General features: G+C 57.0%; 63 protein-coding genes, 1 pseudogene and 1 CRISPR repeat array. Of the genes and pseudogenes, 25 read left to right on the forward strand and 39 right to left on the reverse strand.

Going from position 1 to position 80816, the window contains the following annotated elements; all coding sequences use genetic code 11:
* The 4 genes from EKD05_RS15870 to EKD05_RS15885 form a co-directional block, all read right to left on the reverse strand.
* The coding region (locus EKD05_RS15870; RefSeq protein WP_240695815.1) for a lamin tail domain-containing protein at positions 1–2225 on the reverse strand (2225 nt) is incomplete at its 3' end.
* An 81-nt stretch (positions 2226–2306) separates the two neighbouring features.
* Positions 2307–3407 (reverse strand): hypothetical protein, encoded by a 1101-nt coding sequence (locus EKD05_RS15875; RefSeq protein WP_129674459.1) that lies wholly within the window; start codon positions 3405–3407, stop codon positions 2307–2309.
* A gap of 48 nt (positions 3408–3455) precedes the next feature.
* A complete protein-coding gene (locus EKD05_RS15880) occupies positions 3456–4781 on the reverse strand; it encodes a tetratricopeptide repeat protein (RefSeq protein WP_129674461.1) in 1326 nt (441 codons plus the stop codon).
* Between the two features lie 311 nt (positions 4782–5092).
* Positions 5093–5443 carry a helix-turn-helix transcriptional regulator gene (locus EKD05_RS15885; RefSeq protein ID WP_129674463.1) on the reverse strand — a complete coding sequence of 117 codons (351 nt, stop codon included), beginning with the start codon at positions 5441–5443 and terminating at the stop codon, positions 5093–5095.
* 247 nt (positions 5444–5690) lie between these two features.
* On the opposite strand from EKD05_RS15885, the gene EKD05_RS15890 reads away from it, so the two are divergent.
* On the forward strand, positions 5691–6497 hold the full coding sequence (locus tag EKD05_RS15890) for a class I SAM-dependent methyltransferase (protein WP_165360764.1): 807 nt from the start codon (positions 5691–5693) through the stop codon (positions 6495–6497).
* Positions 6498–6621: 124 nt separating this feature from the next.
* On the opposite strand, the gene EKD05_RS15895 is transcribed toward EKD05_RS15890, so the two are convergent.
* The 5 genes from EKD05_RS15895 to pruA all read right to left on the reverse strand — a co-directional run bounded on the left by EKD05_RS15895 (position 6622) and on the right by pruA (position 14462).
* Entirely contained in the window at positions 6622–7095 is a 474-nt protein-coding gene (locus EKD05_RS15895) for a PaaI family thioesterase (RefSeq protein WP_129674467.1), read from the reverse strand.
* Between the two features lie 7 nt (positions 7096–7102).
* Positions 7103–9412, reverse strand: coding sequence for a WD40 repeat domain-containing protein (locus EKD05_RS15900; protein WP_129674575.1), 2310 nt, complete (start codon positions 9410–9412; stop codon positions 7103–7105).
* A gap of 230 nt (positions 9413–9642) precedes the next feature.
* Complete coding sequence (locus EKD05_RS15905) at positions 9643–10494, reverse strand: GNAT family N-acetyltransferase (RefSeq protein ID WP_129674469.1); 852 nt, start codon at positions 10492–10494, stop codon at positions 9643–9645.
* Positions 10495–10560: 66 nt separating this feature from the next.
* Complete coding sequence (locus EKD05_RS15910) at positions 10561–12642, reverse strand: hypothetical protein (RefSeq protein WP_129674471.1); 2082 nt, start codon at positions 12640–12642, stop codon at positions 10561–10563.
* A 254-nt stretch (positions 12643–12896) separates the two neighbouring features.
* Complete coding sequence (gene pruA / locus EKD05_RS15915) at positions 12897–14462, reverse strand: L-glutamate gamma-semialdehyde dehydrogenase (RefSeq protein ID WP_129674473.1); 1566 nt, start codon at positions 14460–14462, stop codon at positions 12897–12899.
* 366 nt (positions 14463–14828) lie between these two features.
* Between pruA and EKD05_RS15920 the strand changes: the two genes are divergently transcribed.
* The 10 genes from EKD05_RS15920 to EKD05_RS15965 all read left to right on the forward strand — a co-directional run bounded on the left by EKD05_RS15920 (position 14829) and on the right by EKD05_RS15965 (position 24972).
* On the forward strand, positions 14829–16247 hold the full coding sequence (locus EKD05_RS15920; protein ID WP_129674475.1) for a S41 family peptidase: 1419 nt from the start codon (positions 14829–14831) through the stop codon (positions 16245–16247).
* A gap of 31 nt (positions 16248–16278) precedes the next feature.
* Positions 16279–16758, forward strand: a complete 480-nt coding sequence (locus EKD05_RS15925; RefSeq protein WP_240695816.1) for an MOSC domain-containing protein — start codon at positions 16279–16281, stop codon at positions 16756–16758.
* A 271-nt stretch (positions 16759–17029) separates the two neighbouring features.
* Positions 17030–17611, forward strand: a complete 582-nt coding sequence (locus EKD05_RS15930; RefSeq protein ID WP_129674477.1) for a 4Fe-4S dicluster domain-containing protein — start codon at positions 17030–17032, stop codon at positions 17609–17611.
* A gap of 223 nt (positions 17612–17834) precedes the next feature.
* A complete protein-coding gene (locus tag EKD05_RS15935; protein ID WP_129674479.1) occupies positions 17835–18860 on the forward strand; it encodes a CoB--CoM heterodisulfide reductase iron-sulfur subunit B family protein in 1026 nt (341 codons plus the stop codon).
* Positions 18857–20908, forward strand: a complete 2052-nt coding sequence (locus EKD05_RS15940) for a CoB--CoM heterodisulfide reductase iron-sulfur subunit A family protein (protein WP_129674481.1) — start codon at positions 18857–18859, stop codon at positions 20906–20908. The genes EKD05_RS15935 and EKD05_RS15940 overlap by 4 nt, the downstream gene beginning before the upstream one ends.
* 55 nt (positions 20909–20963) lie before the next feature.
* Positions 20964–21437 carry a hydrogenase iron-sulfur subunit gene (locus tag EKD05_RS15945; RefSeq protein WP_129674483.1) on the forward strand — a complete coding sequence of 158 codons (474 nt, stop codon included), beginning with the start codon at positions 20964–20966 and terminating at the stop codon, positions 21435–21437.
* Between the two features lie 9 nt (positions 21438–21446).
* The gene (locus EKD05_RS15950) at positions 21447–22466 is read left to right on the forward strand and encodes an oxidoreductase (protein ID WP_129674485.1); all 1020 of its coding nucleotides are present in this window, start codon (positions 21447–21449) and stop codon (positions 22464–22466) included.
* Positions 22463–23959, forward strand: coding sequence for a Ni/Fe hydrogenase subunit alpha (locus tag EKD05_RS15955; RefSeq protein WP_129674487.1), 1497 nt, complete (start codon positions 22463–22465; stop codon positions 23957–23959). Before EKD05_RS15950 ends, EKD05_RS15955 begins: the two co-directional genes overlap by 4 nt.
* 1 nt (position 23960) lies before the next feature.
* A complete protein-coding gene (locus EKD05_RS15960) occupies positions 23961–24488 on the forward strand; it encodes a hydrogenase maturation protease (protein ID WP_129674489.1) in 528 nt (175 codons plus the stop codon).
* Positions 24475–24972, forward strand: coding sequence for a Crp/Fnr family transcriptional regulator (locus tag EKD05_RS15965; RefSeq protein ID WP_129674491.1), 498 nt, complete (start codon positions 24475–24477; stop codon positions 24970–24972). The genes EKD05_RS15960 and EKD05_RS15965 overlap by 14 nt, the downstream gene beginning before the upstream one ends.
* A gap of 64 nt (positions 24973–25036) precedes the next feature.
* Here EKD05_RS15965 and EKD05_RS15970 read toward each other — a convergent pair whose 3' ends face one another.
* Positions 25037–26377 (reverse strand): FAD-dependent oxidoreductase, encoded by a 1341-nt coding sequence (locus tag EKD05_RS15970; protein WP_129674493.1) that lies wholly within the window; start codon positions 26375–26377, stop codon positions 25037–25039.
* 337 nt (positions 26378–26714) lie between these two features.
* Between EKD05_RS15970 and EKD05_RS15975 the strand changes: the two genes are divergently transcribed.
* Positions 26715–27359 carry a hemolysin III family protein gene (locus EKD05_RS15975; RefSeq protein WP_129674495.1) on the forward strand — a complete coding sequence of 215 codons (645 nt, stop codon included), beginning with the start codon at positions 26715–26717 and terminating at the stop codon, positions 27357–27359.
* A gap of 78 nt (positions 27360–27437) precedes the next feature.
* Here EKD05_RS15975 and EKD05_RS15980 read toward each other — a convergent pair whose 3' ends face one another.
* Positions 27438–29186: a universal stress protein gene (locus EKD05_RS15980; RefSeq protein WP_129674497.1), complete on the reverse strand. Its 1749-nt coding sequence runs from the start codon at positions 29184–29186 to the stop codon at positions 27438–27440.
* A 325-nt stretch (positions 29187–29511) separates the two neighbouring features.
* Here EKD05_RS15980 and EKD05_RS15985 point away from each other — a divergent pair, with 325 nt between their 5' ends.
* Positions 29512–30144, forward strand: coding sequence for a 4-vinyl reductase (locus tag EKD05_RS15985; RefSeq protein WP_129674500.1), 633 nt, complete (start codon positions 29512–29514; stop codon positions 30142–30144).
* Positions 30145–30395: 251 nt separating this feature from the next.
* Positions 30396–32210: an aldehyde ferredoxin oxidoreductase family protein gene (locus tag EKD05_RS15990; protein WP_129674502.1), complete on the forward strand. Its 1815-nt coding sequence runs from the start codon at positions 30396–30398 to the stop codon at positions 32208–32210.
* A 312-nt stretch (positions 32211–32522) separates the two neighbouring features.
* On the opposite strand, the gene EKD05_RS15995 is transcribed toward EKD05_RS15990, so the two are convergent.
* The 3 genes from EKD05_RS15995 to EKD05_RS16005 all read right to left on the reverse strand — a co-directional run bounded on the left by EKD05_RS15995 (position 32523) and on the right by EKD05_RS16005 (position 33581).
* Positions 32523–32789: a DUF1952 domain-containing protein gene (locus tag EKD05_RS15995; protein WP_129674504.1), complete on the reverse strand. Its 267-nt coding sequence runs from the start codon at positions 32787–32789 to the stop codon at positions 32523–32525.
* On the reverse strand, positions 32790–33068 hold the full coding sequence (locus EKD05_RS16000) for a ubiquitin-like small modifier protein 1 (protein WP_129674506.1): 279 nt from the start codon (positions 33066–33068) through the stop codon (positions 32790–32792).
* Between the two features lie 174 nt (positions 33069–33242).
* Complete coding sequence (locus EKD05_RS16005) at positions 33243–33581, reverse strand: hypothetical protein (RefSeq protein WP_129674508.1); 339 nt, start codon at positions 33579–33581, stop codon at positions 33243–33245.
* Positions 33582–33644: 63 nt separating this feature from the next.
* Between EKD05_RS16005 and EKD05_RS16010 the strand changes: the two genes are divergently transcribed.
* From EKD05_RS16010 to EKD05_RS16020, 3 genes are all read left to right on the forward strand, one after another.
* Positions 33645–34928: an MFS transporter gene (locus tag EKD05_RS16010; protein ID WP_129674510.1), complete on the forward strand. Its 1284-nt coding sequence runs from the start codon at positions 33645–33647 to the stop codon at positions 34926–34928.
* 153 nt (positions 34929–35081) lie between these two features.
* Entirely contained in the window at positions 35082–35804 is a 723-nt protein-coding gene (locus EKD05_RS16015) for a family 16 glycoside hydrolase (RefSeq protein WP_129674512.1), read from the forward strand.
* A gap of 172 nt (positions 35805–35976) precedes the next feature.
* On the forward strand, positions 35977–36609 hold the full coding sequence (locus EKD05_RS16020; protein WP_129674514.1) for a CPBP family intramembrane glutamic endopeptidase: 633 nt from the start codon (positions 35977–35979) through the stop codon (positions 36607–36609).
* Positions 36610–36802: 193 nt separating this feature from the next.
* Positions 36803–42686: direct repeats of the CRISPR family, unit length 37 nt; unit sequence GTTTCAATCCGCAGTGCGGATTTCTTTGTCTTCGAAG.
* 207 nt (positions 42687–42893) lie between these two features.
* Here EKD05_RS16020 and cas2 read toward each other — a convergent pair.
* The 10 genes from cas2 to EKD05_RS16065 all read right to left on the reverse strand — a co-directional run bounded on the left by cas2 (position 42894) and on the right by EKD05_RS16065 (position 54195).
* A complete protein-coding gene (cas2, locus tag EKD05_RS27225) occupies positions 42894–43319 on the reverse strand; it encodes a CRISPR-associated endonuclease Cas2 (RefSeq protein ID WP_370374907.1) in 426 nt (141 codons plus the stop codon).
* Positions 43273–44346, reverse strand: coding sequence for a CRISPR-associated endonuclease Cas1 (cas1, locus tag EKD05_RS16030; RefSeq protein WP_129674518.1), 1074 nt, complete (start codon positions 44344–44346; stop codon positions 43273–43275). The genes cas2 and cas1 overlap by 47 nt, the downstream gene beginning before the upstream one ends.
* Positions 44339–44959 (reverse strand): CRISPR-associated protein Cas4, encoded by a 621-nt coding sequence (cas4, locus tag EKD05_RS16035; RefSeq protein ID WP_129674520.1) that lies wholly within the window; start codon positions 44957–44959, stop codon positions 44339–44341. Before cas4 ends, cas1 begins: the two co-directional genes overlap by 8 nt.
* Positions 44956–45783, reverse strand: coding sequence for a CRISPR system precrRNA processing endoribonuclease RAMP protein Cas6 (cas6, locus tag EKD05_RS16040; RefSeq protein WP_129674522.1), 828 nt, complete (start codon positions 45781–45783; stop codon positions 44956–44958). Before cas6 ends, cas4 begins: the two co-directional genes overlap by 4 nt.
* A 9-nt stretch (positions 45784–45792) precedes the next feature.
* Positions 45793–48165, reverse strand: coding sequence for a type I-D CRISPR-associated helicase Cas3' (gene cas3, locus EKD05_RS16045; RefSeq protein ID WP_129674524.1), 2373 nt, complete (start codon positions 48163–48165; stop codon positions 45793–45795).
* The gene (gene cas5d, locus EKD05_RS16050; protein WP_129674526.1) at positions 48162–48923 is read right to left on the reverse strand and encodes a type I-D CRISPR-associated protein Cas5/Csc1; all 762 of its coding nucleotides are present in this window, start codon (positions 48921–48923) and stop codon (positions 48162–48164) included. Before cas5d ends, cas3 begins: the two co-directional genes overlap by 4 nt.
* Positions 48924–48931: 8 nt before the next feature.
* Positions 48932–49912 carry a type I-D CRISPR-associated protein Cas7/Csc2 gene (gene cas7d / locus EKD05_RS16055; protein WP_129674528.1) on the reverse strand — a complete coding sequence of 327 codons (981 nt, stop codon included), beginning with the start codon at positions 49910–49912 and terminating at the stop codon, positions 48932–48934.
* Positions 49913–49937: 25 nt separating this feature from the next.
* Positions 49938–52838 carry a type I-D CRISPR-associated protein Cas10d/Csc3 gene (gene cas10d, locus EKD05_RS16060; RefSeq protein WP_129674530.1) on the reverse strand — a complete coding sequence of 967 codons (2901 nt, stop codon included), beginning with the start codon at positions 52836–52838 and terminating at the stop codon, positions 49938–49940.
* A 28-nt stretch (positions 52839–52866) separates the two neighbouring features.
* On the reverse strand, positions 52867–53016 hold the full coding sequence (locus tag EKD05_RS25815) for a hypothetical protein (RefSeq protein WP_165360765.1): 150 nt from the start codon (positions 53014–53016) through the stop codon (positions 52867–52869).
* A gap of 213 nt (positions 53017–53229) precedes the next feature.
* Positions 53230–54195 (reverse strand): YafY family protein, encoded by a 966-nt coding sequence (locus tag EKD05_RS16065; RefSeq protein ID WP_129674532.1) that lies wholly within the window; start codon positions 54193–54195, stop codon positions 53230–53232.
* Between the two features lie 715 nt (positions 54196–54910).
* Here EKD05_RS16065 and EKD05_RS16070 point away from each other — a divergent pair.
* From EKD05_RS16070 to EKD05_RS16085, 4 genes are all read left to right on the forward strand, one after another.
* Entirely contained in the window at positions 54911–56770 is a 1860-nt protein-coding gene (locus EKD05_RS16070) for an SLC13 family permease (RefSeq protein ID WP_129674534.1), read from the forward strand.
* Positions 56771–56950: 180 nt separating this feature from the next.
* Entirely contained in the window at positions 56951–58336 is a 1386-nt protein-coding gene (mnmE, locus tag EKD05_RS16075) for a tRNA uridine-5-carboxymethylaminomethyl(34) synthesis GTPase MnmE (RefSeq protein ID WP_129674536.1), read from the forward strand.
* A 10-nt stretch (positions 58337–58346) separates the two neighbouring features.
* On the forward strand, positions 58347–59729 hold the full coding sequence (locus tag EKD05_RS16080) for an O-antigen ligase (protein WP_129674538.1): 1383 nt from the start codon (positions 58347–58349) through the stop codon (positions 59727–59729).
* Between the two features lie 80 nt (positions 59730–59809).
* Positions 59810–60562 (forward strand): SURF1 family protein, encoded by a 753-nt coding sequence (locus tag EKD05_RS16085; protein WP_129674540.1) that lies wholly within the window; start codon positions 59810–59812, stop codon positions 60560–60562.
* Between the two features lie 261 nt (positions 60563–60823).
* Here the strand turns inward: EKD05_RS16085 and EKD05_RS16090 are convergent, their stop codons facing one another.
* Positions 60824–61591, reverse strand: a complete 768-nt coding sequence (locus EKD05_RS16090) for an inositol monophosphatase family protein (protein WP_240695817.1) — start codon at positions 61589–61591, stop codon at positions 60824–60826.
* A 55-nt stretch (positions 61592–61646) separates the two neighbouring features.
* A complete protein-coding gene (gene surE, locus EKD05_RS16095) occupies positions 61647–62462 on the reverse strand; it encodes a 5'/3'-nucleotidase SurE (protein WP_129674542.1) in 816 nt (271 codons plus the stop codon).
* 286 nt (positions 62463–62748) lie between these two features.
* Between surE and EKD05_RS16100 the strand changes: the two genes are divergently transcribed.
* Positions 62749–63474 carry a metal-dependent transcriptional regulator gene (locus tag EKD05_RS16100; protein ID WP_240695818.1) on the forward strand — a complete coding sequence of 242 codons (726 nt, stop codon included), beginning with the start codon at positions 62749–62751 and terminating at the stop codon, positions 63472–63474.
* Between the two features lie 57 nt (positions 63475–63531).
* Here EKD05_RS16100 and EKD05_RS16105 read toward each other — a convergent pair whose 3' ends face one another.
* The 4 genes and pseudogenes from EKD05_RS16105 to EKD05_RS16120 all read right to left on the reverse strand — a co-directional run bounded on the left by EKD05_RS16105 (position 63532) and on the right by EKD05_RS16120 (position 66078).
* Positions 63532–63735: a DUF2892 domain-containing protein gene (locus tag EKD05_RS16105; protein ID WP_129674545.1), complete on the reverse strand. Its 204-nt coding sequence runs from the start codon at positions 63733–63735 to the stop codon at positions 63532–63534.
* Between the two features lie 132 nt (positions 63736–63867).
* Positions 63868–64548: a Crp/Fnr family transcriptional regulator gene (locus tag EKD05_RS16110; RefSeq protein ID WP_129674547.1), complete on the reverse strand. Its 681-nt coding sequence runs from the start codon at positions 64546–64548 to the stop codon at positions 63868–63870.
* A 30-nt stretch (positions 64549–64578) separates the two neighbouring features.
* Positions 64579–64785 (reverse strand): annotated as a pseudogene (locus EKD05_RS27230) (ATP-binding protein); the annotation flags it as partial.
* 48 nt (positions 64786–64833) lie between these two features.
* Entirely contained in the window at positions 64834–66078 is a 1245-nt protein-coding gene (locus tag EKD05_RS16120) for an ABC transporter permease (protein WP_129674549.1), read from the reverse strand.
* A 597-nt stretch (positions 66079–66675) separates the two neighbouring features.
* Here EKD05_RS16120 and EKD05_RS16125 point away from each other — a divergent pair.
* Genes EKD05_RS16125 through EKD05_RS16135 form a run of 3 tightly spaced genes read left to right on the forward strand, consistent with a single transcriptional unit; the run spans position 66676 to position 68955 of the window.
* Positions 66676–67194, forward strand: coding sequence for a DapH/DapD/GlmU-related protein (locus tag EKD05_RS16125; protein ID WP_305038305.1), 519 nt, complete (start codon positions 66676–66678; stop codon positions 67192–67194).
* A 4-nt stretch (positions 67195–67198) separates the two neighbouring features.
* On the forward strand, positions 67199–67816 hold the full coding sequence (locus EKD05_RS16130; protein WP_129674553.1) for a DUF1405 domain-containing protein: 618 nt from the start codon (positions 67199–67201) through the stop codon (positions 67814–67816).
* The gene (locus EKD05_RS16135) at positions 67813–68955 is read left to right on the forward strand and encodes a hypothetical protein (protein ID WP_129674555.1); all 1143 of its coding nucleotides are present in this window, start codon (positions 67813–67815) and stop codon (positions 68953–68955) included. Before EKD05_RS16130 ends, EKD05_RS16135 begins: the two co-directional genes overlap by 4 nt.
* A 60-nt stretch (positions 68956–69015) precedes the next feature.
* On the opposite strand, the gene dhaM is transcribed toward EKD05_RS16135, so the two are convergent.
* The 9 genes from dhaM to EKD05_RS16180 all read right to left on the reverse strand — a co-directional run bounded on the left by dhaM (position 69016) and on the right by EKD05_RS16180 (position 80565).
* The gene (gene dhaM / locus EKD05_RS16140) at positions 69016–69741 is read right to left on the reverse strand and encodes a dihydroxyacetone kinase phosphoryl donor subunit DhaM (RefSeq protein ID WP_129674557.1); all 726 of its coding nucleotides are present in this window, start codon (positions 69739–69741) and stop codon (positions 69016–69018) included.
* Positions 69738–70964, reverse strand: coding sequence for an anaerobic glycerol-3-phosphate dehydrogenase subunit C (locus EKD05_RS16145; protein ID WP_129674559.1), 1227 nt, complete (start codon positions 70962–70964; stop codon positions 69738–69740). The genes dhaM and EKD05_RS16145 overlap by 4 nt, the downstream gene beginning before the upstream one ends.
* 99 nt (positions 70965–71063) lie before the next feature.
* Positions 71064–72305 carry a glycerol-3-phosphate dehydrogenase subunit GlpB gene (glpB, locus tag EKD05_RS16150; RefSeq protein WP_129674561.1) on the reverse strand — a complete coding sequence of 414 codons (1242 nt, stop codon included), beginning with the start codon at positions 72303–72305 and terminating at the stop codon, positions 71064–71066.
* A 4-nt stretch (positions 72306–72309) separates the two neighbouring features.
* A complete protein-coding gene (gene glpA / locus EKD05_RS16155) occupies positions 72310–74013 on the reverse strand; it encodes an anaerobic glycerol-3-phosphate dehydrogenase subunit GlpA (protein WP_129674563.1) in 1704 nt (567 codons plus the stop codon).
* A gap of 109 nt (positions 74014–74122) precedes the next feature.
* A complete protein-coding gene (gene glpK, locus EKD05_RS16160) occupies positions 74123–75619 on the reverse strand; it encodes a glycerol kinase GlpK (protein ID WP_129674565.1) in 1497 nt (498 codons plus the stop codon).
* Positions 75620–75736: 117 nt separating this feature from the next.
* The gene (gene dhaL / locus EKD05_RS16165; protein ID WP_129674567.1) at positions 75737–76375 is read right to left on the reverse strand and encodes a dihydroxyacetone kinase subunit DhaL; all 639 of its coding nucleotides are present in this window, start codon (positions 76373–76375) and stop codon (positions 75737–75739) included.
* 45 nt (positions 76376–76420) lie between these two features.
* Complete coding sequence (gene dhaK, locus EKD05_RS16170) at positions 76421–77422, reverse strand: dihydroxyacetone kinase subunit DhaK (RefSeq protein WP_129674569.1); 1002 nt, start codon at positions 77420–77422, stop codon at positions 76421–76423.
* Positions 77423–77447: 25 nt separating this feature from the next.
* Positions 77448–78182 carry an MIP/aquaporin family protein gene (locus EKD05_RS16175; RefSeq protein ID WP_129674571.1) on the reverse strand — a complete coding sequence of 245 codons (735 nt, stop codon included), beginning with the start codon at positions 78180–78182 and terminating at the stop codon, positions 77448–77450.
* 490 nt (positions 78183–78672) lie between these two features.
* Positions 78673–80565, reverse strand: a complete 1893-nt coding sequence (locus tag EKD05_RS16180) for a sigma-54-dependent Fis family transcriptional regulator (RefSeq protein ID WP_129674573.1) — start codon at positions 80563–80565, stop codon at positions 78673–78675.
* Between the last annotated feature and the right edge of the window lie 251 nt (positions 80566–80816).

Raw genomic sequence — 80816 nt, forward strand, 5'->3', positions numbered from 1 at the left:
TGGGTGGAGGGGGTGGTATTCCAGAGTTCGATCCATTCCGGGTCGTCACTAGGGGCGAGTTCGTTGAGCCGGATGTCGCCCAGCCTGAGGGCTGGCGTTGGGGTGGGCGTGCTGGCGGTGGCGGTACTGATAGCCGTGCTGGTCGGCGCGGTGGTGCTCGTGGCGGTGGCAGTTGGGGTGCTGGTATGCGTGGCGGTGGCAGTTGGCGTACTGGTATGCGTGGCGGTCGCGGTTGGGGTGCTGTTTGGCGCGGCAGTTGGTGTCGTGGTGGCCGTATTGGTGGGTACGGGCGTGGCGGTGCTGGTGGGCGTGGGTGTGGCGGCGGTGGTTGGGATGCTGCTTGGTCTGGCGGTTGGAATGCTGGTGGGCGTAACGGTCGGCGTACTGGTACTGGTATCCGTGGCGGTGGCGCTTGGCGTGCTGGTCTGCGTGGCGGCGGTGATGGGTGTGTTGCTTGGCATGCTGCTTGGCGTGGCAGTTGGCGTTTTGGTAGCCGTGTTAGTGGGTACGGGCGTGCTGGTCGGCGTAGCAGTAGCGGTTGGGGTGCTGGTCGGCGTGGCCGTCGGGGTGCTGGTGGGCACGGGGAGGCGATTCGCTTCGCCGGGGGACGGTGGGGCGAGGGTGGTCCAGGTGGTGGCATCCAGGCGGGCATAGACGCTGCTGCCGGTGAGGGCGGGATAGGTGACGGGGACGTCCATGACGGTGCCGTTGGCATCACGCAGGCTGAGGGTGGCCCCGGCATTGGGGAGCGTGCTACGGCTGAGGGTGAGCACGACGAACTGATGCGGTGCGAGGAGGAGATCCGGCAAGAGCCGGGTGATCGTCTGGGTCGCCGAACTACGCACGAGGGTCCAGCCAGCGAGGGTCTGGGTGGAGGGGGTGGTATTCCAGAGTTCGATCCATTCCGGGTCGTCACTAGGGGCGAGTTCGTTGAGCCGGATGTCCCCTATGCTGAGGGCTGGCGTTGGGGTGCTGCTTGGCGTGGTGGTTGGCGTCTTGGTGGGCGTGCTGGTGTTGGTGGCGGTGGCGGTCGGTGTGGTGGTGGGCGTGGCGGTGGGCGTGGCGGTGGCGGTGGGCGTCTTGGTGGCCGTGCTGGTGGGTACGGGCGTGCTGGTGTTGGTGGCGGTACTAGTGGCCGTGCTGGTGGGCAACGGCGTGCTGGTGTTGGTGGCGGTACTAGTGGCCGTGCTGGTGGGCAACGGCGTGCTGGTGTTGGTGGCGGTGACGGTCGACGCACTGGTCGGCGTGGCGGTGGCGGTGGGCGTCTTGGTGGCCGTGCTGGTGGGTACGGGCGTGCTGGTGTTGGTGACGGTTGCCGTGGGTGTGCTGGTGGGCGTTGCCGTCGGGGTGCTGGTGTTGGTGGCGGTACTAGTGGCCGTGCTGGTGGGCAGCGGCGTGCTGGTCGGCGAGGTGGAGCTCGTGGCGGTTGGGGTGCTGGTATGCATGGCAGTCGCACTTGGCGTACTGGTATGCGTGGCGGTGGCGATTGGGGTGCTGGTATGCGTGGCGGTGGCGGTTGGGGTGCTGCTTGGTGCGGCAGTTGGTGTCTTGGTGGCCGTGTTGGTGGGTATGGGCGTGCTGGTATGCGTTTCGGTTGGGGTCGGGGTCTTGGTGGGTACGGGCGTGCTCGTACTGGTGGGCGTGGCCGTGGCCGTGCTGGTATTGGTTGGCGTGTTGGTTGGCGTCTCGGTCGGGGTCGGGGTCTCGGTTGGCGTTTCGGTCGGGGTCTCGGTCGGAGTGGGGGTCTCGGTTGAGGCTACTTCACCGTTTGGCTCGCCGCGGGTCGGTGGCCCAATGATCCAGGTGTCACCACTATCAGGCCAGCGTGCGTAGCTCTCGCTGGCACGACTGTTGCTATAGGTGTAGCTGTCAATAATGCTTTCGCCCGGGGCAATAAGCTGGATCGTGTCACCGCTGTTATTGAGCATACTGGCGCTCCATTCGATGACATAGCGCTCGCCAGGTTCCAGGACGGTGCCAGTTGGGATCAGCACTTTGATGCTGTTGGTAGGTAAATCGTCATCGATCCGCCAGCCACTCAGATCAACGGTAACCTCCCCGCTATTCAGTAATTCAGCCCATTCGCCTGAGCCAAGCGGGGCGGGCATAAATTCGTTGATCAGGATGACTTCGGTCTGCGCCTGTGCGGTCATATTGAAGGCCAGGCTGTTGCCAATGATAAGCGCGATCAGCAGAACTGATAGGGTTTGATGGAATCTGCGCACGGGAGCCTCCCGGAAGATACTGGTACTTGACCATGTACCGTCCAGGTGGGCAAAAAGTAACGCGGGTTGCGGGTGGATCCGTTATGGTCCGGCGGGGAGCGCCTGGCTTTCGCCGATGGGCCATCCTGCACCACCGCTGGAAGGTGTGGTGAGGCGCAGGCCACTGGCATCAAAGGGGACATCAAAGAGAATGGGCATGCTGCGCATGCCGCTCGACGGTTCGAGTGGTTCTTCGAGGGCGAGATCGCCGTGCTGCCCGCGTTGATACAGGGTGAGATAGATGGTCGAGGCTTGGGGCACTGGGCTATAGGTGCGCCCTTGATCATCCCGCAAGGCAAAGAAGGTTGGGGGAAGAATGCGCGTTTCAGCGCTGTTATTGCTGACGGCAACCACTGCGAGCACAAAGCGGCCATTAGGGGCGAGATCCCCCAGACTGCCGTCGAGCACCACGGCATAGTCTGGCCGCAGGAGGGTTGCGCTCCAGCCATCGTGGTCGAGAATGCTCCCCAGCGGCAATTCGGTGATCGTCGTTGGGCTTGGTTCGGCTGACGCCACAGGGATCGCCGTAGCCGTCGGCTCGACGGGGGTGAGCGTGGGCACTGGGGTTGCGGTCGTGCGTGCCGTCGCCGTTGCCTGAAGCGTTGGCGGGAGACTAGTTGGGCTGGGCGATGCTGCCGTGGGGTTAGGTATCTCGACTGATGGGTTGACTGGATTGGCTGTCGCTGGTGCTGAGGATTGCTGGGCAAACGGGTTTGTTTGCATCACATTGCGTCCGATGATTACACCGATTGCGCCAAGTAACAGCACAATCACGAGCATTGCCAGCACGTTGAGTAACGGAAACGCGGTGCGCTGGTCGTCAGGCTGAGCCTGGGTCGCCAGTTGTTCGGGTGGAGGAGCAACAGGTGCGGCTACTGGCTCGTGGTGCGGCGACGGCGGCTCATCAGCGTGACCTGCCTGAGGCAAAACATCTTCCGCCGGGGAAGGCGTCGGGTCTGGTGGAGGACCGGTTAATTCAGCGAGCAGCAACCAGACCCGTGGCTCATCGGGGTACTCCTGAGACAGCGCCTGCAAGACACGCTGAGCAGCCTGAAGCCTCCCTTTGCTGCTGGCCTGCTGGGCAATCTGAAGCAGTTGATCAAGCTCGGAGGATGGCGATGGCTGATCTGGAGGTGTTGTCACAGGTAAACAGGAGAACTAAGGGAGGGCTAGGCCCTCCCATGAGCGACGTTACACACTGCGCAAGACAAGCCAACCCTGGCTCGGATTACTGCGGGCAAAGAAGACCAGGTCGGTTGCATCAAGCGCGACATCAAACACGATCGCCACGCTGCGTGTCAGCCCATCGGGGGGCATCGCCTGCGTATGGGCCAGGTCGGCATTGACGCCAGGCACCACATAGGCTTCAGAGACGTCGGGGCGGGCTTCCCACACGCGGCCCTGAGCATCTTTGATGACAAAGAACTCGGCTGGAATGGATTGACTGACACCGGTACTATTCACCGCATAGGCGAGGATGACCACAAAGCGGCCATTTTGCGGGCTAAACTGGCGAATATCACCAATCACCGATGCTGCAAAGGTTGGTTGATTGAAATCATAGAGCCAGCCTTCACTCGACAAAGGCGTATTGGCAGGTAGAATGATCGGGTTGGCACCCGAGACATCAGCCGGAGGTGGCGGCGGCTCAACTGGTTGCTCTGGCTCGGATGGTTGGCCGGGGTCGGTACCGGGTTGGCCGGGGTCGGTACCGGGTTGGCCGGGGTCGGTACCGGGTTGGCCGGGGTCGGTCGTTGGCTCCCCCCCAATAATTGGATTTTCGGCGAGGGCCGTTGCGGTTGCGGCAACAATAGCCTGCTGGGTCGCATTTGGCTCAGCGACCTGCGTACCGCCGAAGAAATCAGAGAAGAGGAACGCGAGCAACAGCCCGACAAGGCCAAGCCCGACGAGGAAGAGCAACAGCGCGAGCAGCGGACTAAAGCCGCGACGCGGTTCTTCATACTCATCGCTATAAACCGCCGAACGGCGACTCCTTGCAGATTCGTCTTCATCGCGACGGCGCTGTGATGTCGCAGCGAGCATGGCGGCGCGATCAGCGGCAAGCTTCTCGTCCTGCGGGTCGGTATGATGAGGCACGCCTTCAGCCCGACGCACTGGACCAGACGTATCGGCACTGATGGCATCGGCGAGGTTATCGAGTTCAGCGAAGGGATCGTCATCGAACGCATCATCAGTGATCGCCTCAGTCGGTGCTGGCGGCGTTGGTGGGGGCGGCGGTACTTCGTGAATGCCTGCGCGCATGGTCGTACTGGGACGGACACCCAGGGCATTGAGGCCCTTGATCGCCATTTCATTCTGAGGATCGAGGGTCAGAACACGTTCAAGCGCATTCTGGCGTTCTTCACGATTCTCAGCGACACCAGCAAGCCAGAGCCACCCCTGGGCGTTCTCAGGCTCTTGGCGGGTGAGCAAGCGAAAGAGTTGACGGGCTTCATCTTTTTTGCCCTCGCGTGCGGCTTCGATGCCCAGCTGCAAAATGCTTTCCGGCTCCGCCATGAACAATCCTTCCTCTTGTGCCACTGTGGGCAGGAACGATAGAACAAACAGATCGTCTCTGTTACTCGGTGCCTATTCTAGCACACGTCGTAATGAGGGTCAACAGTTTTTCTGCGTAGGATGGCGCTATCACGGTCTAGCTGCCACATACCCTGCGCAAAAGTGCAAAGAGTTTTCTGCCTGCTAGCGCCACTTGTGGGCCAGAAGGTTGCAAAGAAGCTGAACCCTTGTCACCGGGAGAGGGTCGGGTGCGATCCCCGCTCGGGAAGGTGCAACTACGTTCGGATGTCAAAGGAGCAGGTACAGCGTCCTTACTGGTCTTGAGGGGCAAAGCCCTCGGCGGTTGATGGGCCTGACGTGGTTGTCGAAGGATCGGCTTCTTGTGCGGGGGCCACGCTCGTTTCGGTGAACACAGGGTGTTCACCATAGACAAAGCCTGCGCGTTCAGCAACGAGGGAGAGGGTCTTTTGCGTTGAGCGATGCGGTTTGTGAATGCCCGTTTCCCATTCGCTGATCGTTTGTTGGCGCACTTCCAATTCATCAGCCATTTGTTGTTGCGTCATGCCCATGTGCTCACGCAGGGCACGAATGCGTTGGGGCCCCCACTCTTGCCGTGATGTGCGCTTGGATTTTGCTGGTGGATACTGGTATTCGTCGTTCATACGGCTTTTCTTCTCAGGTAGGCTTCTTTCTTCTCGCTTCCGGGCTGGTGCTGGGGGTTGCTTCCCTAAACCTGGTTTCTGGTGCTGGCAAGAGGCGAGCTTCTTGCCAGCACCAGGAAAATGCCTGTTGCGCAGCAAAGTACAGGTTTACAAAGCGTGTTACAGTTACTCTTGTCTCTTTATATTGTAACACGAGACCGGATAGGATCAAGCCCGTGCGAATGGGATCTTTGGAAGGATGTGTTCTATGCTTGACGAGAGGGGTGCGCAACACGAGGATCTCAAGGCACTGGTGCAGGCTCAATTTGCCCCCGTTGCCCAAGCGTATGTGACCAGTCGCACGCACGCGCTGGGGGGTGATCTGGCGCGTCTGGTTGCACTGGCCGCCTTGACGGGTGACGAAGTCGTTCTTGATGTGGCGACCGGTGGGGGGCATATGGCGCTTGCGCTTGCGCCGTTTGTGCGTCACGTGATTGCGTCTGATTTGACCTTGGCAATGCTGCATGCGGCGCGTGATCACCTGGTGGCACAGGGCTTTGACCGGGTGAGTTACGTGCGTTGTGAGGCTGAGCGTTTGCCGTGTGCGCCTGCGTCGCTCGATCTGGTCTGTTGCCGTGTGGCTGCCCATCATTTTGCTGATGTGCAGGCTTTTGTGACCGGGGCGGCGCAGGCGTTACGCGCTGGGGGGCGGTTGCTCATTTCTGATCATATTGGTCTGGAAGATCCTGAACTCGATGCTTTTATGGATCGCTTCGAGCGCTGGCGTGATCCCAGCCATGTCCGGGCCTATTCGTATCGTGCCTGGCACTCATTTTGTGCCACGGCGGGGCTTGAGGTGGTGCATCAAGAAGATGACCCCCGTGAACCATATCAGTTTGCCGAGTGGACGGCACGGATTGGCATGCCTGTTGCCGAGCGCGAGGCACTTGAGCACTGGTTGCTTGCGGCCCCGGCTCGTTTGCGCGAACCGTTTGCCCTGACGGTGGAGGATGGCCGGGTCGTTTCACTGCGTGGGCATTTCGGGTTGATTATGGCGCGCAAGCCTTTCATTTGATTTGACGCAAAGACGCAAAGGCGCAAAGAACGTACGTTTCCTGGCATGCTGGAGTGCCGGCTTTAGTCGGCTGAAGCCGGCACTCCCTTTGGCAGCAGAGCAAGAAACGTCGTTGACAGATTATTTAGCTGCCGAAACGCATTGTTGGTGGCAACTGAACCGCGACGACTTCGCCGCGTACGCAGATGGCGTTGTCGGCGATGATCCAGGCTTCGATGATCACTTTGCGCCCTTTGACCTCTTTGACGCGTCCGCGGATTTCGAGGGGGTTGCCGAGTGGCGTTGGCCGGAGGTAGTCAACGTGCAGTGAGGCGGTGACATAACGGAGGGGCGGTTCACTGCCCATTGGTCGCCCTGCGACTTGGTAGCCGGCTGCGGCTGCCGTGCCGGTGCCGTGACAGTCGATCAATGAGGCGAGCAAGCCGCCATAGACGTACCCGGGGATGGCGGTGTGTTCAGGTCGCGGCGTAAAAAAAGCCACCGACTCGTCGCCGTCCCAGTGGCTCTTGAGCTGGAGCCCATCTTCGTTGAGGCGGCCACAGCCATAACAGTGGCTCAATTCATCGGGATAGTAGTCTTGAAAGGCTGGTTTGTTCATCTCAGGTTTATGCTTTCCAGATGCGTACGGTGCCATCGCGTGACCCGCTGATAAGATGTTGCTGGGTTGCATTATAAAGCAGGTGCTCGATTGCGCCTGCATGGGCATGAACAAGATTCGTGCGTCGGGGCCGCCAGTTGCGCTGGGTGATGCGCCAGAAGTGGAGGCGCCCCTCGGCATCGCCTGCCACCAGGGTGTGATCTCCTCCGGCAAAGGTCAGACTGGTCACGGCGCTTTCGATCCCTTCGAGCATCCCGAGGGTGCGGTGTTCCTGCCGATGCCAGAGCTGGATCGTGCCTTCGCTGCTGCCGATGGCGAGCAGGCGTCCATCGAGACTGGTGCCCAGGCTGCGAATGTCGTCGCTCTGGCAGGGGAGATGTTGGCTGCCCCGTTCTTGTTCTGCTTCAAGATCGTTGAGGTGCCAGATCTGGATGGCGCTTTCGTCAGTGGCAACAAGAATGGCCTGACTTTGAGCATCGAAGCGGATCAGGCGTGGCCGCCCTTGGAGACCACGCAAGACGCGCCAGAACTGACCTCCCGCTGCCGTTTCGCCGGGTGTGATGCGCCAGAGTTGTACCGTGCCGGTACCGTCGGTGCAGGCAAGAAGGCGCCCGTTGGACGCAAGGCACGCAACGCGATTGCTGCCGTGCGTCTGCCACAAAATGCGCGAGGCTCCCGTCGTGGTGGTACAAGCACGAATCGTGCGATCACTCGCAGCGGTAATGAGATGATCCGGTTCGTAAAAGGCGGCACTGATGATCGGCCCGACATGATCCTGCTGACGAATGCGCGTGCCGCCTTCGGCGGTCAACTCGTGGATCGTCACAGCCCCTTCACTGCTCCCGAGGGCAAGCAGCGTGCCTTCGGCGTTCAACGTCAGGCTGGTGACGCGGCCACTCAAGGGGCGCAGGCTGGTGACATGCGTGCTGCTTGCCGTCTGCCAGACATGCAAGCGATTATCTTCGCCGAGGCTCGCGATCAGGCTTCCATCGGGGCTAAAAGTCGTGCTGGTCAGGGGGTTTTGATGCTGACCAACGATCCTGAGCAACGCCCCGGTGGCCGTCTGCCAGAGGCGCAAGGTTCCATCGGTCGCCCCGGTGGCGAGCATCTCGCCGGTTGGCGCGAAGGCGAGCGTCTCAACGGCCCCCTCGTGGCCTTCGAGGGTCACGCGGAGCTTCCAGGTTGCTGTTTCCCAGAGGCGGACGCGGCGGCCACGCGAACCTGCGGCAAGCAGGGTCTTATCGGGGCTAAAGGCCAGTGCTTCAACCGTGCCACCGTGCCCGGTCAGCGTTTGGATCAGCACGCGGTCAAAGGTGCGCCAGATGCGGACACTCTGATCGGCGCTGCCGGTTGCCAGCAACGTGCCATCGGCGTTGAACGCCAGGGCGGTCACGGTATCGCTATGCTCGGGCAAGGTTGCGAGCACCACCGGTTGGCCTGCGCTGAGCCGCCAGAGCCGCACCCGACGATCGCGACCCCCTGAAGCAATCAGCCGTTCATCAGGGGCAAAAGCCAGACTCTGGATCATCCCGGTATGACCACTGCAGATGCTGTGCAACTGCCCGTTTGCGAGTTCCCAGAGCATAATTCTGGTTCCGGCAGCGAGGGCCAGCAACTGGCCGTTTGGGCTGAGGCTTGCACAATGGGTCGGATGATCAATTGCCCAGCGTGGGGTTCCATCGCCGAGCGCGAGCAAAACTGGGCCACCACCTGAAATGACGAGGGCGTGTGCTTGATCGATCAGGAAGACCGCACGTGGCACACCGCGCCCAAGCCGTCGGAGCAAGCCATGTTCCTCAAGTTCATCGAGTGCAAAGCTACCTTCGGGGACAAGGGCCGGATGTGAGGGCACAGCCGGCGTTTCTGGTGCCGTGACAGGGGGTGGGGTGGTGGTGGCTGCAAGGTGGTTGTGGAGCATCTCACGGAAGCGCTCGTAGCTGCGTGCGCTGAAGAGATCGAGCGTAGGCGTCGCCCTGAGACTTGCCGGAAGCGTACAACTGGTTAACTTAAGGGTTACAATGAAGCGGTCAGGGGCGGGGGTCAGGTTGAGCAACTCGGTCAGACTGGTCACAAGTGAGGGTGGTTGGTCATTGGGCATGCTGCGTCGCGAGAGGCACAAGACCACGGCTCTTGCCTGGGCCAGCGTCTCACGCCAGAGGCGTGGTGAAGCACCGAGATCAGGCAGTTGAGTCACCAGCGTGATGGCGAAACCATCGATCTGCAGGCGACTGATCACCCCCTGTACGACAGGGAGATCCTCGGGTACGGCGATGAAGAGCAGGTTTGCCTCAACGTCAGTTGCCTGAGAAGGTGTCATGCTCCCTATTCTACCACCTCAGCGCATCATCAGTGGTAGATAGAATCGAAAAGATCTGCGCGTGGCACCTACGTCCCTCCATCCTGCTCTGGTCTACACACCCGTGGACGTACCCGTAGGGGTGAAGCAGCCCATGCGCATTCCTCAACCGCCACGCCCTGCTCATCGCTGCTGCGGCTTTCATTGGCTTGCGGGCGTTTGCGCGCAATGCGGCAGGGCGAGCGATCGCCTCACCCAACCTCAAATGAGGTGATGCCATACGTCTGCGCTGCATTGATGTCAGGAACTTGATGGTTGTACATGCGTGCCGTCTCAAAGGCAACGGTCATGTGGGCGCGTGCCGCCAACGCAACGGCGTTGGCATTGATTTCTGGAACATCAAGAAAGATCGGCTCCGCTGGATCAACCTTCGCTTTCAGTTCAAGAAATAATACCTCGGCAAGCGCTGAATTATTGGCAAACAATGGGCCGATCTTATACCCCGTGCGACACGAGCGCAGCACGCCATACCCAGCAAGGCGATGGTCATCCAAGATGCCGTAGGCATACGAGTGCGGTTGATTGATCCACTCCTTCAGAAAACCGGAACGATCAGCCGGAAAAAAGGCCTTGCTGTAGGCGCTGACCACGGCAAAAGGAAGCGACGACAACGGGACGATCGCTGCACTTCCTGACGCCGCCCCTCCCCCACGTCCTGCAAAGCGTAGGTTTCGGTAGGCAAGCGTGAAGCCTGACTTCTGGTAGTTTTCCTGCTGCGCGACCACGCCATCCAAGCCGATGTTTCGGCCTTCAAGGTAGTTCAACCCGGCCTTCCAGAGCTGAAGGCCATACCCCTTGCCACGGTGTTGAGGGTGGACAAGATAGAAACCGAGAAAGCCGAACGAGGCACCGTATCTGACGACGGAGAGCGTAGCAACCGGCGTATCCCCAAGCAAGCCCACGAGAAAGCCCGTGGGATCGGCGGCATAATAGCAGTGGGCATCATACCAACCAGGATTCCATCCCTCTTGCGCGGCCCACTCAATCGCAAGATCAAGCTCATCACGCGTCATAGTCCTGATGCGATAGTGTGTATCACGCATAGAGATGATCCTTCTTTTCGACAGTACAGCGTGCTGCTGCGCATATTGTAGCACGCACTGATTTTTCTAAAACGGTTCAAGCGGGGGGCGATTGAACGCCATCGCCAACATCCACACTTCGAGCGTGCGCCAGGCAAGATAGGCGAGGGCCGTGCCCGTCATCAATTGCCCTGCCCAGCCCCGCCGACGGTACTGGATGACCGCAATGGTTGCGCCAACGGTCAGCGCCCAGCCGACAAAGGTGACCCAGCGGGTCGTAATCGTTGAGAGCGTGATGAGCGGCAGTACAGCCTGTGAGAGACCGAGGCCAAAGGTCAGCCAGATCAGGATGAGCAAACTGCCTCGCCGCCGGTAGGGGTTGAGCGTGAGGATGAGCGCTCCGGCAAGACCAAGCGGCACTAGGAAAAAGCCGTTGAGCGTGAGCATCCCGTCTTGCCACAATGAACCAAGCCAGGCCTGGCGTGCGAGTGGCTCGCGGTCAGTCACGTTGGCCATGCCGCCCTCGGTGAAGCTCGCGGCATGGCCGAGGATCAGATCGCTGTAGCGGCTGTAGAAAAAGATCAGCACAAAGCTGAGGGCAATGACCCACGCCCAGAGCAAGTGCCGTGCTGCGGCCCGTTCTTCCCCCGAACGGGCTTGCAGCCAGAGCAGAGGTACAGCGGCAACGACTACAGCACTGACATTGATAAACGATCCAATATGACCAAGAAAAACAAGGGTTAATAAGATAGGAAGCCACCCAAGCCCGGGGAGTCGGGTTTTGTTATGCGGGCCTTGCCCCCATTGCGCATAACCAGGCCAGGTCAGCACCAGCAGGGCCATCACGAGAATGCTGAGCATCTGGGCACCGATTTGGGCCTGAAATGACCACCAGATATTCTGCATCGGGATCGGGCTGATGCCATAAATCACCGCACCGATGAGGCCACCGTAGGTACTGCCAGTCAGGCGTGTCAGCAGCACAAAGAAGATCAGGATCGTTGCAACTTCGGCCAGGGCTGCCGTGCCCCAAAGCAAGGTGTAGAATGGGAGGCCAGTCAGGGAGAGGGGCGCAATCAGCAGGTACCACCCACCCGGATAGGGTGCAACGAGACCGCGATGGCGCATCACCAGCGTCAAATTGCCCGTGAGGGCCTCGATAAAGCGATTGGTGTGGAACTGAATATCGCCGGGCATCGCGGCAGGATGCAACCGCCCGGCATATTTGGCGACAACCGTGAGCACCAGCACCAACAGCAACCAGCGCATGATCGTCGCACGCGGGGCCACCGCAAAGCGTCGCAGCAGCGGCGGTACCACGATCTGCGCCGCCGCTGCGCTGAGCAAGGCGATCCCCGCTGCCTGCGCCATCCAGGGATGCATTGCCCCCATACGCGGCGGGGCCAGCGCCGTCAAGCCGAGCAGCACGATGGCGAGACTGCTCAATAATGTGGTGGCGGTACGTTGCGAGAAGCCCATCAACCCGAGCGCCGCCCAAATCAGCACGAGCGTCAACGCAGAGCCGGCCATCAGTGAACGACCCGGCCAGACGATGCCAGGCTGCACATTGTTGGTAAGCCTAAACGCATTGCCGAGGGCAAGACCAATTTCACCTCTTCTGTCCTGAGGGTTTTGCCATGCGTTGATCTTCAGACGTAGATGAAGGGTTCCATCTTCGAGGGCCGAAGAAGGAACATAGATCGCATAGGTGCTTACATTGAGGCGTAAGGGTATCTCAACAGGCGCAGATGTTCCAGCTATTAATTGCAAGACAGGCTGGCCCGTTTCTGGTTGCCATTGTTGCTGGTGTGAAATAACGGTAAAACGAATGGCGAGTGGTTGTTCACCTACACCGGGCACCGTCACCGTGGCGGACGGTCGCGTCCACCGCCACGTCTGTACCCCAGGCACGCCCTCGGCATCGAGAAACCCCGTGAGAAAGGGGCGGTCAGTGCCGATGCCCTGGTCAATGCCCACCTGAAACGCGTAGTGGAAGGGACGCTGGTAAATCGCGAGCAACCCGATCATGGCGAGCATCACCAGCAACCAGAGCCGCCAGGCAACGATCCAGCGGCCAATCTCGGCAACCCTGGGAACGAGGGCGTCCCGCCCTCGGAGTGCGTCCGAGCGCGGGACGCCCTCACGCTGAGAGGCTGTCTGAAAAATCAACGGTTTGCTTCGGAGTGCCGACTTTAGCCAGCTAAAGCCGGCACTCCAAGGGTCTACCACGTGGTGGCGAGCGATGCTGACACTCTTTTCAGACAGCTTCTCAGGCAAGATTGGTAGACCCCTAACTAGTCTGTCAACTAAATGTCCTGATGCGTTGCCCCCCGGGAACGCGGGCAGGACGCCCGCGCTCCCGGGGAAGCCAGAAACCTTATGCGCGGCAATCTGCAATCCAAAATCTGCAATCTGAAATGGGATTACAACTTCTCGCTGATTAGCTTGGCCTGAGTAAAGAGGGCGACATAGTCAGGGCCACCGGCTTTGCTGTCGGTACCCGACATATTGAAACCGCCGAAGGGTTGGACGCCCACGAGCGCACCGGTACACTTGCGGTTGATATAGAGATTGCCGACGTGAAATTCGTCGTAGGCGCGTTCGATCCGCTCGATATCACGCGAGAAGATCGCCCCCGTCAGACCATATTCGGTATTATTCGCGATCTCCATCGCGTGCTCAAAATCACGCGCCTTGATGATCGCCAGCACCGGCCCGAAGATCTCCTCTTGAGCGAGGCGGGCATCGGGGGCGATATCGGCAAAGACGGTGGGGTTGATGAAATAGCCCCCATCCTTGAGCAATTCGTGGTCAACGACTTCGCCACCCGCGACCAGGCGACCCTCTTCTTGCCCGATGGCAATATAGCTACTGATTTTATCGAAAGCAGCCCGATCAATCACGGCCCCCATAAAGGTATCGGGCTGGGTCGGATTGCCGAGTTTGACGGCTTTGGTACGCTCGACAATGCGGGAGACCATCGTATCGTAGACATCGGCGACAATGATGGCCCGCGAGCAGGCGCTGCACTTCTGACCCTGAAAGCCAAAGGCCGAACCAACAATCGCATCAGCAGCAGCTTCGAGATCGGCGGTCTCATCAACAATGATACCATCCTTGCCCCCCATCTCCAGCACCGTCCGTTTGATCCAGATCTGGCCGGGCTGACGCACACTGGCGCGTTCGTGGATGCGCAGGCCCACCTCTTTGGAACCAGTGAAATTGACGAAGCGGGTCTGTGGATGATCAACGAGCAGATCGCCGATCTCGCTGCCTGACCCGGGCACATAGTTGATGACTCCTGGGGGCAGGCCGGCTTCTTCAAGGATTTCGACCAGTTTGGCTGCGATGATCGGGGTAGCGCTGGCTGGCTTGAGCACCATCGTATTGCCGGCCACAATCGGGGCCACCACCAGACCGGTGGTGATTGCCAGGGCGAAATTCCACGGGGGAATCGCCACCCCCACCCCAAGGGGAATATACTTCAGCGTATTGTTTTCGCCCGCCCACGGATAGAGCGGCTGCGCGGTGCCTTGCAGTTTGAGCGCCTGGCGAGCGTAGTATTCGATGAAATCAATCGCCTCAGCGACATCCGCATCGGCCTCGCCCCAGCTTTTGCTCACCTCATAGACGAGCCATGCGCCCAGTTCCTCTTTGTGGCGACGCATCAAGGCACTCGCCCGCAGCAAGACCCTGGCGCGGGCCTCAACGGGCACCTTGCGCCACGTGGCAAACGCCGCCGTCGCGGCTTCAATTGCCTTGACGGCATGTTCAGCGCTTGCCTTGCTTGCATAGCCCACAACTGTTTTTGGCTCAGAAGGATTGAGCGAAGCAATCTTATCTTCGGTCAGAATGCGTTCGCCACCAATAATTAAGGGGTAGGTTGTCCCAAACTGCCCGGCCACGGTGCGCAACGCACGCTGCATCATCGCTCGTCGCTCTGAGCTTGAAAAATCGCCAAAGGGTTCATTCTGGTATTCTGGTAACATCTCCTGGCTCCTCATAGTAAGGCTTGTTGCCGCATATTGTACCAGATTGAGCCAGGCCGTTGTTCTGCTAAGCTCACGCGAAGACGCGAAGACGCGAAGGGTTAAGCTCAACCAGCGTCGCAAACGGCGGCACCCGGCAACCACGGGGCGGGCACCCGCAAGGGGTGCCCCTACAAGGCCGGGGGCAGGGCCCGGTGTACGGGCACCCCTTGCGGGTGCCCTGGTGGGGTCGAGCGGATTCATTTCGTCAACCAATGCGCTCCCAGGTTCTGGCTTCTGGCTCAAAGTGCCAGCACAGCAGCAAGCAAGAATGGTATCATACTAAGAGAGACACGTAATCAACCGTTACCTATCATGATGAGCGCTATGAATCATTTGTTGCGTAGCGTTATGCTACTCTTGATCATACTTGGGTTGCTGACCGGATGTACGCCGATGCCCTGGGCGGGGCTTAGCCCGACGCCGGTGCCACCTTCGCCGGTGCCGCCTTCGCCGACGGCGACGCTGCAACCTTCGCCCGAGCCGACGGCAACGCTGCGGCCAACTGAAACCCCGTTGCCTTCGCCGACCTTTGAACCCTTGCCGCCGACGCCGACGCTTGCGCCGGTGGGGGCTGCGTCGCGTCTGCAGATCTTTGAGCGAACCTGGGAACTGGTGCGCGATAACTATGTCTATGAAGATTATCGTGGGGTCGATTGGGATGAGGTGCGCCGCTCGTTTACGCCGCGGGTCGCTGCGGCTGAAGAGCCTGAAGTCTTCTATGCGCTGATGCGCGAGTTGATCGATCTGCTCGATGACGACCATTCACGCTTTGAGTCACCCCAAGAGGTCGCGGCTCAGCAGGCCGAGTTTCGCGGTGAGCTGCGTTATGGTGGCATTGGTGCGCAGATCCGTACGCTTGATGAGGGCGGGTTGATCACCGGTACCGCCCCCGACGGCCCTGCTGAACGGGCTGGCATTCAGTTGAACGATCTCATCGTGGCGGTCAATGGCATCCCCTTTACCAATACCGAGGCGTTTGGTCCCGATGGGCCAATTGGCACGGTGCGCGGTGAACCAGGAACGCCGGTGACGCTGACGATCCGCACGAGCAACCAGGCTCCACGCGAGGTCATCGTGTTCCGCGAAACCGTCGCGATGGACGCTTTCAATCAGGTGCAGAGCCGCTTCCTTCCCGATCTGCCGGTTGGGGTGGTGACGATTCCTAGTTTTTATGTTGATGAACTTGATACCAAGGTGCGTGTGGCAATTGAGGAGTTGCTGGCCGAGCAACCGCTGGCTGGCTTGATCATTGATGTGCGTGAAAATGCCGGTGGGTACGTGCATCTGATGCGCAATACCGTGGCGCTTTTTCATGATGGGGGCAGCATTGGGAGCACCGCTGGCCGCACCACGAGTGAAGAGCAGCGCATTCCAGAGGGCAAGACGATCCCGGGGCTTGAAGATGTGCCTGTTGCCATCTTGATCGGCCCCGGCTCGGCGAGCGCCACCGAGATGTTTGCCGCCGGGATGCAGGTGCTTGGCCGGGCGCGCGTCGTCGGCGAACCGAGTGCTGGCAATACGGAAAATCTGTACGGTTACAACTTTGACGATGGTTCGCGCTTGCTGTTGGCCCAGGTCGCCTATCGTTTACCGGATGGGACGCTGATCGAAGAACGGGGCGTGATCCCTGATCGCCTCGTTGACGTGGAATGGTGGCGTTATCCACCGGATGACGATCCCCAACTCCGCGCTGCGGTGGAAGAGTTAGGGTTTGCGCAGCGCCCTGCGAGTACTTTGCCATAACGATTGGCCCTGAAAAGTCAAGAGGCTCACTGTGAGTACGTCGTTGTATGGTCGTGTGGTGCAAATTAATGTGAACCCACGGGGTGGGGTGCCGAAATATGCCGTGCCAAGTGCCGAAATTATGCTCAATGGCGTGCTTGGCGATAAACAGCGCGACCATCGCTATCACGGCGGGGTTGAACGCGCGGTCAGTCTCTATGCCCTCGAACGCATCGAAGCATTGCGTGCCGAGGGCCACCCGATTGGCCCTGGTACCACGGGCGAAAATTTGACCCTCGCCGGGATCGATTGGGCGCGCTTGAAGATCGGTGATCATCTGCTCATCGGTGAATGGGTCGAGCTCGAGTTGACTGGCTTTGCGGTACCTTGTAGCACCATCAGTGACTCGTTTCGCAACGGTGAGTTCAAACGCATGGCCGAGAAATTGCATCCCGGCTGGAGCCGCTTCTATGCCCGCGTGCGCGCTGAGGGCATTGTTCGTACTGATGATCGTGTCATTGTCAATAGTTAGCCCTCGGCAATTATTCTTGCAAGGTTATGAAATAGTTGTTTACAGTTATGGTACTTACCCATAACTGATCTCCAGAAGTATGTTATAGTCCCCGCAACCAATCCCTTACTGATCAGTTTGATCGCCAACCCAAACCCTTATGCACGCTTCTCCTGGCCAGAGAAGCCTAGCGTTATACCGCTGCACTGCCGCAGCCGTCCTCCCAAGCATGGTGCTATGACGAGCCTGAGATCTGGACTATCCAGGTGCGGTTCGCAAGGAGGAGCGATCTATGAGTGCTTCAAAGAAGCCTGCGCGTGGCTCGGTTTTTTTTCACGAGGTCGTTGGTGCTACGGCGGTTGATCCGCATCTTGAGGCTTGCCTGCAATGCGGTACCTGTGGTGGCTCGTGCCCCTCGGGCAACGACATGGAACACACGCCCCGTACCCTTTTTGCGATGATTGCCGCCGGGATGCGCGAAACCGTTCTGCGTAGCAATACGCCCTGGTATTGTGTTTCGTGTTATTACTGCACAGAGCGTTGCCCGCAAGAGGTGCATATCACCGATGTGATGTATACCCTCAAGCGCCTCGCGATCAAAGAGGGCTTCTCGCGGCAGTCGAGCGCGGCCCAGGCCCCGGCGTTTTCGGAAACCTTTATGGAGCATGTCGAGCGGTATGGCCGTAGCTTTGAGTTGGGTTTGATCACGCGCTATTTCTTGCGCCATCGCCCCCTCGATACGGTCAAGATTGCCCCGATCGGGGCCGGTATGCTTCGCCGCAAGCGCTTCGATCTCACGCCGCGTAAGATCCGTCAGATCGATCAGCTTCAGGCGATTCTTGCCCGGGCCGATGAACTGGAGCGCAGTCCTTAATGGTTTTTAGGCATTGCATCAGGGAGTGCCGACTTCAGTCGGCTTCCGGGTTCGCCGACTGAAGTCGGCACTCCGGTTCGCCCGATGTCATGTTTCATCACGATGAGCGCAATGCTCGTGTGTCGTCGTTGCACGCTTTTGCGGCCTTGATTATACGATATATCTTTCGTCCTTCTTGACTGGCGACTCCGGATCAAGCAAGGGTGGAGAAGGAGTCCCTGCTATGCAGTATGGCTATTATCCGGGCTGCTCGCTGGAGCGCAATGCCGGTGCGTATCACGACTCGACGATGGCGGTGGCAGGCGTCTTGGGCCTCCAGTTTACCGAAGTTGATGATTGGAATTGTTGTGGTGCGACCGAGTTCTTTTCGGTGCATCAGATGCAGGCGTATGCGCTGACCGGGCGTAATCTGGCCCTTGCCGCCGATCAGTTTGCACCGAAAGCTGCGCTGCCGGTTATTCCGGTGGAGGCTGCCGAAACCCCCCAGCTTGTGGCGCCCTGTAGCGCCTGTTACCTCAATTTGAGCAAGGTTGATCGGTATCTCGCCAGTTCGCCTGAGCTTGCCGCAAAAGTCAATACGGCCCTTGATGCGGGTGGGTTGCACTATGATCCCGGCAGTTTGCGCGTACGCCATTTGCTGGATGTGGTCGTGAATGATGCTGGCTATGACGCGATTGCCGCCCGTGTGCAGCGGGCGCTGACTGGCCTGCGCGTCGCGCCCTACTATGGCTGCCTTGTGGTGCGGCCGGGCTTCCAGGGGCAGTTTGATGACCCCGAGTATCCGACGACCCTCGATAAGCTGATGCGCGTGCTCGGGGCGAAAGTGGTTGATTTTCCCCTCAAGGCGCACTGCTGTGGCGGCCATATGACCCAGATTAGCGAGGATGTTGCGCTTGAGTTGCTGCGTCGGTTGCTCAAGAATGCCGCTGAGTATCAGGCCGATGTTATTGTGACCCTCTGCCCAATGTGTCAACTCAATCTTGATGTCTTTCAGAGTGCGGTCAATCGGCGCTTTGGTACCAATTTCAATCTGCCCGTCCTCTTTTTTACGCAGTTGATGGGCCTCGCCTTTGGCCTTGCCCCCGAGCGGTTGGGCATTGGCAAGGAGTTTGTCGCTTCCCGGCCTGCTCTCGCCAAAATTGGTACGTCGGGCGAAGTAGAGCAGGAACGCGCGGTTGGCAAGCGGGCGAAACGACGCAATGATCAGAGCTTGCCCATGCCTTATATGCCTGAGGAGGAAGAGCGATGAGCAATGATCAGGATCAGATCCCTCCCATATCTCCACCGCACGCTTCGCCTGATGAGGAACGCGTTGGCGTCTATGTCTGCCATTGTGGCAGCAATATTGCCAGGACGATCGCGGTTGAGGATGTGGCTGTCTGGGCTGAGCAGCAGGAGCATGTGGTTGTTGCCCGCGATTATAAGTTTATGTGTTCGAGCCTCGGTCAAGAGTTGATCGAACAGGATATTCAGGCGAAGGGTCTCAGCCGAGTTGTCGTGGCCGCATGTTCGCCCCATATGCACGAGCGTACCTTTCGTGGTGCCTGTCAGCGCGCCGGGCTCAATCCCTATCTTTTTGAGATGGCAAATATCCGCGAGTTGACCTCGTGGGCGACTGATGACCGCGAAGCGGCGACGAGCAAGGCGAAAGCGCAGGTCAAGGGGGCGATCGAGCGTGCGGTGCTGCAAGAGCCGCTCGAGCCGCTCTTTGTGGATATTAATCCCAATACGCTTGTGGTTGGTGGGGGCATTGCTGGCCTAACGGCGGCGCTTGAACTGGCCGATTCGGGGTACCACGTCTATCTGGTTGACCGCGATTCGTCGATTGGTGGTCAGATGGCGAAACTCGATAAAACCTTTCCAACCCTCGACTGCGCGGCCTGCATCCTTACCCCTAAAATGGTTGATGCGGCCAACCATCCCAATATTACCCTCATGACCTGGAGTGAGGTGGTGGCGGTGGATGGCTTTGTCGGCAATTTCAGCGTGCAGGTGCGCCACAAGCCGCGTTATATCATCGAGGATCTCTGTACCGGGTGCGGTACTTGTATCGAGAAGTGCCCTTCGCGGGTGCTTGATCAGCATTTCGAGGTTGGCCTGGGCTATCACAAGGCGATTGATCGCAATTTCCCCCAGGCGGTTCCAAAATATCCGGTGATTGATACCACGCATTGCATCTATTTTCAGCGTGGCAAATGCCGGGCCTGTCAGGTTGTTTGCCCAACCAATGCGATTGATTTTACCCAGAAGGAGACCTTCGAGCAGCTTGAGGTCGGCAATATTATTCTCGCCACAGGCTATGAGCAGTTTGATGCCCGTCGCGTGCCGCAGTATGGCTACGGTCGCCTCGCGAATGTCTTTACGAGTATGGAGTTTGAGCGCATGGTCAATGCCGCCGGGCCCACCAGCGGTCAGGTCGTGCTGCGCGATGGCGTGTCAGCCCCGCAGTCGGTGGGCATTATTCATTGCGTCGGCTCGCGTGACAAGAACTATAACGAGTATTGCTCGCGCGCGTGTTGCATGGCTGCGCTCAAGTTTGCCCATCTGGTGCATGAACGGGTGCCCGACGCCGAGGTCTATAACTTTTATATTGACATCCGCGCTGCCGGCAAGCACTACGAAGAGTTCTATCATCGGGTGTTGGAAGAGGGTACGCACTTTATTCGTGGGCGGGTGGCCGAGGTGACCGATGCGGCGCGTGGTCCCGGCGAAGAGGGCAAGTTGATTATCCAGGCCGAGGATACGCTGATCGGTAAACAACGCCGCATTCCGGTTGATATGGTGGTCTTGATGGTGGGAATGGAAGCCCGCCACGATTCGCGCAATGTTGCCTCTACCTTCGGGCTTGGCTGCGATTTCGAGGGCTGGTTTACCGAGCGCCACGCCAAACTCGATCCGGTCGTCACCATGACCGAGGGCATTCTGATCGCCGGGGCCTGCCAGGGACCCAAGGCCATCCCCGAGTCGGTCGCCCAGGGTTCCGCTGCGGCGGCGCGGGTGGCCGGGCTGATTGGTCGGCGCACGATCAAACTCGAGCCGGTGCGCGCAAGCATTGAGGCGGCGGCTTGTTCGGGGTGCCGTATTTGCAATAATGTCTGCCCCTATCACGCGATCGTCTTCCACGAAGCGATCAAGATCTCCGAGGTGATCACGGCCCTTTGTCAGGGGTGTGGCGCGTGTGTGGCAGCTTGCCCAAGCGCGGCCATCACCGGTGCGCACTTCACGCGTGAGCAGGTGCTCTCGCAGATCGATGGGTTGCTCTGGGATATGCAACCCGGTGTGCTGGTGCTCGCCTGAGCGCCGCTGGGACAACGACTATGCACGCGACAAACGCACGAAGGAGACCATCACTATGGCAGAGCCAACAACGTTTAACCCGGTGATCATCGGCTTTCTCTGCAACTGGTGCTCGTACCGGGCTGCTGACCTGGCGGGAACGGCGCGCACGCACTATGCGCCGACGATGCGTCCGATCCGGGTGATGTGTACGGCCCGCGTTGAACCCGAGTTTGTGCTCAAGGCATTGCGTTCGGGGGCCGATGGGGTGTTGATTGCCGGCTGTCATCCCGGCGAATGCCACTATGTTGAAGGCAATATCAAGGCGCTGCGACGCTTTCTGTTGCTCAAACGGATGCTCACGCAGTTTGGCATCGAACCGCAGCGTGTCCAGCTTGTCTGGGCCGCCGCCTCGGAAGGCCATCACTTGGCCGCTGCGGTTGACCGTATGACCGAAGAGTTACGTGCGCTTGGCCCCTTGCACTGGCAACAGACGGTGTTGCGTGCGAAGGCCGATATTCCGCTGATCAAGCTTGAGGTTGGTGGGTAGGAAGATACCATGAGCAAAGCGACCTTTGCGATGTACTGGGCGGCGTCATGCGGGGGGTGCGAGATTTCGTTGCTCAATATTGGCAATGATATTCTCGCCGTTGATGAGGCCTTCGAGGTGCTCTTCTGGCCGTGTATCGCCGATTTCAAATACCACGATGTCGAGCAGTATGCCGATGGCGCGATTGATCTCTGCCTCTTCAATGGGGCCATTCGCAATAGTGAAAATGAAGAACTCGCCCGCTTGCTCCGCCGGAAGTCCAAAATCCTGGTGGCCTTTGGTTCTTGCGCCTCAGAAGGCTGCATCCCGGGTCTCGCTAATTTGACCAGTTCGTCGGCGATCTTCAATGCGGCCTATGCCGACTGTTTGACGACGGATGGCTCGCGGACGCAATTGCCCCAGATGGTGACGCTGGTGCCTGAAGGTGAGATCCGTATCCCCCGCTTTTACGAGACGGTGCGCACGCTTGACCAGGTGGTGCCGGTCGACTATGTGATCCCGGGCTGCCCGCCCGAGGCGCATCAGATTGCCGCTGTCATCAAGGCGATTATCAGTGGTGCGCCGTTGCCCGCCCCTGGCAGAACCGTGATCGGGGCGAGCAAGACGGCGGTCTGCGAAGAGTGCCCGCTGACGAAGGATGTTAAGCAGATTACGCGTTTTTACCGTCCGTATGAGCTTATTCCCGACCCGACGATCTGCTTGCTCGAGCAGGGCCTGCTCTGTATGGGACCGGCGACGCGAGGTGGATGCGGTGCCCTCTGCCCGCAGGTGGGGATGCGCTGCGAGGGTTGTTATGGCCCGTTGGAAGGGCAGGATCAAGGCGCACGCATGCTGTCGGCGGTTGCCTCGGTGGTGGCCGTGGGCAAACCGGGTGACGAAGAGGCTGCGCTCGAGGCGGCGATTGACAACGTGATGGCGACGCTGGTCGATCCGGCGGGCACGTTCTATCGCTTTAGCTTGGCCCGTTCGTTGCTTCAGCGTTCGCGGGTCACTGACCCAGCGCAGCAGAGTGCGGAGGAAGCACGATGAAGAAGATCAGCATTGATCCCGTCACTAGGCTCGAAGGGCATGGTCGCATTGACCTTTTTCTCAACGACGAAGGCGATCTCGCCAACGCCTATTTCATTATCCCCGAGTTGCGCGGCTTCGAGCAGTTTTGTGTCGGGCGTCCCGCCGAAGAGATGCCGCGCATCACGGATCGCATCTGCGGCGTGTGCCCCGAGGCGCACCATATCGCCTCGACTAAGGCGCTTGATGCGCTCTTCCACGCCGATCCGCCCCGCGTCACCAAAAAGCTGCGCGAGATGTTCTATTCGGCCTTTTTTGTGGCTGATCATACGACCCATTTCTATGCGCTCGGTGGGCCTGATTTTGTGCTTGGCCCTGATGCGCCGCCAGCCGAGCGCAATATCCTCGGGGTGATCCGCAAAGTTGGCGTCGAAGTCGGCAAACAGGTGATTGATGCGCGGGTACGCAATCACCATGTGATCAAAATGCTTGGCGGGCGTGGTGTCCATCCGGTGGCCGGGCTGCCGGGCGGCTGGAGCAAGGCGGTCTCGCCCGAAGAGCGTGAGGTGATCGAGGCCACGGCGCGCAAAAATGTCGATTTTGCCCTCTTTAGCCTCAAGCTCTTTGCCGATGTGGTGCTCAGCAATAGCCAATATACTGACATGATCTTTTCGGACGCCTTTACCAACCAGACCTACTCGATGGGCACGGTTGATGCCGATAATTGCGTCAATTTCTATGATGGCATGATCCGCGTCGTTGACCCCGAAGGCGTTGAGTTGGTCAAATACCATCCGAAGACGTATGCCCATCACCTAGCCGAGCATTCTGAACCCTGGACGTATCTCAAATTTCCGTACCTCAAACAGATCGGCTGGCAGGGCTTTGTGGATGGCAAAGCGAGTGGCGTCTATTGTGCCACGCCGCTTTCGCGGCTTAATGCCGCCGATGGCATGGCAACACCGCGTGCGCATGCGGCCTTTGAGGAGTTTTATACCACGCTGGGCAGTAAAAAGGTTAACGGGCGTTACCAACCTGTTCACCATCGCCTGGCGACCCACTGGGCGCGGCTGGTCGAGTTGCTTTTTGCGGCTGAACGGATGCTGGAACTATCGCTCGATCCCGAGATTACCGACCCGAATGTGCGCACGCCGATCACCGCCACGCCGACCGAAGGCGTTGGCTCGGTAGAAGCGCCGCGCGGCACGCTGACCCATCACTACTGGACTGACGAAAACGGCATGCTCACCAGGGTCAACCTGATTGTCGGCACAACCAATAACTATGCCCCAATGGCGATGTCGATCAAAAAAGCCGCCCAGAGTCTGATCCAAAAGGGCACGGTCGTCACCGAGGGTCTCTTGAATCGCATTGAGATGGCGTTTCGTTCGTACGACCCATGTTTCGGGTGCGCCACGCACGCCTTACCTGGTCAGATGCCCCTCGAAGTCGTCATCCGCGATGCTCAGGGGGGCGAAGTGCAACGCCTGAGTCAGTATCTTGGAGAGACCTAGCATGGCAACGCTGGTGCTTGGCCTGGGCAATCCCATTCTGACTGATGACGCCGTGGGCATCCGTGCTGCCGAAGCGGTACAGGCAGCGCTTGCGCAACGTGCCGATGCCCTGCCACTGGCCGAGGTCGCCACCGCCAGTGTGGGTGGCCTGGCGCTGATGGAAGCGATGATCGGCTACGAGCGGGTTGTCTTGATTGATGCCTTCTGTTGTCGGGAACCTTCACCGGGTCGCATTCATCGTCTCACCTTAGCTGATCTTGAGGCCAACCGTGCAACGGTGCATAGTGCTTCGTCACACGATACGCGTTTTGAGACCGCGCTGGCCCTGGGGCGGCAAATGGGCTTTGCGCTACCCGATGAGATTATTATCTATGCAATTGAGGTTGCAAACGTTATTGATTTCAGTGAGCAGATCACTCCTGCTGTTGCCTGCGCTATACCGCAGACAGCACATGCTGTCATGAGTGAACTGTTACCGTCAAAGCTGATCAGAAGGTCAACCGAGGAGGCCCATTATGGTTTCGCCTGAGTTGCTGCGCCGGTACCCCTTTTTTGCGCGTCTGTCGCTTGAGCACCTAACGGCTCTGGCTAATTTGTCTGAAGAACGCACGTTTGCGCAAGGGGAGCGCTTTTTTCGCGAGGGTCAGATCTTGACCCACCTCTATCTGGTGTTGCAAGGCCAGATTGCGCTCACGCTCAAGCTTCCGGTACAGGGCAATCGCGCCGTTGGCCCTGAGTTGAGCGCACAGCAACGCGAGGTTGTGCTTGCCACCATCAGTGCGGGTGAGCTTTGCGCCTGGTCGGCAGTCGTACCGCCCTATGAAGCGACCTCGAATGGTCAGGCTGTGACCGATGGGCGCCTGGTCGAAATTGACTGTGTCACCCTGCGCACCCTCTTTGATCGTGATCCCGTCTTTGGCTTTGCCTTTACCCTGCAGATTGCGCAGGTGATGCGTGACCGTATTCGTGATCTCCATAACGAATCACTTGCCGATCTGTTGGAACGTGCGTAAACGAAGCGTTTCTTCGGTAAAAAAACGCCAGCTATGCTGGCGTTTTTTACCGAAGAAACGCTTTTTACCGGCGAGCGAGATTGGCTGCCACCAAGACGGGGTCCCAGACCGGCGCAAAGGGTGGGGCATAACTCAGGTCAAGTTCACCGAGCTCGTCAACTGTCCAGCCACCGTGGAGGGCGGCGGCGATGACATCAATGCGCTTGGCGACCCCCTCGCTGCCGACCATCTGTCCACCGAGCAGCCGACGGGTTTCGGCTTCATAGACCAATTTGACATGGATTGGCTGGTGGCCAGGCATATAGTGGGCGCGTGAACTCGCCGTCGCGCTGACCGCCTCAACGATGTAGCCCTCGGCGCGGGCACGGGCCTCCGAGAGCCCACTGCTAGCGGCTTCATAGTCAAAGGCCTTGACCACGGCGGTACCAACGATGCCCTTGAAGGTCGCATTGCCCCCGCCAACATTTTCGCCAGCGACGCGGCCCTGCTTGTTCGCCGTTGTCCCGAGGGGGATCCATGCTGGGCGTCCCGTGACGCGATGCAACGCCTCGGCGACATCGCCGGCGGCCCAGATGCCTGGTACATTGGTGCGCTGGTGCGCATCCACCGCAATCGCCCCGGTCGGCCCGAGCGCAATGCCAGCCTCGCGGGCGAGAGCAACACCTGGCCTGATCCCGACCGACAAAATGACAATATCGGCAGGAATATGTTGCCCACCGGCGATCACCTCGCGGACGCCGTTGACATCGCCGGCAAAGCCTTCCACTGCGTGTTCTAACCAGACCGAGACATGCTGCCGTTCGAGTTCAGCCTGCACATGGGCGGCGATCTCGTGATCCAGATTGGGCAGTACCTGGGGCAACCGTTCGATCAAGGCGAGCCCGATCCCATAGGCGGCGAGGGCCTCGGCCATTTCGAGACCAATATAGCCCCCACCGACAATCACGCCACGCTGCGGCTTCTTTGTCTCGATCCATTCCCGGATCGCCAGGGCGTCCTCGACGGTACGCAGGGTAAAGACACCGGGCAGATCAAGCCCGGGCAGCGGTGGGCGAATTGAAGCCCCCCCGGTCGTCATGACGAGGTGATCCCACTGATCGCGGAATTCGCTGCCATCGGGGCGGCGTACCAGCACGCTCTTGGTAGCTGGATCAACCGCGAGCACCTCGTGACCGACGTGAACTTTGATGCCCTGTTTGGCAAACTGCTCGGGGGTACGCACCACAACATCACGCACCTGAGGAATTTCGCCCTTGATCGCATAGGGAAAGCCGCAGGCCCCATAACTCACATAGCCTGAGCGTTCATACACCACAAGTTCAAGCTCTGAATTCATCCGGCGCGCTTTTGAGGCTGCACTCATTCCGGCTGCCACGCCGCCTACCACAATCACCCGTTCACTCATACCAAACTCCTTTTTTTCCTTGACAAATGCGGGCTCGTCTCGTTATAGTTCTCTTCATTGTGCCTGGCTACCGTACGAACAAGAAATGCTCTGATGCTGGCCCAAACGGCCAGCGAAGCTGGGGCCGTTTGGGCCAGCACTCTATGCTTAGATGCAGTGGCAAGCCAAAAGGTTTGCCTGTCGTGCAAGAATTATACTCTATGCACCAACAATCTCGCTCAGCGAGCGCCGTTGTACGCGTTTAGCCCAAGGAGGTGGCCTCATTCGTTTGCTTGGATGTCGGACGTGACCGTGTTGGCGCAGGATCAGGCGTATACCACAAGGAGGTGGCTCCACTATGCTCATGCTCGATTTGAAACATCAGCCGGAAGAGGTCGCAAATACGCTGACCCATGGTCTTGGGGCGATTGCGGGTGCCATTGGGGGCATTATCATCGTCGCTTTAGCGGCCCGCTCGGCGGACGTCTGGCAAGTGACGGGTGCGGTTGTCTACAGCCTCGCCCTGGTGTTGCTCTACGCTGCTTCGACGTTGTTTCATTGGGAGCAGGATAGCCGGATCAAGCGCCGGTTCGAAATTCTGGATCACTGTGCGATCTATGTCTTGATTGCGGGAACGTATACGCCCTTTCTGCTGGTGACGCTGCGGGATAGCATCGGGCCGGTGCTGCTCGCTGTCATCTGGACATTGGCGGTGGCGGGGATTATCTTCAAGCTGATCTTCAAAACCCGCTTTCGCCTGACCTCAACCTTGCTCTACATTGCGATGGGGTGGCTGATCGTTGTTGCGGCCGGACCAATGATCAATGCGTTGCCGCTCTCGGTGCTCTTCTTGTTGCTCTTTGGTGGCATCGCCTATACCGTTGGAACCTATTTCTTCTGTAACGAACGCCTGCCCTACACCCATACGATCTGGCACATCTTTGTGCTGGTTGGCAGTGTCTGCCATTTTGTCGCGGTCGCGACGCAGGTGGTGCCGAGTTAGACGGTTGCGGCCATCGGTCGCTCGCGTTCGTTTCGTTTTGGCGGCACAGCCGTCAAAACGAAACGAACCAAAAACGCATTATCGACAGATCAAGACCGGAAGTTGGCTCTGGCGCAAGACGTGATCCACCGTACTGCCGATGACAATCTCGACTTCAGGGCGAACACTGTAGCCACCAATGAAGATCAGGTTCGAGCCATGTTCGCTGGCGGCACGAAGAATGGCTTCGGCAGCGGGGTGGCTGTCGATGACATAGCCCGCTTGAATGCCCCGCTCTTCGAGGTAGGCTTGCGCTCGGCCAATCGTCAGCCGCAGGTCATCGTTGGGCTCGCGGGCCGTGACGACGACCAACGAGAGTTGGTCGCGCAGCGCAAGATAAGCGGCCAGCATCAGGGCTTCATCGGCACGCGGGCTGCCATCATAGGCCACTAACCCGCGCTTGAGTGGCGAAATGTCGTCGGGCACCGTCAGCACTGGCTGCGGCGAGCGCTGAATAAGATCGCGTAATCCCGAGCGCAGGCGGCCAAAGGGCTCGTCAGGGGTAGGATGGGCGAGACTCATCACCACCAGATCCGCCCAGCGCGCACGGGCACAGATCTGTCGGGCGATGACCCCGTGATCGACCATGAGTTTGCCCACGAGTCCCTCTTCGGCGCAGCGTTGTTCAAACCGGTCGCGTATTGTTGCGATGACGCGCTCATCGGGCTCTTCGTGATCCGGCGGGATCACGTGCAGGCCATACAATGAGCCGCCGTCACGATGGGCCACGACGATGGCCTGTTCGAGGGCGCGCCAACTCTCGGCCTCGCCATTGATTGGTACCAGGATGGTATGAAAGAGTTGCTTGGTGCGTTCGTCGGCCAGGCGTTGTCGCCGCCAGACGCCCGGTGGTGGCCCGTCACGCATCTTTTCAGGCACAAAGGTCTTGACGAGGCGCTCACGCGCACGGGCAAAGATATGCTTGGGGCGTTGCCCACGTTGACGGGTCAGATCGGCGGCGGCGGCGTTCAGGCCTACCGACCAGCCCACACTTGCCTCGAGCGCCTTCTGGTGACGGGCAATCCAGACATACAAGTCCGTTTCGCTCCGTCCTGGAAAGTCACGCAACAGACCGCGACTCTCAATGAGATCAATTGCCGGCAGATAGATCCGCTCGTACCACGAAACGGCAGCCTCTTCGAGCGCCGGGGCCGTTGTTGTCCGCAAGGCAATGCGATGACGTTCCTGTTCCATCTGCTCGGCAATCAGTTGGTAGGCCCCTGGCGCACTAACCCGCAGATCAAGTTCTGGATAGAACATATCCAGACGGGTTGCCTCCATCAACTTGGTATATTCACTCGCGATAATCAGATCATCGGGCGTCACATCGGGGGTGAGCGTCACCCGTGAGGGCACCTCGGTGACGTGGGCGAGCAGATGGTCAATGCCAAGCTCACGGGCCACCGAGACCCGGTGATTGCCGTCTTTGACAAAATAGACGCCGCCAAGCTCATAGACATCAATGGGGGGCAAGAGTTTGCCTTCGCCCATGGCTGCTCGGACATTGGCCCAGCGGGTTTCGTGGGAATGCTGGCGCGGCAAAAAATGGCGCGTAAAATCGTGGTACCTTCCCACACTACCGACAATCGCCTCGATGGGAATGTCACGCAGGCCGCGTACCGCCCAACCCTGTTCCCCAATGCGGCGATGCACCTCTTCGAAGTCGAGCAGATCGTCTGGTTCACCCGTCATCCAGGCCAGCAAATCATCAATCAGGGCACGGCGGCGTGCCCGCCGAAACTCTTCAATCGCGGCCAGTCGCTGCTGTTCGCGCTCCTCCAGTCGCATGCTCAACCTCTCTTGACAGATTCTTCACTGAATCTGGCACTCTGCGTTATACTATAGCCAGACGCTAGGCGACATTGCCTCAGCGCTGGCACGCGCTTGTTGTTATAGTAGTATGATACACGGTTCGTGCAACCATTCAAGCCCCACACGTTGTGGTTTGCCATGTGGCAAAAAGATGCGAATCGGTGTAGTATCCTAAGCAGTGAAATGTATGCCCATCACCGACGGAACGGCAACCATCGGATCGAATGAACAGTATGTGTTATAGGCATAGCCCTGGCGTAGGGGAGGGTTGGTGCTTATGACAGGAGGATCAGGTACGGCCATGAGCAACATCGACCAATTTCGCGGCCTCACCTTCATGAATAAGATTGGCTATCTCTACTATCTCTCGCTTGAAGAGGTGATGGGAGCCAATGGGGTGAAGGCCGTCCTTCGTTTAGGCAATCAACCTCAGTATCTCGATGCCTACCCGCCGAGTGATTTCAAACGGGCGTATCCTTTTGAGGCACAGGCCGCGACATCGCAAGCACTTCATACGATGTACGGCCCGCGGGGTGCCCGTGGCCTCGAGTTGCGCGCTGGTCGGGTTGCCTTCAATCTTGGCCTCCGAGAGTTTGGCCCGCTGCTCAGTGTCTCTGATCTCGCGATGAAATTGATGCCTCCTTCAATGAAGCTGAAGATCATTTTGAATGCGGTGACCCAGGTTTTTGATCGGTTTACCGATCTCAAACCGCATATCAAAGAGGAAAAGACCGAGTTTATCTACCACATTACCCAGTGCTCGAACTGCATTGCCCGTGATCCTGCACCGAATTTTTATCTTGCCCGTGGCATTCTCGAAGAGTCGGCGGCCTGGGCGAGTGGTGGCAAGCGCTTTCAGGTTGAACAGTGTACGTGTATGGGCCAGGGCGCGGAAACCTGTGCCTTTAAAATTGGTAAAGAACCACTCACGTAATTGTATTGACAACCCTGGCTTGCATAAGGCATAATTAGCACTACACGCGAAGTATTATCGTCTGGCACTGCCGCATCTTGAAGATGCCTGTGGTGTTGGGAAAGGCGACCAGCCTTGTTGACTTGGTTTCCTGGGACAACGCCGGGTCTTTCAGGTTATGCATCGTTTGCTGTAGATGAGATCGCGTTTGGCATGATGTAACCGATAGCGCGGTTGCTGTCACGTGGTTACAAGATTCAAGGAGGAATTGTATGCTTGGAGGGTTTGCCAATCGGATCGCCCACGTTGACCTCACGCATCGTACCGTCGAATATCGCCCCATTCCTCATGATTGGGCCCGTCTCTATATCGGTGCTCGTGGCCTCGCTGTCCGCTATCTGTTTGAGAATGGCCCCGAGGTGGAGCCGTTTAGTCCCGAGAATATGCTCTGCTTTATGAATGGGCCGCTCACCGGTACCGATGCGAATATGAGCGGGCGTCAGGCTGTGGTGACCAAGTCGCCCCTCACCGGCACCGTGACCGATAGCCATATCGGTGGCTGGTCGGCGGCACGGATGCGCTGGGCAGGCTTTGATGGCTTTGTGATCACGGGCAAGGCTGATACGCCGGTCTATCTCTATGTGGAGAACGGTGAGGTTTCGATCCGCGATGCCAGCGATCTCTGGGGTAAGGGTATTCACACGGTGATCCCGATGCTCAAAGAGCGGTACGGCGAGAAGGATCTGAGCGTGATGGCGATCGGCCAGTCAGGCGAGAATCTTATCCGCTATGCCGGCTGGGTCAATGAGAATGACCGTGCGGCTGGCCGCGGTGGTACCGGGGCGGTCGGTGGCAGTAAACACCTCAAGGCGATTGTGATCAAGGCTGCTCGGGCGATCCCCAAGGCCGATGATCGTGAGGCCTGGAAGGTCGCCCATAAGCGTGCGCTCGCGACGATTATGGACGAGAAGAATATTACGAGCCCCCGCAAGGGTGGTCTTTCGGTCTATGGTACCAATGTGTTGATGAATATCACCAATACAATAGGGGCCTTGCCTGCTTTTAATAGCCAGAAAACCTCCTTTGGCAACCGTGCCGAATTGATCAGCGGTGAGTATGTCAATGACAATATTCTCGTTGATAACCCAACTTGCCACGCCTGCCCGGTTGCGTGCAAGAAAGAGGTCGAGATCAAGGAAGGTCCGTGGAAGGGCCTGCGCATGGAGAGTGTCGAGTATGAGCCGGCCTGGGCCGTCGGGGCCAACTGTGGCCTCGATGATATCAATACGGTCGCCAAGTTGATCGATCTCTGTAATGACCATGGGATGGATCCGATTGAGCTCGGCAATGTCTTCTCGTGTTATATGGAGTGCTGCGAGCGCGGCTATGCCAATGACGGCGGCCCGCTGCTCTGGGGCGACGCGATGGCGATGGTCGAGATGACGACGAAGATTGCGCTCCGCCAGGAGGTTGGCGATGTGCTTGCTGAGGGTACCGCCCGCGTGGCCGCCCACTACAACCATCCCGAGTTGAGCATGACCGTCAAGGGCCAGGCCATTCCGGCCTATGACCCCCGTGGGCTCAAGGGCATGGGCATTGCCTACGCGACGAGCAACCGCGGTGCCTGTCACCTGCGCGCCTATACCCCCGCCAGTGAGCTTGGCGTTATTCCGCTCAAGACCGACCCGCTGGCATGGAAGGGCAAGGGTGAACTCACCAAGCTCTTCCAGGATCTGCACGCCTTCTCGGATAGCCTCGATCTCTGCAAGTTCAGTGCGTTTGCTGAGGGTGCCGAGGAGTATGCCGCCCAATATTCGGCTTATGCCGGGATTCCGTTCACGGTCGAGGATGTGCTGGTCGCCGGCGAGCGCATCTATAACCTCGAGCGCCGCTTTAATAACCTCGCCGGGATCGCCGAGGGCAGCGACTATCTGCCTGATCGCTTCACGAAAGAGCCTTCGACCTCGCCTGGTTCCGAAGGCCACGTCTGCGAGCTTGATCTGATGCTCGAAGAGTACTACACCGCCCGTGGCTGGGTCAATGGTGTGGTGCCCGAGGCCAAGCTGCAGCAGTTGCAGGTCGTCTAAGCCTGCTTCTTTGCAAAGAAGGTGGTTTTTTGACGCAAAGGCGCAAAGGCGCAACGTTTTTAGCGTAGATGCGCTAACCCTTGGCGGCTTGGTGTGAGCTTATTTGCAAGGTATTGCGTCTGAGCCCTCTTCTCTTCGCACAGGTTTCCACAAAACGGCCAGCAACGCTGGCCGTTTTGTCATGGAAGCATAAGGCTTCAGGGTGCTTTCGCGTTTACGCTCAGCGGAGTGCCGACTTCAGTCGGCTGAGCGCTCAGCCGACTGAAGTCGGCACTCCGCGTCGAGGGTAGAGCCAAAGATGTTTTATGCTGTTTAGCCCCCGCCGCGGGTTTGGAGTTTCACTGTTAGGCCCTCGCGGATTGGTTGCAGCGCGTTGGTGTCGCCCTCAAACGCGATGTAGACTTGCCCGATCCGGAGCGAACCGACCTCGTAGTCATGCAGTTGGGTCAAGTAGGCATACCAGTTCGCGCCACGTACGGCGTAATCGCCTTCCAACGTACCTCCAAGTTCTTCGAGATAGGCACGCAACAGCCAGAGTGGGACGGCACGAATTGGTTCTTCAAAATTGATGGTATTCAATCATCCTCCTGCCACCGCCGGGAAGACATCAATGACATCTGCGGCAGTGATGGTCGCGTCCATCCCCCCGTCGCGGTAGGGCGCATCGCGCCCGTTGACAAAGACGTGGACATGTTGATAGAGTTCGCCGTGCTCATCGAGCAGTTGCTCGCGCAGGGGCGGCCAGCGTACCACAAGGTGCGTGACTAGTTCGCGTACCGTGACACCCTCCTCCAGCGGTAGTTCCACCGTGCGTCCGCCCACAATTGGACGCAGCGTTGCGTAGAAGTTAATTTTCATTGATCCTCTCCAAAAACTCAGCGTAGGGTGTAACGTCGATTTCCCAGTGTTTTGCGAACCTGCGTTGCCCCCTCCCCAACCCTCTCCCGCTGGGGGAGGGAGCCGGACGCCTCCCCCCAGCGGGGGAAGGTTGGGAGGGGGCGGAAAGAGCAGAAAACTTTGTTGACAGACTACTTATGCGGATGGTGCTGCAGCCACGATGGCTGCCACCAGATTGGTAAGCTCCTGTTCCCAGAGATGCCGAACTGGATCGGTCATGGTGCGTCCGCGTGTATTGACTCGGAAGATGACGGTGATTACGGCGGTTCCGGGTTGTTGTGGAAGAACCTCGACCTCGACCCTGACTGACCACTGGTCGAGTGATGGTTCGGCGCTGAGCAACTGGCGCTGATCGCGTGCAAAGCTATTCCCCCACCAGTTGCGCCGATACCCCGCGTTGCGCAGATAGGCAACAGCCCGTCGATAGGCCACTGGTGCAGGCATGGGCAATTCACGGATGGTGAGGATTTCCATCGGCGGGTCTTTTCTGGTACGATCCTATCCTGTTTATCTATTATACCTGGATCGCTCACGTATATGCAGCTTCATCGTGCCGCTCGACGTTATTTGCTCGCGACTGCCTTGCTCACCACGGGTCTCGCGATTCGGATGCTCTTTTTGAATCTGTTGCTGGTCGAGCTTGGGTATGATCGCCAAACGGTGGCCTTGCCGCTGATCAGCGATCTGCCGTTGCTCGGGCTATTCAACAGTCTCCCGGTACTGACGGGGGTCTTGAGCAGCTTGCCGCTCTGGTGGCTGGTCACCCGTACCGGCCCAGTGGTGGGGCTCTTTGGTGGTGGGGTGCTCTATGCAATGTCGCTCGTGCTGACGGCGAGTTCGACGGCGCCGCTACCGCTGGCGCTGGGGTTAGCGCTGGCTGGTCCGGCGTCGGTGCTGGCGACGGTCAGCGCGGCCCCGTTTATGATGCGCTACAGTGCTGATGCAACAGGGCGCAACCGGCTCTTTGCGCTCAATGCCGGTTTTGCGCTTGGCTTTGCCGGTTTGGGCAGCCTGGTGGGCGGTTTGCTGCCCGGGTTTGCGGCGATCCTGCTCGCTCTTCCCCAACAGAGCGCGGCGGCATATCAGGCCACCTTTGTTGTGGCGAGCATCATTGGGGTGATCGGGGTCTGGCCGCTTGCCTTGAATCTGCGTGAAGGTGAAGCGGAGGCTACGCACGAACGTGCGGCAGAGGTGAGCCCAGGTACAGGGCGACCTTCCCCCAGGTTGGAGGGGATGCGAACTGAAGCGCGAACCTTCTTGACGGCAGGCCGCTATGCGTTGCCCTTCCTTATCTCGCCACTGCTCATTTCAACAGGCGCGGCCCTGCTGATCCCCTTTCTCAACCTCTACTTTCGCCAGCAATTTGGCGCCTCCGACGCAGTGCTCGGCTTCATCTTTGCCTTGATTGGCATCGTCACCGGCATGGCTACCCTGGGTGCGCCCTGGTTGGTGCGGTACCTGGGGCAGATGGGGAGTGTCATTGCGACACAGTTGCTGGCGATCCCATGCCTGATCATGCTTGGCCTGGCCCCGACGCTTGCGCTGGCCTTTGCGGTTGCGCTGGTGCGAGCCGCCCTGATGAATATGGCCGCGCCACTCTACGATGTCTATGCGATGGAGCGCACCCCCGAAGCGGCGCGGCCCATCGTCATTGGCCTGATCAAAGGGGCGCTCTCGGCTGGCTACCTCTTTGGGCCACCGCTCAGCGCCCAGGTGCAGCGCGACTACGGTTTCGGGCCGCTCTTCACTGCCACGGCGATCCTCTACGCCTGCGCGGCTCTTGTCAATCTGGGCTTGATGCGCTCGCGGGTGCATGGCTGACGCGTGTTGGTGCAGCGGCGCAGCGGCGCGAAGGGGCGCACCATAAATGGAATTGAGCAAGCCGCATCGGTCGTACTACCAAAGCGCATGGGAAGGCTATGTTGGGTAATGCATAAGCGTTATTATATAGGCATAATCTACAAGGAGAGGCTTATGCAACGGAGTCGACGATTCAGCCTTGTTGGACAAAGCCTGACGCAGTATGCGCTGATTGTGGCGCTTATGGCGGTGGGCATTGTGCTGATCCTTCAGGTGACGGGGGTGGAAGTTGCAGATGTCTATTGCCAGGTGCAGACGGCATTTTCCAGCAATGCTGATTGTTCTCAGGAACAGTTGTGCATGGATGATTTTGCGGCTGATGCTGGGAATTGGACGACATCTAGGGGCGATTTTGAGATGGAGAATGGGCAATTATGTATGTCTGGTAAATCGATGATCTTTAACCAATGCTCGCAGAGTCTAGATCAGCCGGATTATGTGATCAATCTGAACAGTGCCGAACTGACGCAAGGCCCTGGCTATGGTGTCTTTTTCCGAACCTCGAATACTGAGCCGGATCGGTATGGGTATGTTTACCAGAATGGCTATTCGTTCCAGTATGACCCTGGGTATGGGGGCTTCGTCTTTGAACGGTGGGTACGCGGCAACCACATCTATCCTCCGATGGCTGCCGTGCGAACCCGTGGTTACGATTGGTATAACCAACCTCGGGATATCCAAGTAGTCGTGGAGGGCGATACGTTTTCTGCGTATGTGGATGGCACCCTTGTGCTGACTGCCCAGGATTCGTCGTATGCAGAGGGTGACATCGGTTTGCGCTCATGGGGTGACTCGGAGGTTTGTTTTGATAACTTCGGCGTTGAAGCGGCACCGTAGTGCGCTTATGGAATTCAAATAGGAGTACTATAACAATCCTAACGGGTTTGCAAAAGCGGTTGTTTGCTCGCGGCTGTGCTGCTCATCGCTTTTGCCTTCATCGGACGGCACCTCATCTTGCGCGAAGAGCAGCAATGATCCATGTAAGCTCATTCTTCGGAAAGCTTTGCTTATGAAAATCAAGCGCATCCTTTTTGAGACCATTGCTATAACTGCTATTACTCTGTTGGGAATGCTGCTCATCCCGTCGGCAAAAACATTGTTTGCGCTTGTACCGGTTGCGTATCTGCTGATCGAGCGCCATCTGCGTAGGCGTACCTGGGGAGAATTAGGCTTTAACCTCCACACGTTTTGGGATGATTTGCGCGCCAATTGGATGCTATTCATCCTATTGGGCTTTGTAATCCAACCGCTAGTTGCCCTGTGGGCAAAGGCATACTTCCCATCTTTTTTGGCGCATGTCCAGGCTCGCCTGCCCTTTGAAACGGGAATCGCTTGGGGTGTTTTGCTGCCATTGTTGGCATTTTCCCTGATCGGCGAGGAGATGACCTACCGGACGCTCATTCAGGGCAGGCTGACCCCATTTATCGGAACTCCAGCCGCAATCGGGGTGGCTTCGCTCCTCTTTGGATTGGCGCATTTTGCCCCCGGGCCGGGACTCATCGTTTTGACGGACATCGGCCTAATTATTGTCGATTCGATTTTGTATGGCATCATGTTTGCCCGCCGTCATAACCTCTGGGTGGTCTGGCTGGCGCACCTGCTGGGCGATATCTTTGGGCTTTTCGTGTTGATGTCCGTGTGAGGCGAGCATGATGACGGGTGAGTGATCGTTTGCGCCTCGATGTGGTGGCGTTGCTTGCGCTGCTCGCCCTTACCTTCCCCCCCCGCGCGGTTTCATCCTTGTGTGCCGAGCGCATATGCGCGCACTTGCGTCAACAAACCGTCGTTATGTTCAGGGTCGTCGTCGCGGCAGCGGCGTCGCTGCGTTGTGTTGAGCCCAACCCTCCAGTGCGGATTTCTTTGTCTTCGAAGCTTATGGATTGCGCGGCAACGGGCGACGAGTAGGGTGTTTCAATCCGCAGTGCGGATTTCTTTGTCTTCGAAGTCTCCACTTCCAGGGCATCAGGACGATCAGAAATGGGGTTTCAATCCGCAGTGCGGATTTCTTTGTCTTCGAAGCCGGGCGAGCGGACAGGCGCTTGAGGGCAGTTGGCTAGTTTCAATCCGCAGTGCGGATTTCTTTGTCTTCGAAGCGTACAGGCACACTACCGATGCTTGCGCATTGACATGTTTCAATCCGCAGTGCGGATTTCTTTGTCTTCGAAGTGCAACAGAATCCGGCGTGCCATTTCTTCAATCAAGTTTCAATCCGCAGTGCGGATTTCTTTGTCTTCGAAGGCCCATCAAAGGGCGTGGATGCGGAGCCTAGAGTCGGTTTCAATCCGCAGTGCGGATTTCTTTGTCTTCGAAGTGGGCCTATAACAGTAATGCTCCTGCTCCTCTGCAGTTTCAATCCGCAGTGCGGATTTCTTTGTCTTCGAAGTCAGCATGCCGCGCTCACGACATTGATCAATCGCAAGTTTCAATCCGCAGTGCGGATTTCTTTGTCTTCGAAGGCGAACTCCTGTAGTATAAGAACGACCCTCTTTGCGAGTTTCAATCCGCAGTGCGGATTTCTTTGTCTTCGAAGGCCAGTGTTTACGAGGTGTCAAAGAAGAAGCTGGACGTTTCAATCCGCAGTGCGGATTTCTTTGTCTTCGAAGAGGTACGAACCCCCCCCATAATTGGGTCTTCCGAACGTTTCAATCCGCAGTGCGGATTTCTTTGTCTTCGAAGTCAGCATGCCGCGCTCACGACATTGATCAATCGCAAGTTTCAATCCGCAGTGCGGATTTCTTTGTCTTCGAAGCTGTTGCGCCGCCGTCGCCCAGGGCCCTTGCCACAGGTTTCAATCCGCAGTGCGGATTTCTTTGTCTTCGAAGTAGAGTGGGTTTTATACGCACCGACACTGTATCTGTTTCAATCCGCAGTGCGGATTTCTTTGTCTTCGAAGGGCCTCAACGTACGATCTCAGAAAGTACATTGATAGGTTTCAATCCGCAGTGCGGATTTCTTTGTCTTCGAAGCCACAGCGTCGCACGGAACCATTCGAGCCCGTCCCAGAGTTTCAATCCGCAGTGCGGATTTCTTTGTCTTCGAAGCAGGCAGAAGAGCAGCGACCAGAGAGCAGACATGATGTTTCAATCCGCAGTGCGGATTTCTTTGTCTTCGAAGTAGAGGAACTATCGGCCCGCCTTGAGAGGGAAAAAAGTTTCAATCCGCAGTGCGGATTTCTTTGTCTTCGAAGTGGCACGAACCGCACGGATCGTTAAGCGGGTCAAGTTTCAATCCGCAGTGCGGATTTCTTTGTCTTCGAAGCACACCTGTCGAAGTCACACGCCCAACGTTGCTTGGTTTCAATCCGCAGTGCGGATTTCTTTGTCTTCGAAGGGGCAAGCGTGGCGGAGTAAGCGCCACGGGAAGGATGAGTTTCAATCCGCAGTGCGGATTTCTTTGTCTTCGAAGTCAGTGGTTGATGATTTAAAAAACTGTACAATTGGTTTCAATCCGCAGTGCGGATTTCTTTGTCTTCGAAGGAGTGGCGCTTGCAGATCCTCAACAAACTGCTTGCCGTTTCAATCCGCAGTGCGGATTTCTTTGTCTTCGAAGTGCACAAACCAAGTTCAGCTTCAGGCGCATCAAACAGTTTCAATCCGCAGTGCGGATTTCTTTGTCTTCGAAGGCAGGTGATAGCCTGCCGTGGCCGCCAGCGCCCCAGTTTCAATCCGCAGTGCGGATTTCTTTGTCTTCGAAGTGACGGCGCAGATTGCGTCCGCTCGGGCCGCAGGCGAGTTTCAATCCGCAGTGCGGATTTCTTTGTCTTCGAAGAGCGGTTCCGCCATCGCCATTGGCACCTCGGGCGGGTTTCAATCCGCAGTGCGGATTTCTTTGTCTTCGAAGGAGCACCATCCTCAGTACGGCGCTGAAGGGCGTCAAGTTTCAATCCGCAGTGCGGATTTCTTTGTCTTCGAAGTACGTCGGTCGCAGTATCCCTACCCTGGCACCTCAGGTTTCAATCCGCAGTGCGGATTTCTTTGTCTTCGAAGCCTTCGTGCCCTTCGCCCCTTCAGCCTTCCACAGGTTTCAATCCGCAGTGCGGATTTCTTTGTCTTCGAAGGCGGTTGTTGGCGGATGCGGTTGCTGCGTTTCGTCAGGTTTCAATCCGCAGTGCGGATTTCTTTGTCTTCGAAGCCAATCCCACCAATCCCACGGGCACAGCCTCCATTTTGTTTCAATCCGCAGTGCGGATTTCTTTGTCTTCGAAGGTTGCTGATCTCGCTTGTTTCACTGAGGTAGAGATAGTTTCAATCCGCAGTGCGGATTTCTTTGTCTTCGAAGTCAAAGGCCAGGAGGGCCGCCGCTACCCGTTACTCGGTTTCAATCCGCAGTGCGGATTTCTTTGTCTTCGAAGTCATTTCCGCAACCTCCTCGCGTTCGGTGTCACGTGTTTCAATCCGCAGTGCGGATTTCTTTGTCTTCGAAGTAGCAGCCCGCTGCGGAACCGAGATCGTTTGAGCAAGGTTTCAATCCGCAGTGCGGATTTCTTTGTCTTCGAAGGCTCAATCCCTTCGGGCCGGTTCAGGTAGTAGTGAGGTTTCAATCCGCAGTGCGGATTTCTTTGTCTTCGAAGGCGGCGCTTTCCGCTAATCGAATGCCTGTCACAAACAGGTTTCAATCCGCAGTGCGGATTTCTTTGTCTTCGAAGTCAGCAGTCGGGACAGGCTTGTCAAACGAAATGGGCGGTTTCAATCCGCAGTGCGGATTTCTTTGTCTTCGAAGTACGTTGGCACGGGCGGATCACCGTAGACGGTAGCGTTTCAATCCGCAGTGCGGATTTCTTTGTCTTCGAAGCAGGTCAGGCTAGCGCCTGTAGCGCCTAGAGCGTGCCGTTTCAATCCGCAGTGCGGATTTCTTTGTCTTCGAAGTTTTCGAATCTCCGCCGGATTCGAACGAATAGCCTTGCTGTTTCAATCCGCAGTGCGGATTTCTTTGTCTTCGAAGCTTTCAGCATGTGTCTCTGGTATGTAATGCAGCCGAGAGTTTCAATCCGCAGTGCGGATTTCTTTGTCTTCGAAGCTGTCAAGTCAAGCGCCACAAGCGAGAATCCTTCTTGTTTCAATCCGCAGTGCGGATTTCTTTGTCTTCGAAGTAGACCTACCTGGTACGGCTACCAGGTCTCTAGACCGTTTCAATCCGCAGTGCGGATTTCTTTGTCTTCGAAGTCGATGCATCATTTGTTCTTGCCAACATGGCGATGAGTTTCAATCCGCAGTGCGGATTTCTTTGTCTTCGAAGACATACTAGCTTCAAATGATGCTAGCTTTTTGCTGTCGTTTCAATCCGCAGTGCGGATTTCTTTGTCTTCGAAGTCGCTGGATCTGATTCCTTCACCCATCCGAGAGAATGTTTCAATCCGCAGTGCGGATTTCTTTGTCTTCGAAGCTGACGGCTGGCGCTTCACCTTTGCTGACGAACCGCGGTTTCAATCCGCAGTGCGGATTTCTTTGTCTTCGAAGCTGGAGCGGCGTCGTTGGCATATTGACAAAAGCCGCGTTTCAATCCGCAGTGCGGATTTCTTTGTCTTCGAAGTGTGGTTACTCCTTCCTACATACCAGATCGCTCCTAGTTTCAATCCGCAGTGCGGATTTCTTTGTCTTCGAAGACCCTGTCCACCCATCAGCAGCCAGATTGGTATTAAGTTTCAATCCGCAGTGCGGATTTCTTTGTCTTCGAAGTCCTTGCTTGACTTCTTCTCTCTGTGACTAGTATACGTTTCAATCCGCAGTGCGGATTTCTTTGTCTTCGAAGGGTGAACGAAACCTCCATCCTCGATCTCTGAGCGTAGTTTCAATCCGCAGTGCGGATTTCTTTGTCTTCGAAGGAAGAGTTTGGGGATGCCAAGCTGCTGGCGGCAATGGTTTCAATCCGCAGTGCGGATTTCTTTGTCTTCGAAGCATTGGACGCCAGAGCTTGAGCTAGAGACTCAGCTCGTTTCAATCCGCAGTGCGGATTTCTTTGTCTTCGAAGCGCGCCCTAGCAGCCCGAGCAGAAGTTACGCTTTTGTTTCAATCCGCAGTGCGGATTTCTTTGTCTTCGAAGTGTTCGTAGCGGTGCGAGTCGGCGTGCTCGTTAGGTTTCAATCCGCAGTGCGGATTTCTTTGTCTTCGAAGTGCTGCGTTTCACCTGCCGATCTATTGGTAAACAACAGTTTCAATCCGCAGTGCGGATTTCTTTGTCTTCGAAGGCGGAGTGACATTGCGACCACCCCGCTGAACGACATGTTTCAATCCGCAGTGCGGATTTCTTTGTCTTCGAAGGATGCTGCCCGCGCAAAACGCCGTCACGTTGCGCCGGTTTCAATCCGCAGTGCGGATTTCTTTGTCTTCGAAGGGCTCGGCAACAAGTCCCGCGACGCTCGCACAATCGTTTCAATCCGCAGTGCGGATTTCTTTGTCTTCGAAGTGCTCGATCTGGAAGGTTTGCGCCGCAAAGGCATTGTTTCAATCCGCAGTGCGGATTTCTTTGTCTTCGAAGCACGTATGAATATAGCAACAGCCTGATTGAGTACGTGGTTTCAATCCGCAGTGCGGATTTCTTTGTCTTCGAAGCCGGGCGCTGAACTGGCGGTCAATGCCTTTGCGGCGGTTTCAATCCGCAGTGCGGATTTCTTTGTCTTCGAAGGAGGTTGGCGCGGTACACCGTTGCCAGATCCGGATCAGTTTCAATCCGCAGTGCGGATTTCTTTGTCTTCGAAGGACAGCTTCACCTGCTCACTTGCCAGTTGCTGCTGCGTTTCAATCCGCAGTGCGGATTTCTTTGTCTTCGAAGGGCTCAAAGCGGCGGCCATCGGGCGCCGTCGGGTCGTTGTTTCAATCCGCAGTGCGGATTTCTTTGTCTTCGAAGACGCCAGTGCCGAGAGCATTGCGACGCGCCTGCTGTGTTTCAATCCGCAGTGCGGATTTCTTTGTCTTCGAAGCCTTTGCAGGGACGGACTATTTGCACTTATTCTAGGTTTCAATCCGCAGTGCGGATTTCTTTGTCTTCGAAGTCAGAAAGCCATGAAAGCACTGTACCAATAATGGCTAAGTTTCAATCCGCAGTGCGGATTTCTTTGTCTTCGAAGGAATCCATCGTATGGCGGCTATTGGTATGCGTATTTGTTTCAATCCGCAGTGCGGATTTCTTTGTCTTCGAAGCCAGGATCGCGCCGCTGCCTGACGCCAGCGAACGCACGTTTCAATCCGCAGTGCGGATTTCTTTGTCTTCGAAGTGTCGTGTCCTTTGTCTATCAATTACTTGCTCTTCAGTTTCAATCCGCAGTGCGGATTTCTTTGTCTTCGAAGGCATTGCCTTCTCAACCGCCGACTGGCGACAAAGCCGTTTCAATCCGCAGTGCGGATTTCTTTGTCTTCGAAGGACCTACGGGGCATTCAGGTGCAATTAGGCCATAGCAGTTTCAATCCGCAGTGCGGATTTCTTTGTCTTCGAAGCGAACCGCTAACCAAAAAGGCCATAGGCGCTATCGAGTTTCAATCCGCAGTGCGGATTTCTTTGTCTTCGAAGGCGTTACCATCCGCACCTTAGAGGGCGAGCGGGAGTTTCAATCCGCAGTGCGGATTTCTTTGTCTTCGAAGCTGTTTAGATATCCTCATTGCGCGATACGAAGCGAGTTTCAATCCGCAGTGCGGATTTCTTTGTCTTCGAAGAGCTCGAACGTGCCACGCCTGAGCGCTTGAAGCGCTGTTTCAATCCGCAGTGCGGATTTCTTTGTCTTCGAAGCCCGCCACTCGTGACCGCATCAGGAAGGGATAGAATGGCTCTGGTGCGAGAGCCTGCTTGCTGGGGATGTCTTGATGTGGTTGGGTTGCGCATATATGGAAGTGTAGCATAGTCTGGATGGCTTTGCAATCAGTAATCTCTTCATGCGAGTGACTCCTGGGGTTTTTGCTGATCCTTCGCTGCTCGATTCTTGCAAGGGTCTGCCCTCTAAAGAATAACCGTTATGGGATCGTGTGGAGGCGAACCTCCAATGGTGATCGCTTTACTCTGGCATGCTCCACAGAGTGGGTAGAGCCTGATGCTGTCGCGGTCTTTGTTGAGGTGTGGCGCGAGTTTTGCCTGTAGCTCGAGCAGTTGGCGCCGTGTTAGCCAACATTCAAAGAGAGAGTATTGAGTCCACGCTCCGTATCCACAAAGGGTTTTATGGATTTTGGTACGCCGTTTGTTGTCAGGTATGTCGTAGGCGATGATGTAGAGCATGCTTTCGCTGCTTATTGCCATGATGACTTCCTGTCCAATAAGCTGATGCAAATGTATTAGGCGCAACGATGCGAGCATACAATGTTGCGCCATTGCATCAGCGACATCATCGTACCGTAAAAGGCACGTAATTGGCAATTTCGCCCTGAGCATGTTTGGCAAAGATGCGTGCCTGTAGTTCAATGCAGCGTCGGTAACTGACCTTGTAACCGAATTGGGGGTGCTGGATCTGTTCGCTAAGCCGTGCTTCGATCTTTTCGATGTAGCTTCGCCGTGCGCTGTCGCTTAGTCGGTAGGCTCCTAGCTCGTTGGCAAAGTCGCCAGGGGTGATTTGGCCGGTGTTGAGCATGGTGACGACGACTGAGTCAATAATGATGGGGCGAAAGGTTTCGACCAGATCAAGCGCTAAGGCTGGTTTGCCAAAGCCGGGTTGGTGCAAGACGCCTAGCCCTGGGTCGAGCCCGACGCTGTGGATGAGTGAGACGACCTGGTTGGTCAGCACGGTATAGCCGAAGGAGAGCAGTGCATTGACCGGGTCAGTTGGTGGGCGTTTGACGCGCCCAGGAAAGCGCCATTCGCCTTTAAGGATGGCTTCAAAGACACTATAGTATGCGGCACTGCCACTTCCTTCCAGACCCAACAGCGGCCCAAGCCCATGCATGCGGTCACTTGTTATCTCGGGTGGCTTTAGGCGCGCTAGTTCGCGCAGGCAGCGTTTGATCGTTTGCGCCGCATCCTGTAGGTTTTCGCTTGTTTCGCGTCCACGCGCATAGCGAAGCAGCAAGGTGCGCATGTTGAGGAGCTTGCCAGCAACACATTGGCGTGCGACTTCAAAGCTGCGCTCTACGTCGCGGCAGAGAGCATACTGCGCCAGACGTACCCCACTATTTTTGCCCCAGTCGGCGAGCAAGGCACCATGCGATTTGCCACGCGCACTCATATAATGAATGCCAATGCGTCGTTCAAGGAGTGCATGCAATGCGGGCGTGGTCAGGGTGATATCGCCCAGGACAATGACTTGCTCGATTTTGTTCAGCGGAACGCGGATCACTGTCCCGTTTTTGCCGCCAGCCGCCTGGACGCGCAAGGCTTCGCCTTCGAGTTTGACCAGACTGTATTGCTCGGTTAGATATAAGGTCGCCATCAGCATCTCCACCCCTTCACCAAGAATTTCAACCACGCTCCTCTCCTTCCCATCCGGTCACGTCGGCCAGTCGCCGCAGTTCATCAGGCAGGCAGAGCGGCTCAAGTGAGCAGTCACGGCATTTCGCACGCTTGTCAGTTGGCGGCGGCAGCACACCCAGCGCTGCGAGGCGATGTGCCTCAGCGGTGAGTTGCTCAACCTCAGTACGCAGTTCACAAGTAAAGATAACTTCTTCCCGTCGGCGCGTGGCAAACGAAAAAATATATCCTTTTTCGATCTTTGTACCAGTGCGCTCTTCAAGACACATTGCTTGGGCGCAAAGCTGAATATGATCGTTGCGCCAACGGCCCGGACGACCTTTTTTATACTCGACCGGATAGAGTGTACCATCCTTGAACTCAACCAGATCGCAAAAGCCAGCCACGCTCAAGCGCTCGCTCCACACATAGACGCGGCGTTCTTGCACGGCTTCGCTAAGCCAGGTCGTGCCGCCGAGGTCAACACCCTGATGGCGTAGCAATCCTTCGACGACATGTTCGTTGTACAGCATTTCAGCCTGAATAAACTCATAGCCGAAACGACGTGGGCAATACGCCAGCGCATTGAGCATCGCCAACGGAATATGCTCAGGCGGCCCAATTATGCTCATCGTATTGCCTCTCGCTCAAATAAGCGGCGACACAACCCCATGCCACGTGCGGTCTTCATGCCAACACCAAGAAAAAGGGCTGCATCGGCCAGCAAACAGAGCAAGCGCGCCTGCGCGGGGTCACGCGGCAACTCATAGGCACAGACACCAACAAAGCCCTTTTGCGGCCCTTTGCCCAGATCAATCTCGGTTGACTCAGCGTGATACCGCGTCACAACCGTCTCATTGATTGCCAGCTTGAGCAACGCTAGATCAAGCTCAAGCGGCGCAGGAGCCAATTCGTTCCACCGTTTCGCCAGACTAGGAAAGATCAGGGCCGGATCGGGCAACAGCGCAAGGCGAGGTCGGCCATCGGCGCGGCTACCCTGACCGATCACGGTTGCACTGGCAAATTCCAGGATAACCGTATGGGCTGGCTCAGCACGCGAATGAAGCTCGGCAAAGCTACTATAGCCAGCCCAGGAATGGCCCTTCGGAGCAGGCGTGCCAATGACATCGCCAAGGCGCAGACGAGCCTGACCAAGCCGCAACGGAGCCTCACCGGGCATCTGGCGCAACAACGCCTGCACAAATGGCTGGAACAGCTCCGCCTGCAACAGCGAAACCCGCAACTCCACGGGCACGCGCTGACCACGCGACAGCAACGCAACCGTATACGGCTTACTTTTCGCTTCAGCGTGCAACTGCACCGCCAATTCTGGCTCAACCTGGCGCACCAGATCCAGAAACAGCGCCTGCGCGCCGTGACCCTGCGGTCGCAGCGACGACCCGCCCTCGGGGTAAAGTGTCATAACAAAAGCGTAGAGGTCGGGAAAGTCGTTCATTGTAAATTCCTATAAAATGATAGCATCACACGATGCTTGACGATCACGCATCTGAAAATGGCCGCGAAGAAGTGCATCAGCATGCCAGACAGCAGAGCCGATCACAGCACTGTATAAAACACTACTTCCATCAGCAAAAATAATATCAATAGGAATACTATATATTGACGTATTACGTATAGAGGAAATCAGGGCACCTAAGTCATCTTTTGGGACAATTAACAACGTTAAATAGAGTTGATATATAGCTTCACGCAACGTAGGTAACATAGGTTCATAGTCGCCGCCTTTTTGTTTAGCGGCAAGTTTCAGTCCACATAACGCAACAGGTCTACGACAGTACAGACGCTCGAAGCCACTTTTCTCAATTGATCCAAGCCCAGTTTCTTCAAGCTTAAGTGAAAATTCAATATTCAAACGGGCTGTACGACGTCGCTGAAGTTGTATATAGAAATCACCTTTTAAATCAGTATTGCCACAGCGAAGAAAATCGCCTCGATCAGCAAAGACATGAAAGTGATAATTTGCAATCAAATGGAGAATATCATACGTATTAAACATCTGACTGGAGAAGAGACGATCAGGATCATAAATTACAGCGACAGGGCCACTAAATGAGTCACGGAAAGCAAAGAGCGATTTAGTCAGATAATACTGACTCAAGATGAATTTATTTAATCCAGCGCGACGAGTTGGGTCATTAACAACTGCATCGATAAACTCATGCGCATATTGCGGAGTGCATGAGATTTGCTTGCCAGCAGACGATTGAAGCTGTGAGAAATAATTCGCCAGATTCGCCACTAGTGTTTTCCTATGCCAGCCATTTTTGTCCCATTTCTCGCTATCTTTTGCAAGCACCCATCGCTCACGCGCCTCAAATGAATAAGCAAAGATCTGTAGACTTTTGATTCCTTGCCGATTATTTGGTGCAAAGACGCTTCTCATACGTTCGACAAGCCGTTCGATCTCCTCGGTCTGTTGCTCTGGTGAAAGCATCTGGCTTAGTTTGTAGACAGGATAAAAGGCCTCAACCATACCGTGAATGCGCATATACGACCCAAGTGAATGTTTGGGTGGCAGCGTATCAAGTCCATTGAGTACATCGCGAAAGCTACGACGTGATAGAGTTTGCCCATCATATATTTGCAGTGATTGGGCTACATCTAGACTTACCAGTGCCACGGCATGGCTGAGATGATAGCATTCGGGCTTTCCCAGAATTCGCCCTGCGCGACCAATTCGCTGGATCAGTTCATCACGATAGCGACACTCACACACTATGAAGTCAATATTTTGACGTGGTTTATCGCGATCAAAGTTATAGCCGATATCTACCACTGGTGTAGCCAGCAACAATTGATGGCGCAATGCCTGTATTCGTTGTGCAGATGGCTCTGGCCCGGTAATACGGCATATATCCAACCCTCGGAGCAGATCAAACACTTCATTAATCCGCGCCAGACTGTTGCTGATAATCGCACCATCATAATTAGCCTGTAACCACTGCTCCAACTGAGAGCGATGCTGGCTGAGCCATTCGTCAAGTGATGAACTAGAGATCTCTAGCTCAAGCTCTGATAAAGTCTGTACTGACTGATAAGCACCGCTTTCATCAACTTCATTGTCAGGACTGACATGAATCCAACGATTACCAAGGACAGTTGTCAAGTATGACTCAACCTGGGGATTGGGTGTTGCCGATAGAATGCAAACTTTGCGGCCTTGATCAAAATAACCAAACTCCTGCCAGAAAGTCAGGAAGCAGAGAAATGAGACCAGTTGTTTCTCATCATAGTAATGAAACTCATCAATGACCACATACCAAAAAGTCTGGAGCGTCGCGATAAAGAGATTACGCCTATCGTGGTTTCCATAGTAAAAGAACAGCATGTAATGGAAGATGTCCGGGTTGACGACGATAATAAATGGCAAATTGCGCTGATCATCGGGAGAAATTCCAAGCTCACGACAAAACTCTAGTGGATTCTGCAAGAGTCGATAAAGTTTCTCGCCATTTCGATCAGGTATAGCTAGATCTACTCCAAGGCTTCTTATAACCTTCGCATTGACTTCGATTATTCGAAAGCACAGGTTATGTTGAGTGACAAAAGCCTGAATATCATCAACATGCTGGTGGATAAGCGCGTTTGTGGGAGCAATAAAGAGCACATTATGATGATGGCCGTTTATTGCGAAAAGATGAAGTAAGCTGGCCCGTGTCTTCCCAGTGCCTGTGTTGTAGCTATTCACGACCAACGAGGCCTGTTCTAAAGCGATTGCTGTACGCAGTTGATGGTAGAGCAACTGTGTTCCTGGCAGCGGCCCGAATGCCTCCTTGGGAGCCAGTTTTTCAAATTGGGCGCTAAGATGAATAGTCATGGCAGTTTGTCTACTCCAAAATGCATATCAGCTGGCAGCAAAACGCCACCAGTAAGCTTGTATCCACGACATGCAATACGGGCATTTCGTGCTAACTGAGCAGGCGGCACATTAAGCAGATCACAGGCAATTAGACGTACATCAGGCGGCAAATCAGCAATAGTGAGCAAGCCACAAAACCCACTGCTAGCCTCTGCATCTCTGATAAAGTGGTGCTCTGTTGTAATACGTGCTTTGCTCATAAACTTGCCCAATCGGATATAGCTTGGTAGTGCTACTTCGTTCGTGCTGATAACATAAAATGTCGCTTGGGTGCCAATACCTAGCATACGGATGCGCCCTACCTGCGGACGGTTCTCGACCCGAACCTTGCGCCCGCGTTCGCCCTCACGTTCAACAATAAACCATGCAGCAGAGCGTTTTTCAGCCCACGCCCCATCTGGCTTTGTCACCAGCGCATTGTTGCCCATCGCATACCAATAGGTATCTGGTTGAGCATTAAACCAACCCACTACAAAGCGCGGTTCACCTACAATTGCAGCTGGAGTTACGTAGATGCCTCGTTCATTCAATTTGCCTAAGTCAACCTTATAGTGGATGCTACCATCATTAAAATAAGGCGACTGGCAAAATTGCAAGGCATAGGTTAGCGCATAGTTGCCGATGAATGGCTCGGTTTGGTAGAAGTTGCTGATCTCGCGGGAACTAAAAAAGGTGTTCTCCAGCAGCGTCAGCTCACAACGGTAAATATGCGGCATGGCAACCTCTATGCATTATTTGGAAGACCACGACCATAACTGAGTATCGTTTCGCGCAAATCATTGCGAAGCGTCTCTTCATTACCATAGAGATCGCCTAATTCTGCGACTATACTGCTCACTGTATCGGCATCAAGCATCGTCACCTGCCCAAGCACACGCTTACGGAGTGCCTGAGCTGCATCACGCACTGCTTGCACTGCTGTTGTGTCATGCAATGGGAAATCAAGATCAGCGTTGCCACCACGCAGCAGATCATAGCTCTGTTGGGTCAGTTCCAAGTTACTGAAAAGCTCACAATCGCTGAAAGCAATGCCTACAAGTAGGTTGCGCACCTTTCCGATCCGCGAAGAAATTGCCCCATAGCGAGTAGAGCGAAGCACATTGCCTAGAGCGTAACGAAATTCACCTGGGGTCAGGTCACGCATTGTCTCAATATCGAGAAAGAGCGATTCGGGCCGAACATATTCATCAGAACCCAGCCCCGTCATGCGTTTGCCCTGCTCACTATAGGGCGTACTGTTATCAAAAGGCGCATTAAACATCTTGGTATCAGTAATCAGCTGAGCTGGATGCAGGCTAAAGGCATCATCAGTGATAATTCGCGAGCGTTGCGCACCGCCGCCACCTGCTGCATACCCGTAAATCATACAATCCATACACTTCTCGCACGGGTTGTTCGTGTTTAGTGAGCAGACACCGTCCTTAGTAGCAAAGAGCAGATCGAAACGGCGCAACAATTCGCGACCTGTACGCCGTTCAACAGCAGTCTGTTTACGCTTACTGATAACTACACGTTGCACTACCGGACTATCGGCATTACCGCCTGCATGTACGAATTCTTTATTGAGTGGTTCACCACTGCCCTCAGTACGAAAGATTGCTTCAGATTCAACTCGACGAACGATGAGCAGGCTAACGTACTTACCTCGTGGGCTGTTGCTATAGCTCTGGAGCAGGTGATCAGCGTAGCGATTGAGAGTATTCATTGAGCGGACTCCCTTCTAAGATAGGCTAGGCATCTCCATTGTCGGCATCGGCGGGAATATTTGTAAGCTCACCTTTATCAGCAGTTTCACTAATTTTGCGAGGAATCTGCTCACGCATGTAAAACATGTAAGTCGAACGGAGCAATTTTTCATCGCTCAGTAGACGCGCCGGACTGTTACCATATACATTGGCATATATACCAGTGTAAAAAACATCGACGAACTCTTTAATCGCCTCCCACTTGGTACGTCCGGGCTTATAGTGCTCATCAGCAACTCGCTCTAAATACGCAAAAATATCTTCCACAGTCGCCGCCTTTAAGGCTTCCGTATCATGCTCTGTGGCTTTGCTACGCTGCGCAAATTTACGCAAAACTTCATCAAGCGCTGTCATGAGTGAATGTTTAGTGAGTGTACGACCAATGAGCCGGTGCTTCCATGCAATCTGCGCCAGATGACGCATATGAGTACTAAGTTGCTCCATAAACCCTGTTCCTTTGCTATGTGCCAGGCGTTCAACTGCATGAAACACCTCCCGTGATATATTGATCAGCATCCATTCGGCATTGTGAGAATCTCGAGCATGACCCTCGATTAGCTTCTCTGTTGCGTAAAAAATTCCAAGTGGATGATAAGCTAGTGCTTCCACTAATGACAGTAGTGGATCATCTTTGCCGCCTCCTGTTTGCCGTTTGATCGTGTACAGATCTTGCATTTGCTCCCAAAGCAGCTTTAGCGAGGCCTGACCAGTCTTAGGAAACTGATAATAGCTTGTGGCCTCAATAAGCCCTCGACAAGCTAATGGAGTCATATCAGTTGTCAGATCTCCTATGCTATCCTGACTAAATGGAACCACTGAATTAGCGCTAAGGATCACACGACAACCAAAATAGCGTTGAAGAATGAGTGCATACTCCAAGGCAAAGAGGAAGCGCTCAGTATCAGTTTTACCCGCCGGATTGAGCGGAAAGATTAACAGGTTACCCAGCAAGGCTTCAGCATAACTGGGCAGATAGACGCCGAAAGTATGAGGCTTTTCGGCTTTGGTACGAGTCAGCATAGGTGCTGTGATGCGTTGCTCTGTTGTATAACGACGCATTGCTCGGTCGCCATCAAGCCAGAGCGCTCGACTATCTTCCCGCTTCAACTCTTTTAGCACTTGTCGCAAACCCTCGATAAACGGCTTGGTGAAAAAGGTGTACGGATATAAATGTAAGTAGACTGTATGCTCGCCGCGAATCTCTTCATAGCTGAGCCGCTCAACCAGATACTGTGTCTGGCAGAGCACACAGATATTTTTCTTTGGCTCGCCTTGCCCCCCACGCAACCGGTTCGAAAAAGTCTGCACTGAAATATCCGAGCGCACATCCGCTGACATCCAGGGCATTGTCGGAAAATCATCACTGCACTGAACGCACTGTTTATGCTGATGTGCCACATAGCGCATCAGACTACCCGCATCACTCCCCTCGCGACCCTGTGAACCAAACAATGCATGTCGCTCTAGATATGTAGTAAATATTGGTACACGCGGATCATCGCTGGATCTATCAGCAAGCAAGATCTGTCCATCTTTTAACAAATTTGTCTTGACAATCTCTTCACTCAGAGGCAGATCGCGTGCTAGTACATATGCACGATCCATGCGCGCATCAAAGAAAGCCAGGACGCGACGCTGTTCGGCTGAGATTTCGAGTACATCGTAAATTCGCTCCCAGGGTTGTGGGATGGCTTTGGCAAAATGATCGTTCAGGAAGATAAAATAGCTACGAATGAGTTCGCCAATGCGCAGTTGAGCGTCACTTTGTGCGATGGGATGTCCTTCAAGCAATGCTTCAACATCGGGTACAGCCTCAGGGAACTGAGCAGCGTTTTTGGTAAAACCAGTTTTCGTTCGCAATCTTGCTTTCTGTGCTAGTTCCTCAGGCTTAAAGGTTCGCCGCTGCACGATGGCATAGATGGCATTCCAGATGTCAGAGAATGAGAGGCCCAAAGCAAGGCATTTGGCATCGACTTTGATCCCTAGCGGACGAACTTCGATGAATTCATCGAACTTAATACCTGTCATACGTACTAGTTCGTCAACTGCACGAGCCGCTATGCGCAATCGATCTCCATTATCAATCCGTGGCTCTTTCCCCCGTTGCACCAGATAAACAACTCCTTCAGGATAGATTAAAAGCGGGAGCAGACCATAACGCTCATTCAACTCTATACTAATTGCATTGTGCAGCATATTGGTTAATGCTCCACGCGATTCGTCGAGACGGTGTGTAAAAAACGTATATTGAACTTCATAATTTAATGCAAAAGCATTGAGTTGAGAAAGAAAGCTTTGTTTATGATGTTGCTCATCAAGTGTGTGTGAGAGATCAAGGATGTCAACGGCTTTAATTAATTGTAATAACGTTAACACTCGCTCAAGCCCCAAACCATAGTGAGCGCTATCACGCACAATTAGAGTCTCACCATGCACTGGTGTATGCCCTCCATGCCCACGAGCAAGCGTAGTAACATCGCTTAGATACTCGCGATACTGCAAAAAAAACTGATCCAGTCCAAAGCGAGTAATCTGTGCAACTACTTGCTCAGGAACGGCATCCCGATTTAAACCCTGACTATTGTCCAGAAGCTTATTAATGTCATGAATTGTATAAGCAGTAAAAAGAACTTTTACCTCATGCTCAGGCAAGCTAAAAAGATGAGCTAGCTGATCCAGTACAAAAATTCCATCAAGAATATGTGCATAGAGACTTTGTCCAAGTTTATTTCCATACTGTAAATACCGATCCTCTTTTAAGATTATTAGATGCTGATTTGCCACCATTTTGAGAAAGTCAGTAAGGGTATTAGACTGACTGCGTCCGAGCACAGCGTCGAGCATAGCCAGCAGATCGAGTTCATCTTGAGGAGGAGGTTTATTCATAGGAGTCTCGTGATAGATTATTACAACATTATAGAGGATCACCCAACGCCCGATACGTCTCCAACTGATGCTGTGAGAGCTTCCAGTCCGGCGGCAAGCGCTCGGCTAGTTTTGTTTCAGCTGCAACCTCTGTCGGATCAGCAAGTTTAGAGTGGACTGGAAGCGTTGTAATCTGCATGGGAATTGCTCACTACGATGATACAAAAAGCAAGGTAAAGCTTCGGTAGTAATTTATTGGGTTGGGCACACCCCAATTATATCGGTGGCATCCCATACGCCCATGCGCCATGGCTTTATGCCAGTTACAGCTTGCACCATAGCCTGACTCTACTCTAGCACGCTACCCTGCAAAATAGCTGCAGGGTAGCATCGATCATAAGTGTTCAGGCAGTTAGGTATATTGTGCAAGGGTGGCGGCACATTCTCTCCGGAGATCATCAACAAGTGATGCTGGTGCTTTGGCAATGGCATGACGACCAAATGACATAACCCACCGGCGAATTTCGGCTAATGCACCGCTCTGAAAACGTAGGGTCATTGAACCATCGTTGTGTTCTTCGATCTGCTGTGTGGGATGCCAGGTACGCCCACGCATGTAGTTCGACTGATAGGCGTCAAACCAGATCTCGATCGGTTCAGCACGATCGCCTCGTTCAGCGAGAAAACTTGTGTTGAGGTATTCTGCCGGGGAAAACGTGGGATCACGGGTGAAGCGCTCGCTTTTGCACACATTCCAGGCTTCAATTCGGCTGACAGAAAACTGTCGCATCTGCGTGCGATGATGATCAAAAGCAACAACTTGCCAATTGCCACGAACATTGAATAGATGGTAAGGCTCAATGATGCGCTCTCTCCGCTCGCCAGTACTGGCCGTAAGATAGAGAACCTTCACCGGCCAGCGTTCCTGCATGGCTTCGAAGAGGGCGAGCAATAATTCAGGATCAACCGTAGACGTTGCTCCAGGCTGAAAGGTATAATGCTGGGTCAAATCGTTCAAGCTGACCCGTAGCTCGACCGGTAAGCTTTCAGCAAGGCGATCAACAGCGTTGCGGAGTGGTCGTTCAAAGGCGGTACCTAGATAACGATGAACCAGTTCTACACTGAGGAAAAAGGCCATCAACTCACCCTCACTCATCATCATCGTTGGTAACTGCCAGGCCGGATCAGTGTAATAGTAGCCTCGTCGTGATCGATCATATTTGAGGGGCGCATTGAAACGCTCTTGAAAAAAGGCGATGTCGGCCCGGATGGTTCGCTCACTTACTTCAAAACGCTGCATAAAACTGGCTACATTTGGATATGCTCCACTGCGAATAGCGGTATCCATCGCAAGCATACGCTCTAGTCGTACAGACATGATAGACTCCTCATTCTCCTCTCACCCTACCGCTGGCGCACCGGTGCATTCCAATTCCAGCTTCCCACCACCCCGATGGCCGAGCGTGCTGCTTCGGTGCCGAGGCCCCAAACGACGAGGGCGAGGCAGGCAACACGGGAATGCCGTTGTCGATCATGCCTTGCACCAGGCGTCCAATGGTTGAACGATGCACTTCGCAGCGACGGGCTATTTCCGCCTGCGAAAGCGGCACGCGACTCGTCAATAACAACCGCTCTACCTGTCCTATGCGATCTGATTTGGCAAATGCTCGTGTCATGGTTCTCTCCTGCAATTGAGCATACCATATGCCTGCGACCAAAATTGCAACAAGACGGTGGCATGAGCATAAGAAAGAGCAGATGATCTTGTTGCAGGATGCGTCACCACCGTTGCTTGCTGCCAAACATTGCAACCCCTCCTGTGTGCGCATTATGTCTGCTGTGCTCACCGTACCAGGGGGCTGTTGCAGGTAGTGCAACACCGCTTGAGCCGAGGTGCGCTCTTGGCGCCTTGGCGTCAAATCACGGTGCAAAGATGGCCGCAACGTACTCGTCTCACGGGCACATGTGCGCCAGGTGGCGTGGCGATACTGCGCGGCATTACCATGGCTTTTACCGATGAGCCCATGCCCTCCTTGCAACGCAAACCTGCTATACTGGCACGCGGAAAAGCCTTTTGTCAATGGAAGCAGCGCATGACCGGTGACATTCTCATTGTCCTCAGTATTCTTTTGGCAACGATCATTCTTTTTGTGAGTGATCGTTTGCGGCTCGATGTGGTGGCGCTGCTTGCGCTGCTCGCCCTTACCCTGACTGGTATCCTGACCCCGGCCGAAGCCTCGGCAGGTTTTGGTGATACGGTCGTGATCCTGATTGCGGCCCTTTTTGTGGTTGGTGAGGCGTTGTTGCAGACGGGGGTGGCGGCTTCGATTAGCCGTTGGCTCGGGCGGGTTGCCGGGACGAGTGAGTTGCGCATTATGGTGATGTTGATGGTGGTGGTGGCCCCGCTTTCGGCCTTTATCAGTTCGACCGGGACGGTGGCGATTATGCTGCCGGTGGTGGTTGCGCTGGCCCGGCGCGCTCGCATCAGCCCCTCGCGTTTGCTGATCCCGATGGCGTATGCGGCGCTCATCGGGGGTATGTTGACGCTTATTGGAACTCCACCCAATCTTGTTGCGAGTGAGGCTCTGGCCAATGCCGGTCGTGCTCCGTTTGGTTTCTTTAGCTTTACCCCGCTTGGCCTGCTCGTTCTGGGTGTGGCGGTCATCTTTATGGCCCTCGTCGGGCGTCATCTGCTTCCGACCCGAGTTCAGCCGCCTGCAGATGCGCCGGATGCACGCAATGATGCGCTCACATCGGCTGAATTGATCGATGCGTATGCCGTGAAGGACGATCTCGTCTCGCTGCGTGTTCGGCCAACGTCGCCCTTGATTGGCAAGAGTGTCGTCGAGAGCACGTTGAGCACGGCGTATGATGTGACGTTGCTGGCTTCGTATCCGTGGCAGCTTGATCGTGAAGCGCCAGGCAAGGCCCGGGCAGTCAATGCCAATACACGGTTTGCGGCAGGCGACCTGCTGGATCTGCAAGCTCCGACGGCACAGGCCGAGCGGATGGCGACTGAACTTGAGCTCGATGTATTGCCTTCGCCCCTCGAGAGCGGCCATTTGAACACAGGGTTGCTGGTCGTCGAGGTAGCCCTGACGCCGCGTTCGAGCTTTCTTGGGCGCTCGGTGGTGGATCTGGCGGTACGCAGTCGTTTCGGGGTCAATGTGCTTGGCGTGCAACGCCTGGGGCAACCACTTAAGGATGCGTTTGCTCAGGAACCACTGCGTTTCGGGGATACGTTGCTGGTCGCCGGGCCGATGCCAACGCTCGCCCCGCTTGTGCGTGACCAGCGCTACTACGGTGATTTTGTAATTGCGGCGGTGCCACCCCAACTCGAGGCTGAACAAGAGACGACCATGGCATCGCAGGCCCCTGTTGCGATCATCATTACCCTCTTGATGCTGATCGTGATGGCTGGAGGATGGGTGCCGACGATGACGGCTGCGTTGCTTGCCGCCGTGGCCCTGGTGCTGACGGGTTGCGTTAAAGTCACAGAGGTCTACAAACGCATGAGTTGGGAGAGTCTGGTCTTGATTGCGGCGATGTTGCCGATGGCAACGGCGTTGAACAAGACGGGGGGGACGGCGCTGATTGCCGGGGGCATTGTCGAGACGATCGGCCCCCTTGGGCCACTGGCGCTGATCGCAGGGATGTTCTTGCTCACCACTATCTTTAGTCAGTTCATCTCGAATACGGCGACGGCGGTGCTGATGATGCCAATTGCCCTCGAAGCCGCCAGCAAGCTTGGCGTTGGCCCTGAACCGCTCTTGATGACCGTCGCGATTGCCGCCTCGACCGCCTTTGCCACCCCGATCGCTTCACCCGTCAATACCCTCATATTAACCCCGGGTGGATATCGTTTTGCCGACTATGCACGGGCCGGCCTTCCGTTGCAAATGCTCGTGCTGGTGATCTGCATGATCTTTGTGCCACTTCTGTTTCCGTTTTAGATAGGGTGACACCATGCGGCATACGCAACGGTACATGCTATAAGACGGGCTGTTTGACGCAAAGGCATTGACGAAAACGAGACGGGATCGATGTCAGTGCGCCAATCGGGTGTGCTACAATGACCTGCGCAAAGATGGGCTGGGTTGTGGTTCAATTGCCCCGTTGCGGTAGGATGTTGCATGGAACAGGATACAATCGTAGCCATCGCGACCCCGCCCGGTGAGGGTGGCCTTGGGGTGGTGCGCATGAGTGGCCCCGAGGCAATTGCGTTTGCGTCCCGTCTTTTTCGCCCGGTGCGCCCCGGGCCGCTCTGCAGCTATCGGTTGCGGTATGGGCATGTGGTCGATCCGACAAGCGGCCTGGTCATTGATGAGGCGCTGCTGGCGGTGATGCGCGCACCCCAGAGTTTTACCCGCGAAGATGTGGTTGAGTTTTCGTGCCACGGGGGGCCGTTGCCGGTGCAACAGACGTTGCAAGGTTGCCTCGATGCCGGGGCGCGCCTCGCTCGCCCCGGTGAGTTTACGCTGCGGGCGTTTCTCAACGGGCGCATCGATCTTTCGCAGGCCGAGGCGACGCTTGATGTTATTCGGGCGCAGACTGATGCTGGTCTGGCGCTGGCGCAGGCGCAACTTGGTGGCTGGCTCGCCCGTGAGGTGCGAGCCGTACGTGCCGTGTTGCTTGAACTGCTTGCCTATGTGACGGTGCTTGTTGATTTTCCCGAAGATGAGGTTGAACCGCAAGATATCGGGCCGCGCCTTCGCACGAGCCTTCAGACCGTCACCTCGTTGCTGGAAGGGGCGAACCAGGGCTTGGTCTATCGCCACGGGGCGCGGGTGGCGATTGTCGGGCAACCCAATGTCGGCAAGTCGAGCCTGCTCAATGTGCTGCTGCGGAGCGACCGGGCGATTGTGACGCCGATTCCCGGTACGACCCGCGATACGCTTGAAGAGACGGCCAATCTCAACGGCATTCCGGTGGTCTTGATTGATACCGCAGGCATTCACGCGAGTAATGATCTTGTTGAGCGGCTGGGCATTGAGCGTTCACGGGCAGCCCTTGCCCAGGCCGATGTGGCCCTGCTGGTCATTGATGCCTCGCGCCCTGTCGAGGATGAGGATCTGCTGATCGCCCGGCTGACCGCCGACAAGCCGACGCTGCTTGTCTGGAATAAGCTTGACCAGCGAGACCCTGCTGCGCCCTCGCTCGCCAGCCTTGCCGAATACCTTGACCATCCCCGGCTCGCGGCTACCGTCGCTACCTCGGTGGCAACCGGCGAAGGCCTTGAGACCTTGGTCCAAGGCCTTGTCCAGGTGCTCCTTGGCGGCCATGCACCCCTTGCCGCCGGCGAAGCTCGCCTGGTGAGCAATCCCAGGCATCACGATGCCCTGCGCCGCGCCCATGAATACCTGGCCGCCGCCTTGGCCGGCTGGGACGCCAATGATCCCACCGATCTGCTCGGGGGCGATCTGCTGGCGGCGCTCAATGCGCTTGGTGAAATCACGGGCGAGAGCGTTGGTGATGATTTGCTCGATCTGATCTTTTCGCAATTTTGCATTGGCAAATAGTAGTACCTGTATGATCGCCTTTTTGCGCTGGCTTGCTCGTCATCTTATCGGTCTGGATTTTGTTGCGGTGGCGGCAGTGGCCGCGCTCAGTGTCGCGACCGAGCAGGTCTTTCCGCTGGCGCTCGGTGTCGCCCTCGCGGGCCTCGCGTTGCGCTGGTTTGCCCTGGGGGTGCCGAGTGTGCGCACGCCCGCCGATCTCACGATCCTGGCCCTTGCCTCGATGGCCCTCTTTAGCCTGACGATCTCGGAGCAGCCGGCGATCACAGAGGTTCAGGTGATGCGCCTGCTGCTTGGCATGGCGCTCTTTTATGCGCTGGTCAATTGGGCCGTGAGCCATTTCCACTTTGGCCTCCTTACCTTTGGCCTCATGCTCACCGGGGTGGTCTTGACCCTAGGCGCTACCATTAGTGTGACATGGATGTCAACCAAGTTGCCGTTCATTCCCCCCGAGGTCTATGGACAACCTTCCGATGCGCCCTACGAGCTTGATCTGACGGTGGTGGCCAATTATCTGAATGAGCGCATTCCACCTGAGGTCGCGCCGTTGCTTGAAGATAGTGTCAATCCCAATGTGATGGCCGGCTATCTGGCGGTGCTCTTCCCCGTGATCGCAGCCCCGCTCTTCTTCAACCTGCGCGGGCTCTGGTGGCTGAGTTTGCCCTGGTTGGCCATTCTGGCCCCAATTGGCGCGATGCTCTTGCTCACTCAGTCACGGGGGGCGTTGCTTGGGCTTGGCGCGGCGCTGGTCGTCTTGCTGATGCTCTATCTCTATGCGCGCCGCCTCGTCTTTGCCGGGATGATCGTGCTCTTCTTTGTGGTGATGGTCGGCCAGGGTCGCTTGATCGAGGTCTATGGGGCACCTGATCAGATCCCGTATCGCGAACTGATCACGGCGCAAATTCCTGATGTTGATCGCGTGACTGATCGTGATCTCCCCGCCCGGATAGAGCTCTGGGATCGAGCGATCCGCTTGATCCGCGATTTTCCCGTCACTGGGGTCGGGATGGGACTCTATTACCCTGCCGTAGAGCAGTATTATCCTTTTGAAAAGGTAGAGGTACAGGATCATGCCCATAATCTGGTGCTCCAGGTCGGCGTCGATCTTGGCATCCCGGGCTTGCTCGCCTGGTTAGCGACACTCTTTGTGGTGATCGGCGCGGCGTTGCATGCTTTTCAGCGCGCCATTGATGTCAATGATCGCTTTGCCACCGGCTTTGCCGCCGGGCTCATTGCCGCCCAGGCTGCCATGCTTGTCCACGGGATCTTTGATGCCGTCACCTGGGGGATGGTGCGCCCCGCCATTCTGATCTGGGTGCTCTGGGGGGCCGCCATTGCCGTACTGCGCTTAACCTTTGCGCGCCCGCCGCAAGCTGCGACTGCTGATGGTGCATAAAGGTCGCCCCCGGTCGGCAGCATACCGCGTACCCCCGATGGCAAGCAATGCAAGCCATATGCTTGCGGTATACTGTACCTATGCATACACATCCTTTACTCCGTGGCGCATGGATTCCTAAACATCTCTTTGCGCTCACGATCTTTATCACCCTCGTAAGCCTTGGTATCTGGCAGTTGCTGCGCCTCGACGAACGCCGTAGTGCCAATGCCGAACGCATTGCCTTGCTCGATCAGGCTCCTCTGACCATCACCGGTACCGAACCCGACCTCGCAGCGCTGATCGGCCGCAAAGTACGGGTCACAGGAACCTATCGCAATGAAGAGAGTGTCGTGCTCAGAGGGCGGCGCTCAGACAGTGGGGTTGATGGAGTCCACTTGCTCACCCCACTCCAACTCAGTGGCAACGAAGCGGCTATTCTTGTTGACCGGGGCTGGCTGCCGAGCAACCAGCGGAGTCCGAGTGACCTGGCGGGCTATGCGGTCGCTCGTGAAGTCACACTCGAAGGATTTGCCTGGGCACCGCAGGTACGCCCCGACTCGCCGCTTGCCCCACGCGACTTGCCCTTGCCAGGTGAAACACGGGTTGAAGCTTGGGTACGCGTTGATGTCGCCGGTCTCCAACAACAGGTTGGCATACCACTGCTCCCGCTCTACATCGAAGTCCTCCCCACGGCTGACGCAGCGACCCTCCCGCGCCCCCCCGATCCCCGCCAGCTCGACGAAGGGCCACACCTCGGCTATGCCCTGCAATGGTTCACCTTCGCCGGAATGATGATCGTGGTCTACACCATCTTGATCCGCCAGGAATTGCAGCGCTACGCGACAACATAGACGCCTGCGGCCTCGGCACCTTCACCGTGGGTGAGGGATTGGCGCCGCTGGTGTCCGACCCCGTCACCGGGTGGGCGCGGCTGGGCCGCTGGTGCCCGACCCCGTCACCGGGTGGGCGCGGCTGGGCCGCTGGTGCCCGACCCCGTCACCGGGTGGGCGCGGCTGGCCGCTGGTACCCGGGCCCGTCACCGGGTGGGCGCGGCCAAAGGTACCCGGGCCCGTCACCGGGTGTGAGGGGTTGGTGCCGTAGGCACCAGCCCCTCACACACATGCAATATACCCAAGGAGTTTGTCGATCAACTGGGGCGGGGCCAGGATAATTGGCTCGGGTAGGCGGTGTTGCACCAGGAGCGCCGGCACATCGACGGGTGCGCCACTGAGGCCCATTACTACCGCACCAGCGGCACGCAGAATCGCAAAACCCGCCGCCAGATCCCAGAGGTTCGCACGCCCGATCAATGCCCCAACCGAACTCCCACGGGCAACATAACAACAATCAGCCGCGACACTGCTCAACACCCGCGTTTTGCCAGGAAAACAGAGCCGAAATTGGCGATGCACATACGATGAAACGCTCATCCAGTCGTTGGGATCAATCGAGGTCACCTGACTGACGGTGATCGGCAACTCGTTGCGAAACGCGGGGCCAGTGGCATCAGCCCAGTAGCAATCACCGAGAATCGGTAACAAAATGACCCCGAGGTAGGGTTGACCATGGCGCAGCAGCCCGACCGAGACACACCAGGTCGGCAGGCCCGCCACAAAAGCCCCCGTGCCATCAATCGGATCAAGGCACCAGACATACTCGCGATCAGTGTCCCCGCTCCCATGCTCTTCGCCAATAATGCCATGATCAGGATACCGAGCCGTAATGCGCTCACGCAGCATATGCTCAATCTCAAGATCTGCCTGGGTCACCAGGCTCAGATCAGCTTTCCGCTGGGCCTGCACATTATTAAAGTAACTCATTGCAAGGACACCAGCTTCAGCCACCCACTCACGTACCGCATCGATGGCAATCTCACTCACAGTGCGCTCACTTTCAGGCAAGCCTTTTTATGCGAAGGGAAGGTTCCAGGCTCCTTTAACTCCTGCCTCTTGGCTCAGATGTCAAGTCTTGCAGCGCAGCCGACAGATCGAAACAGGCTGCCGTTGTCGGGGTCAAGGGTGTGACCGAAACATACCCCTCGCGAACCGCGCCATCGTCGCTCGAGGGGGCAAACGCAGGCACCCGCTCACGCACAAACCGTATGCCAAGATGGCGCTCTTCGGGAGTATCAACGGGTACGGCGACATCTAATTCAACCACATCGCCATAGAAAAAAGCCGACAACTCCGTCTGGCGAAACCCACGTACATCAGCCAGGTCATGCACGTGGGGCACGTTGACATTCAGTACCAGTGGCCCTTGCCCACGGACACGCTCAAGCAACGGAAAGGTCTGCACCGCCGCCCACGTCGCGGTTGCCCAGGGCATCGGTGCGTCACCGATGAACATCTGCGAAACCGCCAGAGCGGGCATGCCCCAGAAGGCCGCAAACATCGCCGCGCCAACTGTGCCACTCAGCAAGACATTGGTACCTGTATTGAGCCCACGGTTGATTCCCGAGACGACCACGTCAGGGCCATCACCAGGGAAAGCTCGTACTCCGGCGAGCACACAACCGACTGGTGTGCTATTCACTGTGTACGCCGCAATACCAGCGTATTCAGGGGCAAGGGGTTGCGCAGGCTTCATCGTCAACTCGCGCTGCATCGGCAACGCCATACTCGTCCCGCTCTGCTCAACCTCAGGGGCCACAATCGTGACGCTGCCCAAGCCGGCATCACGCAGGGCCGCAGCGAGCATCCACAGACCGACGCTCGCGATGCCATCATCATTCACCACCAGTATCTGCATTGCCCTCCGCTCCTTCTGGTGAAGAAAAAACAAAATGCACGCCAAGGTAGCACCTCGGCGTGAACCTCTTCCTATAATACCGCGTTCTGTCTGTAAGCGCTACTATTGCCTCAAAGAGATCGGCATGCTATACTAAAAGTAGTTTGAAGCCGAAACACTACAGCGCGAGCGATCCCTCCGCTCTGGCTACCGGCATCGATCCAGGCGGGCATATGTGCAGGCTGTGGAAGCTGTCGATCCGCAGATGAGTCAAGTATTCGGCACGCACCGCTGGAAGGAAGCAATTATGGGAGATCCTGCGATGGCGAAACGTGCGCATCAGCGCACGCGCACGTTAGCCAGTTCTGGCGGGCCGACTGATAAAGAGCGCGACTATCTCGAGCTTATTTATGCACTCACCCAGAGTGATGAGCCCGTCATTGCCGCTTCACTCGGTCGTCGGCTTGGCGTGCAACCGCCCACGGTGAGCCACGCGCTCCAACAACTGGTTGACAAGGGCTTCATTCTGCGTGACGAACGCAACCAGATCACCCTCACGAGCCAGGGCCAGAAACTGGCCGAAGAGATTGTCCAGCGCCAGCGGGTGCTTGAACACTTTCTCGCGAGTGTGGTCGGCATCCCCTGGCATCTGCTCTATGTTGAAGCCGCCCGCCTTGAGCGCGTGCTCTCGCCCATTCTGGCCGAGCGCGTTTTTAGCCTCGTTGGGCCAGTGACGAGCTGCCCACACGGTAACCCCATCCCAGGGCGCAGTCAGACCTACGTTGGTGATGTACGGCTTGATACGGCCACTGTCGGTACGATGTTTACGATCCAGCGCATTGCTGAAGAAGCTGAAGCTCAGGTTGATCTGATGCGTTACCTCGAACTCAACAGCCTCACCCCCGGAACCCAGTGTTTCATCCCCGATACGTCACCGGTTTATGGCGTCACGTTACGGCGCTGCAACCAGAATATCACCGTCTCACCCGAGGTAGCCGCCGTCGTCTGGGGTGACAGTGCCTTGATTACATGAACAATTTCAGATGGTTCGGTTGGGGCAGCAAAGCTGCCCCAACCGAACCACCAAAACTTATTTACGCGAGCCGGTGCGAATGCCGAACGGCAGGTAGAGTGGGCAGAAGCTGATCACACTCGTTGCGACAAAGACCACGGCCAGGATGCCGAGGATAATTGCCAGCCAACCGCTGATCTGACCAGTGACAATTAAGAGACCAACAACAACCGCTAGCGCGACCCGAATTCCACGATCAATCGTTCCCATATTCTGTTGCATCAACGTGCTCCTTCTCTTTTGTATGCTTGTGAGGATGAGTATACACCCACGCCTCCTCATCTGTCAGTGACAATGTCACCGAAGGAGCCCCATTCCGCAGATTCGTTGGCCTTGCGCCGATGCTCATCTTCCTCAATTCGCCTCAGCCCGTTCGGCCAGGGCCTGGCGATCAAGAATCGTCACACTCCCCCGGGCGACCCGAACCATGCGGTCGTCAACAAAATCGGCCAGAATACGACTAACGACCTCACGCGAGGTGCCAAGCTCGACGGCAATCTGCTGATGCGTAAGGTTGAGCGTCGCCTGCCTCGGGTCACTTCCCCGCAATAAAAACTGGGCAATGCGCACATCAAGACGCCGAAAGGCAATCTCATCAACGACGGCCATCACGGTCGACAACCGTTGCGCAATCAGTTGAAAGACATAGGCCCGCCACGCGGGATACGTATCCATCCATCCCTGAAAACTCGTCTGCGGAATAACAAAAGCCTCGACCACCTGCTCAACCGTCGCAATGGCCGGAAACTGACGTTCGCTGAGCAAGCAACTTGCCGTCAGAATGCAGCTCTCACCACGGGCCAGCCGATACAGCGTCAGCTCGCGCCCGGTCTCCCCGATCTTAAACACCCGTACTTGCCCACTCAGCAGAATAGAAAACGACGTACAGGCATCGCCTTCGCTAAAGATCGTGACCCCCTCAGGCAACCGCATCAGCATTGCTTCATGGCGAAACGCACGGGTGATCGCTGCGTCTGGATGGGCCAGAAAGGGCAGAAGCGCAACCGCCTCAGTCCATTGAGCCTCGGTAATCATGCGTTTAGTTTTCTTTCTTAACTCCTCAAGCTATCGCATCGAGCGAGTCTGCGCAACATGGTCGCACAACGGGGTTGGTGCAATAGGGATGCGCACCACGAAGGCCGAACCCTGATCAAACACACTCGTCACCTCAACCGTTCTGCCGTGCAGATCAACGAGTTGATGCACAATCCCCAGGCCGCGCCCACTGCCATACTCGTTGGCTGTGCCACGCCGATGAACCTGACGGAATTTCTCAAAAAGAGATGCGGGAGCGCGTCGGCAGAAATGCCCAGGCCCGGATCATTGTTTGTCGTAGGGTTTGCCGACCGCAGCCGGCCCAACCGCACGGCCAATCAGACCAGCGAGCACAACCATCGTGACGAGGTACGGCAACAATTGCAAGAATTGGGTTGGGACTGGGACATCGAATACCTCGACATTCAAAATCTGAAACCTGATCCCGAGAGCCTCAGAAAAACCAAAGAGTGACGCCCCCCCAAAGGCCCCGAAGGGTGTCCATTTACCAAAAATCATCGCCGCAAGCGCAATAAAGCCTTTGCCAGCCGTCATGCCGTCATCAAAACTGCCGACCGTTTCAAGCGAAAACCAGGCCCCACCAAGCCCGGCAATGGCTCCACTGAGGGCCAGGTTGAGATAGCGCGTCCGGATCACGTTAATCCCCACCGTATCAGCAGCTTTCGGATTCTCTCCAACGGCACGCATGCGGAGGCCCCAGCGCGTATAAAAGAGAACCACATGCGTGAGGAGTACCAGCACAACCATCGTAAAGAAGATCGGCTTGCCCACAAAGAAGAGAGGGCCAATGATGGGAATCTCGCTCAGCAACGGAACCGAAATTTGCGGCAACGTGACCCGGCCCCCACTTGAATCAACAATGAACTGGCGTCGCAAATACCCGGTCACGCCAATCGCGAGAATATTGATGACGGTGCCACTGATAATCTGATCGGTGCGCAGGCTGATCGATAGCACCCCATGGATCAAGGCCATCATCGAGCCGAGCATGACGGCAGTCGCCACGCCCAACCAGATGTTTCCGGTAAAGACAAAGGCGGCAAAGCCAAAAGCCGCGCCGGTCAACATCATCCCTTCGATTGCAATATTGATAACCCCCGAGCGCTCGGCATAAATCCCGGCCAGCGCACCAAGGGCAATCGGGGTCGCGAGGCGTAACGACTCACCAACAAGGCTTGCCGCATTCGTCTGCTTACCCGCCGCAGCCCAGATTAAAATCGCCGGCAAAATCAGGGCCGCCCCACTCCAGAGCCCCCAGTTGCCCAGGCGATCACGCCTCGGTACAAGGGCGACAACCCCGGCGATAAGCCAGGCCAACCCGATGAGAATCAGCGACAACGCTGTCGGCAACTCGAGCACGAGATTAGGGATCCCAAAGGTGAGCCTCGTCGTCACTGCTGGCTCAACGCCGAGTTCAGAGAAGTTCCCAAGAACGATGAGCAGACCCAGAAGGGTAAACCCGACGGCGATAACCTGACGCCGTGTCACGCCCCGACGACGCTCTGGCATGACCTGTGATCCTTTCGGTGCAGAAGCGGTGCTGATGTTATGATACCATGAGATCCGCAGCAAGCATGCGTGGGGGGGTGAGCAGACAGGGCTGATGCAACGTCCACCTGACCGGAGCACCGTCGGGCTGATGGTTTTACAGGAAATGATCCGCTATGCGCCTGATGCCGTGGGGCTAAAGCCAATACTTTGCAAATAAGGCGGTTGGTTTGACGCAAAGGCGCAAAGGTTTTCGCGTAGGTGAGCGAACCCTTCGCGCCTTCGCGCCTTCGCGTGAGCTTATTTGCAAAGTATTGGGGCTAAAGCCCTCGGCTAGGTGAAGCGAAGCCCGCCTTCGCGGGCGAGACCGAATTCATTTCGGGAAGACCATCAGCCCTCGGCTACGGTTCGCGAAGGCCGCCTGCGCGGCCTCATCCAGCCCGCGCAGGCAGGCTTGGCACGCAGGAGCCGAGCCGTTGACGGCGACGGTGACCCCGGAGAGCTGACGTTGCATCAGCCCTGGGGGTGTAAGACCTCACAGGTCTTCAAGACCTGTGAGGTCTTAGGAGCGCGGGCGGCCCGCCCGCGCTCCCAGGAAGGTAAGAAGAGGAGTTGTGTGTGAGCGACGATAACGTAAACGATAAGCCATCAGGACGCAAGGCCCGTCTCAACATTTCATCCTCGCCAGGTTTACATAATGCGCTCTGGTATTATCGGCAGGTAACAGGGGGCTATGCACGGGTCACACGCAATGCGGTCTTGATCCAACTGGCCCGGTACATGCCCTGGATGCCCGTGAAAAACATGCTCTACCGTCGCCTCGGGATGCGGGTTGCTCCGCATGCCTCGGTGGGCTTAATGGTCATGTTCGATATCTTCTTCCCCGAGGATGTGACCCTCGGCGAGGATTGCATCATCGGCTATAATTCAACCATTCTTTGTCACGAGGTTACCCGTCACGCTTGGCGACGGGGGCCAGTCGTTATTGGTCGTGATGTCACGATCGGGGCCAACTGTACCATTTTGCCAGGGGTCGTCATCGGCGATGGGGCCACCGTGTCGGCGATGAGCCTGGTCAATCGCGATGTTCCGCCCGGCGCGTTTGTTGGTGGAATTCCAATTCGCCCTTTACGCTAGCACTATGCAACATTTTTTACGCCTACTTCACTGGATTTTAGATCTTATTTTACGTCAACCGCTGCTCTTCTGGTCAGCGATGGGGGCCAACCTGGTCGGGGTTGTCTGGGGGGGGTGGATCTGGTACGGGCCGCAACTGGCGGCTGCGCCCTGGTGGGCCTGGCTCTTTATTCCTGATTGCCCTGCGGCGGCCCTCTGGGCTACTATCGCTTTTCTCGGGTTACGCTATGGGCGCTCCTGGGGCTGGTTCAATGCCTTTGCTGCCTTTGCATGTATTAAATATGGCCTCTGGACACTCGCCTTCTGGCTTCGCCACTGGTCAGTTGTCGGCGCGTTTGAACCGCTCGAACTCATGCTCTTCGTCTCACACATAGGGCTCACCGCCGAGGGCGTGCTGCTCGCTCTCCGCATTGGTTCGCTGAGGCTGCCTGTCCGCCTGAGCATCATCGGCTGGTTTGCGCTCTCGATCTGGGTTGATTATGGCCTGGGGCATCACCCCCCGCTCACCTACGCTGTGCCCGTTGCGTTCGTCTTCTGGGTCGCAACAGGCCTGACCACGCTGCTCGGCCTGGCCCTGCTGCTCCTTCCCACGTACATGGAGGTATTAGAGAAGAAGCTATGAGCGAATATCAGTACTATGAGTTCCAAACCATTGACCGCCCTCTCACCGCCCAACAGAAGGCTGCCATGCGCCAACTCTCCAGTCGCGTTGAACTGAGTGCAACGCGGGCGATTTTCAACTACGCGTATAGCGACTTTCGTGGTGAGCCGCTGAAGGTGCTTGAGCAACACTTTGATGCGTTGCTCTATATTGCCAATTGGGGTTCCAAGCAATTGGCGTTTCGCTTCCCCAAAAACGCCCTTGATCCTAAACAACTTCAGCCCTATCTGCTCGATACCGAGGAGGGTTGTTCCGCACAAGTAACGGTAATGTCCACCCACATGCTGCTCAACCTGGAACTGAATGAGCAAGAGGGCTATGGTTGGATCGAAGGCGAAGGTTTGCTTGATCCCTTGATCCCGCTCCGTGAGGCGCTGCTGCAAGGTGATCTGCGCGCACTCTATCTCTACTGGCTCCGCGCTGCCAACGAGCGGGCCGGGTGGTTGATGGAGGAGGAAGATGACGCTGCCGAGCCTTTGGTTGAGCCGCCTGTCCCTGCGGGACTAGGCCAACTCGATGAAGCGCTGCAGGCGTTGGTCGAGTTCTTTGAGATCGATCGCGATCTCATTGCCGCCGCCGCCGAGCAGAGTCCAGCGCTGACGCTGCATGAAGAACCCCTGGACGCTTGGATTCCACTGTTACCCGAAGAGGAACGCAATGCCTTCTTGTTGAGCGTGGTGCAGGGCGAAGCTCATGTTGGGGTTGCCCTGCGCCGTCGCCTCCGCGAGGTGGGCCGTGCTTCCAGCATGGCAGTGCCCATTGGGCCGCAACGCACCTTCGCTGAACTCCAAGCGAGCGCTGAAGTCGCGCGCTCACGGCGCATTCAGCGCGAACGCGAAGCAGCAGCGCAGGCACGGCTCGCACGGCTCGACGCTCTCGCTCAGCGCGAGGATGCGGTCTGGGAACAGATTGCAACCTTGCTTGCCAAACGTACGGCAAGCAGCTACGAAGAGAGTGTGGGGTACCTGGTCGAGCTTCGCGAACTGGCGATCCATCAGCAGAAGCGGGCGACGTTTGACACAAAACTGGCCGAAGTCATTGCCCCGTATGCAAAGTCTACCGCGTTGCAGCGACGGCTCCAAGAGAAGCGCCTAGTGTAATGAGTAGTCTGTAGTAGTGCCAAGAGACCTCACAGGTCTTCAAGACCTGTGAGGTCTCACTTACCCCTCGCCAAAATTCCCTTCAACCAGGCGGGCCAAGGCGTCTATCGCTTCGGCGGCGTCGTCGCCTTCGGCACGAATATAGAGGCGCTGGTTGGTCGAGAGGCCGATCTTCATAATATCGAGCATCGCCTTGGCATTGCCTTCGGGTCGCTCGGGGCGGTCGAGGTTGCGCACGCGCACGGTGCTGGTAAACTTGGTTGCCTGTTGCACAAAACTGGCTGCTGGGCGCATGTGCAGGCCGTGCATATGGCGCACAATGAGGGTCGTCTCGGCGCTGTTCGTGGCCGGCTCAGGCTCCACCACGGCTGCCTTTGCGGGCATCAACGCAGGAGCATGCTCAGGGATATTCTTCGACTCGAGCGCCCGCATCGCAGCTGTCGCCACGCGCGCCAGATTGGCACCGGGATGCAACGCTTCGACCGCCGCCATCAGCGCACCTTCAACGAGCGGCGCACCACTCAAGAGAAAGGGTAGCCCACTCAGTTCCAGGCTGATCTCGGCGCTCATCACGGCACTGCCCATGTCTACTAGTGCCAGCACCCCATCACTGCCGCGAAGTGTTTCAAGCGCCGCGTTGATCAAATCAACCGATGTTCCAAGCTGACCGTCGTGCGTGCCGCCAGCGGCGGCAATCAGCACCTTGCCCTGCGCCATCTGTCCAGCAAGTTCTTTGACCCCCTGGGCGATCGCGGCACTGTGTGAGATAATAAGCAAGCCAATCATAGTTCAAGACCATATGCTTCGGCGAGGATTTCAATCGGGTGTTTACTGGCAACCCCGGTCGCATGGGTGATCTGCCAGCGGCAGGTCTCACTGTCACAAAGCGCTAGATCGGAACCAGAGCGTTTGACCATGTCAAAGAGCTTCGCGCCTACGTCCATGCCAATCTGATACTTCTCTTGCTTCAAGCCGTAGGTTCCGGCAATGCCGCAACACTCGGCATGACTCTCTTCGAGCACCAGCCCAGGGATCAGGCTCAGAACATCCATCGCCGGGCTGCCAAGGCGATGCGCCCGGTATTGACACGGCTGATGGTAGGGCAGATGCCGTTCGATTGGACGAAAGTCCGTCTTCAGCTCGCCCCGTTCGGCCAGGCTGCGCAGAAACTCAAAGATGTCGTAGGTTCCCGCCGCGACGATCTGCACATCTTCGCTATGCAGCGCCAGAATCTCGGGGGCCTCTTCTTTGAGCGTGAGCGTGCAACTCGTGCTTGTGCCGACAATCGGGATGCCCTGGCGGGCATAGCTTACCAGGGCCTGCACATTGGCTTCGTGGGCGCTCGTGGCCGCTTTGAAGTCACCATTCGAGATCAGCGGCAGGCCACAGCACTGCTGTTTTGGCAGCAATACCTCGAAGCCATTGTGTTCCAGCACCGCGATCGCCGCTTTGCCAACATGCGGCTCATAAAAATTGGTGGCGCAGCCGTGGAAGAAGGCGACCTGACGCCGTGCTGTTGTTGGGGCGCGATGCTTGCGGAACCACGCCCGGAAGGTATAGGTACTCGACGCAGGCAGCGGGGCTTTGCGATGAATGCCGATCACCTTCTCGACGGCCCAGCGCGCTGGTGTTAATCTGAGCCCAAAATTCAGCAGCGGCGCATGTGGCCCACAACTCATCCGACCGACCAGGCCAGCGCGGGCAACCAGCCAGTTACGCAAAGGCAAACCACGTTCCGCAACAATCTGGGCCCGCGCCCGTGCATTCAACTCGGCAATCTTCACCCCCGTGGGGCAGACCTGATTGCACACGCGACAACCTGAACAGTAGTCGACCGAAGCATCGGGCACGGGCTGCCCCTCGTGGCGGAACCGCTGCGCCTGCGGGCCAACATACTTTGGCCCCGGAAAGGCATCAGTGACCGCAGCCACGGGGCATGCCGAAGTGCAGATATTGCATTTGATGCAGTGATCGAGCGACTGCGTAAGAGAGAGTTCAATATGATCCATTGCGTACGCCTATCTATGCGCTTTCATTGCCATCTCGGGCCGGTGCGTCGCTAGTGCACGTGCCCCTGGCACTCTATGATCCATCCAAAACCCGCCGTCTCACAGTTGCCCGGCGGCAAACCCCGTGGCAAGCGCAACGCCTTCAAGGCAGCCTTCCCGAATGGGATCAAAATCGGCTAACGCCGAACCCACCACGGCAACATTGGTGTAGACGATCTGGTCAGCCGCGTCAAGCGGGCGCAATTGTGCATCAACGGCAATGCCCGCACGGAAGATCGGGTGCCCCGCTTCATCGAGAAAACGGGCCTGAAACCAATCACTACGGCCAGAGGGCGTCCGCACCGGCAAACCGAGGGCCGTTTCATTCACGACCCCGGTATGCTCGGCCCGCAGACCACCGCCCATCACGCCGCCGGTTGCCAGCACCCACCGCCGCGCCAGATGGCGCTGTTCACGCGCCGCCGCTTCGCTGAAGACAGCGTGAAGATGCGGGTTCGAACCTTCACCGCGTAAAACCCAGCCACCGATCTGCAGGCGCGCCCCAGCTTTCGTCAACGCCTGCTCAAAGGCATGGAAGAGCCGCATCCCCGGCACCGAGGTTGGCAAGGTTGGGATTTCAAAGATCAGCGCCCCACTGAGTGCCTGCAGCTCGCGTACCACCTCGACGGCGTTGTACAACCCGAGCACCGCCGGCAAGCCGATGCGGGCATAGCCACCCTTGCGCACCAGGGCCGCCAGTTGCCGCCCGAGCGCAGCCCGAAACGCCGGACGCTCAAAGAGGCGCGCCACCACCACCGGGCTAAAGTCGTGCGCACGCTCAACCGGAGGCAACTCAAGATAGACGCCCTCGGCAGCATACCCCTGCGCACGCAGGTTCGCTGCGATCAAAGGCGGAAAAAAATCACGGAGCTCGTGCAGGCCGGCAATCAAGGTCGGACGACCATCGCCGAGTTGACGCGCTTCGCCATTGACCATGGTGGCGGGCACAAATGCGGTCGGACGCAAGGCACCCAGGGCCGTCGGCATCAAGAGGTTGCGTCCGGCATTGCCAACCAGCGGATAACCGACAGCCTCGGCCACACCGCGTACCCGTGCGAGAGCCTGTTCGAGCGCTGCCACCCCCGCCAGGGCATAAGGATGCGCAGGCCTTGTTTGCACCAATTGATTGATGGCCCCCAGCGGATCATCAGCCTCGGCGAACAGATCAAGGCATCCAGCCGCCCAGTGGGTGCTCCCATGCCCTTTGGCAAGCACCATCACGCGCTCGCCGCGTTCGGCCCGCCCCAGGGCCGCCATCATCCCAGCGAGGCCCGCCCCTATGACGATCGTCTCATAGTTCATGCTACTACGCCTTCACATACTCGGTTGCGACTGCGGGATTATCGGTCACCAGCCCACCACCCTGTTCGGCAATTGGGCGGAGCCGATCCGCCCCGAGCACGCCAACATAGATCAACTCATCGAGGCGTGCCTGCCGCAACTGATCCCCCCAGAGCACTGGCACCAGGCCCTTCCACCGCGCCTGCAAGAAGTGCAACAGGGCGTCGTTGCTGTTGGCATGGCTGAGCCCATCCTCACCACGACGCTCAAAGAGCAGCGCTGTCGTACGATAGATGCACCAGCCACCCTGGCACGGCCCCATGCCCATCCGCACATCACGGCGAATATCATCAAGGTTCTTGGCTCCGGCATCAATCGCCGCCAGCACCCGCGACCGCGAGGCCATTTCGCATTCACAGATCAGATCGGCAAAACTCTGCTCGTGCTCGACCTCAGATAGATGCTTGCCAAGCCAGTAGAGCGGGGCGTGCTGCAGGGCTTCAACCTCGGCGGCAACACTCGCTCCGGGGCCAGTCGTGCGAACCGGCGGGCGAAAGGTCGTCTGATGTTCGGTCGGCGGGAGCGGCAGCGGCTCCTCGGCAGTACGACAGGGTCGCGTATTGCCCAGGCGCTTGGCAAGCGCATCAACCGACTCTTCCGCCATCAGGCGATACGTCGTCCATTTGCCACCAACAATGGAGAGCATCCCCTCGACACCGTCGCGCTCGGCGTGATCGAGCAATTTGAAGGTGCGTGGGATATCACGATCGTTGGCTACATCACGATCCTTGTAGAGGGGCCGCACGCCGGCCCAGGCGCGCAATGCACGGTACTGGCTAAAACCGGGGATCAGTTTGTCACCCTCAGCAAGCATAAACTGGATCTCATCAGGCTCGATGCCATAGACATCGGGATCAGGCACATGCACATCGGTCGTCCCGATCACCGCCACGGTATGGATCGGCACAATGATGTCGCCATCATCGGGCAATTTGCACCGATTGACCACCGTATTGACCATGCGATGGTTCATTGCCACCATCGTGCCTTTGCCCGGCAGCACCGTCACTGTCACCCCGGCCATCGCCGCAATCTTGCCAGCCCACGCCCCGGCCGCATTGAGCACACATGCACACAGAATGCCGATCCGCTCGCCATTGCGCAGATCCTCCACGACCGCCCCGGTCACCCGATCACCCTCGCGCACCAGATCAACGACATGGTGATAGGTCCAGATCTGAGCGCCATACTCCTCGGCTGACAACGCCGTTGAGCGAGTGGCAAGAAACGAGTCCGCCGAGCCATCCATCACCTCAAAGACACGCGAAATCTGCGGATTGAGCAGCGGCTCGCGGCGCAACATCGCTTGTACCGAAAGCTCTTGCACGGGGACACCGGTGAGGCGGCAATTCTTCACAAAGACATCGCCATACGCCGGGTCATCCCATGGGGTCGTCACAAAAAAGCCAGACGTATCTTCAAGACAATGGGGCATAATTTTGCGCAACACCACATTTTCGCGGGCACACTCGGTCGCAGACTGGGGATCTTTCGTGACATAACGCCCCCCCGAATGGAGCAAACCGTGGTAACGTCCGGTCGTACCGTGGGTCAGATCACCCTTCTCGACCAGAATCGTCCTGATGCCACGCATCGCTAGGTCACGCGCACACCCCGTTCCTGTCGCCCCGCCGCCAATCACCAGCACATCTGTCTCTATTGTTCGCATAAGCTTTTCCCGGCGTTAGACAAGGAAATAGGAAATAGGAAATAGGAGCTAGCTCCGACGCGATCAGCGCGTGGTGAGCCAGGCGACCCTGGCTCACCACACCGGCAGGTTACTCGATCCAGTCGAAAGTGCGGGTCACCGCCTTCTTCCACTGCGTAAAGAGCGTATCACGCTGATCGGCGCCCATCTGGGGTTCCCAACGCTTATCCATGCCCCAGTTGGCCCGCATTTCGTCGGTATTCTTCCAGTAGCCCGTCGCGAGGCCAGCCGCATAGGCTGCCCCGAGCGCCGTCGTCTCGGCGACCATCGGGCGCACCACCGGCACGCCGAGGATATCGGCCTGGAACTGCATCAGCAGATTGTTGTAGACCATGCCACCGTCAACCTTGAGTTCCTTGAGCGTCACACCCGAGTCCTTCTCCATCGCATCAAGGACTTCGCGGGTCTGATAGGCCGTCGACTCGAGCACAGCCCGGGCAATATGGCCCTTGTTGATAAAGCGGGTCAGACCAACCATGACGCCACGGGCATCCGAGCGCCAGTAGGGGGCAAAGAGCCCCGAGAAGGCGGGCACAATATACATGCCGCCATTGTCTTTAACGGTACGCGCCAGATTCTCGACATCGGGGGCGGTATTGATCATGCCGAGGTTATCGCGCATCCACTGCACGAGCGAACCAGTGACGGCAATCGACCCCTCAAGCGCCCAGATCGCCGGCTCATTGCCAAACTTATAGGCTGGCGTCGTCAACAGACCACTCTTGGAATGAACAAGACTCGTGCCGGTATTGAGCAACATAAAGTTGCCGGTACCATACGTGTTCTTGGCTTCGCCGGGGCTATAACAGGCCTGGCCCACTGTCGCCGCCTGCTGGTCACCGAGAATGCCCGCCAGCGGCACCCCACTGAGCACCCCACGGCAAGCGCCATAGACCTCGCTCGATGAACGGATCTGCGGGAGCATCGAACGTGGAACACCCATAATCCCGAGGATCTCATCATCCCAATCGAGCGTCTCCATGTTCATCAGCATCGTCCGCGATGCATTCGAGACATCGGTAATATGGAGACCGCCCTCGACCCCGCCGGTGAGATTCCATGCCACCCAGGTATCCATATTGCCAAAGAAAAGCTCACCGGCTTCGGCAGCCGCACGCGCACCCTCAACATTGTCGAGGATCCAGCGGATCTTCGGGCCCGAGAAATAGGTTGCCAGGGGCAGACCAACCTTCGCCCGGAAGCGATCCTGGCCGCCATCCTTCGCAAACATATTGACCAACTGATCGGTACGTGTATCCTGCCAGACAATCGCATTGTAGACCGGCTTGCCCGTCTTGCGATTCCAGACCACCGTCGTCTCGCGCTGATTGGTAATGCCAACCGCCGCAAGATCGCTGGCCGCGAGCGAGGCCTTTTCGAGCGCCCCGATAATCACGCCCTGCGTGCGCTGCCAAATCTCATCGGGATCGTGCTCAACCCAACCGGGCTGCGGAAAGATCTGCGTATGCTCACGCTGATCGACATTCACGACCTTGCCATCGTACGTAAAGATCATACACCGCGTACTCGTCGTCCCCTGGTCAATTGCAGCGACATACTTTGTCATACGAAAAGACTCCTTTGTCTGTAGCCTGGCCATACAAAGCCAGACCAGTTTGTGCTTAGCGAGGGCAGCAGGTGCCTTCAGCCGTAGCGACGACCCCTGCACACCCTTCTCAGCATACTATTGTGAAGCTTCCAGCACCTCAAGCAGCGCCTGGGCCATCAGAAAAGCCGAGGTTGCCCCAGGGTCTTGATGACCGATCGATCGCTCGCCGAGGTATGACGCACGGCCTTTGGTGGCGAGCATCGGAATGGTCGCCTCCATCCCGGCCTGACAGGCCGCGACAGCCTTGCGCAACGACGTTAGCAGATCATCACCGGCAGCGCGTGCCGCTTTCAGCGCATCAACCGCCGGCCCGATCGCATCAATCATTGTCTTTTCACCCCGTGTCGACTTGCCACGAGCCTGAATACCCTCAAGCGCCGCCTCGATGACGACCGCGAGATCATCCACGGTCAACTCGAAGCGATCAGCCGACGCCATACCTGCCCGCAGAAACGCCGTACCATAGAGCGGTCCACTCGCCCCGCCCACCGTCGAAACCAGCGTTGTGCCAACGGTCTTGAGGATCGTCCCAATATCCTTATCCGCCACACTCGGCAGCTTGGTCAACACGGTCGTAAAACCGCGATCAAGGTTCACGCCATGATCGGCATCACCAATCGCCGAGTCGAGTTGGGTCAGATAGTCGCGTTGTTCTTTCACGCGCATGGTGATCGTTTCGATGAACTTGATGACGTGATCGGCTGTGATCTGCATAGCTACCTCTACCTTACCGTTGTTGTGACCCGGCATACGCTGACGTTAATAACCCCAACGGAGCGCAGGCGTCAGCACGGGAGCATCCCAAAACTTCGTCAACTCATCATCCAACTTGAGCAACGTGAACGAGCAGCCGGCCATCTCAAGCGAGGTAATATAGCTCCCGATCAGTCTGCGACTAATTGTGATCCCCTGGCCTGCCAGGATCTTATGCAGTTCGTTGTACATCAGATAGAGCTCGATCAGCGGTGTGCCCCCCATGCCATTGACAAACGCCAGCACGTGGTCGCCCTGCTTGAACGGCAGATCCTCAAGAATTGGCGCAGCCAGCATCGCGGCGATATCGGCGGCATGGCCCACCTTCACCCGCGTACGACCAGGCTCACCGTGAATGCCAATGCCAATCTCCATCTCATCGTCGGGCAGATCGAAGGTTGGCTTGCCGGCGTGAGGCACCACACAACTGGTGAGCGCCATACCCATGCTCCGCCCGTGGGCATTGACCTTCTCGGCCAGGCGTTTGATCGCGGCGAGATCGGCCCCCGCCTCGGCAGCGCCCCCGACAATCTTCTCCATCAGCACCGTCACGCCAACACCGCGGCGTCCGGCGGTATAGAGACTATCTTTGACGGCGACATCATCATTCGTCACCACACTGGCAACCTCAATGCCCTCGGCAGCCGCCAGTTCAGCAGCCATCTCGAAGTTCATCACGTCGCCGGTATAGTTCTTGACAATGTGCAAAACACCCTTGCCCGCACTGACCGCCTTGGTGGCCGCCAGCATCTGATCGGGCACCGGCGAGGTAAAGACCGCCCCGGGGCAAGCGGCATCAAGCATGCCCTTGCCGACAAAACCACCGTGCATTGGCTCGTGACCCGAGCCGCCACCCGAGACCAGACCGACCTTATTGGCAATCGGCGCATCAGCGCGCACGATGAAATCGGGGTCGTAATGCACCGTCAACAGATCGGCATGGGCATCAGCCATGCCCGCGAGCGCCTCTTTGACAACCTGCTCGGGTGCATTGATCAACTTCTTCATACAAGATCTCCTCTTGCAACGTCGTTTACATTCCCAAAGCCATCGCGAGCACAGCGGCAATCACGCCACCGACCAGCGGGCCAACCACAGGCACCCACGAGTAGGACCAATCTGAGTCGCCCTTGCCAGCAATCGGCAGAATCGCATGGGCAATGCGCGGACCCAAGTCACGCGCCGGGTTAATCGCGTATCCCGTCGGGCCACCAAGCGAGAGGCCAATGCCCCACACAAGCGCAGCAACAAGATAGGGACCAACACCCGCAGCAGGCGAACCGGCCGTTGCACCGTTGGCGCTGAAGATCGCGAAAATTACAAAGACGAGGACGAAGGTACCAATAATCTCAGTGACGACGTTCGAAGCGGGATTGCGAATGGCAGGACCCGTGCTGAAACAGGCGAGTTTGGCCCCAGGATCTTTGGTCACTGACCAGTGCGGCAGATAGGCTACCCAGACCAGCGTCGCCCCAATGATGGCACCAATCATCTGGGCAACCATGTGCAGCAGGCCAGTCATCACATCATAGCCACCACGCACCACCACGGCAATGGTGACAGCAGGATTGAGATCAGCCCCGGGGCTACCAAGCGCAGCAGCAGTAAAAACGCCGGCCATAACCGCAAAAGCCCAGCCGGTTGTAATGACAATCCAGCCAGCACTATTGCCCTTGGTTTGGTTCAAGACCACGTTCGCAACCACACCATTGCCGAGCAAAACGAGGATCATTGTCCCAAAGAGTTCACCCACAAACGAGGAGGGCATAGGTTCTGTCCTTCTTCTATGAAACACGAAAACCAGCGACTGTGCGAATCATCGTTGATACAGGACTTCGCCGGGCAAAGCAGATCTTTGCGCTGGCAAGGCCGACACGCCACATGGTGACCATCACGGTCAACCTACGACCAGTGGATTTTCACCCCCTCTCGGACAGACACTTGATAGCTTTTGGGCATGGCAAAGCTAGCTCCGATCACCCTGATCGGTTCCAGAGCAAAAGCTGCCCTCACATTCGTGCAACGAGACAAGCGGAAGGAAGATCCTTGCAACGATAGCTCTCGGTAAGCGAGAAAGATGTTGCTGCGAAGAAGCAGAAGATGCCGCTCGTCGTTGAGTTGCAAGAGATAGCCAGCGTTGATATACCAGGATGAGCCTGACAAAAGCAAGCATAACAGATCAGGCCTAGCAGCGTCAAGCATTTGCACAGCGTAGTTATCCTGAAAACTGTTTCACTATTGCAACAACATGTTGCACTTTATTTCACAAAGCCCGTCCAAAAATCATCACGGGCGAGGCCATAGCGGGTCATTTTGCGCCAGAGCGTCGCCCGACTGATGCCAAGCAACGCTGCGGTACGTCCGAGATGGCCGCTGGCCTGGCGTCCGGCCCGCAGAATAGCATCGCGCTCGGTAAAGCGGTTATGTTCATCAAGCCGTGCAATCGGCGGCCCATCAAGGGGCATGGCCCCCCGCGCAATGCCTGGCGGCAGATCATCAAGGGTCAGCACACTCTTCTCGCTGCTCGACAGCGCACGCTCAAGCACCAGTTCAAGCTCGCGCACATTGCCAGGCCAGGGATAGACCTGCAACGCATGCAGCGCCTCGGGTTCCAAAGCCACCTGCCGCCCTAGGCGTTCACCAAGCAGACCCAGCAGATGGGTCACCAGTAACAGCAGATCATCGCCGCGTTCGCGCAGCGGGGGGATCACCACTTCCAAGGTTGACAAACGCGCCAAGAGATCGGCACGAAAGCGTCCTTCATAGACATGGCGTTCAAGATCGCTGCCAGCCGTTGCAATAATGCGCACATCAATGGGTACCACCCGGACACTGCCACTGCGCATCATCCGGCGCATCTCAATCGCTCGCAGCAGGCCCGTTTGCAACTCCATCGGCAATGCATCAACATCTTCGAGATAGAGCACCCCGGCCTGGGCGAGTTCGATTTTACCAGGACGGCCCTGATGGCGGGCATCAAGCGGATCGCCCTCGACGCCAAATAGTTCACCAGCGAGCAGCGGTCGTGGCACCGCCGCACAATTCAAGCCCACAAAAGGCCCATCGGCACGCGCACTCGCATTATGGATCGCCTGCGCAAGCACCTCTTTGCCGACGCCCGCCTCACCACGCAGCAACATGCTCCCCGAGCCATTCGCCGCCAGGTGGGCCTGATGGAGCGTCGCCAGCATCGCCGGACTCTGCCCAATGATATCGCGAAAGGTAAAGCGCGCCTCGGCCCCAACGACTCGATGCACCAGCCGATGGAGGCTTTGTGTGGGGCGCAGCGTCACCAGGGCACCGAGGTAACGTCTGCCATAATCATGCACCGGACGCAACGCGCAGACCAGACCGTTGACTCCCTTCCGCACCGGCCAGAGCACCTCTTGCTCGACGAGCTCACTCCCTTCCTGCAGCGCCTGATATACGAGCGGCGGTGGATTGAGCACCGTCACAAACGGACGTCCGGCCACACTCCGCACACTCACCCCCAGCAGACCGGCAGCGTGGCTATTGATACGCCGGATCTCTTCATTGGGGCCAACAAAGATCACGCCCTCGCTCATCGCCTCGAGCGCCGCATAGAGTTCGGCCAGTTGATCATTGGCTTCGGCAAGCAACTGTTCCGCACGCAACTGATTCTGCAGGGCCTGCGCAGCGGCAATCGCCATGCCGAGCGCATAGGGATGGGCATCCGGGGCGGCCATCAGGAGTGCGATCACCCCCATTGGATCGCCCTCGGCACGAAAGAAAGGCGCGGCGGCGAGGGCAAGGGGGCGTAGACTCAGGTGATAATGCTCATCACCCACCGTCCAGAGTGGCTGGGCCTCACGTAGCGCAAGGTCGACCGCATTTGTGCCTGCAACGCTCTCTTCTAACTGGACAAGTGGGCGCACACCACACTGCAACGCCAGTTCAAGCAACCCGGGATCACCAGCAAGCTCAACAACACAAGCTGACGCATCAGCAAGCAACACCACGAACCCTGGACGCTCGATCAACTGATACAAATCCTCAATTGACGAACGCGCCAAGGCCAGCAGGTGCTGTTGGTGCGCATCCAGCGCCGCCTGCCCAGTCAGCGGTTGATCCACGGCCTGCCCACGGGCAAGGCACCGTTGCCACGCATGACGAAGAAGAGGGGTCATCATTTTTCATCCTTATCAATCGCCAGGCCCCGAGATCTATTGTACTGCATCGGGGTTGCGTCGCCAGGCACCTTGCTCACACTGGTCGGTTGAGCGCCGTAGGCGCTCAACCGACCAGCACCATTTGTACTGTTGCAACATTGCCCCGGTTTATGGTACAATTGGGTTCAATTCCAGGGCTCTCCCGCACTTTCCGTGCAGGAGGCGTCGCTCAGGAAGCGCGAGCGAGGACGCGGCGACGGAGCAGGTCAAAC

This window comes from Candidatus Chloroploca sp. Khr17 (assembly GCF_004138165.1).
Taxonomy (GTDB): domain Bacteria; phylum Chloroflexota; class Chloroflexia; order Chloroflexales; family Chloroflexaceae; genus Chloroploca.

Excerpts from the sequence above, each read along its gene's own strand:
- EKD05_RS15880 (WP_129674461.1), bottom strand. The coding sequence starts at position 4,781 with ATGGCGGAGCCGGAAAGCATTTTGCAGCTGGGCATCGAAGCCGCACGC.
- EKD05_RS15885 (WP_129674463.1), bottom strand. The coding sequence starts at position 5,443 with ATGAACGACGAATACCAGTATCCACCAGCAAAATCCAAGCGCACATCA.
- EKD05_RS15890 (WP_165360764.1), top strand. The coding sequence starts at position 5,691 with ATGCTTGACGAGAGGGGTGCGCAACACGAGGATCTCAAGGCACTGGTG.
- EKD05_RS15895 (WP_129674467.1), bottom strand. The coding sequence starts at position 7,095 with ATGAACAAACCAGCCTTTCAAGACTACTATCCCGATGAATTGAGCCAC.
- EKD05_RS15900 (WP_129674575.1), bottom strand. The coding sequence starts at position 9,412 with ATGACACCTTCTCAGGCAACTGACGTTGAGGCAAACCTGCTCTTCATC.
- EKD05_RS15905 (WP_129674469.1), bottom strand. The coding sequence starts at position 10,494 with ATGCGTGATACACACTATCGCATCAGGACTATGACGCGTGATGAGCTT.
- pruA (WP_129674473.1), bottom strand. The coding sequence starts at position 14,462 with ATGTTACCAGAATACCAGAATGAACCCTTTGGCGATTTTTCAAGCTCA.
- EKD05_RS15920 (WP_129674475.1), top strand. The coding sequence starts at position 14,829 with ATGAATCATTTGTTGCGTAGCGTTATGCTACTCTTGATCATACTTGGG.
- EKD05_RS15930 (WP_129674477.1), top strand. The coding sequence starts at position 17,030 with ATGAGTGCTTCAAAGAAGCCTGCGCGTGGCTCGGTTTTTTTTCACGAG.
- EKD05_RS15935 (WP_129674479.1), top strand. The coding sequence starts at position 17,835 with ATGCAGTATGGCTATTATCCGGGCTGCTCGCTGGAGCGCAATGCCGGT.
- EKD05_RS15940 (WP_129674481.1), top strand. The coding sequence starts at position 18,857 with ATGAGCAATGATCAGGATCAGATCCCTCCCATATCTCCACCGCACGCT.
- EKD05_RS15945 (WP_129674483.1), top strand. The coding sequence starts at position 20,964 with ATGGCAGAGCCAACAACGTTTAACCCGGTGATCATCGGCTTTCTCTGC.
- EKD05_RS15950 (WP_129674485.1), top strand. The coding sequence starts at position 21,447 with ATGAGCAAAGCGACCTTTGCGATGTACTGGGCGGCGTCATGCGGGGGG.
- EKD05_RS15955 (WP_129674487.1), top strand. The coding sequence starts at position 22,463 with ATGAAGAAGATCAGCATTGATCCCGTCACTAGGCTCGAAGGGCATGGT.
- EKD05_RS15960 (WP_129674489.1), top strand. The coding sequence starts at position 23,961 with ATGGCAACGCTGGTGCTTGGCCTGGGCAATCCCATTCTGACTGATGAC.
- EKD05_RS15965 (WP_129674491.1), top strand. The coding sequence starts at position 24,475 with ATGGTTTCGCCTGAGTTGCTGCGCCGGTACCCCTTTTTTGCGCGTCTG.
- EKD05_RS15970 (WP_129674493.1), bottom strand. The coding sequence starts at position 26,377 with ATGAGTGAACGGGTGATTGTGGTAGGCGGCGTGGCAGCCGGAATGAGT.
- EKD05_RS15975 (WP_129674495.1), top strand. The coding sequence starts at position 26,715 with ATGCTCATGCTCGATTTGAAACATCAGCCGGAAGAGGTCGCAAATACG.
- EKD05_RS15980 (WP_129674497.1), bottom strand. The coding sequence starts at position 29,186 with ATGCGACTGGAGGAGCGCGAACAGCAGCGACTGGCCGCGATTGAAGAG.
- EKD05_RS15985 (WP_129674500.1), top strand. The coding sequence starts at position 29,512 with ATGAGCAACATCGACCAATTTCGCGGCCTCACCTTCATGAATAAGATT.
- EKD05_RS15990 (WP_129674502.1), top strand. The coding sequence starts at position 30,396 with ATGCTTGGAGGGTTTGCCAATCGGATCGCCCACGTTGACCTCACGCAT.
- EKD05_RS16000 (WP_129674506.1), bottom strand. The coding sequence starts at position 33,068 with ATGAAAATTAACTTCTACGCAACGCTGCGTCCAATTGTGGGCGGACGC.
- EKD05_RS16005 (WP_129674508.1), bottom strand. The coding sequence starts at position 33,581 with ATGGAAATCCTCACCATCCGTGAATTGCCCATGCCTGCACCAGTGGCC.
- EKD05_RS16010 (WP_129674510.1), top strand. The coding sequence starts at position 33,645 with ATGCAGCTTCATCGTGCCGCTCGACGTTATTTGCTCGCGACTGCCTTG.
- EKD05_RS16015 (WP_129674512.1), top strand. The coding sequence starts at position 35,082 with ATGCAACGGAGTCGACGATTCAGCCTTGTTGGACAAAGCCTGACGCAG.
- EKD05_RS16020 (WP_129674514.1), top strand. The coding sequence starts at position 35,977 with ATGAAAATCAAGCGCATCCTTTTTGAGACCATTGCTATAACTGCTATT.
- cas2 (WP_370374907.1), bottom strand. The coding sequence starts at position 43,319 with ATGCTCAGGGCGAAATTGCCAATTACGTGCCTTTTACGGTACGATGAT.
- cas4 (WP_129674520.1), bottom strand. The coding sequence starts at position 44,959 with ATGAGCATAATTGGGCCGCCTGAGCATATTCCGTTGGCGATGCTCAAT.
- cas6 (WP_129674522.1), bottom strand. The coding sequence starts at position 45,783 with ATGAACGACTTTCCCGACCTCTACGCTTTTGTTATGACACTTTACCCC.
- cas3 (WP_129674524.1), bottom strand. The coding sequence starts at position 48,165 with ATGACTATTCATCTTAGCGCCCAATTTGAAAAACTGGCTCCCAAGGAG.
- cas5d (WP_129674526.1), bottom strand. The coding sequence starts at position 48,923 with ATGCCGCATATTTACCGTTGTGAGCTGACGCTGCTGGAGAACACCTTT.
- cas7d (WP_129674528.1), bottom strand. The coding sequence starts at position 49,912 with ATGAATACTCTCAATCGCTACGCTGATCACCTGCTCCAGAGCTATAGC.
- cas10d (WP_129674530.1), bottom strand. The coding sequence starts at position 52,838 with ATGAATAAACCTCCTCCTCAAGATGAACTCGATCTGCTGGCTATGCTC.
- EKD05_RS25815 (WP_165360765.1), bottom strand. The coding sequence starts at position 53,016 with ATGCAGATTACAACGCTTCCAGTCCACTCTAAACTTGCTGATCCGACA.
- EKD05_RS16065 (WP_129674532.1), bottom strand. The coding sequence starts at position 54,195 with ATGTCTGTACGACTAGAGCGTATGCTTGCGATGGATACCGCTATTCGC.
- EKD05_RS16070 (WP_129674534.1), top strand. The coding sequence starts at position 54,911 with ATGACCGGTGACATTCTCATTGTCCTCAGTATTCTTTTGGCAACGATC.
- mnmE (WP_129674536.1), top strand. The coding sequence starts at position 56,951 with ATGGAACAGGATACAATCGTAGCCATCGCGACCCCGCCCGGTGAGGGT.
- EKD05_RS16080 (WP_129674538.1), top strand. The coding sequence starts at position 58,347 with ATGATCGCCTTTTTGCGCTGGCTTGCTCGTCATCTTATCGGTCTGGAT.
- EKD05_RS16085 (WP_129674540.1), top strand. The coding sequence starts at position 59,810 with ATGCATACACATCCTTTACTCCGTGGCGCATGGATTCCTAAACATCTC.
- surE (WP_129674542.1), bottom strand. The coding sequence starts at position 62,462 with ATGCAGATACTGGTGGTGAATGATGATGGCATCGCGAGCGTCGGTCTG.
- EKD05_RS16100 (WP_240695818.1), top strand. The coding sequence starts at position 62,749 with ATGGGAGATCCTGCGATGGCGAAACGTGCGCATCAGCGCACGCGCACG.
- EKD05_RS16105 (WP_129674545.1), bottom strand. The coding sequence starts at position 63,735 with ATGCAACAGAATATGGGAACGATTGATCGTGGAATTCGGGTCGCGCTA.
- EKD05_RS16110 (WP_129674547.1), bottom strand. The coding sequence starts at position 64,548 with ATGATTACCGAGGCTCAATGGACTGAGGCGGTTGCGCTTCTGCCCTTT.
- EKD05_RS16120 (WP_129674549.1), bottom strand. The coding sequence starts at position 66,078 with ATGCCAGAGCGTCGTCGGGGCGTGACACGGCGTCAGGTTATCGCCGTC.
- EKD05_RS16130 (WP_129674553.1), top strand. The coding sequence starts at position 67,199 with ATGCAACATTTTTTACGCCTACTTCACTGGATTTTAGATCTTATTTTA.
- EKD05_RS16135 (WP_129674555.1), top strand. The coding sequence starts at position 67,813 with ATGAGCGAATATCAGTACTATGAGTTCCAAACCATTGACCGCCCTCTC.
- dhaM (WP_129674557.1), bottom strand. The coding sequence starts at position 69,741 with ATGATTGGCTTGCTTATTATCTCACACAGTGCCGCGATCGCCCAGGGG.
- EKD05_RS16145 (WP_129674559.1), bottom strand. The coding sequence starts at position 70,964 with ATGGATCATATTGAACTCTCTCTTACGCAGTCGCTCGATCACTGCATC.
- glpB (WP_129674561.1), bottom strand. The coding sequence starts at position 72,305 with ATGAACTATGAGACGATCGTCATAGGGGCGGGCCTCGCTGGGATGATG.
- glpA (WP_129674563.1), bottom strand. The coding sequence starts at position 74,013 with ATGCGAACAATAGAGACAGATGTGCTGGTGATTGGCGGCGGGGCGACA.
- glpK (WP_129674565.1), bottom strand. The coding sequence starts at position 75,619 with ATGACAAAGTATGTCGCTGCAATTGACCAGGGGACGACGAGTACGCGG.
- dhaL (WP_129674567.1), bottom strand. The coding sequence starts at position 76,375 with ATGCAGATCACAGCCGATCACGTCATCAAGTTCATCGAAACGATCACC.
- dhaK (WP_129674569.1), bottom strand. The coding sequence starts at position 77,422 with ATGAAGAAGTTGATCAATGCACCCGAGCAGGTTGTCAAAGAGGCGCTC.
- EKD05_RS16175 (WP_129674571.1), bottom strand. The coding sequence starts at position 78,182 with ATGCCCTCCTCGTTTGTGGGTGAACTCTTTGGGACAATGATCCTCGTT.
- EKD05_RS16180 (WP_129674573.1), bottom strand. The coding sequence starts at position 80,565 with ATGATGACCCCTCTTCTTCGTCATGCGTGGCAACGGTGCCTTGCCCGT.